The organism is Streptomyces sp. NPDC001157 (assembly GCF_053598255.1).
The window spans coordinates 1-81319 of record NZ_JBSFJW010000041.1 but is presented as its reverse complement, the minus strand read 5'-3'; the positions used below and the strand labels follow the sequence as shown (position 1 = coordinate 81319).

Here is an 81319-nt window from a genome sequence, read left to right as displayed (position 1 = left end):
GGTTGCCACACAACGCCGCGGGGTGGAGCTGCTCGGTAGCTCGCGGGGCTCATAACCCAGAGGTCGCAGGTTCAAATCCTGTCCCCGCTACTGCAGTCGAAGGCCCGGATCCTCAAGGATCCGGGCCTTCGTGATGTGCGAACGCATGTGCCGATCAGGGGGATCGTCATGCCCCCTCCGGGAGTTGGGGGAACTGTGTTTGACTTGTCTCTCTGTGGGCATGTCGACAAAACGCTGAAGTGACCTCACTGGCTGCGGTATACCAGGTGTACCCAGGTTGCAGGTGGTGCGACGATGGACGTTATGGGGGACAAGGCAACTCTGTTCGAGACAGGGCGATTTGTGCAGCCTTCCGAACCGGGCGAAGCCGGGGAGGTGGCTGAGGAGGCCGTCGAGGAAGTTCGTCAGCGGCTCGCCGCCGAGGCCGGCGACGTCGAGGCGATGAGTGTCCTCGGGGCCATGCTGCTGCGCCGTGGTGATCTCGACGGAGCCGAGCCCCATCTGCGTGCCGCCACCGCCGCGGGGGACCGTGCCGCCGCCAACAACCTGGGGGTCCTTCTCCATCAGCGCGGATATGCCGACGACGCCGCCGGCTGGTGGCGGATCGCCGCCGTCGCCGGCTCCGCGGCGGCCGCACATGCGCTGGGGCGCCACCACCGCGAGCGCGGGGACGAGCCCGCCGCCGAGTACTGGCTGCGGCAGTCCGCCGAACAGGGACACGCCCTTGGCGCCTACGCCCTCGCCGATCTGCTGGAGCACCGAGGGGACGCCGGAGCCGAGGACTGGATGCGGGCTGCGGCCGAGCAGGGCCACCGGGAGGCGGCGTACCGCCTGGCGCGCGCGCTCGACCGCAAGGCCGCCCACCAGGGCGAGGACGGGGCTGACAACGGTGTCGAGCTGCTGTCCCAGGCCGAGCAGTTCTACCGGCAGGCCGCCGCGCGCGGACACCGGCGGGCCGCGCTGCACCTCGGCGCGATCCTGGAGAAGCGCGGTGAGCTCAAGGAGGCCGGGCGCTGGTACCTGACCTCCGCCAAGGACGGCGAGGCGCGGGCCGCCTGCGCGCTCGGGTTCCTGCTGCGGGACGCCGGCGACACCGAGAGCGCCGCCGTGTGGTGGCTCAGGGCCGCGCAGGACGGCGACGGCAACGCTGCCAACGCGCTCGGTGCCCTCCACGCCGAGCGCGGGGAGACGCAGACCGCCGAGCGCTGGTACAGGGCCGCGATGGACGCCGGCGACGACAACGGCGCCTACAACCTCGGGCTGCTCTGCGCCGAGCAGGGGCGGACGGCACAGGCCGAGCAGTGGTACCGCCGGGCCGCGTACGCCGGACACCGCGAGGCGGCGAACGCCCTGGCGATCCTGCTGCTGCAGGGCGGCGACACGACCGGCGCCGAGCCGTGGTTCTCCAAGGCCGCGGAGGCCGGGAGCGTGGACGCTGCCTTCAATCTGGGGATCCTGCATGCCGGGCGGGCCGAGGACGGCGTCGCGCTGCTCTGGTACGAGCGTGCCGCGGCCGCCGGGCACACCGAGGCGGCGCTGCAGGTCGGCATGGCGCGGCTGCGGGACGGGGACGAGCGGGCCGCGGAGCGGCATCTGCGCTGCGCGGCAGGAGGCGGCAGCGCGGAGGCCGCGTACCGCCTGGCGACCGTGCTGGACGCCCGGCGGCCGCCCGCGCCCGCGCATGAGCTCGGGGAGTCCGTGCACGAGAAGACCGAGTGCGAGGAGTGGTACGAGCGCGCGGCCTCCCAGGGGCACCGGCGGGCGCAGGTGCGGGTCGGGATGATGGCCGCGGCCCGCGGTGACGTGGTGGAGGCGGCGCGGTGGTACCGCGCGGCCGCCGAGGCCGGGTCCCGCAACGGCGCCTTCAACCTCGGCCTGCTGCTGGCCCGCGAGGGGAGCGAGCCTGAGGCCGCCGTGTGGTGGACACGGGCCGCCGACGCGGGGCACGGGCGGGCGGCGCTGCGGCTGGCCCTGGTCTACGCGCGTCGGGGGGAGCTCGCGGAGGGGCAGCGGTGGGCGGACAGGGCGGTGTCCCTGGGGCCGGCGGAGGTGTCGGAGCGGGCGGCTCGGCTGCGGGACGCTCTGCTGGAGGAGCTGTCGGCGTAGTGGCCCGCGGTGGGCCGGTCCGCCCTGGGGGCTGCGTCCCCGTCCGCCTTGGGGGCTGCGTCCCCGGGCCCCCTTCGGCCTGGACGGCCTCGTCCTCAAACGCCGGACGGGCTGAAAATTCTGACCTGCGCCGGGCTCGTCGTAAGTGATTTGCTTCTGGTCGAGGGCTTCACGTAATGTTGCGTTCATCGACGCGGGGTGGAGCAGCTCGGTAGCTCGCTGGGCTCATAACCCAGAGGTCGCAGGTTCAAATCCTGTCCCCGCTACTGAAGGCCGAGGGCCGGAGTCCAGTGAATGGATTCCGGCCCTCGGTGTTTCCGCTCCAGGTGTTTCCTGCTCCTGGTGTTCCCGGCAGGTTGTTACGCCGCCGCGCAGTTCGGGCAGATGCCGCGGTACGTGACCTCGACGTCCGAGACCGTGAAGCCGAAGCGCTCCGTGTCGGGGAGGTCGGCGAGCGGGTTGCCGCTCGGGTGGACGTCGCGGATCGCGCCGCACTGGGCGCAGACCAGGTGGTGGTGCGGCCGGTGCGCGTTCGGGTCGTACCGCTTGGCGCGCTTGTCGGTGGAGACCTCGAGCACCTCGCCGAGGGAGACCAGCTCGCCCAGCGTGTTGTAGACCGTCGCGCGGGAGATCTCGGGCAGCTTGGCGACGGCCCGGGAGTGGACCTCGTCGGCGGTCAGATGCACATGCTCGCCGTCGAGAACCTCGGCCACGACGCGCCGCTGCGCGGTCATCCGCCATCCGCGTCCGCGCAGCCGTTCCAGAAGGTCGCTCATGAAATCCAGCCTAACAGCAGGGGGACCATTTTCCGAACAGGTGTGAGTTTGGATCGCTGCTCGAATTGGACTTGGTCTAATCTGGTTCCCGGTCCCTGCGTGATCAGGCGGGCACGTGCTGCCGTGCCGGTGCCCAGCAGCGGATGATGTCGCGGACCGAGACGATGCCGGTCGGCTCGCCCCGGTCGAGGACGATGAGATGGCGGAAACCGCCGTGGGCCATGGCGCGGGCAGCCTCCTCCAGGGTCCAGGACGGGGCGGCGAAGACGACGTCGTTGGTGGTGTGGTCCTGGGCTCGCTCGATGTCGGGGCTCTGGCCGAGGCCGACGGAGTTGAGAATGTCGCGTTCGGTGAGGATGCCGATACCGCCGGCGTCGGGGTCGAGGACCAGGGCCGCACCGACCCTGCGGGCGGACATCAGGGCGGCGGCCTGGCGGAGGGTGTGGGCGGGGCCGATGGTCAGAACCACCGTGCTCATGGCGTCGCGGACGAGCATGGACGGAGCCACCTCCTAGGGAATCCGGCGCTAGTTCCAGGATTCACAAGTTCACAAGTGGGGGGACTCTCAGAGTCGCAGGTAAAGCGGGGGTCAACAAGAGGGCGCGTGCGGCCAATTGAGGGCGCACGCGCTCATCTGTGCCTTTGTGGGTGCTCCCCAGTAGCGCTCGTATTGATCTGGCCGTCCAGTGGGGTGCGGGCGTGTGCCGCGCCCTGCTGGACAGCTGTGTCGCTGCGGTCATCAATGGCAGACGGCCCGGCTTCGAAATGCCGACTTGCTGCGAAATTCAAACACGCGCTCTAATTTGGGTGTGGCGAACCAGAGGGCCGACTACCTCACCAGCAACCAGGAGCACATCCTCCGTTGCATCCGTGAGTCGATCGCCGAGCGAGCGTCGATCAGCTCGCATACGGTGGCCAACTGCTCCCCCACGTACTGGCCGTGCGACTCGGCCGCTTCCTTGGCGAGGGACTCGACGCCGCTCTTCCATGCCTGGTGTGCGTTCCTGATGTCGCAGGCGAGTTCCTCGGCGATCTCCTTGAAGGTCATCCGGTGGCGGGTGCGCAGGATGACGGACTCGTGGTCGCGCACGAGTCCGAGATCGTTGTGTGGCTGTCGCCTCGGCACCCGTCACCTCCTTGACTGGGAAGGTACGGATTTCGGGCGTCGTCGGATCTTGGGGGCTGTAATCCGCGGGGACGACGACGCCCCGCCGACGCTGGTCGACGGGGCGTCTGGCCTGTGCGAGGGTCAGCAGGCGTCGTACTTCCAGTCGCCGCCCTCCAGCGTCCACGGCTGCTTCTCCTGATCGAACTTCGGCAGGCCCTTCACCTTGTACGAGACGCGGCCCATGTCCCCCGACACGGTGGCGCGTATGTCCGTCGCCGGGTGGTCGGGCCCGTAGTCCTTCGCGGCCTGCTCAACGGTCGCGTTGAACACGGCCGGGTCCGCCTTGGCCTTGCAGCGCTTCGACAGGAAGACGTACGCGGCCTCCCCGCTGCCCCCGAAGTACAGGTCGGTGTACGTCTCAGCGACGCGCGCCAGGTCCTCCTCGCCGTCGGCCGGCTCGGGGGTGTTGGTCGGTACTTCGACGGTGGGGGAGGTGCTCGGGGTCGGGTCGGCGCTGTCGTCGCTGCTGGACGAGCAGGCGGTGAGCGCGGCGAGCAGGAGCGCGGTGGTGGTGAGCGAGATGGTGGCGCGGGTGCGCATGTGTCCCCCATGGACGTGCGGTCTGAGGGGGCATGGTGACACAGGCGAGCATGGGTGAGGCCTGCGCCCCCTGGGGATTTGGGCGCGGGCCTCGTCTCAGGGCGGGGCTTTGCGTTCGTATTGATCGGCCCCATCGTTGGGGTGCGGCTGTGCCTGGCACCCCGCCAGGGAGCTGCATGATCGGGGTTCTCATTTGAGGCGCGGAGACCTCGCGGCCACCGAGAGGTTGCACGGCCCTGAACCCAGGAACCGCCACCCGTCCCCGACCCTCAACAGCCATCGGGCGGTTCCGAACCAGTAAGAAGGGCGGCGCCCTATGCGGGGGTGCCGCCCTCTCCTGCATGCTCTGGGGACAGTGTCAAGGCCAAGCGACTGACCAGCCAAAATAGCGTTTGCTGGCGTTGGTTGCGAGAGGGCGTTGTGCCCTCCTGGCACCGCCGGGGCCCTTCACGCGCCGTTCCGCAGAGGCTCCCGTCCTTGTCCCAGGGTGGGGGCTTCCAATACGCGTGCCGAGCACTCGCCGTTCCCGTTGTGCGGGGCTAAAACCCCAGGTGGAGTGCGCCGTACGAGCGTGGCACGAGCTTCGCTACCCTTCGCTACCCCACGCCGTACCTACTCGCCACCCATGCAACGCGCTGACCTGCGCAAATGTGGGAACCTCTGAAAAATTCGCTATGAGCCGCCATGCTCCGCACCACTTTTGCGCCACCCCATTGACCTGCGGAAACGCTGTGAGAGCTTGGAAACCGAAGGCAGAGCATCTGTAATATCGAGACGACGCCAAGGCAGCCGCCCCCGTCGATCTGGTGGCAGCGCCACCTGTGCCGTTGGCGGTTCAGAACTCCCGCGCGATCCACGAGTTCCTGGCTCCGGCACCACCCGGAGCCAGGACTCGCGCGCGGGGCATTGTGAGCCCGGCCGACTACTACCCGGCCGGGCTCACGTATGCCCGCCCATTTCGGCCGGAGCGCTTCGGTCCATCACTGGCTCAGTGGATGAACCGCTCAGCGCACCCCGCGATGGCAGTGACAGCACCGAGAATGACAACCGCCAACTCGACCCAGTCCTTCTTCGGGCGTCGGCGGGGTTCCCTCGGTTTGCGTCGCACCATCGATTCGGCTCCTGTCTGTCATTGCTCCCCGGCGGGTCGAGTCACCGACCCGGCAGGACCCTGCCCAGGGCGGGCCAGGGCGTCTTGGCTGACAGAAGCCGACTGCTGGCAACCTACCGAACGCGCAGATGGCGGGGGACTGTTCGCCACGGTTCGCCAGGGTGCGCCACATGGTGTGCCAACAAATAGTTTGGGTTAGTTAGGGTTGCGGATCTGTGCAATCAGTACGCGTCAACGCCTCTGCAGTCGAGCGCTCGACACCTGAAGAAGGCCGCCGCGAAGAAGACGGTGTGTGGGCCGCGCAGTGCCTAGTCCAGCATCCCCAGGGCGGTATCGGGTTGGCACTGCGGGCAGGCCTTGACCCCGTCGGCGAGCGCCCGCCGGGCCTGATCCCGGCTGATACTGCGGCTGCGTTTGCCCGCGTTCCAGCAGTCCCCGGCGTGCACGTACACGGGTGCGGCGTGCCGGTTGAGCCCGAGTTCGATCAGCCACTCCGGCGCAGGCGGGCGGGCTTGGAGGCCGCGCTGCCGCTCGCCCTCACGGCGCTCTTCGTCGGCGATCCAGCGGCGGGTACGGGCGAGGTCCCGTTCCTGCACGCGCTCCAGGAAGCGGAGCAGCGCGAGTCGCGACCGGACTGGATCGTTCATGTGTTCGATTTTATGATCACGGTGGCAATCTGCAATCCCCAAGGTGGACCAGGACAACGAGAGATACCGACCGGAGCAGGCAAAACCCGGGCGGTTCTCAAGAGAGCCAGGCGTTGCTGCCCGCGCTACCTCGTGTCTGAGTCGCTCGTGCGCGCCTCCGGCGGCTTGGGCTTTATCGCGAGGTGCCTGGTAGTGCGCCTGCGCGGCGGGGGCTCGATGAAATCACATGACGGCCGAGAGGCGGTGAGCTACTGTCAGACTGTGCGTGCATTGTCTGATCAGCTCTCAGAAGTTGAACCCCTGGCCGGAGACTCAATCAGGTTTGGTGTTAGGCGCCAAGTCTATTTGCGCTGCCCCCATTGCGAAATAAATACGTCAATGCAAGTAACTGCCCGCCAGGAGCTTCAATCTCTGACTCGAAAATTCACAAACGGTGCAAATCAGAAACTCACGCTATTCACTATCAAGCTGACCTGTGACCATTGCTCAGTTAACTGCCTATTCCTGTGGACCGCAATAAATCCGGCAAAGGGGGGTTCGAGCGCACGTTACGATAGTGATGAACTTGTACAAGTGTATCCGGTGCCAAAAAAGGGGCCGCGCCAGATATCTTCGGACGCGCCGTTATCGGTGCGTGAGATATTTAGTGAGGCGGCCCTCGCTGAGGCGGCAGGGGCTTACCGGCTGGCAGGTGTCGGATATCGGGCAGTCGTGGAGCAGATAACTAAAGAGCGGGGTGCTATCGGAAGCAATCTGTATAACCGGATCACCTCTTTGGCTGCACAAGGTGTCTCGCAGAATATCGTGGACGCTTTCCATGAGGCAAGAGTGGTCGGAAATGATGCAGTTCACGATGGATTGGCGTATTCTGCAGAGGAGATCGCGGACATCGCCGAGTTGATTGATGAGGCCGTGTTCGTTCTTTACGTCCAACCGGCGCAGCGGGCGCGTATGGCGGCAGCACGCGCTGCCAGGCGCCAGGCAGCCCAAGCTTCCCCATAAGACATTTACTGTGTTGTACGCGCTTGTTCGGAGGTGCGCGTCGCCGTTTGGCGAAAGGTGACAGTCCTGTTGCACGCAAGGGAGAGGAGTCAGGACTCTCCCACGGCCTGCAATACTTGTTGCTGTGCGGAGCGTACAGCGTTGGTGTCGCTCGTTTCCTTTCGGCGCAGAACGAATATACCGGCCAACGTGACCAAGCTTGGTCCAGCCAGTAGTGCCGCCAACCCTGCTTCGCCGTGGGTGCCGACGATGATGGCCCCGGTCAACATTTCAGCTGCCAGTATGAAACCAGCTATCAGCCCGAGTAGGAAGAGCAGATGGGTGCGGCTGGCATCAGCTTGGCGCGCTTCTAGGTGCATTCGCTCTATCTGTATCTCGCGAGCGACTCTTTCCTTTTCCATTGCCAATTCATGTTCCCGGCGTAGCTGCGGCTCGACGGCCTTCAATGCGGTCTTCAAGTGTTCTCCTGGCAACTCGGCCCACTGCATTGCGATTTCAAGACAGCTTGGCGCGTTCGATCCCCAAGCGCCCCCCGACACAGCTGGCTGGCCCTTTGGTTGATCTTCATGTGTCATCGCTGGTACCCCCGCCGTGGTGCGTCGGCTGCAATCCCTCAGACGCTCCCTCAGGGGGAGGCCCAAGTCGTCGGAAGAGGTAATCGAAAGTCTCGCCGAGTTGTCGTACGGCGTCCCCGGTGTTCTCGTCTCCGCTGATCCCAAGCAAATCTGGCGCTGGCTTCTCTGACTCTGCCTCGTCTTCCAGGATCGTTAGAAACCCAGCTTCGAGGGACGTGGGAAGCTCATTCAGAGCGATGCTGCGCCCGTGCAAGAAGCGCATAGGACCGCCCGGCTTCCGCATAGGCAAGTACATTCGCTACGACCCTGCTGACGTGCGCGCATACGTCACGGGCCGCAAAGAAGCCGAGCGCGACGCCGCCAAAGCCGTTCGCGTCAAAACCGACCGCCACGGGAAGAGCCTGCGCTACCGCGCCCGCTACATCGGGCCGGACGGCACCGAGAAGTCGAAGAGCTTCCCCGACGGACAGAAGCGCCTTGCTGAGAAGTGGCTGTCCCAGGTCGAGGCGGACATGTCGCGCGGCCAGTACATCGACCCGCGTGCCGGCCGCCTCACAGTGCGGCAGCATGCCGAACGGTGGTTGGCCTCGCTCACGATGGATCCCGGCACGTTCGTGAGCACGGAGCAGCGCGTCCGACTTCACATCGTGCCGCACCTGGGTGCCCGCTCGCTGGACTCCCTGAGGCCGATCCACATCCGCGAGTGGCTGCGGAAGCTCGAAGACGGGGGAGTGGCGGTCGCCTATCAGCGAGTCATCTTCGCGAACCTCAACGCGATGTTGGGGGCAGCTGTCGATGACCGCCTGATCTCGCACAACCCGTGCCGCACGGCATCCGTGAAAGCGCCCAAGCTGGAACCTCGCAGGATCGTCCCGTGGTCGCGTGAACGCGTGCTGGCGGTGCGCTCGGCACTGCCGGAGCGGTATCGGGCGACGGTGGACGTGGCCGGCGGCTGCGGCATGCGGCAGGGCGAGGTGCTGGGATTGGCGGTTGACGACGTCGACTTCGTCGAGGGCGTCATTCACGTCGTCCGGCAGGTCAAGCTCATCGCCGGACGGAAGGTATTCGCCCTGCCCAAGGGCGGCAAGACCCGGACCGTCCCGCTGCCCGAGAGCGTCGCTCGGGCGCTTGAGGCGCACATGGCGCAGCACCCGCCCACGCCTGTGACGCTGCCCTGGCGGTCGGTCGACGGCTCACCCGTCACGGCATCCGTGTTCTTCCCCAATGCCGAGGGACGCGCGGTGAACCGCGTCGCCTTCAACACCAAGGCGTGGCGGCCCGCTCTCGACAAGGCAGGTGTCCCGCGCGGTCGGGAGAACGGCATGCACGCGCTGAGGCACTTCTACGCGTCCGTTCTGCTGGACGCGGGGGAGAGCGTCAAGGCCCTGTCGGAGTACCTGGGACACCACGATCCCGGCTTCACGCTGCGGACGTACACGCACCTGATGCCGAGCAGTGAGAAGCGGACGCGGGAGGCGGTGAACCGGGCCTTCGAGGGCGGCCCGGACGCCGATGACGGCCCCACCACGGCCCAGGAGGCTTGACCCACGGGGAAAACCGCAGGCCAAGCCGCAAGTGCGGTCAGTAGCGCTCGTTGAGATAACCCAGCAACTCGTCGTGCAGCAGGCCGTTCGAGGCGGCCGCGTTGCCGCTGTGCGGGCCCGGGCGGCCGTCCAGGCCGGTGAAGGTGCCGCCGGCCTCGGTGACGATGATCGTGTTGGCGGCCATGTCCCACAGAGAGAGCTCCGGCTCGGCGCAGATGTCGACCGCGCCCTCGGCGACCAGCATGTAGGGCCAGAAGTCGCCGTACGCGCGCGTGCGCCACACCTCGCGGGTCAGGTCGAGGAAGCCGCCCAGCCGGCCCTGGTCCTCCCAGCCGGTCAGGGAGGAGTACGCGAAGGAGGCGTCCGACAGCTTCGCCACACGGGAGACCTGCAGACGGGAGGCCGAGGAGAGGCTGCGGCCGGTGAAGGCGCCATGGCTCTTCGCGGCCCACCAGCGGCGGCCCAGCGCGGGCGCGGAGACGACGCCGACCACGGGCTCGAAGCCGGTCTCGCCCGCCTCCATCAGCGAGATCAGGGTGGCCCACACCGGGACACCGCGTACGTAGTTCTTGGTGCCGTCGATCGGGTCGACCACCCAGCGGCGCGGGCCCGTGCCCTCCAGGCCGTACTCCTCGCCGAGGACCGCGTCGCGGGGGCGGGCGCGCTGGAGCTGGCCGCGGATGAGCTCCTCCGCCGCCTTGTCCGCTTCACTCACCGGGGTCATGTCCGGTTTCGTCTCGACCTTGAGGTCGAGCGCCTTGAAGCGGGACATCGTTGCCGCGTCGGCGGCGTCCGCGAGGACGTGGGCGAAACGGAGATCGTCGAGGTAGTCCGGCATGGAACGAACGCTATCCGGCGAGGTCGCGATGGGGCCACCAGGCCATGCTCACGGTTTGGCGGCACATTGCACCGCCTGGGCGCAGGCACACGGCGCCCGGAGGGCGCCCCCGCGTGCGCTCGCGAACCCTTGACAGTGCCCTTGTGCGCGTCAAATCTGGGCGCAGAGCCGCTCGCCCCAGGGAGGCGATGATGCCTGCAGCGCGGGAATCCCTACTGGACGCCGCGTACACGGCGCTGGCGCGCCGACCATGGTCCGCCGTACGGATGGTGGACGTAGCCTCGGCCGCCGGAGTGTCCCGGCAGACCCTCTACAACGAGTTCGGCAGCAAGGAGGGGCTGGCCAGGGCGCTGGTGAGAAGGGAGGCGGACGGTTACCTCGCCGGAGTCGAACGCGCGCTCGCCACGCACAGCGACGCCCGCGACCGGCTCACCGCGACCGCCGAATGGACCGCGTCGACGGCGCGCGAGAACGCACTCGTACGGGCCATGCTGACCGGCTGCTGGAGTGAACGGCTGCCCTCGCCGACGCTGTCCGCAGTGCCGTCCTCCTCGGCGGTGCCGGCGCAGCGGCGGGCGGACGGCCCGCTGCCGTCGCCCGGCGACTTCGTGGCGATGGTCCGGGACAGAGCGGTCGCGGTGCTGTCCGGACCCGGTGTGCACATGGCGGACACCGCCGAGCTGGCCCGGTCCTGCGAGCTGGTGGTGCGGCTCGCGCTGTCGTGCGTGGCCGCACCGCCGGGGGAGGGCGGGGTCAAGGACCTGGTGCGGACCGCCCTGCCCCGGCAACTGGCCTGAGCGGCCGCCGCACGCTCCGCCTACTTCAGCCAGCCCACCTTCGTGTAGTCGACGCGGTCCTCCAGTCCGCTCGCACCGTAGTTCGCCAGCTTCGAGCGGACGGCGAGGATCTGGGGACGCTGGTAGAGCGGGACGGAGTGGCCGAGTTCCCAGATCTTGGCGTCGGCCTGGTTGTAGAGCTTGTTGGCCGCGGTCTGGTCCGTCGTCTCGCTCGCCTTCGTCAGGAGGGCGTCGATCTCCGGGGAGCTGACCGAGCCGTAGTTCTCGTAGAGGTTCTTGCCGGAGGTCTGCCGGTAGATCGGGTACGCCTCCGAGCGGAACACCTGGTCGACCCAACGGAAGCTGGTCAGCTCGAAGTTGCCGATGGTGACGTACTTCGAGAAGTAGTCGTTGGCCGGCACCTTGGTGATGTCCAGCTTGATGCCCGCCTGCGCCAGCTGTGCCTGCACCAGCTCCGCCTGGTCCACCTGCGCCGAGGTCGAGCCCGAGCTGAGCGTGTAGCGGAGGGTGAGCTGCTTGCCGCCCTTGACCCGCTGGTCGCCCCGGAGCTTGTAGCCCGCCGCGTCCAGCAACTCGCCCGCCTTCTTCAGGTCGTACGTGCCGTACGTCCCGGAGTTGTCCTGGTAGCCCGCCTGGTTGGGCATGAAGAAGTGGCTGCCGTACGTCTGGAGCTTGACCGGGAGGTCCTTGCCGAAGGCGGTCGCGATGGCCTTGCGGTCGATGGCGTGCTGGAGGGCCTGGCGGACCCGGACGTCCTTGAGGGGGCCGCGCGCGCCGTTGAACTCGATGTGCACCTCGTCCCAGCGGGCGCCGACGCGGATGTCGGTGCCGGCGGCCTTCGCGAGCCGCTTGTAGTCCTCGGGGAGGAGCGCGGAGGCGTAGTCGATCTCCTTGTTGAGGTAGGCGTCCGTCCAGGCCGCGTAGTCGAGGGCGCGGAAGGTGATCGAGTCCAACTTGGGCTTCGTACCCCACCAATCGGGGTCCGGTACCGCGGTGATCGTCTGGGCCGTCTTGTCGTACTTGGAGATCTTGAAGGCCGATCCCGTGATCGGGATCTTCTCCAGCCAGCCCTTGTTGAACTTGTCCGGCGTGTCGATCGCGGCGGCCGGCAGCAGCGGGTCGAACAGCCGCTTCCAGTCGGCGTACGGCTTGCTGAAGGTGACCTTGACCTGGTGTGCGTCGGCGCCCTGCTCGACCTTGGAGATCTGGTCGTAGCCGGAGGTGTTGGCGGCCTCGTACGCCTTGTCCGTGCCGTTCTGCGCCTTCCAGACGGCCTCGAAGTCGCGCCAGCCGAGGGACTTGCCGTCGGACCACTTCGCCTTGGGGTTCAGCTTGTATACGACCGTCTGCGGACTGGTCGAGGTCACCTCGGCGGAGACGAGGAAGTCCGGGTCCGGGTGGACCTCGCCCTTGGCGTCCGCGCTGAACAGGTTGGGTTCGACCAGCTCGTTGATCTCCGCTGCGTCGCCCTGGTTGCCGTTGGCGGTGTACCGGTTGAAGTCCGCGATGTACTGCGAGATCGGCAGCTTGAGGGTGCCGCCCTGCTTGATGTCGCTCAGCGGGTGGGCGTTGATGTCCTGGGTGCCGGCCGCGGCCGCGTTCCTCTGGGCCACGGGTTTGCCGTCGTCGGAGGAGCCGCAACCGGTCACCAGCAACACGGTGGCCGCGGTGGCGGCGACCCAGGCTGCGGCGGAGGTCTGGCGCATGTCGGTGTCCTTCGTGGAGGGAGGTGGGTGCGCCGAACGTAGAACGGCATGCGAGCGCCGGGGAGGGGTCTCCGGGTGCTGTCATGTTCTCTTCATAATGCGGCAACAAGAGGACTGGACCATTTCCTCTGTGCCTGCCTACCTGGCCAAACGCCTCGGCTACTACGCCGTGTTGCTGGTGGCCGCCGTCTGCCTCTCCTATCTGCTGGCCTCGCTCGCGCTGGACCCGCGCGAGTACTACGCGGCCCGGCAGCCGCCCGTGTCCGCATCCGCGGTGAACCACCACCTCACCGCGATCGGCGTCAACGACCACGAGCCGCTGCTCAGCCGCTTCCTGGGCTGGTGCGGGCGGGCGGTGCGCGGAGACCTGGGGCGGACGATCGACGGGCGGTCCGTCGACGCCGAGTTCGGGCGGCGGCTCGGGGTGAGCCTCAGGCTGCTGCTCGCCGGGACCGTCCTCGGGACGGTCGCCGGCGTGCTCGCGGGCGCCTGGACGGCCGTACGGCAGTACCGCTTCAGTGACCGGGCGGTGACGATCGCCTCCTTCGCGCTGCTGTCGACTCCCGTGTTCCTGCTGGCGATTCTGCTCAAGACGGGCGCGATCTGGTTCAACCAGACCACCGGGACGGATCTCATCCAGTTCACGGGGGAGAAGAGCCCGGGCGTGGACAGCGGCTTCTGGGCGATCCTGAAGGACCGCTCGGTGCATCTCCTGTTGCCCACGCTCTCCGTCGCGCTCTTCGCCGTCGCGAGCTACAGCCGCTACCAGCGCAACACCATGCTGGACGTGCTGGGTTCGGACTATCTGCGGACCGCGCGGGCCAAGGGGCTGGGGCGGCGGACGGTGCTGCTGAAGCACGGGTTGCGTACCGCGCTCATCCCGATGTCGACCTACTTCTCCTACGGATTCCTCGCCCTGTTCACCGGCGCCACCTTCACGGAGACGATCTTCGGCTGGCACGGCATGGGCGAGTGGTTCGTGGACTCGATCTGGAAGAACGATGTGAACTCGGTTGTCGCTGTGAACGTGTTCGCCGCCGTCACCGTGCTGTTGTCCGGTTTTCTGGCGGACGTCCTGCACGCCGCGCTCGACCCGCGCATCCGGCAGGCGTCATGACGGCCACCCTCGTCGAAGCGCCCCCGGAGGCCACCCCGCCGGCCGGCCGCGCCACCGTCGTCCTGCGCCGCTTCCTCCGTAACCGCAGCGCCCTCGTCGGAGCCGTCGTCCTCGTGCTCCTCTTCCTCCTCGCCTTCCTCGGCCCGTTCGTCACCCCGTGGTCGTACAGCCACATCGACTACACCGCCCTGCGGGCCGCGCCCGGCGCCGACCACTGGTGGGGCACCAACCGGATCGGGCAGGACGTGTTCGCGCAGACGGTGCGCGGGCTGCAGAAGTCGCTGATCATCGGGTTGCTGGTGGCCGTCGTGTCGACCGGGCTCGCCTCGCTGGTCGGCGCCTGCGCCGGGTACTTCGGCGGCTGGGCGGACCGGGCCCTGATGTTCCTCACCGACCTGCTGCTGGTCTTCCCGTCCTTCCTGATCATCGCGATCGTCTCGCCGAGATTCCAGAACAGCGGCTGGTTCGCCCTGGTGGCGCTGCTCGGCCTGTTCGCCTGGATGGTGACGGCGCGGGTCGTGCGCTCGATGACCCTCTCCCTGAAGGAACGGGAGTTCGTGAAAGCGGCCCGCTACACGGGAGTCGGCCCCTTCCGCATCATCTGGCGGCACATCCTCCCCAACGTCGCCTCCTTCCTGATCATCGACGCCACCATCCAGGTCGGCGCCGCCGTGATGAGCGAGACCGCACTGTCCTACTTCGGCTTCGGCGTGCAGCCGCCCGACGTGTCGCTCGGCACGCTGATGGCCTCCGGGACCGGGGCAGCGGTGACGTACCCCTGGATGTTCTTCTTCGCGGCCGGGCTGCTGGTCGTGTTCGTGCTGGCGGTGAACCTGGTCGGGGACGGGCTGCGCGATGCCCTCGATCCGACCTCGAAGGGGGCCTCGCGGTGAGCCCGTTGCTGGAAGTGACCGGTCTGGACGTCGACTTCGACGGCCGGGCGGCCGTACGCGGGGTCGACCTCACGCTCCAGCGGGGTGAAGTGCTGGGTCTCGTCGGCGAGTCGGGGTCCGGGAAGTCGGCGACGGTGCTGGCCGTGCTGGGTCTGCTGCCGGGGAACGCGGCCGTACGCGGCTCGGTTCGGCTCGACGGGCAGGAGCTGGTCGGCGCCGGGGAACGGGAGCTGACCCGGATCCGCGGCAACCGTGTCTCGATGATCTTCCAGGACCCGCTGTCCGCGTTCACACCGGTGTACCGGATCGGGGACCAGATCGCCGAAGCCGTACGGGCCCATCAGGACGTGACCCGCGAAGCGGCCCTGTCACGCGCCGTCGAGCTCCTGGACCTCGTCGGCATCCCCGAACCCGCCCTGCGCGCACGGGCGTTCCCGCACGAGTTCTCCGGCGGCATGCGCCAGCGCGCGATGATCGCCATGGCGATGGCCAACGAACCGGACGTGATCCTCGCCGACGAACCGACCACCGCCCTCGACGTCACCATCCAGGCCCAGGTCCTGGACGTCCTGCGCACCGCCCAGCGCGAGACGGGCGCCGCGGTCCTGCTCGTCAGCCACGACCTCGGGGTGATCGCCGGGATGGCCGACCGGGTGGCCGTGATGTACGAGGGGCAACTCGTCGAGTCGGGTACGGCGGTGGAGGTCTTCGGGCGCCCGCAGGACCCGTACACGCGCCGGCTCCTGGCCGCGGTCCCGCGCCTGGACGATCCGCGCGAGCCTCAACCCCCGGTCGGTGAGCCGGTGTTGGAGGTCCGCGGCCTCACCCGCACCTTCCCCCTGCTCAAGGGCACCGTCTTCAAGCGCCGCGTCGGCACGGTGTACGCCGTCGACGGCGTCGACCTCGACGTGCGGCGCGGCGAGACGCTGGCCCTGGTGGGGGAGTCGGGGTCCGGGAAGTCGACGACGCTCTTCGAACTGCTCGAACTGGCCAGGCCCGAGGGCGGGTCGGTGGAGTTGTTCGGGCAGCGGCTCGGCGAGCTCACCAAAGAGCAGGTCAAAGCCCTGCGCCGACGGATCCAGATCGTCTTCCAGGATCCGATGGCCTCCCTGGACCCCCGGATGCCCGTCGGTGACATCGTCGCTGAGCCGCTGCGCACACACGGCGCGGACCGCGCCGTCATCGCCCGCCGCGTCCCCGAACTCCTCACCCGGGTCGGTCTCGACCCGGCACACGCGGACCGCTTCCCACACGAGTTCTCGGGCGGCCAGCGCCAGCGGATCGGCATCGCCCGCGCGCTGTCCGTCGAGCCGGAACTGCTCGTCCTCGACGAACCGGTCTCGGCGCTGGACGTCTCCGTCCAGGCCGGGGTGCTGGAGCTGCTGCAACGCCTGAAGGAGGACCTCGGGCTCGCCTATCTCTTCGTCTCCCACGACCTGTCCGTCGTCCGCAACATCGCCGACCGCGTCAGCGTCGTCTACCTCGGTCGCACCGTCGAGGCGGGTCCCGTCGACGAGGTCTTCGAGCGCCCCCGGCACCCCTACACACAGGCCCTGCTCTCCGCCGTACCCCTTCCCGACCCGGAGCGGGAGCGGGAACGGCAGCGGACCCGCATTCTGCTCGCGGGGGACCCACCGAGCCCGACCCGCCGCTACGACGGCTGCCGCTTCCGCGCGCGCTGCCCGCTGTACGCGTCACTCGCCGAGGAGGAGCGGGGGCGGTGCGCCCATGACGTGCCGGAGTTCGAGGGGGACGGGGTGGCCTGCCACTTCCCGCGGGTGCGGGAGGTCGTGTAGGGGCCTCCAGTGGACGTCTAGTGCGCCGAACCCGACAGCTGCAGGCCGATCACGCCCACGATGACCAGGCTGATCGAGACGAGCTTCAGCGTCGAGACAAGGTCGCCGAGGAAGACCATGCCGTAGATCGCGGTGCCCGCCGCGCCGATGCCCGTCCACACCGCGTAGGCGGGGCCGACATCCAGCTTCCTCAGGGACAGGGTGAGCAGGCCGAAGCTGCCCAGGGCGAAGACGCAGAACGCGATCGTCGGCCACAGGCGGGTGAAACCGTGGGAGAGCTTGAGGCACACGGCGAAGCCCGTTTCGAGCAACCCGGCCACCACCACCAGCAGCCACGCCATGTGCTGTCCTCCCGTAGGTCCGGTGTCCGGCTGGGTGCGATTATGCACTTACCGGACTCGCCACCCCACAAACAACGCGGAGGTCAGTCGCCCTCCTTGCGCTCCCGCGTGGACAGCAGGCGGCGCAGCGAATACAGGCGGGCCGGGTCCGCGTGGCCCTCGGCCACCCACTCGTCCAGCGCGCAGTCCGGCTCGTCGTGACTGCACGCGCGCGGGCAGCCCTCCGTGCCCGGTTCCAGGTCGGGGAAGGCGTGGATGACCCGGGACGGGTCGATGTGGGCGAGACCGAAGGACCGCACGCCCGGCGTGTCGATCACCCAGCCGTCGTCGCCGCTGAGCGGGAGCGCCAGCGCCGAGGTGGTGGTGTGGCGGCCGCGGCCGGTCACCGCGTTCACATGGCCGGTCAGCCGCCGCCGGTCCTCCGGCACCAGCGCGTTGACCAGGGTCGTCTTGCCGACGCCCGAGTGGCCGACGAACGCCGTGATCCTGCCGTCGAGTTGCTCGCGCACGCGGTCCGCCGCGTCGCCGTTCTCCAGCTCCTCGCGGCTGGTGACGACATGGGGGATGTCCAGGTGGCCGTAGAGCTCGAGGAGTTTGTCGGGCGGGGCGAGGTCCGACTTGGTCATGACCAGGAGGGGTTCCAGGCCGCCGTCGTACGCGGCGACCAGGCAGCGGTCGATGAGGCGCGGCCGTGGTTCCGGGTCGGCCAGGGCGGTGACGATGGCGAGCTGGTCGGCGTTGGCGACGACCACGCGCTCGTACGGGTCGTCGTCATCGGCGGTGCGGCGCAGGACCGAGGTGCGCTCCTCGATGCGGACGATGCGCGCGAGGGTGTCCTTCTTGCCGGACAGGTCGCCGACGAGGGCCACCCGGTCGCCGACGATCGCCGCCTTGCGGCCGAGTTCGCGGGCCTTCATCGCCAGCACGATCCGGTCGTCGACCAGGCAGGTCAGCCGGCCGCGGTCGACGGTGAGGACCATGCCCTCGGCGGCGTCCTCGTGCGCGGGGCGGATGTGTGTACGGGGTCGGGTGCCCTTGCGGTTCGGGCGGCTGCGGATGTCGTCCTCGTCGGTGTGCTTGCCGTAGCGGCGCATGGCGGAAGTCCCTACGCCCCGAGCATCCCGGCCCACATGTCGGGGAAGTCCGGGAGGGTCTTCGCCGTCGTCGCCACGTTCTCGATCTGCACGCCCTCGACCGCGAGGCCGATGATCGCGCCGGCCGTCGCCATGCGGTGGTCCTCGTACGTGTGGAAGATCCCGCCGTGCAGTGTGCGCGGGCGGATGTGCAGGCCGTCGGCGGTCTCGGTGACGTCACCGCCGAGCTCGTTGATCTCCTTGGTGAGCGCGGCCAGCCGGTCCGTCTCGTGCAGCCGCAGATGGGCCACACCGCGGAGGGTGGAGGGGGAGTCCGCGAGGGCCGCGACCGCGGCGATGCCCGGGGTCAGCTCGCCGACCTCGCTCAGATCCACGTCGATACCGTGGATCGCACCCGAACCGGTGAACTCCAGCCCGTACTCGGTCAGTTCGCAGGAACCGCCCATGTCGGTGAAGATCTCCCGCAGCTTGTCGCCGGGCTGCGTGGTGCGGGACGGCCAGTCGGGGATCACGACCTTGCCGCCGGTCACCAGGGCGGCCGCCAGGAACGGCTGCGCGTTGGACAGGTCCGGCTCGATGGTCAGGTCCCGGCCGAGCAGCGCGCCCGGCGTCACCCGCCACACGTTGGCCTCGCCGCCCGACTCCGGGGTGTCCACCTGCGCGCCGACCGCGCGCAGCATGTCGACGGTCATCCGGATGTGCGGGAGGGAGGGCAGGGAGCTGCCGATGTGACGCACCTCGACACCCTGGTTGAAGCGCGGTCCTGAGAGGAGCAGGGCGCTCACGAACTGGGAGGAAGACGAGGCGTCGATCTCGACCGGGCCGCCGTCCAGGGCGCCCCCGCCGTGCACCGTCAGCGGCAGCGCGCCGCGGCCGTCGTCGTCGATCCGGGCGCCGAGCACACGCAGGGCGTCGATCACGCCGTTCAGGGGGCGCTCGTACGACCTCGGGTCGCCGTCGAAGCGGATGGGGCCGTCGGCGAGCGCGGCCACCGGGGGCAGGAAGCGCATCACGGTGCCGGCGTTGCCGACGTCGACCGTGGCCGGGCCGTGCAGGCCGGTGGGGAGCACCCGCCAGGTCTCGCCGGTGCCGTCGGGGCCCACGCCCTCCTCGATGCCGACGCCCATCGCGCGGAGCGCTGCCGCCATGAGCAGGGTGTCGCGCGAGCGCAGGGGGCGGCGCAGCCAGCCGGGTTCGCTCGCCAGTGCCGCCAGGACGAGGGCGCGGTTGGTGACGGATTTGGACCCCGGCACGTGGACCGTCGCGTCGACGGCTCCGCTCGCGAGGGGGGCGGGCCAGAGGGCGGTTTGTGCGGCGGGGTTTTGGGCCATGGGTTCACTTTATAAGCAGGGGGTTGTGCAGGCCGTCGTACATGTGCGGCGCCGCGGGGGCTGGTCGCGCAGTTCCCCGCGCCCCTGTGATGCGCCCCTTCGGGGCTGCATCACATCTCCAGCAGCCAGCGCCCCCCGCCTATCAGCGAGCACAGGCTCACCGCGTGGAACAGGAACAGCCAGAGCCCTGCCGGTACGTGCGTCAGGCGTGAGAGTTGGTCCGCATCCGAGTCGCCCGCACCCCCGCGGCTCCGCTTCGCCTGGAGTTCGAACGCCGGGCGTACCCCGCCCACCAGCAGGAACCACACCACCGCGTACGCGAAAGCCGCCTGCACCTGCGGTCCCGCCAGCCAGGACACCAGGAGGAACGTGCCGCCGGTCAGGACCACCGTCAGGGCGCCGTACGCGTTGCGGATCATCACCAGCATGGCGACCAGCAGGGCCGTTGCCAGCCACAGCAGCAGGGTGATGTGGCCGACGGCGAGCAGGGCCGCGCCGCCCAGGCCGAGGAGCGGGGGAGCGGTGTAGCCGGCGGCCGCGGTGAGGATCATGCCGAGGCCGTGCGGCTTGCCGCGGCTGACGGTGAGGCCACTGGTGTCGGAGTGCAGTCGTATGCCTGTCAGCCGGCGGCCGGTGAGCAGGGCGATCAGGCCGTGGCCGCCCTCGTGGGCGATGGTGATGGCGTTGCGCGAGATGCGCCAGACGTTGTGGGGGACGACCACGGCGAGAGCAGCGACCAGGGTCGCGATCACCACCCACAGGTCGGGGTCCGGCTGGCTGCCGGAGACCTGGTCCCAGAGGGAGGCCAACGAGTCGGATGCGTGGGTGTGCATGTTCGGCTGTGGCTCCCTGGAGTCGTGTCGAATCTGGCAGTGTGGCACGTATGTGCGGACGGTATGCAGCTAGTCGTGGACCCGAGGATCTCGCAGGAATCTTTGAGATCGAGAAGTGGGAACCCGAGGAGACCCTCGCGCCCGACTACAACGTGGCCCCGACCAAAGAGGTGTACGCCGTCCTGGACCGCCCTCTTAAGGACGTCGAGGACCCGCGGCCGGTTCGGCAGCTGCGCAAGCTGAAGTGGGGGCTGGTGCCGTCCTGGTCGAAGACCCCGGAGGGCGGCGCCCGCATGATCAACGCCCGTGCCGAGACCGTCCACGAGAAGCCCTCGTACCGCAGGGCCTTCACCTCCCGCCGGTGCATCATCCCCGCCGACGGCTACTACGAGTGGGTCACCGGCAAGGGCGAGCGGGACCTGGAGGTCGAGGGGAAGAAGAAGCGGCCCCGCAAGCAGCCGTACTTCGTGCTGCCCGCCGACGGGTCGGTCTTCGCCATGGCCGGGCTGTACGAGTTCTGGCGGGACAAGACCCTGCCGGACGACCACCCGCAGGCCTGGTGGGTGACCTGCTCCGTGATCACCACCGAGGCGGAGACGACACCGCTCGCCGTCGCCCCGGCCGAGGGTCCGCATGCGCTCGCCGACATCCACCCCCGGATGCCTCTGATGCTCACCCCGGACCGCTGGGACGCCTGGCTCGACCCGGCCCGCACCGACCCCGACGGCCTGCGGTCGCTGCTGGAGCCGCCGCCCGCCGGGCTGATGCGCGCCTACCCCGTGTCCACCGCGGTCAGCAACGTCCGCAACAACGGACCGGAGCTCCTGAAGGAACTGGAAGGCCCCGAAGAGGGCACACTTTTCTGATGTGACAGATCTGACAGAAGTGACACAGAACGTCGAGACCGATGCCGGTCCGGCCCGCATCACATGGCGCCACGCCGGGCAGCCTCGGCTCGTCCTCGCCGTCAGCCACGGCGCCGGCGGCGGCATCGAGGCACGGGACCTCCAGGCCCTCGCCGAGGTCCTGCCGGGACACGGAGTGACCGTCGCCCTCGTCGAGCAGCCCTGGCGGGTGGCCGGCAAGAAGCTGGCGCCCGCCCCGAAGACGCTCGACCTCGGGTGGCGCGGAATCTGGCCAACACTCGCCGAGTCCGGACTGCCGGTGATCTCGGGCGGACGGAGCGCCGGGGCCCGGGTCGTCTGTCGCACGGCCGTCGAGCTCGGCGCCCACGCCGTCCTCGCCCTCAGCTTCCCGCTGCATCCGCCGGGCAGGCCCGAGAAGTCCCGCGCCGGGGAGCTGCTCGGGTCCGGGGTGCCCACCCTCGTCGTACAGGGCGGGAACGACCCCTTCGGAAAGCCCGAGGAGTTCCCGGAGGGGGCGTACGAGCTGGTCGAGGTCCCGTACGGCGATCACGGGTTCGCCGTGCCCAAGCGGGCGGAGATCACGCAGGAGCAGGCGCTGGAGATCATCACGGACGGCGTCAGGCGGTGGACCGCGTCACTCGGGTGACAGCCGGGAATGCCGCACGGGCGGCCACTGTTGAGGCGGACAGAAGTGCTGGAGAGCAGCACCGATCGTCGTGGGAGAGGAAGTCCGCCGCATGGGTTCGACCGTATGCCCGAGCCGCAGCAGCCGCACTGACCTGGACTGGACGGTGCTGACTGCGGCCAAGACCACCCCTATTCGAGGGGCGGCGGGGACGGGTCGTCGTCTATCCTCCGATTCTGGCGACACCGGTTTCGGTGCTGCCCGGAATCTTGAGGAGGTGGGTCCGGTCACCGGTACCGACGCAGGGACCGACAACGGCCAGGCGGAGCTGCCCGAGGGCCAGGGCATCAGCGCGGAGTCGACCTCGGAGCGCAGCGCGCGCTTCGAGCGGGACGCGCTCGAATTCCTCGACCAGATGTACTCGGCCGCGCTGCGTATGACGCGCAACCCTGCCGACGCCGAGGACCTGGTGCAGGAGACGTACGCGAAGGCGTACGCGTCCTTCCACCAGTTCCGCGAGGGCACCAACCTCAAGGCGTGGCTGTACCGGATCCTCACCAACACCTTCATCAACTCGTACCGCAAGAAGCAGCGTGAACCCCAGCGCTCCGCGGCCGAGGAGATCGAGGACTGGCAGCTCGCCCGCGCCGAGTCGCACATGTCGACCGGTCTGCGCTCCGCGGAGTCGCAGGCGCTCGACCACCTGCCCGACTCGGACGTGAAGGAAGCACTCCAGGCGATCCCCGAGGAATTCCGCATCGCCGTCTACCTCGCCGATGTCGAGGGCTTTGCGTACAAGGAGATCGCGGACATCATGGGGACACCCATCGGTACGGTGATGTCCCGGCTGCACCGGGGCCGCCGTCAGCTGCGCGGCATGCTCGAGGACTACGCGCGCGAGCGCGGACTGGTCCCGGCCGGCGCCGGAGAGTCGGACGAAGCGAAAGGCTCGGGCTCATGAGCTGCGGAGAGCCGCACGAGACGGACTGCAGTGAGGTCCTCGACCATCTCTACGAGTTCCTCGACAGTGAGATGCCGGACGTCGACCGCGACAAGTTCAAGCAGCACTTCACGGAGTGCTCGCCGTGCCTGGAGAAGTACGGCCTTGAGCAGGCCGTGAAGAAGCTGGTCAAGCGGTGCTGCGGCCATGACGACGTACCGACCGACCTGCGTGCGAAGGTGCTCGGGCGGCTCGACCTGATCCGCTCCGGGCAGGCCGTCCCCGACCACGACATCACCGCGACTCCGCAGGAGTCCTGAACTCCCCCGGGCCTTCGTCCGGAATGCCGGGAACGGGCTGTCGTCACTCGAACGTGCTAATCCGCGGTTCATAAGCCCGCGGACTCCCCCCGGCCCGCCCTAGTCTCCTCAGCCGGAGCAGGATCGGCCGGGAGGGGCGTGATGGAGGCGGTTCCGGCACGGGCACGCGCGTACATCGCCCTCACGGTCCTTGGCGCACTGCTCTGCCTGCTTCCGCTGCTCACCGTCCACACCTCCTGGCGCGCGGTCGCCCTCCTCGCTCTGCTGTACGTCGGCTGCGAGCAGGCCGCCGCCCGATGGCGCTTTGCCGGAACGTTCTACCCGGTGCTGCTCGCCGGCGCCTTCCTGCTGCCGCCCCCGGCCGCCGCCCTGGTGGCGCTGCCGGGGGCGCTGCTCTCCCCGGTCGACCGGCGGCCGCGACGGCTGCGGCGGAGCTGGCGGACCGCCCAGCTGGTCCTCGGCGTGTGGGCCGCGGGCCGGGTGCACTGGTCGCTGGGCGGGCGGGACGCGGTCGTCGCCTCCGACTTCCCGTACGCACTCGTGCCCGCGGGCGCCGCGGTGCTGGCCTTCTGCCTGGTGCTGACCGCCCTCGACGGCGGGATCCGCGCGCTGGCCGAGCGGGTGCCGGTACGGCGGGCCTGGCGGGGGCTGTTCGTACGGTCCCTCGCACCGGTGGTCGTACACGGCCTCGCCGGGCTGATGATGGCCGTCCTGTGGCGCAGCCCCTACGGCCCCGTCGCCGCGCTGCTGGTGCTGCTGCCGATGTGCGTGTCCTGGTGGGTGTTCACGCAGTACCACCGGGAGCGCGCCGCCCACCAGGCGACGATCCGGGCGCTGGTGCAGGCCGTCGACATCAAGGACGAGTACACGCGCGGCCACAGCGAGCGGGTCGGCCAGGCCTCCATGATGATCGCCCGGGAACTCGGCATGGACGACGAGCGGGTCGAGGTCCTCCGGTTCGCCGGAATCCTGCACGACGTGGGCAAACTCGGCGTCCCCACACGGCTGTTGAGGAAGGACGGGCCGCTGACTCCCGAGGAACGCCGGGTGATCGAGCTGCATCCCGAGTACGGCCACGAAATGGTGCGCGGAATCGGTTTTCTCGGCGAGGCCAGGGCCGCCGTGCTCCATCACCACGAACGCCTTGACGGCAGCGGATACCCGTACGGGCTGCGCGGAAGCCAGATCCCCGAGTCGGCACGGGTGGTGGCCGTCGCGGACGCCTTCGACGCGATGACGTCCACGCGGTGCTACCGGCGCGCCCGGCCCGTCCCGGCCGCCCTGGAGGAGCTGGAGCGGTGTGCCGGGGCGCAGTTCGACCCCCGCATGGTCGCGGCACTGGTGCAGGCACTCGGCCGGTGCGGCTGGCATCCCGCGGTCACCGCGCAGGAGCAACCCCGCCTGCCCGCACCCGCAGCGGCCGTCTCCAGTCGACCGGGGGCCCGCGGATGAGCGCCCGGTGGTCGTGGTGGCGCAGGCCTATCTGTGAGCGTCCGGTGGTCGAGGAGGCGCGGCCCCGTCTGCCCGTGCGCGGGGAGGCCGTTGCCAGTAGGCCCGGAGGCCTCGGATGAGCGCCCGGCCGCCGCTGACGCTCGTCATCCACGGCTGCGCCGCCCTTCTCGCCGCCGGCTCCCTCGCCGTCACCCACCGGGCCGGACTGGAGGAGCGCTCCACCGCCCTCGCCTTCGGTCTGCTCGTCACCGTCGGCGAACTCGGCCGCTGGACCGGCGCCCGGGTCAGGGAGGCCGCGCCGCTCGGGGCCGCCGGGGCGATGTCGTACGCCCTGCTCGGCGAGGACGCCGGGCAGCCCACCCACCACGGCGTCACCCAGGTCGTCGCCGTCGTCCTCGCAGCCGCCCTCATCGGCAGCGTGCCGCACATCGCACGCGGACGCGGACCCGTGCTCGACCACCTCGCGCGGCGCGTGCTCACCGTCGGGTTCGCCGCCGTCTGCTTCCAACCCCTGTACAACCGGGGGGCGTTCGGCGCCTGGCGCGGCCCCGCCTACGCCCTGCTGCTCCTGGCCCTCCTCGCGCTCACCGCGCTGTGCGACGCCGTGCTCGCCGCCGCGCTCGCCCACTCCCGCACCCGGTGGCCCTTCGGCCCGCTGCTGAGGGATGAGCTGCACGCGCTCCTCGGCATCGGCTCCGCCGTGTGCGCCACGGGTGCGGTGATGGCCCTCGCGGTCGCCGTCGTCGGACTGTGGGCGCTGCCGGTGTTCTCGCTGCCTTTGCTGCTGACCCAGCTGTCCTTCAAGCGGTACGCCGCCGTACGGACCACCTACCGCCAGACCATCGCCTCCCTCGCCCGCGCCACCGAGATCGCCGGGTACACCCCCGCCGGGCACGCCCGTCGCGTGGCGACCCTCAGCCGCGCCGTCGGACGCGACCTTGGACTCACCCGGCCCGAACTGACGGTGCTGGAGTACGCCGCCCTCATGCACGACATCGGCCAGCTGAGCCTGGTCGACCCGGTACCGGCGGGCGCCACCGCCGACCTGCCCACGGCCGAGCAGCGCCGCATCGCCCTGCTCGGCGGAGCCGTCGTACGCCAGACCGGGGTGGACCCGGCGGTCGCCGTGGTCGTCGAGCGGCAGGCCGACCCCTACCGGGAGCAGCCCCTTGCCGCGCGGATCGTGCGGGCGGTCAACGCCTACGAGGAGAAGGCGCGCGACGCCGGGCCCGGCGGGCCACTGACGGCGCTGGAGGAGCTGCGGCTCGCCACCGCCGGTGACTACGCGCCCGAAGTGGTGGAATCGCTGGCCCGGGTCCTTGCACGGGACTGTCTGACCCTGCCCGCGGCTGGGTAACCCATGGGTAATGAGCGCCCTTCCAGCCGTACGTGGTTGGATGCGAATGAGAGGGTGTGTCCGGGGGCAGCACTAGCCAGCCCACTCCACGGAACTGGCAGGGAATCGTGAGGATCTTCGGCAAGGGACGGCACCGGCCCTCCGCCTCCTGGCGGCAGGCCACCGACCGCGCGTTCACGCTGATCGGCGACGGCCGTTACGAGGACGCGGGCGCACTGCTGACACGTGCCGCCGACCTGGAGCCGTGGCTGTCCGAGTCCTGGTTCAACCTCGCCCTGCTGCACAAGTTCCGGCACGACTGGGAGCAGGCGCGGGCGGCGGGCCTCAGGGCCGTCGCGCTGCTCGACCGGGAGACCGGCGCCCCCGACTGGTGGAACGTCGGCATCGCCGCCACCGCCCTGCAGGACTGGCCGCTGGCCCGGCGGGCCTGGCAGGCGTACGGGCTGCGGGTGCCGGGAGCCGCCGCGGCGAACGGCGAGCCGGTCGGGATGGAGCTGGGCAGCGCTGCCGTACGGCTGTCCCCGGAGGGGGAGGCCGAGGTGGTGTGGGGACGGCGGCTGGACCCCGCGCGTATGGAGGTGCTGTCGATTCCGCTGCCGTCGTCCGGGCGGCGCTGGGGTGAGGTCGTGCTGCACGACGGGGTGCCCCATGGGGAGCGCACGACCGCCGCCGGGCACGCCTACCCGGTGTTCGACGAGATCGAGCTGTGGGCGCCTTCGCCGGTGCCTACGTGGGTGGTGCTGTTGGAGGCCGCCACGGAGGCGGACCGGGATGCCTTGGAACAGCTGGCTGCGGATGCCGGTTTTGCGGCGGAGGACTGGTCGTCGTCCGTGCGACTGCTGTGCCGTATGTGCTCGGAGTCTCGGATGCCGTCGGATGAGGGTGACGGGGAGCATCTCGATCCGCATGATCACAGTGAGCCGGGGCATCCCGGCCCGCTGGGGCATCGGACCGACGGGCAGCTTTGGGTGCCTGAGCGGGAGTGTGGGGTGGCGGCCCCGGCTTCCCTGGTCAGGGGGCTGTTGGACGGGTGGGTCGCCGATAGCCCTGACTCTCGGGACTGGCGGGATCTCGAAGAGGTGTGCTGAGGATCGCGGCCGGGTGCGGGTTCGTTGTGGCTGGTCGCGCCCACGCGGCGGAGCCGCATATCGACACAGTCCCGCGCCCCTTGAGGGGCGCTTCCCCGTACCCTGTATCAGCAGCGAACCCCGGTTTTTGAGGAAGGCATACGTCGGCATGGCGCAGCAGGACACCGAAAAGCAGCACGCGGGCGTGCTCCCCGTGGACGACGAGGGCTTCGTCATCGACACCGAGGAGACCGAGGAGCGCGAGAACGCCTGGCGGGCGGCCGGGACCTCGCGGCCGATCACCGTCGTCGGGAACCCGGTGCTGCACAAGGAGTGCAAGGACGTCACCGAGTTCGGTGAGGAACTGCAGCAGCTGGTCGCGGACATGTTCGCCTCGCAGCGCACCGCCGAGGGCGTGGGCCTGGCCGCCAACCAGATCGGTGTCGACCTGAAGGTCTTCGTCTACGACTGCGGGGACGACGAGGGCGTCCGGCACGTCGGTGTGGTCTGCAACCCCAAGCTGGTCGACCTGCCCGCCGAGCGGCGTCGCCTGGACGACAGCAACGAGGGCTGCCTGTCCGTGCCCACCGCGTACGCGCCGCTGGCCCGTCCCGACTACGCCGAGGTGACCGGCCAGGACGAGAAGGGCAACCCGATCAAGGTCCGTGGCACCGGCTACTTCGCCCGCTGCCTGCAGCACGAGACCGACCACCTGTACGGCTACCTCTACGTCGACCGCCTGTCCAAGCGCGAGCGCAAGGACGCGCTGCGGCAGATGGCCGAGAACGAGCCGCGCTACCCCGTCGTAGCGAACGACTGAGGCCGTCAGGCCGCTTCGGGTCCCCTGAACGTGCGGCGGTAGGCGTTCGGAGTCGTTCCGATGGCCTGGACGAACTGGTGGCGCAGCGCGGCCGCGTTGCCGAAGCCCGCCCGGCCCGCGATCGCGTCCACCGTCTCGTCCGTCCCCTCCAGCAACCGCTGGGCCAGCAGCACGCGTTGCCGCAGGATCCAGCGGTAGGGAGTCGTCCCCGTCTCCTGCTGGAAGCGGCGGGCGAAGGTGCGCGGCGACATGTGGGCACGCTCGGCGAGCTGCTCGACCGTGACCTCCTCGTCGAGGTGTCGCTCCATCCACACCAGCACCTCGGCGACCGTGTCGCCGTGCGAGCGGGGCAGCGGGCGCTCGATGTACTGGGCCTGCCCGCCGTCCCGGTGCGGCGGCACCACCATGCGCCGGGCGATCTTGTTGGCGACCTCCGGGCCCTGCTCCTTGCGCACGATGTGCAGACAGGCGTCGATGCCGGCGGCGGTGCCCGCCGAGGTGATCACCGGGTCCTCGTCCACGTACAGGACGTCGGGTTCGACCGTCAGCTGCGGGTACGCCCGCGCCAGTTCCTCCGCGTGGTGCCAGTGCACGGCGCAGCGCCGGCCGTCGAGCAGCCCGGCCGCCGCGACCACGAAGACGCCGGAGCAGACGCTGAGGATGCGGGCGCCCCGGTCGGCCGCGCGCCGCAGCGCGTCAAGGAGCTCGGGCGGGAACTCCCGGGTCTCGAAACAGGCGCCGGCCGGCACGGCGATGAGGTCGGCCTCCTCCAGCCGCTCCAGGCCGTGCTCGACGTTCATGGAGAAGCCCGCGCGGGTGCTCAGCACCGGACCCTCGGCCGAGGCGACGGCGAAGTCGTAGACGGGCAGTCCGTCGTCACTGCGGTCGATGCCGAACACCTCGCAGACGACGGCCAGTTCAAAGGGGTTCACGCCGTCCAGGACGACGGCGGCGACGTTCTGCAGCATGCCACCAGTGTGCCTCGCCCTTGGCAGTATTTCGAGGGTCTACGGCAGTCCTGCCACTGTTTGTCAGGAGCTATCGGCGCGACAGTGGTGTCCATGGATACGGCACACCTCGAAGGACTGATCGGAATGCTGACCGTTCTCGCCCTCCTCGCTCTCCTGGTCCTCCCGTCGGTGCTCGGTATCGCGCGCGACCGGCGCATCGACCGGCAGATCCGCGAGGCCGAGCAGGCCCGCCGGGAGGCCGAGGGCCGCGCTCCCGCCGGGCGTCCCGCCCGCCGGCAGCGCTACTTCACCACCACGGTGACCCACCACTCCTGAATCCCCAGGCACGAGACCCGGCCGGTCTGGGCGGCGCACAGCGGCCGCGAGGACTCCAGCCGGGTCTTCCCGTCCGCCACGGCCTTGAAGGCGGCGCTCGCGTCGCCGGGCTGCAGGACGAAGCCGCTGTTGGCGGCCTCCAGGACGGAGCCGCTCGCGGTGACCGGCTTCCAGGGCCGCTTCGCGGTTCCGTCCAGACTGATTCGGACGATGTCGCCCACCGCCAGACAGACCGTGCGGCCGCTGTCGGCGGCACTGAGCGTCGACGCCGTCGTACAGCCGCCTGGGGGGCTGGGAGCCGGGCTGGCCGGCGGGCTCTTCTTGGGGGTGGGGGAGGACGACACGCTGCTGCTGTCGCCGCCCTTGCCGCTGTCGGTCTGGTTGCCGCAGCCGGCCAGGGCGAGGGTGAGTGCCGCGAGGGCGAGGGTCGTGTGGCGGATCGTTCGGCGCATGGGGGGCCTCCTCTCTCCTGTGACGTGTGAGCCCTGCGTCCGGATCCGCCCCCAGTGCTAAACGCCTGGGGGACCCCCATCTGAGCCCCGGCCGCGAAGGCGGCGACCGGGGCCCGGGGTCAAACAGGATCGATCGGGATCAGCTGGTCGTGACGGCGGTGTCGTCGAGGACGAAGCTGGTCTGGAGCGAGGAGTCCTCGACACCGCTGAACTTCAGGGTGACGGTGGAACCGGCGTACGAGGACAAGTCGATGGACTTCTGGGCGTACCCGGAGGCGGCGTTGACGTTCGAGTACGTCGCCAGGGTGGTCGAACCGGCGCTGACCGTCAGCTTGTCGTACGCGGTGCTGCCGGTCTCCGCGGTGTCGATGTGCAGGTAGAAGGTGAAGGTCGCCTTGCAGCCGCTCGGCACGGTCACCGACTGGGACAGCGTGTCGGTGTGCGAGGAGCCGTAGCCGTCCAGCCAGGCGTAGTACGAACCGCCGTGCGCCGACTCACCGCTGTCGTTGGTGATGACACCGCTGGACGCGGTCCAGGTGGTGTTGCCCGACTCGAAGCCGGGGTTGCCCAGCAGCTGCGAGGAGGTGCAGGTGCCGCCGCTGGAACCGACGGTCCAGCTGAAGGAGGTCGAGCCGGAGGCGCCGGTCGAGTCCTTGGCGGTGACGGTGACCTGGTAGGTGCCCGCGGTGGACGCCGTACCGGAGATCAGGCCGCTGGAGCTGCTGATCGACAGTCCGGTCGGCAGGCCGCTCGCGCTGTAGGTGAGAGCCGCGCCCGCGCTGTCGCTTGCGCTGATCTGCAGGCTGACCGAGCTGCCGGTCGTCGTCGACTGGCTGCCCGGGTTGGTGACGGTCACCGTGTTGCCGGAGGTGCTGCCCGAGGTGAAGGCGGTGGTGCCGTTCGGGGTGCCCCAGCCGGTCGGGCCGTCGTAGCCGGTCCTGGCGGTGCAGAAGTAGGACGTCGAGCAGGAGCCGTTGTTGCCGCTGGTGACGTCGTACAGGTTGCTGGTGTGAGAGTACGGGTACTTCGCCGGGTAGTCGCTGGAGCCGGGGGTGCCGGCCAGCGCGTACACGCCGGCGATGATCGGCGCCGAGGCGCTGGTGCCGCCGTAGACCGCCCAGCCGGAGCCGCCGTAGGTGTCGTAGACCGCCACGCCGGTGGCCGGGTCGGCGACCGCTGAGACGTCGGCCTCCATGCGCTTGCTGCAGCCGGTGTCCGTCTGCCAGCTCGGCTTCGGGTCGTACGCGGAGCAGCCGGAGCCGGTGCCCTCGGTGGAGCTGGTGTGCCACACCGACTCGGTCCAGCCGCGGGAGTTGGAGGACGTGGACAGCGCCGTACCGCCGACCGCCGTCACGTACTGCGAGGTCGCGGGGTACTCGGCGCCGTAGGCGGAGTCACCGGCGGAGACGGTGATCGCGACACCCGGGTGCTTGAAGTACGAGGTGTCCTCGCTGGTCTGGGAGGAGGACTCGGAGCCGCCCCAGCTGTTGGAGACGAACTTCGCGCCGAGCGACACGGCCTCGTTCTCGGCGATGCCGAGGTCGGTGTCGTTCGCGGAGTTCGCCTCGACGAGGATGATGTTGCAGTTCGGGCAGACGGCGCTGACCATGTCGAGGTCCAGCGCCTCCTCACCCGCCCAGCCGGTGTCGTTGGTGGGCAGCGAGGTCGTGGAACCGGTCTGGCTGACCTGCTTGAAGCAGCCGTTGGCCTTGGTGCAGGAGGACAGGCCGTACGTCGAGCGGTAAGTGGCGAGGTCCGACTCGGCGTTGGGGTCGTTGTAGGCGTCCACCACGGCAACGGTCAGGCCCGAGCCGCCCGTCGACGGCAGGTTGTAGGCGCTGTGCAGGTTGGCCGGGCTGAGGCCGGAGGGTGCGGCGGCGGCGACCGCGGAGGCCAGCCGCTGCTTGATGTCGGTGCGGCGCTGGGCGAAGCAGGACGCGTGGCCCGGGGCGGCGGTGGCGCACAGGTGCTGGGTCGGCACCTTCTGGCCGGCCTTGCCGGTCGAGTGGAACGTCTGGCGCTCGGGGGAGGTGAGGGCCTTGGCGTTCTGGGTGACCCGGGTGGTGTGCGAGGCCGCGGACGCCACGGGCTGGGCGTGCGCGGGTGCCGCGACGAGTCCGGCGAGGCCGAGTGCGAGGGCGGGGACGGCTACGGCGAGGAGTCTTCGCATGCTCCGTCTGGGCTTTCCGCTGCGTGTCTGACGCATGGGGGTACTGCCTCCGTCGTTGGAGTGGGGTTCTCGACGCTGGTGGCAGGCCTGTGACGCGCGTAGCGGCGGCGGTGCGCGATGCCGTCATGGGCATGACACATTGAGCGTCCGGTGATGCCGTTGTGGTGCGGTTGTGCGTGGCATGACAGGACGGCCAGAAAGTAGCGGGCGGCGAGAAGCCCGGAACAGATGGGCCGGAAGAACTTTGCCGCCCCGTGGGAGGTCCATGGCCGTCCGATGGACGCGCCATGGACAAGTTTCAGCCAGGCCAGTCCAGCACGGTCAGCTCCGGCCACTGCGTCAGCCAGCGCGCCGACTTGGCTTCGTATACGGAACGTGGTGCGAGTACGGGGTTGGGCCGCAGGACGAGGTTGAAGACGTCGGAGAGGCCGTGCGGTGCGTAGACCCGCCACCGGCCGTCAGGCTCCAGCCGTACACCCAGGCAGCAGGTCGTGGCGGCGAAGCTGTCGATCGCCGCCTCGCTCGACTCGTACGGCGGGCACGGCACCCCGAACCTGTCCTCGTACCACAGGTGCACGCGCGCCTCGTTGCGGATCTCGACCTCGGCCGGGAGATCCGCGAAGATCTCCCGGCCGGCCTTGATCACGGCATCCTCGGCCTCCCAGGACAGGTCGCCGGCGTCGAAGTAGAAGACGTCGTAGTCCTTGATGCCGGCGGTGGGCGGACGGTCGGTGACGACGTTCCAGACGGTCTGGAAGAGGCACCCGGCGGTGAGATACCAGCCGGGCAGCGCCATCGTCGCGGTCCGCTCCAGCACCTCGGTCAGAACGCTGTTGCGGGACAACACCGCACGCAGGGAGTCGAGTTGGTCATCCAAGGGGAGGCGGCTGATCACCCTCCCGGCATATCACAGCCGGGGCCGTCAGAAGTCCTCGTCCAGGTCGACCGTCCCCTCGACCGCCACCTGGTACGCCGAAGGCCGCCGCTCGAAGAAGTTGGTCAGTTCCTGGACACCCTGCAACTCCATGAAGGAGAAGGGGTTCTCGGAGCCGTACACCGGGGCGAAGCCGAGGCGGGTGAGGCGCTGGTCGGCGACGCACTCCAGGTACTGGCGCATCGACTCGGTGTTCATGCCGGGCAGACCGTCCCCGCACAGGTCGCGGCCGAACTGCAGCTCGGCCTCCACGGCTTCCCGCAGCATGTCCGTGACCTGCTGCTGCAGCTGGTCGTCGAAGAGCTCCGGCTCCTCCTTGCGGACCGTGTCGACCACGTCGAACGCGAAGGACATGTGCATCGTCTCGTCGCGGAAGACCCAGTTGGTGCCGGTCGCCAGGCCGTGCAGCAGACCCCGGCTGCGGAACCAGTAGACGTACGCGAAGGCACCGTAGAAGAACAGGCCCTCGATGCAGGCGGCGAAGCAGATCAGGTTGAGCAGGAAGCGGCGGCGGTCGGCCTTGGACTCCAGGCGGTCGAGCGAATCGACCGAGTCCATCCACTTGAAGCAGAACTGGGCCTTCTCGCGGATCGAGGGGATGTTCTCGACGGCCGCGAAGGCCGCGGCGCGGTCCTCCGGGTCGGGGAGGTAGGTGTCCAGGAGGGTCAGATAGAACTGGACGTGGACTGCCTCCTCGAACAGCTGGCGGCTCAGGTAGAGCCGTGCCTCGGGGGAGTTGATGTGCTTGTACAGGGTCAGCACCAGGTTGTTCGCCACGATCGAGTCACCCGTCGCGAAGAACGCGACCAGGCGGCCGATCAGGTGCTGCTCGGCGGGCGTGAGCTTGGCGAGGTCGGCCACGTCCGAGTGGAGGTCGACCTCCTCCACGGTCCAGGTGTTCTTGATGGCGTCCCGGTAGCGCTCGTAGAAGTCCGGGTAGCGCATGGGGCGCAGGGTCAGTTCGAAGCCCGGGTCGAGCAGGTTCTGGGATCGGGAGGTGCCGGCGCGCAGCGCCGTCGTTGAGGGGTGGTGGTCGGGCGACGGGTGGGCGGTCATTACTGGCAGGCCTCGCAGGACTCGGGGTTTTCCAGGGAGCAGGCGACCGCTTCGGGGTCGGCTGCTTGCTGCACGGGGATCGTCTTTTCAGGCTGGGCCTGCGCGGCTCGGGCGATCCGCGTCGCCGGGCGGGAGCGCAGGTAGTACGTCGTCTTCAGGCCCTGCTTCCAGGCGTACGCGTACATCGAGGAGAGCTTGCCGATGGTCGGCGTCTCCAGGAACAGGTTCAGGGACTGGGACTGGTCCAGATACGGGGTGCGGGCCGCGGCCATGTCGATCAGGCCGCGCTGCGGGATCTCCCACGCCGTGCGGTACAGGGCGCGTACATCGGCCGGGATCCAGGCGAAGTCCTGCACCGAGCCGTTCGCCTCGCGCAGCGCCTCGCGGGTGCGGGCGTCCCAGACGCCCAGCTCCTTGAGGTCCTTCACCAAGTACGAGTTGACCTGCAGGAATTCACCGGACAGCGTCTCGCGCTTGAAGAGGTTGGAGACCTGCGGCTCGATGCACTCGTACACGCCCGCGATCGACGCGATGGTGGCGGTGGGGGCGATCGCGAGGAGGAGCGAGTTGCGCATGCCGACGGTCGCGATGCGCTCCCGGAGGGCTGCCCAGCGCTCCGGCCAGGTGAGTTCGGTGTCGTAGTGGTCGGGGTGCAGGACGCCGCGGGCCGTACGGGTCTTCTCCCAGGCCGGCAGCGGGCCGCTCCGCTCGGCGAGGTCGGCCGAGGCCTCGTACGCGGCGAGCATGATGCGCTCGGCGATACGGGTGGACAGGGCCTTCGCCTCCGGTGAGTCGAAGGGCAGGCGGAGCTTGAAGAAGACGTCCTGGAGGCCCATCGCGCCCAGGCCAACGGGGCGCCAGCGGGCGTTCGACCGGCCCGCCTGCTCGGTCGGGTAGAAGTTGATGTCGACCACGCGGTCCAGGAAGGTCACCGCCGTGCGGACCGTCTCGTCCAGCCGTTCCCAGTCGATGTCCTGACCGGCCACGAACGCCCCGAGGTTGACCGACCCCAGGTTGCAGACCGCCGTCTCGCCGTCGTCCGTGACCTCCAGGATCTCCGTGCAGAGGTTGGAGGAGTGGACGACATGGCCCGGCTCGGCCGTCTGGTTGGCGGTGCGGTTGGCGGCGTCCTTGAACGTCATCCAGCCGTTGCCGGTCTGGGCGAGGGTGCGCATCATGCGGCCGTAGAGATCGCGGGCGGGGATGGTCTTGCGGGCCAGCCCCTCCGCCTCGGCCTTCCGGTAGGCGGCGTCGAACTCCTCGCCCCACAGGTCCACCAACTCGGGTACGTCGGCGGGGGAGAAGAGGCTCCACTGCTCGTCGGCGTTGACCCGGCGCATGAACTCGTCCGGGACCCAGTGCGCGAGGTTCAGGTTGTGCGTACGGCGGGCGTCCTCGCCGGTGTTGTCGCGCAGCTCCAGGAACTCCTCGATGTCGGAGTGCCAGGTCTCCAGGTAGACGGCCGCCGCGCCCTTGCGCCTGCCGCCCTGGTTCACGGCGGCGACCGAGGCGTCGAGGGTCTTGAGGAACGGCACGATGCCGTTGGAGTGGCCGTTGGTGCCGCGGATCAGCGAACCGCGGCCGCGGATGCGGGAGTACGACAGTCCGATGCCGCCGGCGTGCTTCGAGAGGCGGGCCACCTGGTGGTAGCGGTCGTAGATGGAGTCCAGCTCGTCCAGCGGGGAGTCGAGGAGGTAGCAGGACGACATCTGGGGGTGCCGGGTGCCGGAGTTGAAGAGGGTGGGGGAGGACGGGAGGTAGTCGAGGCGGCTCATCAGGCCGTAGAGCGCGGCGACTTCGTCCAGCGCCCGGCTGGTGTCGTCCTCGGCGAGGCCGCTCGCGACCCGCAGCATGAAGTGCTGCGGGGTCTCGATCACGCTGCGGGTGATCGGGTGCCGGAGCAGATAGCGGCTGTGGAGCGTGCGCAGGCCGAAGTAGCCGAAACGGTCGTCGCCCTGGGGGTCGACGAGCGCGTCGAGGCGGGCCGCGTGGACACGCACGAACTCCGCCGTACGGTCGGCGATCAGCCCCTCGCGGTGGCCGACGGCGACCGACTCCGTGAAGGACGTGACGCCCTGCGAGGCGGCCTCAGCGGCGATGCTGATCGTGAGCAGCCGGGCGGCCAGCCTGCTGTACGCGGGGTCCTCCGAGATGAGGCCGGCGGCCGCCTCGGTGGCCAGTTCACGCAGCTCCGTCTCGTCCGCCCGGGCGGACCGGCCGCGCAGCGCGGCGGCGGCGACCCGGCCGGGGTCGGCGTCGGGGAGGTCGGCGGTCAGCTCGGTCAGGGTCCGCAGCAGCGCGGCTCCCAGGCCGTCGTCGGCCACGGCGGTGCTGGCTGAAACCGGGTCTGCTGGCGCGATGGTCACGTGAGGCTCTCCCTCGCTCGGCACGGGGGCCTTGCGGAGGGCAGGGGGCAGTCACGAGCGCGCACGGCGTCGCGTCCACCGGCCCACTCCACGAGGCCCGGACGTCAAGGCACCCGGGCCGGATGGGCCGGGCGCACTGTCGGCAGGTCCTCGGACTGACGCCCATATGTGTGCGAACACGCATGGGTACACCGTTGCGGGACAGTTCCGGACTCACACCGGATTCCCCTGCGGCGACAGCGAGCATGAGCATACATCTTGTGCCGGGCTGGGGGAGCACCCCCATATGTTGTGTCGCCGGTGACTTCGGAGCGTGTCAGAGCGTCAACTCATAGGTGAGCAGCAGGATGTCCTCGTTCCCCGGAATCGGATGCCAGTCGCGCTCGGGGACGCGGACGAAGCCGAGGCGCTCGTAGATCCTGTGGGCGGCACGCATCGAGCCCTGGGTCGACAGGACGAGGCCGGTGCGGCCGGCCGTGGCCCTGGACCGGTCGATGCAGGCGCGTACGAGGGCCTCGCCGATGCCACGGCCGCGGGCGGCCGGGGCGACGGCGAGCATCCGTATCTCGCTCTCCGAGGGCCCGGCTATCTCGGACAGGGGACCGCCGGACGGCACGAAGGTCACGCCCCCGAGGACGCGGTCGCGCTCCACGGCGACCAGGACCTGCGCGTGGGCCGCCCGCTTGGCGACGTCCTTCAGCTCGCCGAGGTACCAGTCGCTGCCGGCGAAGTCGAGCAGGCCGTCGCCGAGGTAGGCCTGGGCGGTGATCTCGCCGAGGGTCTCGTACTCGCCGGGCTCCGCCTGCCGGATCACGATGTCCATGGCACCGAGTCTGCCGGACGGGTAGGACAACGGGCCTCCGGTTTTCCACAGGGGTGTCATGACCCGGGTTGCGGGGTGTTGGGGGAGTGCTTCCAATGGAAGGAGGTGCAGGCGTCGGCGTGGGCCTCCAATCCCGAGAACCGCTCTCGGAGGGAGAACGCACGATGTCGGTCACCCGTCACCCGCCCAGCAGGACGTGGCCACGAAGGGCGTTGCGTCCGGAGACCCGCGGGGGCACCGCCCGCCCCAGGAAATGGCGCAGATGGTTCTCCTACGCCAACGTGACCAGGATCGTCTGGCTGACCGCCCTGCTCGCGGTCCTCGCCTGGTGCGGGGAGGGTGTGTACATCTGGTTCGCGCATACGTCGACCGGGTTCGAGCACCTGCGCCAGAGCAAGGGGTTCGACGCCGTCCAGATGTTCGTGGGTCCCGTGCTCACCGCTTCGCTCGCCGCCGCGCTCTTCCTGTTCTGGTGGTACAGCTGGACCAAGCGGCGTTACCTGGCGAAGGCGCGTGGGGATCCCCGGGGACTGATGCCCACCGCCGGGCAGGACGCCGCCGAGATCGTCGGCCGCGAGGAGGTTGTCCAGGTCATCGCCGAACGGCTGCGGGAGCGCGACACACGCAGGCCCTATCTCCTCGTCGGAGGCGTCGGCGCGGGCAAGACCGCCGTCCTCGTACGGCTCACCGAACTGCTCGCCCGGCTGAACGCCGTGCCTGTGCCGATCAGGCTGAGGGACGCGGACGGCGGGAGTGACCTCAACTTCGAGCGCATGGCCAAGCAGCGCTTCGCAGACGAGGCGCCCCAGGGCATTCTGGCGCGCGGCAAGACCGAGCGGGTCTGGCAGCAACTGCTGGCCGACGACAAGCCGGTGGTGATAGCCGACGGGTTGGAAGAGGCGCTCCTCGACGGCGATCTCCAGCAGCACCGCGACAACATCATCCGCCAGGCCATCCAGCGCGCCTATGACGAGAAGCTGCCCCTGGTCATCGCCTCCCGGCCGCACAGTCCGCTGGAGAGCACCCCCGCCGCGATCGTCGAGCTGGAACCGCTGAGCGAGGAGGAGGCCCTCCGGTTCCTCGAAGGGCAGGTACCGGGCACGGACGAGCGCCGGGTGGACTGGATCGTGGAGACGGCGGAGGTGACCGAATCTCCCATCTACCTGCAGATTGCGCGCGAACTGCACTGCCTGGGCGCCCTGGAGCGTGACCGTCCGCGCGACGATCCCCAGCGGCTGGACACTCGCAGCCGGGATCGCAGCACGCTCCGGCTGTGGCTCCTGGAGAAGTGGGATCAGGCCCTGTGCGAGGGCCGACTGCGCGAGGAGGTGGCGCTGACATCGAAGGAGCGCCGGGACACCGTCGAAGTGGTCTCCGCCCTGGCGTGCATCGGACTGCTCCAGGACGAACTGGAGGTCGGCTTCGACGAATTGCTCGACCAGGACGTGCATCCCGGTACGGCGCGGCACGCGAGAACCTGGGCGGAGCACATGTGGACGAGGAGCCGCCGCTTCGACCGGTACGGCAAGCGCCAGAACGCCTTGTCCGAGTGGCACCGACGGCGGATATGGAACACGCTCTGCGACAGGCTGGGCGCCGAGGAGGGCAGGCGTCTGCGTGAAGGGAACGCGGACCAGTGCCACGCCGTGCTCGCCCGGATCGTGGGCAACGCGCACAGGCTCAGGCTGGTGGAGGGCTCCGAGAAGAAGGTCCGTTTCCCGCACAGCATCCTTCAGGCCTACTTCGGCTTCCGCGTACTGCACCACCTTGGGGAGCGAGGCGGTGGAGAGCTGGTCGAGCAGGCACTGCAGCCGCGCGGGCCCAGCCGGGAACTGCTCATCGCTCTGGTGCTGCTGTCCCGTCGGCGGGCGGCAGAGCTGACGGCCACGGGCGGCAGCATTCAGGCCGAAGTGAAGAAGGGGCTCGGGGAGTTGGTGCGGCAGTCACCTGTGCGGGGGCGCACTCTGGCCCACCGGCTCTTCGTGGCCGCGAACCTCCGCACGGAGGATCCGAAGGCCCTGGATCTCTATGCCGCGGCCATAGAGATCGAGAGTGTGGAGGAGAACCCGAGACTGCTGGAGGACATCGTCGCCAAGGTGCGCGAAGGCTGGCCCCGCGTCAAGGGGGACCGACGCAGCCTCGAGGACGCGAAGCTCAGGCTGGTCAGGCGGCTCGGCGCGGCACTGCGGGCCGTCTCCGACAGAACGGACACCGTGCCGCTGTACGAGAAGCTCTTCGAGGTGGGCATCGCGGAGCCTTCCTACCCGCTACGCCTGGCCGTCGCCCAGGAGATCGGCACCGGCGGCAATGCCGCGTTCGGCATGCTCCGCGAGCGGAGTGGGTTCAACAGCGACCCCGTGAAGGAGTACGACGCCAAGGTCAGTGCCCTGAAAGCCGGGAAGGGGCAGCGGTTGGCGATGTGGGCCGTGGAGATGGGGCAGGCGAGAGCCGCCCGCGGGCCCTCACGGGCTGTGTCGGCCGAACGCATCAAAGAGTTGCAAAGCAGACGAAGGATCCTCAACAGAAAGTACCGCGACAAAAGGGTTGCTCTGTTCCGGGAGTTCGTGATGCGGGCCTGGATGCTCCCCATGCTCCTCGGCTCCGTCGACGAGGACCACCGCGACGAGACCCAGGAACGCATCGTCAAGTGGCTGCGCCACCTCGACCCGAAATACACCGGTGGCACCCCGGACCTCCCGCTCGCCCTGGAGGCCGCGTTGGCCCAGGGTTTCAAGTACGCCGCCAACCGGCGCAAACGCCACCCTGACGCTCACTCGGGCAACCGCGCCGACCTGATCCGGCTGGCGGAGACCGTGCTGCAGCAGTCCCGGTGCTGGTACGCGCAGCTCAGCCTGGTTCAAGCGCTGGGCCTTTGGGAGCTCCCGGACAGCGTCGGCGTCCGTGAGCGGGACGGGGGCCCCGTCGGGGCACGCGAGCCGTCGCGGGCGATCGGCGAAGCGACCGCGGTGCAGACCGTGCAGCGTTGGCTGTCGACGGCCGGCACGGTGAACCGTGCTCCCGGCGCGAACGGCGTGCCGGCCCGGCCGCTGGTCCATCCGTTCGTCGCCGAGGCGGCCGACCTGGTGGCCCTGGCCCTGGAGACCGGGCAGCCCGAGCGTTTCCTCTGGGTCGACGAGAAGGGCGTGGCGGACAACATCGGCTCCCGCAACGGCAACCCCGCCGGGTATCGCAAGCACAACCTCTGGATCCCGCCCTCCGTGGGCTGGAGCACCCTCGACGCGCGAGCCCAGTACCTCGTCGCCGACATTCTGGTCATGCTGAACCTCATCGAACGCGATGGACACCCCGACGAGGTCGAGGAGCGCCTGGCCCGCGCGGAGCCGCACGGCATGCCGCTCCCGCCCTGCATCCGTACGAACCGCTACCCGCTGCGGCCCGATCTGCAGGCCGGTACCTCGGTGCCGCCCACCCCCGGCAGCACCTGTCTGCCCGACTGCAAGTTCCAGCTCTGCCCGTACCCGCCCCGGGGCTGTGTCCCCCGGGGAGAGATCCGTGAGCCGTTCTGCCGCCAGCAGCAGGCCCTGCTGCCCGGGCGGGTGCGCCGCCTCTTTCCCCGCGGCCTGCGCAGGAAGACCCCGCACTGGGTGGGCATGCGGGTGCGGGAACTGGACCGGTTCTGGGGCGAGATGGCCAAGCGCACGAGGGACTGACCGCCGTGCGGGTACGACAACGGGCCGCCGGATTTCTCCGACGGCCCGCCGATCGCCGTAACCGTCAGTGGGACGCGCCCGCGGTCGCCGGCGGGAGCTCCACCTGGACGCCCGGGTCGCCCGCGTCCGCCGTGTAGTCCTGCGGCTTCGTCTCGTCGACGCCCTCAGGGGCCTTCAGCGCCTTCAGGACGAAGGTGAGCACCACCGCCGCCACGGCGTTCAGGACGAACGCCGTCAGACCGATGTAGCCCATCTCGCCGAGGCCCGGGATGTTCGCGTTGGAGCCGCCGAAGTGCTTCTGGCCGGGGTTGGTCGGGGACGCGACGCCGTACGCGGCGACCGTGCCGTAGACCATGCCGACCGCCCAGCCCGCGAGCAGCGCCCAGCGGTGGAACCAGCGCGTGAACAGGCCGCCGACCAGGGCCGGGAAGGTCTGCAGGATCCAGATGCCGCCCAGCAGCTGGAAGTTGATGGCCACCGTCTTGTCCATCGTCAGGACGAAGACCAGCGCGCCCACCTTCACCAGCAGCGAGACCAGCTTGGAGACCTTGGTCTCCTGCTCGGCCGTGGCGTTCGGCTTGATGAAGTCCTTGTAGATGTTGCGGGTGAAGAGGTTCGCGGCCGCGATGGACATGATCGCCGCGGGGACGAGAGCACCGATGCCGATCGCCGCGAAGGCCACGCCCGCGAACCAGCTCGGGAACATGTTCTCGAACAGCTGCGGGATGGCCAGCTGCCCGTTGGTGACCTTGACACCGGCCGCGATCGCCATGAAGCCCAGCAGTGCGAGCAGGCCCAGCATCAGGGAGTACAGCGGAAGGATCGTGGTGTTGCGGCGGATCACGTCACGGCTCTTGGAGGAGAGGGTCGCCGTGATGGAGTGCGGGTACATGAAGAGCGCGAGCGCGGAGCCCAACGCCAGCGTGGCGTACGTCCACTGGTTCGCCGCGGCCGGGACGAGTCCGCCCGCGCCCGCCGCCGCGTACTTCCCGCCCGCCTTGGAGAAGATCTCGTCGAACCCGCCCAGCTTGATCGGGATGTAGATGATCGCGACGGCGATGACGATGTAGATCAGCGCGTCCTTCACGAACGCGATCAGTGCGGGGGCGCGCAGGCCCGAGGAGTACGTGTAGGCCGCCAGCACGCCGAAGGCGATCAGCAGCGGCAGGTCCTTCATGAACCAGTTGGAGTCCGCGCTGCCGCCGACGCCCATGACGTCGAGGACGGCCTGGATGCCCACCAGTTGCAGGGCGATGTACGGCATCGTCGCCAGGATGCCGGTCACGGCCACTGCCAGCGACAGGCCCTTCGAGCCGAAGCGGCCGCGCACGAAGTCCGACGTGGTCACGTATCCGTGCCGGTGCGAGACCGACCAAAGGCGGGGCAGGAAGGTGAAGATCAGCGGGTACACCAGGATCGTGTACGGCACGGCGAAGAAGCCGGCCGCGCCCGCCGCGTAGATCGCCGCGGGTACGGCGACGAAGGTGTACGCCGTGTACAGGTCACCGCCGAGCAGGAACCAGGTGATCCAGGTACCGAACGACCGTCCGCCCAGGCCCCATTCGTCGAGGCTCTGCTCGTTCTCGGCCTTGCGCCAGCGCGCGGCCAGGAAGCCCATGACCGTGACGGCCAGGAAGAAGAAGATGAAGACGCCGAGCGCGACGCCGTTCACGCCGTTGTTCATTCCGGCGCACCGCCCTTCTGTGCGGCGCGGGCGCGCTGGTCACGCTGCCACAGCTTGTACGCCGTCATCGTCAGCGCCGTGGAGATCAGCACCCACAGCATCTGGTACCAGTAGAAGAACGGGATGCCGCCGAGCGCCGGGTCCGTCTTGGCGTAGGAGCCGACCCAGAGCATCGCCACGAAGGGCGCCACGAGACAGAGGGCGATGACCACGCGGACCGGTGTCACCACCGGTGGTCTCGCCTCGGACACATCTGACATACCGGCTCCGTCCCCTCACCCATCACCTGTACCGATCACCTGTGATCACCCGTACTGATCACCTGTGGAATGCGCAGGCAATCTAGGTCACGGTGTTGCGAGAGCGGAAGACCTCGTCCGGATATCGGTATGTCGATTCCGTGAAGGCCCGACATCAGGCCCGGCGTTGGTGTGTCATCGGGCCGACATCGCTGTCAGCAGCAGCGGAAACCCTGGCGCGGATCCGCCTCCTGACGGTCCGTCCGCATCCGCTCGAACTCACGCCGGGACGGCACCTGCGCGTCCGGATGCGTCTTCCGCAGATGCGCGACATAACGGTCGTACGCCGACTCGTCCGTCAGCTCCCGCACATACCAGCGCAGCCCCCTAATCGCCCGGCGCAGCAGTACCGACGACCGCACGGCGCTCCTCCTCCTTCTCCTGGCGGGTCGGGATCAGCCCCGCCGGGGCGGTGATCCTCGACTCGACGTACGGCGACTCGCTCAGCGAGGAGAGCGCCGGGCGGCGGATGTGCCGGACGCAGACCCGCAGGGCGTCCGCGATCACCACGACGATCAGGACCGCCAGGACCGCTGAAAGGACGCCGTCCACCGTGGAGTTGGTGACCACGGTGTGCATGTCGTCCATGTTCTTGGCGGGCGGCAGCACCTTCCCGGCGTCGATCGCGTCCTGGAACACGGAGCGCTGCTTGAAGAAGCCGACCTTGGGGTCGCTGGAGAACACCTTCTGGTAGCTGGCCGTCAACGTCACCGTCGCGTCCCAGGCCAGCGGAATCCCGGTGATCCAGGCCCACTTGAGGCGCCCCGACTTCACCAGCAGGGTCGTGCAGACCGCCAGGGCGACCGCGGCGAGCAGCTGGTTGGAGATGCCGAAGATCGGGAACAGCTGGTTGATGCCACCGAGGGGTTCATGGACGCCCACCCAGAGGAAGTACCCCCACAGCGCGCACACGGCCGCGCTGGTGATGACCAGGCCGGGCTTCCAACTCACGTTCCTGAACGGCCGGATGACGTTGCCCAGCATGTCCTGGAGCATGAACCGGCCCACCCGCGTACCGGCGTCCAGCGCGGTCAGGATGAACAGCGCCTCGAACATGATCGCGAAGTGATACCAGAAGGCCCTCAGGCTCCCGCCGGTGACCTTGGAGAAGATCTCCGAGACACCGATGGCGAGCGTGGGCGCGCCGCCGGTACGGGAGAGCAGGGTCGACTCCTCGACGTTCTTCGCGGCCTGGGCGAGGTCGGCGGGGGAGATGTGATAGCCCCAACCGGTCACCACCTGCGAGGCGTTCTGCACGGTGGTGCCGATCGCGCCGGAGGGTGCGTTCATCGCGAAGTACAGCCCCGGGTCGATGATGCTCGCCGCGACCAGCGCCATGATCGCGACCGACGACTCCATCAGCATGGAGCCGTAGCCGATCATCCGGACCTGCGTCTCCTTCTGGATCATCTTCGGCGTCGTACCGGAGGAGATGAGCGAGTGGAAGCCCGACAGGGCCCCGCAGGCGATGGTGATGAAGACGAAGGGGAACAGGGACCCCGCGAAGACCGGGCCGTCGCCGCGCGAGGCGAAGTCCGTCACCGCGTCCATCTTCAGCGTCGGCAGCGCGATGACCACGCCCAGTGCGAGCAGCGCGATCGTGCCGATCTTCATGAAGGTGGACAGGTAGTCGCGGGGCGCGAGCAGCATCCACACCGGCAGGATCGAGGCGATGAAGCCGTACGCCACCAGCCAGACGACCAGCGTCGAGGGCGCGAGGGTGAACGCGTCGGCCCATGACGACTCGGCGACCCAGCGGCCCGCGACCAGCGCGAGCAGCAGCAGGGCCACCCCGATCAGGGAGACCTCGGCGACCCGGCCGGGGCGAAGTACCCGCAGATAGAAGCCCATCAGCAGGGCGATGGGGATGGTCATCGCGATGGAGAAGGTGCCCCACGGCGAGGCGGCGAGCGCGTTGACGATGACCAGTGCCAGCACCCCGAGCAGGATGATCATGATGGCGAAGGCGGCGATCAGCGCGGCCGCACCCCCGAAGGGGCCGATCTCCTCGCGGGCCATCTGGCCGAGCGAACGCCCGTCCCTGCGCGTGGAGAAGAACAGCACGACCATGTCCTGGACCGCGCCCGCGAAGACGACGCCGGCGATGATCCAGATGGTGCCGGGCAGATAGCCCATCTGCGCCGCCAGCACCGGCCCGACCAGGGGTCCGGCGCCGGCGATCGCCGCGAAGTGGTGGCCGAGCAGGACGCGGCGGTCGGTGGGGTGGAAGTCGATGCCGTTGTCGAGGCGTTCGGCGGGGGTGGCCCGGGTGCGGTCGACCTTGAGCACCTTGTACGCGATGAACTTCGCGTAGAAGCGGTAGGCGATCGCGTAGGTGCCGAGGGCGGCGGCGACCATCCAGGCAGCCGAGACGTTCTCGCCCCGGGAGAGCGCGAGCACGGACCAGCCCGCCGCTCCGACCAGGGCGACGAGGGTCCAGATGACGATGGAGCGGACGTTCGCGGTACGCACGAGGCGGTCCTCCCGTCCAGACGGAGTCGGGAGGACCGTAGAACAGGAGCGGCAGTTGCGCTACACCGCGTGCGGTAGGGCTCCGCTGGGGGTGCGGGTTGGCCGTCTTGTGTCTGCGGCGCCGTCGGGGCTGGTCGCGCCCGCGCGGCGGAGCCGCATATCGGACACGGCCCCGCGCCCCTTCGGTGCGCCTAGTCAGCCGGGCGCTTCAGCCGCGCCACGAACTTGTACCGGTCCCCCCGGTACACCGACCGCACCCACTCCACCGGCTCGCCCGTCTTGTCGAAGGAGTGTCGGGAGAGCATCAGCATCGGCAGGCCCACGTCCGTGCCGAGCAGGCCCGCCTCGCGCGGGGTGGCCAGTGAGGTCTCGATGGTCTCCTCGGCCTCGGCGAGATGGACGTCGTAGACCTCGGCCAACGCGGTGTAGAGGGACGTGTACTTCACCAGCGAGCGGCGCAGCGCCGGGAAGCGCTTCGCGCTCAGGTGGGTCGTCTCGATGGCCATCGGCTCGGCGTTGGCCATGCGGAGGCGTTCGATCCGGAGCACCCGGCCGCCGGCCGTGATGTCGAGGAGATCGGCGAGCCGGTCGTCTGCGGTGATGTAGCCGATGTCCAGCAGCTGCGAGGTGGGTTCCAGGCCCTGGGCGCGCATGTCCTCGGTGTACGAGGTGAGTTGGAGCGCCTGGGACACCTTCGGCTTGGCGACGAAGGTGCCCTTGCCCTGGATGCGTTCGAGGCGGCCCTCGACGACCAGCTCCTGCAGCGCCTGTCGCACCGTCGTGCGCGAGGTGTCGAACTCCGCGGCGAGGGTGCGCTCGGGCGGTACCGGAGTGCCGGGCGACTGCGTCTCCGTCATGTCGAGCAGGTGTTTCTTCAGGCGGTAGTACTTGGGCACGCGCGCGGTACGGACACCTGCCCCGCCGTCGGTCTCCGCACTGCTGACGTCGCTGCTCATGCTCTGCCTTCCCGGCTCCGGATGCGGGTCACTTCGTGATCCCTTCTGTATACCGTCGCCAGCTCTTTTGGTCTAGTCCACGGAGGGCCAAGTGGTCTAGCGGACGAGAGTACTCCGGCGCAGCTGATTTCGCTGCCTTCTTACTTAAAGGTTCTTGCATATGTAGCTCGCATAACGGCTGGTCAGAGCCGTTTCGAGGACCCTTGACAGGCTTCGTGGTCTGGTCCAAGCTCCCGGTACTGGTCTACACCATTGGTTCAGGTCCCGGCGCATGAGCGGGGAGGTGTGGGCATCCCTGAGGAGGGTGGCGTGAAGCGCAAGCTCATAGCCGCGATCGGTATCGCGGGCATGATGGTCTCCATCGCGGCGTGTGGCAGCAGCGACGGCAAGGGTTCTTCCAACAGCGGCGCGGACGCCAAGGAGCTGACTGTCTGGCTCACCGTCGACGCCCAGAACAACTGGCCGAACCTGGTGAAGGCCGCCGACGCGGCCGTCCAGAAGAAGCACCCCGGTATCAAGATCAACCACGAGTACTACGGCTGGCCCGACAAGAACACCAAGCTGGACGCGGTCCTCGCCACCGACAAGGCCCCCGACGTGGTCGAGATGGGCAACACCGAGATGCTGGGCTACATGGTCAAGGGCGCCTTCGCCCCCCTGGACCCGGCGAAGTTCAGCAACTCCGCCGCCTGGCTGGACGGCCTCAAGGCCTCGGTGACGTACGGCGGCAAGACCTACGGCGTGCCGTACTACGCGGGCGGCCGGGTCGGCAACTGGCGCAAGGACGTCTTCGCCTCGGCGGGCGTCAAGTCCACGCCGAAGACGTACGCCGAGCTCACCGCGGACCTCGACAAGGTGCAGAAGAAGGAGGGGAACAAGTTCTCCGCCTGGTACCAGCCCACCCGTGACTGGTACGCGGCCATGTCCTTCGTCTACGACGCCGGTGGCTCCATCGCCAAGGAGGAGGGCGGCCAGTGGAAGGCCAGCCTCTCCTCGCCCGAGTCGATCAAGGGCCTCACCGAGTTCAAGAACGTCGTCGACAAGTACATGCACGGCGACAAGACCAAGGACGAGTCCGACCGTTACATCGTGTACGGCCAGGGCAAGTCCGGCATGATCTTCGGCGCCGCCTGGGAGGGGGCGACCTCCGCCGACCCCAAGAACGACAAGACCGGCAAGCTCAAGGACAACCTCGAGAACTTCGTGGTCCCCGGCCCGTCCGGCAAGAACCTCCCGGTCTTCCTGGGCGGCTCCGACCTCGCCGTCCCGGTCAAGTCCAAGGCGCAGGCCGTCGCCGCCGAGTGGATCGACGCGTTCACCGGCCCCGCCGGTCAGAAGGGCCTGATGGCCAAGGGCAACCTGCCCAACAACAAGACCGACCTCGCGACCCTGAAGAACGACCCCGCGACGGCGGTCCCGGCCACCGCGGCCGAGTCCAACTGGTTCGTCCCGATGGCACCCGGCTGGGGCCAGGTCGAGAAGGCGCAGATCCTGCAGACCATGCTGCAGGACATCGGCACCGGCAAGAAGTCGGTCGAGGCCGCCGCCAAGGACGCGGACGCCGCGATCGACAAGGTCATCAACACCAAGTGACCTGCAAGCGGGGTTCCGCCCGGGCGGAACCCCGCTCTCCGTACGACCTGAGGGACCGCTGAGGAGCGCGCGATGAGTGCCGCAGACACGACCACCCCTGCCAAGGTGCCGCCACCGCGGCAGGCGCCGCCACCGCCGCCGGTCGCGGGGAATCCACGCAGAGCCCGGACTTCGGGCGGCGCGGCCACCCCTTGGCTGCTGCTCGCCCCCTGTCTGCTGATCCTGGCGCTCGTCCTCGGCTATCCGCTGGTCCGCCTGGTCACGCTCTCCTTCCAGAAGTTCGGGCAGTCCCAGCTGTGGGGCTTCCTGCCGGCCCAGTGGGTCGGGTTCGACAACTTCACCGGGGTGCTGGGCGACGGCGAGTTCTGGCAGGTCGTGGTCCGCACGATCGTCTTCGCGGCGGGCTCGGTCATCTTCACGATGGTCCTCGGCATGCTGATCGCGCTGCTCCTGCAGCGGGTCTCCGGCTGGATGAAGACGCTGGTCAACATCGTGTTGGTGGCCAGCTGGGGCATGCCCATCATCGTCGCCACCACCGTCTTCAAGTGGCTGTTCGACGCGGACTACGGCATCCTCAACGCCCTGCTCAGCAAGGTGCCCGGCGTCGAGTTGATCGGCCACAACTGGTTCGCCAGCGGGCCGCAGGGCCTGGCCGTGATCATGCTCCTGGTCGTCTGGGGCGCCGTCCCCTTCGTCGTCATCACCCTCAGCGCCGGCCTCACCCAGGTCCCCGCCGAGCTGGAGGAGGCCGCCCGTCTCGACGGCGCGGGCTCCTGGGGTGTCTTCCGCTACGTCACCCTGCCCATCCTCAAGCCGATCATCGTGATGCTCACGACCCTGTCGGTCATCTGGGACATGGGCGTCTTCCCGCAGGTCTTCGTGATGCGAAACGGCCACCCGGAGGCGGAGTTCCAGCTCCTCACCACCTACTCCTACGACCGTGCCTTCGTCGTCAACGACTATGCGCAGGGCTCCGCGATCGCCCTGATCACCGTGGTGCTGCTGCTCGGCGTGGTCGCCGTGTACATGCGCCAGATGCTGAAGATCGGAGAGGTCGAATGACCATCATGAACGCCGTGGCGACGCCGGGCAGCAGCTCGCTGCCCCGCAAGTCCAAGCTCGGTTGGAACCTCCTCGGCCTCCTGGTCTTCCTCACCGCCGGCTTCCCCGTCTACTGGATGCTCAACACGGCCATCAAGCCGGCCAAGGACACCATCGACCCCGACCCCAGCCTGTTCCCGACCGGCTTCACCCTCGACAACTTCCGCCGGGCGCTGGCCATCGCGGACTTCTGGGGCCCGGTCGGCCGCAGCCTGATCGTCTCCGTCTCGGTCGTGGCGATCGGCATCGTCGTCGGCATGCTGGCGGCGCTCGCCATCTCCCGGTTCGCCTTCCGCGGCCGCAAGATCGTGATCGTCGGCATCCTCGCGGTCCAGATGGTCCCGCTGGTCGCCATGATCATCCCGATCTTCCTGCTCCTCAACGACCTGGAGCAGTACGACAAGCTCTCGGGCCTGATCATCACGTATCTGACCTTCATCCTCCCCTTCACGGTGTGGACGCTGCGCGGCTTCATCGTCAACATCCCGAAGGAACTGGAAGAGGCGGCCATGGTCGACGGCTGCAGCCGCACCGGAGCCTTCATCCGCGTTGTCTTCCCCCTCCTCGCCCCCGGCATGGTCGCGACCTCGGTCTACGGCTTCATCCAGGCCTGGAACGAGTACCTCTACGCCCTGATGCTGCTCAGCCAGAAGAACCAGACCGCGACCGTCTGGCTCGGCAACTTCACCACCAAGCACGGCACCGAATACGCCCCGATGATGGCCGGAGCCACGATGATGGCCGTGCCGATCGTCGCCCTGTTCCTGCTCGTCCAGCGCAAGATGGCCGCGGGCCTGACCGCCGGCGCAGTGAAGGGATAACGCCACCCGATGACGACATTCGCCAGCGGCACAGACACTCTGACGCGCGACGCCCTGACGGTCCTGCAACCGGGCTTCACCGGCACCACGGCCCCCGACTGGCTGCTGCGCCGCCTCGGTGAAGGACTCGCCTCCGTGGGCCTCTTCGGCCGCAACATCGCCTCCCCCGAACAACTGGCGGCCTTGACCGCCCAGTTGCGCGCCGAACGCGACGACGTCCTCGTCGCCATCGACGAGGAGGGCGGCGACGTCACCCGACTCGAGGTCCGCACCGGCTCCTCCTTCCCCGGCAACAACGCGCTGGGCGCGGTCGACGACGTCGAGCTGACCCGGGACGTGGCCGCCGAACTCGGCCGCCGCCTCGCCGCCTGTGGCGTCAACCTCAACTGGGCCCCGTCGGCCGACGTGAACTCCAACCCGTCCAACCCCGTGATCGGCGTACGCTCCTTCGGCGCCGACACCGACCTGGTCGCCCGGCACACCGCCGCCTACGTCACCGGCCTGCAGTCCGCCGGAGTCGCCGCCTGCACCAAGCACTTCCCGGGCCACGGCGACACGGCCGTCGACTCCCACCACGCGCTCCCGCGCATCGACGTGGACACGGCGGTGCTCCAGTCCCGCGAACTGGCCCCGTTCCGCGCGGCGATCGCGGCCGGCACCCGCGCGGTGATGAGCGCGCACATCCTGATCCCCGCCCTGGACCCGGACCGTCCGGCGACCCTCTCGCCGCGCGCGCTCACGGAGCTGCTCCGCGGCGAACTCGGTTACGACGGCCTCATCGTCACCGACGGCATGGAGATGCAGGCCATCGCCGGTACGTACGGCATCGAGCGCGGCAGCGTCCTCGCCGTGGCCGCCGGCGCCGACGCGATCTGTGTGGGTGGCGGCCTCGCCGACGACGAGACGGTACGGCGCCTGCGCGACGCCCTCGTGACGGCCGTCCGCACCGGCGAACTCCCCGAGGAACGCCTGGCGGACGCGGCGGAACGGGTCCGGGCCCTGGCCCGCTGGACGGCCACCGCGGCGGCCACGGACACGGAACGCACCCCAGACACCGAAGTGGGCCTCCGCGCAGCCCGCCGCGCCCTGAGGACGACCGCCGCGGAGCCCTTCACCCCGCTCACCGAACCGCCCTACGTCGCCGCCCTCACGCCCGTCGCCAACATCGCGGTCGGCGACGAGACCCCCTGGGGCATCGCGGCGGAACTCTTCCGCCTCCTGCCGGGCACGGAGACGGGCAGCTTCGCCGGCGAGGACGCGGGCCGCACCGCCCTGGCCACGGCAGGCCCCCGCCGCATCGTGGCCGTCGTCCGCGACGAACACCGCCACCCCTGGATGGCAACCGCCCTGGACACCCTGCTGTCTGCCCGCCCCGACACCGTCGTGGTCGAAATGGGCCTGCCCCAGGCCACCCCCCGAGGCGCCCTCCACATCGCCACTCACGGGGCGGCCCGGGTGTGCGGGCGAGCGGCGGCGGAGGTCATTGCGGGGGTGTAGCGACTACGACGAGTCAGGCGCCGGTCCTTTCAAGGGACCGGCGCCTGCACGTTTTTCAGGGGCGCGGGGCTGTCTTGATGTGCGGCTCCGCCGCGTGGGCGCGAGCAACCCACCACGATCCGCAGCCCGAAGATCACAGATCCCGGCAGACGTAACCGCCCTAGATCCCCTGCCACTCCGGCTTGTTGACATACGTGTACCGGAAGTAGTCCGCGAACTTCAGCTTGGAAGCCGCCCCCTCATCGACAACGACCGTCGCATGCGGATGCAACTGCAACGCCGAAGCAGGACACACCGCAGCCACCGGCCCCTCAACAGTGGCGGCGACCGCGTCGGCCTTCCCCTCACCGGTGGCCAGCAGCACCAGATGCCGCGCCTCGAGAATCGTCCCGATCCCCTGAGTGATCACGTGATGCGGTACCTGCTCGATGTCCCCGTCGAAGAACCGCGCGTTGTCCACCCGAGTCTGCTCGGTCAGCGTCTTGATCCGGGTCCGCGAGGCCAACGAGGAACACGGCTCATTGAACCCGATGTGCCCGTCGGTCCCGATCCCGAGCAACTGCAGATCCACCCCGCCGGCCTCGGCCAACGCCCTGTCGTACGCGGCGCACGCCAACTGCACGTCCTCGGCCGTCCCGTCGGGCCCCATGAACGCGTCCATCCCGATCCCGAGCGGCTCCAGCACCTCGCGCCCGAGCACCGAACGGTACGACTCCGGATGGTCGGCCGGCAGCCCCACATACTCGTCGAGCTGCGCGATCCGCGCCCGCGAGGCGTCCACGGCACCGGAGCGCACCTTGGCCGCGAGCGCCTCGTAGACGGGCAGCGGGGTGGAGCCGGTGGCCACACCGAGCAGCGCCGCCGGCTTGCGCCTCAGAAGCTGCGCCATGGCCTCGGCTATGAGCTCGCCGCCCGACTTGGCGTCCGGAACGATGACAACTTCCACGCTGGCCTGCCGATCTGAAGAAACGGTCTGGAGAGGGGGGCTCAACCGGCACCCGGAACGGGCTATGTGGTTTAGACCAATCTAACAGAATGACCCCTTGTGGCCCAGGTGGACTGGGGTCATCGTCTTTCCATGCGGAGGACAGGCGCCATTCGCCGCGGGGGAGTGGAATGAGTGCGGCGCTGCCCTGCGCAGCACCTCGCAGCACTCCGCAGCCGACCCGGAAGGACCCACCATGACCGCCGCGACACCGGACCCCCGGAGCGACGTCCCGGGCCGGATCATGGCCCGTGAGATGGCCGAGCAGCCCGCCGTGCTGCGCCGCATCCTCGAGGAGGGCGCCCCCGGCATCCGGCAGGTGGCCCAGGACATCGCCGCCCGCAAACCCCGCTTCGTCCTGCTGACCGCCCGCGGCACCTCCGACAACGCCGCCCTCTACGCCAAGTACCTCCTGGAGGTCCGCCTCGGCCTGCCCTGCGGCCTCACCTCGATGTCCACCACCACCGCGTACGGCGCCCGCCCGGACCTCACCGACGTCCTCGTCGTCACCGTCAGCCAGTCCGGCGGCTCCCCGGACCTGGTGGCCTCCACCCGCGCCGCCCGCGAGGCCGGCGCGATCACCCTCGCCGTGACGAACAACCCCGGCTCACCGCTGGCCGGCGTCTCCGAGTACCACATCGACATCATGGCCGGGCCGGAGAAGGCCCTCCCCGCGACCAAGACCTATACGGCCTCACTGCTCGCCCTCCACCTCTTCGTCGAAGGTCTGCGCGACGGCGACGGCGCCGCCGCGAAGGTACTCCCGGACCTCGCCGAGCAGTTGCTGGCCCGGCAGGACGAGGTCCGCGCCCTCGCCGCCCGCTACCGCTTCGCCGAACGCATGGTGATCACCTCCCGCGGCTACGGCTACCCCACGGCCAAGGAGGCCGCCCTCAAGCTCATGGAGACCAGCTACATCCCCGCCCTCTCCTACTCCGGCGCCGACCTCCTGCACGGCCCCCTCGCCATGGTCGACAACGTCTCCCCGGTCATCGCGGTCGTCACCGACGGCAAGGGCGGCGAGGCCCTCCAGCCCGTCCTCGACCGGCTGCGCGGCCGCGGCGCCGACCTGTTCGTCGTCGGGCCCAGGAACCAGGTCGAGCGGGCCTCCGCCGGCTTCGTCCTGCCCACCGAGGGCGTGGCCGAGGAGGTCCAGCCGATCCTGGAGATCATCCCGCTCCAGCTCCTGGCCCACGAGATCACCATCGCCCGCGGCCAGGACCCGGACGCGCCGCGGGCGCTGGCCAAGGTGACCGAGACCCACTGAGCCTTTGTGCGGCCGCCCGACCGAGCCTGTCTGCGGGCGGCCGCCACCGGCCCCGTAGGAACCCTTACGTCAGCGAACCCCCCGTCGCATCCACCCAGCTCCCCGTCACCCACCGACCGGCGTCCGATGCCAGGAACGCCACCACGTCGGCGACATCTGCCGGCTCGCCGACCCGCCCCAGCGCGGAGACCCCCGCCGCCCACTCCCACGCGCCCGGGCTGCCGTGCAGAACCTCGTATGTGTTGTCCGTGTCTATGAGCCCCGGCGCCACCGAGTTCACGGTGATGCCCCGGGGGCCCAGCACCTTGGACAGGTCGCGGGAGAGAACGTCCAGCGCGCCCTTGGTCATCGAGTACGCCATGTTGTGCGGCATCGCGGCGGTCCTGGCCAGTCCCGACGAGATGTTGACGACCCGGCCCCCGTCCCGCAGGCGCGCCGCGCCCCGTTGGACGAGGAAGAACGGCGCCTTCACGTTCACCGCGAAGAGCTTGTCGTACTCCTCCTCGTCCATCTCCTCGATCGACCGCGACTTCCCGATCCCCGCGTTGTTCACCAGGATGTCCAGCCCGTCCGCATGCCGGTCGAACTCCGCCCACAGGGCGTCCACGTCCCCCGGCAGTCCCAGCTCCACCCCGATCGCGAACGCCGAGCCGCCCGCCGCCTCGATCGCGGACACCGTCGCCTTCGCCGCCGCCTCGTTCCTCCCGTAATGGACCGCGACCCGTGCTCCCTCGCGCCCCAGTCGCTCGGCGATTCCGCGCCCGATCCCCCTGCTCGCCCCCGTGACGAGTGCGGTCCTGCCTGCAAGCACACCCATGTCGGCGCCCCTCTCACGCAATATCTAGCGGTCGCTACAAAAAGACCGTACAGCAGTCCGCCGACATTTCTCTAGCGACCCCTATACAATTCACTCCATGGTGGGCAGTGAGGACACGAAGGCAAAGGCGCAGACCGCATCCAAGCCCCGCGGCCGCCCTCGTTCCTTCGATCGCGAGACAGCGCTGGAGAAGGCGGTCATGGCCTTCTGGGAGCACGGATACGAGGCGACCTCCGTCTCCGACCTGACCCGCGTCATGGGCATCGGTGCGCCGAGCCTGTATGCGGCCTTCGGTGACAAGCGCGCGCTGTTCGACGAGGTCGTGACCGTGTACGGCACCCGCTACGGCTCCTTCACCGACCGGGCCCTCGCCGAGGAGCCCACCGCCCGGGCGGCCGTGGAGCGGATGCTGCGGGAGGCCGCCACGGAGTACACGGCCCCCGGCCGACCGCACGGCTGCCTCGTGATCCACGCGGCCACGAACTGCACGAGCCCTGAAGTCGAGGCGTCCCTGCGCGAGCGGCGCAATGCCAACATCGCCGCCTTGGAGAGTCGTATGAGGGCCGACATCGCGTCGGGGGAGCTGCCGCCCGGCACCGATGCCGCCGCGCTCGCCCGGCACACAGGGGCGGTCATCCAGGGCATGTCCCAGCAGGCGCGGGACGGCGCGAGCCGCGAGGAACTGCAGGCGCTTGCGGAAATTGCCATGTCCATCTGGCCCCGCACATGAACCCACACGGGTTAGGCTGCGTGGTGAATGCTAGGGCGTCCGACCAGTCGTAGCAGCCTCAGAACTGACAACAACAAACAGGCTCCAACGCATGGACACAGATAGTGGTCTAGTCCACAATGCGTAAAGAGCGTGTACGCACGAGCTTCCGTCTTCCCCGCACAGGAAGACGGACGGAGGATCCGGAGCTCTCTGCCCTGACTGCCCCGGCTCCTCATCCTTCGGCCATCCGGGACCGCACACCCCGCGGCCGATATTGCTCCGGGCTGCGGTGCCGGGAGGGTTGAGGGTCCCTCCCAGGCGCCGCGGCCCGCGGGTGTTTTCAGGGCCCGGACGGACCTCCGGCCGTTTTAGGACCTGCACATACCCCCAGGTACGCTCACACACGTGCCCTCCATGAACGAACTGGTCCGCCAGCACACCGCCCTCGACGACTCCGACCTCGAGTGGCTCCATCTGCTGGTCTCGGAGTGGCAGCTGCTGTCCGACCTCTCCTTCGCCGACCTGGTCCTGTGGGTCCCCACCCGCGACGGCACCCGGTACGTATCGGTCGCCCAGATGCGCCCCAACACCGGCCCCACCTCCTACCAGGACGACATGGTCGGCCACCTCGTCCCGCGCGGCCGCCGCCCCATGCTGGACGCGGCGCTGGACGAGGGCCGGATCGTGCGCGAGGGCGACCCCGAATGGCGCGAGGAGGTCCCCGTCCGGGTCGAGTCGATCCCCGTACGACGGGACGGGCGCGTCCTCGGCGTCATCGCGCGCAACACCAACCTCCTGACCGTACGCACCCCGAGCCGCCTCGAACTGACGTATCTGCAGAGCGCCTCGGACCTGGCGCAGATGATCGCGGCCGGCTCCTTCCCGTTCGCGAACCAGCAGATGGACATGGATGCCGCGCCGCGCGTCGGCGACGGCCTGATCCGCCTCGACGCGGACGGCATCGTCCAGTACGCCTCCCCGAACGCGCTGTCGGCGTACCACCGCATGGGCCTCGCCTCCGACCTCGTCGGCCAGCACCTCGGCAAGACCACCGCCGAACTCGCCCCGACCCGCGGACCCGTGGACGAGGCGCTGTCCAAGGTGGCCAGCGGCTGGGCGCCCCGCGAGTTCGAGATCGAGGCCAGGGACGGGGTCATCCAGTTCCGCGCGATCCCGCTCAAGCCCAAGGGCACCCGCATCGGTTCGCTGGTCCTGCTCCGTGACGTCACTGAACTGCGCCGCCGCGAGCGCGAGTTGATCACCAAGGACGCGACCATCCGGGAGATCCACCACCGGGTGAAGAACAACCTCCAGACGGTCGCCGCCCTGCTGCGCCTGCAGGCCCGGCGCATCGAGTCCGACCGCGGCCGGGAGGCCCTGGAGGAGGCCGTCCGCCGCGTGGGATCGATCGCGATCGTGCACGAGACGCTCTCCCAGAACCTGGACGAGCGCGTGGAGTTCGACGAGATCGCCGACCGGGTGCTGGCCATGGTCGCCGAGATCTCACCGGGCAAGGTCGCCGGCCGGCGCAGCGGCCGCTTCGGCATCCTGGACGCCGAAGTGGCCACCCCGCTCTCCATGGTCCTGACGGAAATCCTGCAGAACGCTCTCGAACACGGCTTCCGCGAGGGCGACACCGGCACGGTCGAGGTCTCCGCGGTCCGCGGTGGCACGACAAAGGAGGCCCGCCTGCTGGTCACCGTCCAGGACGACGGCGTCGGCCTGCCCGAGGGCTTCGACCCGCACACCGCCGGCAATCTGGGGCTGCAGATCGTACGCACCCTGGTGGAGGGGGAGTTGGGCGGCACCTTCGACATGGTCCCGGCGCCCGAGCGGGGCACCCGGGTGATCCTGGACGTGCCGGTGCGGGCCCACAAGTAACGCCGTCCGGCGGGGCGCCGTACACAGCAAGAAGCCCCGGACCGTTCCCAGGTCCGGGGCTGAAATGCTCGTTGCCAGCTTGTGCTGCGCATCGGGGGTACTGCGCGCTGCGGCTCGGGGGCGGGAGATGCGTACTCGCTGTACGCGCCGCCAAGCTCAGGCTGTTGCGGGGCGGGTTGTCAGGCGGAGGCCTGACGGGCCCGGTTGCGGGCGGCACGGCGCTTCATGGCGCGACGCTCGTCCTCGCTGAGACCACCCCAGACGCCGGAGTCCTGGCCGGACTCGAGCGCCCACTGCAGGCACTGCTCCATGACGGGGCAGCGGCGGCAGACGGCCTTGGCTTCCTCGATCTGCAGCAGCGCAGGACCGGTGTTGCCGATGGGGAAGAAGAGCTCGGGGTCTTCCTCGCGGCAAACGGCGTTGTGACGCCAGTCCATGGCTGCTACCTCTCCTTGGTATTACATGCAGGTTGCTTGTGAATGTGAACGCTTTCACGAATCCCTCAACAAGTGAAGGGCCGAGCGCCAGGTTCCCTGGCGAGGTCCTGTGATCTGAAGAGGGGTTCCGGTGATCTGTGGATGCCGGTGTTGCGGGCCGTCCCGATCGCCACGTAGAGACTCGCAAACCTCAGCGGCGGATACAACCCCTTCCGGAAAGTTTTTTTTGATTCCTCGGTGTCGACTAGGTCACAGCCGTACTTCCATGGGGTGGATCCTGGCCTAAACGTTCGAGTGAAAGGACTTCGGCCCTTTCTGCTCACACAATCACACGCAGTGCACGGCGTACGCCTGTGAACGTCACGCTCGTACGCAGCCCCAGGTGGTCGCCGTCCATCTGGAGGGGCAGGGGCACCTTCGAATGCAAGGTGAACCGGTCCAGGTCGTGCAGGGACACGACGTGCTTGCCATGGGGGCCGCGCTCAGGGGACGAAGTGAGCAACTGCGTGGCATATCGGGCAGCCGAGACCGTCGACATACGGCTGAGACTCAGCAGGTCGAGCCCGGTATCGAACGAGGCCTTAGGCGACGCGTACACCGGACGATTGCCCAGATACGTCCACGGTGACGTATTGCAGATTATCGACAGCACCAGATCGGTCACCGGTTCCTCGCCGGGCCGCTCCAGAGTGATCGACCCGTGCCGCCGGTTGGGTTCCTGCAGGAACTGGCGTGCGACCTGGCGCAGATACAGGGCATGGGTGGACTTCCGGCCCTGCTCGCGCTGCTGCTCGACCCGCCCGACCACGCCCGCGTCGAAGCCGAGCCCCGCGCAGAAGGTGAACCAGCGGGAGGGGACCGCCTCGTCCTCGGTGCCCGGCGTGCCTTCGGCGAGGCCCATGCCGACCGTACGCTCGCTGCCCTCGCGCAGGGCGTCCAGCAGCGCGCCGGTCGCCTCGACCGCATCGTTGGGCAGGCCCAGGGCGCGGGCGAAGACGTTGGTGGAGCCGCCCGGGACCACCGCGAGCCGGGGGAGGCCCTCCGGGTCGGGTCCCGCGTGCAGCAGGCCGTTGACCACCTCGTTGACCGTGCCGTCGCCGCCGAGGGCCACGACCAGGTCGATGTCGTCGCTCTCCGCCGCCTGCCGGCCGAGGTCGCGCGCGTGTCCGCGGTACTCCGTGGTGACCGTCTCGAGCTTCATCTCGCTCGCCAGGGCGTGGATCAGGACATCGCGCGTACGTGCGCTTGTGGTGGTTGCTGCCGGATTGGCCACGAGAAGTGCACGCATGAGTTGCAGCGTACCTACTGGGAAGTACCGGGCACAGTTCGAGGTAGGGATCAGGTAAGAGGTGGGGGAGTGAGGCTCACCACGAGGGTCGTTCTCAACCTCGCCGCGGCGGTCCGCGTCCCCCGGACTCGCCGCAGAGGCGCACATCGCCAGGGCTACCCTTCAGGGGTGACCAGTGAGCAGACCCCCGCCACCGAGGAAGACACCGGCCCCCGCCCGCGCCGCCTGACGTACGCCGCGGCGCTCGCCGCGCTGGAGGGGACTGCGCTGGCCGTCGGAGGCGTCTGGATGCTCGTGGAGGGCCTCACGGGTGCACCGGACGACCGCCGGTCCGCCGTCACCGGTGGTATCACGCTGGTCGTCCTCGCCCTGCTGCCGCTGCTGGCCGCGCGGGGGCTGCTCAAGCAGAAGAGCTGGAGCCGGGGCCCGGCGGTGATCACGCAGATCATGGCGCTGCCGGTGGCCTACAACCTGCTCCAGGCCGACAGCGTGGCGATCCCGGCGGGCATCGCGCTCGCCGTCGTGGCCGTCGCAGCGCTGGTCCTGCTGGTCAATCCGGCGACGACCCAGGCCCTCGGGATCAAGGGTCCGGGCCGTGCGCAGGACGGCAAGCAGTAGTCGTACGGCGCCGCAGTCGCCGTAGGGCCGAGTGGTCCTACTCCTCCACCAGGAGCTTCTCCCGCAGCTGGGCCAGTGTGCGGGCCAGCAGGCGGGACACGTGCATCTGCGAGATGCCGACCTCTTGCGCGATCTGCGACTGGGTCATGTTGCCGAAGAAACGCAGCAGCAGGATCCGCTTCTCCCGGGGCGGGAGGTCCTCCAGGAGCGGCTTGAGCGACTCGCGGTACTCGACGCCCTCCAGTGCCTCGTCCTCGGCGCCCAGGGTGTCGGCCACCGCCGGGGACTCGTCGTCCGTGTCGGGGACGTCCAGGGACAGCGTGGAGTACGCGTTGGCCGACTCCAGGCCCTCCAGGACCTCTTCCTCCGAGATCGCCAGCTTCTCGGCGAGCTCGTGGACCGTGGGGGAGCGGCCGTGCTGCTGCGAGAGCTCCGCGGTCGCCGTGGTGAGCGCGAGGCGCAGCTCCTGCAGGCGCCGCGGCACGCGCACCGCCCAGCCCTTGTCGCGGAAGTGCCGCTTGATCTCGCCGACGACCGTCGGGGTCGCGTACGTCGAGAACTCGACACCGCGCTCCGGGTCGAAGCGGTCGACGGACTTGATCAGACCGATGGTGGCGACCTGCGTGAGGTCGTCCAGCGGCTCGCCGCGATTGCGGAAGCGGCGCGCGAGATGCTCGACGAGCGGCAGGTGCATACGGACCAGCTTGTTGCGCAGCTCCGCGTACTCCGGGCTGCCGTCCTTCAAGCTGCGCAGCTCGATGAACATCGCGCGCGCCCCGCTGCGGTCCTGTGCGTCGTGCTGCGTGGCCTGCTGCACGCTCTGCGCGTCCTGCCCGTCGCCCTCGGCGTTTCGCTCGTGCTCGCTCATCGTCCCGCCCGTCGCCCTTCTCCGAGCCCTCGCCTCTGCTCGGACCGGGGTGACCCCGTTCCGTCCGTCCAGAGGCGTGCTCTGCACGGCACCTTCCCGATCCCGCTGCCCGTCGTCCGGGAAGCCGACCGCCGCTGCGCTGTCGGCGTCGTCCTCCGGATGCGGCCGGGCCTGCTCGGGGATGCCGTCGATGCCGTCGGCGCCGCCGACGGAGTCCCCAATGCGTCGGGACCCGCCTGCGCCCTCGGCCGGCAGCTCTCGTGTGCCGCGCTCTTCGTCACGCACCGGCCCGTCCCCTGTCCTCACGCCGGCCCGGGTCCCGCGCCGCGCTGTTTGTAGAGGCTGATCGAAACGGTTTTGTCCTCGTCCACGGCGGAGGAGACCTTGCCCGCCAGAGCGGACAGGACGGTCCAGGCGAAGGTGTCCCGCGAGGGGGCGTGGCCGTCCGTGGTCGGGGCCGAGACGGTGACCTCGAGCGAGTCGTCGACGAGCCGGAAGACGCAGCTCAGCACCGAGCCGGGCACGGCCTGCTGGAGCAGGATCGCGCAGGCCTCGTCCACCGCGATGCGAAGGTCCTCGATCTCGTCGAGGGTGAAGTCCAAACGGGCCGCGAGGCCGGCAGTCGCCGTACGCAGCACCGACAGGTAGGCACCCGCAGCCGGCAGCCGGACTTCCACGAAGTCCTGGGTCGCGGGCTCGCCTGCGATCTGGGACACCCTCACCTCCAAGGTGGTACAAGCTTCTGGGGGCCGAGGGTCGCCCCCCGGGATAACGCGATGTGTTCTTCAGCGGTGACGCTATCGCGCTCTCAAGTTTCCCGTCCCCGGGACCCCAACCCCTTGCCGTCACTCACAGTAAAACTGTGGACACGCTCCGTGTCTAGGGGTCTGCGGCTCCAATTGGGAAGAACGCGCGCCGGGTTGACGTACCCAGACGTCAGACGGTCGAACCGTCCGGATCGCGGGTCGTCCCCCGGCTGTCCAGGGTCACACGAGAACGTGGTCCACGAAGCACCAACGCCAGTTCTCACCGGGCTCGAACGTGCGCATGATCGGGTGGCCGGAGTCCTTGTGGTGCTCCGTCGCATGCCGGCCGGGCGAGGAGTCGCAGCAGCCGACGTGTCCGCAGGCGAGGCACAGCCGCAGTTGTACCGGGTGGGTGCCCGCTGCCAGACACTCCGGACATGTCTCGGTCAGTGGACCGGGTTCTGGATCGGGCAGCGCGTCGGCGTGCGTGCACTGTTTCATGATTGCCAGATTACGACGGGTGTGCGGATGACCGCGCGGAAAAACTGAGGGCGGGCGAGGACGATGGACGTGATGCCACTGCTGTTGCTGGTGGCGGGGAGCGCCGCGATCGCCGCGGTGGCCCGGCGCACCCCGGTGCCGGCCCCGCTGCTGCTCGTCGCGGTCGGGCTCGCCGTCTCGTACGTCCCAGGGGTGCCGGACTACACCCTCGACCCGGACATCGTGCTGCCGCTGGTGCTGCCTCCGCTGCTGCACAAGGAGGCCGTCGAGAGCTCGTACCTCGATCTGCGGGCGACGATGCGACCGGTGGCGCTGCTGTCGGTGGGCTACGTGCTGTTCGCGACCTTCGTCGTCGGCTGGGTCGCCTATCTCGTCGTGCCAGGGCTGCCCCTGCCCGCGGCGCTGGTGCTGGGCGCGGTGGTGGCGCCGACGGACGCGGTCGCCGCGGCGGCGGTCGCCCGCCGGGTGGGCCTGCCCTCCCGGATCACGACCATCCTCCAGGGCGAGTCCCTGCTGAACGACGCGACCGCGATCACCGCGTACCGGGTGGCCGTCGCGGCCGCCGTCGGGGAGGGGGCCTCCTGGATCGGCGGGATCGGCGAGTTCCTGCTGGCGGCGGTCGGCGGCGTCGTGGTCGGGCTGGTGCTGATGCTGCCGATCCACTGGCTGCGCACGCACATCAAGGAGGCGCTGCTGCAGAACACGATGTCCCTGCTGATCCCGTTCGTCGCCTACGCCGTCGCCGAGCAGGTGCACGCCTCCGGTGTCCTCGCGGTCGTGGTCGTCGCCCTCTATCTCGGACACCGCGCGTGGGAGGTCGACTTCGCCACCCGCCTCCAGGAGGAGGCCGTGTGGAAGGTGGTCGCGTTCGTCCTGGAGTCGGCGGTGTTCGCGCTCATCGGCCTGCAACTGCCCGTGGTCCTCAAGGGCCTCGGTGAGTACAAGGGCGTGGACGCCGCCTGGTACGCGGTCGCCGTGTTCCTGGTGGTCGTCGTGACCCGCTTCGTGTGGGTGTATCCGGGGACGTTCGTGCCCCGCATCCTGTCCGCGCGGATCAGGGAGCGCGAGGACAACCCCACCTGGAGAGGGCCGATCGTCACCTCCTGGGCTGCGATGCGCGGTGTCGTCTCGCTCGCCATCGCCTTCTCGATCCCGCTCACCGTGCACGGCGGCGGCCCCTTCCCGCAGCGCAACCTCATCCTCTTCCTGACCTTCACTACGGTCATCGGGACCCTGGTGGTGCAGGGACTGACCCTGGCCCCGGTGATCCGCCTGTTGCAGTTCCCCGGCCGGGACGCACAGGCCGAGACCCTCGCCGAGGCCAACGCCCAGGCGCAGGCCTCCCGGGTCGCCGAGCGGCGCCTGGACGAACTGCTCGCCGACGAGCGCAACGCCCTCCCACCACCCCTCGCCGACCGTCTCCGGCAGGTCCTGGAGCAGCGCCGCAACGCCGTGTGGGAACGCCTCGGCCAGACCAACCCGGTCACCGGCGAGTCCGTCGACGACACCTACCGTCGGCTGTCCCGGGAGATGATCGGGGCCGAACGCGCGATGTTCGTGAGGCTGCGCGACGGCCGCTACATCGACGACGAGATGCTGCGGACGTTGCTGCGCAGGCTGGACCTGGAGGAGGCGGCGGCCTACCGGGAGACTGCCTGAGCGCTGCGCGGGATGTGCCGCGATGTGCCGTCGATCGTCTGCGGCGCCGTCGTGGCTGGTCGCTCCCCCACTCTCGGCTTCGCTCGAGCGGGGGGACCCCCATCGCGGCGGAGCCGCATATCGACACAGCCCCGCGCTCCTTCAGGTCGCTGCCGTGCCGCAACGGACTTCGCCGGCCCCTGCTTGGCGCGCCGTGCCTAGGGGAAGGGCCGTCCGGTGACGACGGCCGCCACCGTCGTTCCGCGCGCGAAGGCGCCCTCCTGTGCGAGGGCGACAAGTCCGTACAGCAACTTGGCGACATAGAGACGCTCGACCGGCACCCCGTGACGCTCCTCGAAGTCCCCGGCGAAGGCGTCGAGTTCGCCCGGCACGCGCGCATAGCCGCCGAAGTGGAAGCGGTCGTCCAGCGCCCAGTCGCCGCGCCGGCCGCCGAAGGCCTGCTCCTGGAGTGCCCTTATGTCGTCGTTCAGGAAGTCGCCCTTGAGGACCGGTATGCCCAGGGCGCGCTGGTCGGGGGCCAACCCCGCAGCCAGCCCGGCCAGCGTTCCGCCCGTACCGCAGGCGAGGCCGACGACATCTGCCCGTCCGCGCAGCTCCTCGCCCAGGGTCCGGCACCCGCGCACGGCTTCGGCGTTGCTGCCGCCCTCCGGGACGACGTACCCGCCCTCGGCGCCGACCGTGCGCAGCACGCGCGCGAGGATGTCCGGTTCGGTCTTGCGGCGGTACGTCGACCTGTCGACGAAGTGCAGCCGCATCCCGTCGGCCGCGCATCGCGCCAGGGAGGGGTTGAGGGGGCGGTCGGCCAGCTCCTGGCCGCGGACCACACCGACGGTCGGCAGCCCGAGGAGCCGTCCCGCGGCGGCCGTCGCGCGCAGATGGTTGGAGTACGCGCCGCCGAAGGTGACGACGGTACGACCGGCCGCGGCGGCGAGATTGGGCGCCAGCTTGCGCCACTTGTTGCCGATGAGCTCCGGGTGGATGAGGTCGTCGCGCTTGAGGAGGAGGCGGAGACCGCGATGAGTGAAACGGTCGTCCTCGATCTCCTGGAGGGGAGAGGGCAGCTGAGGGCGCAGTGCTGCGAGGTCGAGGTCGTCGGGGCTGCTCACGGGATCATTGTTGCGCCGGTCAGTGATCTCAGCCCGTCCGGCGTTGGAGGACGAGGCCGTCCAGGCCGAAAGCGGGGGGTCCGGGGGCGGCAGCCCCCGGGGGGCCGCTTTACTGCCGGGTGCCGTCACTTCAGCCGCTCGTGGATCCTCCCCCTCAGCCAGTCCATCGTGAACCCTCGCGGATCCACCTTCCCCGGCTGCCACTCCAAGTGACCGATCACCGACCGCTCCGTCCACCCGTGGTGCCGGCACACCGCCGCCGCGGCCTTCTCGATGGCCTCCAGCTGGGCCTCGGGCCAGGGGTCCTCGCCGTCGCCGAGGTTCTCGCACTCGAAGCCGTAGAAGTGCCGGTTGCCGTCGGTGTTGGCCTCGTTGTCCGGCGGGAGGGCCTTCTCGGCGATCACCGCGCGCAGCACGTCGTCGTCGCCGAGGCCGGCGTGGTTGGCGCGGCCGTAGCCGACGAGGTGGACCGTGCCGTCCTTGGTGATCACGCCGTGGCAGAGAGGGCCGGGCAGACCGGCGTAGCCGTCCCGGCAGATCTCGACGGTGCGTTCGCTGCCGCTGGTGACGGTGTGGTGGATCATCACGCCGTACACCGGGCCCCACGGGCCTTTGTGGTTGCGGTTGTGATGCTCCCAGTCGCCCACCTCTACGACGCTGAGGCCCTCGGCCCTGAGGCCGTCGAGGAAACTGCCCGCGGACATGGGTGAGGACATGACCGCCTCCTTCGTACCGTGCCGACGGCCACCCGACGCGACCGCCTGTGGAGGGGGTTGTACCGAAAGTAATGATGCCGTCACACCTCGTGTTCGCGGAGGGGGTGTGGATCCGGCCATTCCGCTCACACCTGGCTGCTGGACAGGATCCCCATTTGTGCCCAGTCGGACGTGATCCATTCCCGCTCTTTCGGGTAATAGCACCGACACGTTCCGTGATGGAAGGCTTGGCCGCGGAGATCGACGCAGCGGCGCACATCGGCGTCGGCTGCGAGAGCGGGGAGGGCAATTCTCATATGTCGGTAGGCGAAGAGGTCCGTTCGGAGCAGGGCAAGCCGCAGCAGAGCCTCGGCACCGCCGCCGCGCGGAACCTGGCCACGACGACCAAGTCGGCACCCCAGATGCAGGAGATCAGCTCACGCTGGCTGCTGCGCACGCTGCCGTGGGTGAACGTCCAGGGCGGTACGTACCGGGTCAACCGGCGACTGACCTACGCAGTCGGGGACGGCCGCATCACGTTCGTGAAGACCGGCGACCGGGTCGAGGTCATCCCCGCGGAGCTGGGCGAACTTCCCGCGCTGCGGTCGTACGAGGACGAGGAGGTGCTCGCGGAGCTGGCCCAGCGCTGCCGGCAGCAGGAGTTCGCACCCGGCAGTGTGATCGCCTCGTTCGGCAGCCAGACCGACGAGGTCTACCTGCTGGCGCACGGCAGGGTCGAGAAGATCGGCACGGGCCCGTACGGCGACGACGCGGTCCTCGGGGTGCTCGCCGACGGCGCCTACTTCGGCGACGCGGCACTGCTCGACCCGGACGCCATCTGGGAGTACACGGCCCGCGCGGACACCGCGTGCACGGTGCTGACCCTCTCCCGCCAGGACGTCGAAATGGTCGCGGAGCGCAGCGACTCCCTGCGTGAGCATCTGCAGCAGCTGCGCTCGATTCCGCAGCAGCGCACCAACAAGTTCGGCGAGAAGGCGGTCGACCTCGCTGCGGGCCACAGCGGCGAACCGGACATCCCGCACACCTTCGTCGACTACGAGGCCAGGCCCCGCGAGTACGAACTGAGCATCGCCCAGACCGTGCTGCGCATCCACTCGCGCGTGGCCGACCTCTACAACCAGCCCATGAACCAGACCGAACAGCAACTCAGGCTCACGGTCGAGGCGTTGAAGGAGCGCCAGGAGCACGAACTGGTCAACAACCGCGAGTTCGGACTGCTGCACAACTGCGAGTACGACCAGCGGCTGCAGCCGCACGACGGTGTGCCCAGCCCCGACGACCTGGACGAACTGCTCAGCAGGCGACGCGGCACCAAGCTGCTGCTCGCCCACCCGCGCGCGATCTCCGCGATCGGCCGCGAGCTCAACAAGCGCGGCCTCGTCCCCGAGACGATCGAGGTGGCCGGCAACCGCATCCCGACCTGGCGCGGTGTGCCGATCTACCCGTGCAACAAGATCCCGGTCTCCGAGGCCCGTACGAGCTCGATCATCGCCATGCGTACCGGCGAGGCCGAGCAGGGCGTCATCGGACTGCAGCAGGCCGGCATCCCGGACGAGATCGAGCCGAGCCTGTCCGTGCGCTTCATGGGCATCAACGAACAGGCGATCATCAAGTACTTGGTGACGGCGTACTACTCGGCCGCGGTCCTGGTGCCGGATGCGCTCGGCGTGCTGGAGAACGTCGAGATCGGCCGGTGGCGGTGACGTTTCTGCACCTGGGAGCAGTGTCCCCGCCCTCCGGGGCGGGTACACCTCGGTCGTATGCGCCCAGCCACAGCGGAAGCGCCACCGTCCGCGGACTGACCGAGGGAGATCCCATGGCCGAGTTCATGACGGAGGCGAAGCAGCGACCCACGGGGGCGCAGTCGCTCGACGGGCACGAGGCGGCCGCGATCCTGGAGCGCACCCGGTCCGGCGTCGACCCCGAACTGCGCGCCGCCATCGACTCGTTGCCCGGCTCCATGCGCCGGATCGCGCTCTACCACTTCGGCTGGGAGCACGCGGACGGCACCCCGGCGGCGGGCAACGCGGGCAAGGCGATCCGTCCCGCGCTCGTCCTCACCGCGGCCGCCGCGCTCGGTGGCCCCCGCGCGCGCGAGGCGGCCGGGCGGGCGGCCGCGGCGGTGGAGCTGGTGCACAACTTCACGCTGCTGCACGACGACGTGATGGACCGGGACACCACCCGCCGGCACCGGCCCACCGCGTGGACCGTGTTCGGCGACGCCGACGCGATCCTCGCCGGGGATGCCCTGCAGGCACTGGCCCTCGGGCTGCTCGCCGAGGACCCGCACCCGGCGTCCCGGCCGGCCGCGGCCCGACTCGCGGCCTGCGTCGTCGAACTGTGCGCGGGCCAGCACGCGGACACGGAGATGGAGCGGCGCGGCCCCGGCGAGATCACCCTCGAAGAGGTGCTGACCATGGCCGAGGCCAAGACGGGCGCACTGCTCGGCTGCGCCTGCGCCCTGGGTGCGCTGTATGCCGGGGCCTGTGACGAGGACGTCGAGGCACTGGACGCGTTCGGCCGCCAGGCCGGGCTCGCCTTCCAGCTCATCGACGACGTCATCGGCATATGGGGCGACCCGCACCGCACCGGAAAACCGGTCGGCGCGGACCTGATGGCCCGCAAGAAGTCCCTGCCGGTGGTCGCCGCGCTCACCTCGGGCACCCCGGCGGCCTCGGAACTGGCCGCGCTGTACGAAGTGCCGTACAGGAAGGGGGACGAGGAGGAACTCGTGCAGACGGCTCTCGCCGTCGAGCGGGCCGGCGGGCGCGACTGGGCTCAGGTCCAGGCCGCCGACCGGATGGCCCGCGCCATGCAGGAGCTGGCCCGCGCGATCCCCGACCCGGAGGCGGCAGGCGGTCTGCTCGCGCTCGCGGAGTACGTGACGCGGCGCACCAGCTGACCACAGCCCCCCCAGACCCCGGAGCCCACCGGGGCGGCCGCGCGGCTCCTGACCCCGCGCGGCCGCCGTGGCTCCGGCCGGCGGGTCCCGCACATCCCCACGGTGTGCGGGGCCCGCCACCCCCTTGGGGCACGGCTCGCCGCGGGGCGCCACAGCCTGTGTCGCGCCCCTTCGTCTCAGTCGCCGGACAGCGGCCGTATAGGCTCAACAGCCGTACAACCGATGTCGGTTGAGGCGAGAGGGCGGACATGGGTGTGGCGATCCGGGCGGCGGACGAGGGCGACCGGGAGCTGGTCGTGCGGCTGCTGGACGAGGCATTCCAGGACGATCCGGTCAGCGGCTGGGTCTTTCCCGGGGACGAGTACCGCCGTACGACCCACCACAGGATGATGGCCGCGTTCACCGGGATCGTGCTCGCCGAGGGCCGGATCGATGTCACGGAGGACGGCAGCGCATGCGCGCTGTGGCTGTCCGTGCCCGCCGAAGAGCACGACGCCGAAGAGGGCGGGGCCGACGACGGTCCCGCCCGGCTGCGCGCCGCCGTCGATCCCGGGAACGAACGCATCGAGCTCATCGCCCGCCTGACCGCGGAGATCCACCCCGTCGGACGCGCCCACGAGTACCTGTGGATGATCGGCGTGGCTCCGAAGCGCCAGGGCGCGGGGATCGGCAGCGCACTCGTCCAGCACGTCCTCGACCGCTGCGACCGCGAAGGCATGCCCGCCTATCTTGAGGCGAGCAACGCCCGCAGCCGCGTGCTGTACGAGCGCCTCGGCTTCGAGCTCAGCGGCCGCCCCCTCGACCTCCCGAACGGCCCGCAGATGTGGCCGATGTGGCGGGAGCCCCGCGGCTGACCCGCCCGCCGCTCCGGGGCGACCGCTGCCTCTCCGGCACGACCGTCGCCACGATCCGCTCCACCGGCCCTGGCACTTGATGCACGACCTGATGACCCGGGTCACCGGCGACCGCACCGGTTGTCCGGCGCTCCCGGAGATGCGCCTCGAAGCCGCCCGGCGAACCGGACTGCGCGCCTCCTACACCGAGTCGGTCCGCGCCGACCTGGAGCAAGGCATGGAGTTATGACCAGAGCGCGGTCCTTCGGCGCCCGCATCAGCCCGGCGAGCACCTCGGGGTCGGGGCGCGAGGCGTCGGTGCAGCCGGGCGTCGATCTGGCGGAGCAGGTCGTCGTGCCCGGTGAAGTAGTTCTAGGCGGTGCCGACCGGCACCGCGGCCGCGGCGTCCACGGCGCGGAACGTCAGGCCGCGGGCCCCCTCTCGCGCGGGACGTCGGTGCAGTCGGGCGTCGACGAGAGTGGCCGCCGTCCCGGCCATGGGGACTCCCCTCCCCTTGCAACCACTACAGATGAAGCACTATAACTGTCGTGGTTCAACTGCGGCCCAGTGAAGGGATCCGGTTTGCGCAAGCTCACCTACTTCGTCGCCTGCTCCATCGACGGGTTCATCGGGGACCCGGACGGCGACGCGTCGTCGATGTTCGCGTTCCTGGACGAGGAGTTCCTCGGGTACCTCGCCTCGACATACCCGGAGACCATCGCGGCCCAGGCCCGCGAGCCGCTCGGCATCAAGGGCGACAACCTCCGCTTCGACACCGTCATCCAGGGCCGGGCCAGCTACCGGCTCGCCATCGACGCGGGGATCACCAGCCCCTACGCGCATCTGCGCGAGTACGTCGCCTCGCGCACCCTGACCCAGTCCCCCGACCCGAACGTCGAGATCATCGCGGAGGACCTGGTGGGCAGGGTCCGCGAGCTGAAGGCCGAGGACGGTGAACTCGGCATCTGGCTGTGCGGCGGCTCGCAGGTCGCCGGTGAACTGCTCGGCGAGATCGACGAGTTGGTCATCAAGACGTACCCGCAGGTGTACGGCTCGGGCATGCCGATGTTCGGCAGCGGCTTCGCGCTCACCGACTTCACGCTGGAGTCGGTGCGCACCTTCGGCAACGGCGTACTCGTCCGCACCTACGCGCGCCGGCGCTGACCGGCCTACGCTGAGGGCATGGACAGCTCAGAACACGTCTGTCCGGTCTGCGGACAGCCTGTGGAAACGGTCGTCAAGCGCCACAAGACCCTGGGCGCGTGGGTCCCGGTCTGGGTGCCGGGCCCGTGCCGCAACCCCGAGTGCGAGGCGTACGTCGCCGAAGGTGCCGCACCGGACCAGGAGGCCGGAAAACACGCCGCGAAGAATTCCTGAGCCCCGTGTCGAGAATCCCGGCCCGGCTCCGACGTCCCCCGTGAGAGCCGCCCACCACGGGCGGTGCGAGCCGAAGGAGCAGAGTCATGAAGTACCTGGTCATGGTGCAGTGCACACAGGCGGACTACGAGGGCATGCAGGGCAAGGCCGGCGCGACCTCCCCGGCCTGGAGCCAGGAGGAGGTCCAGGCCATGTACGCCTTCATGGGCGCCCTCAACGACGACCTGGCCGAGACCGGCGAGATGATCGACGGACAGGGTCTGGCCGAGCCGGCGCGGACCCGGCTGGTGGGCCTCGGCGAGGACGGCAAGAGTGTGATCACCGACGGCCCGTACAGCGAGACCAAGGAGCTGCTGGCCGGCTACTGGGTCCTGGACTGCGCGAGCCTGGAGCGGGTCACGGAGATCGCCGAGCGCATCATCCAGTGCCCCCTGCCCGCCGGGGCCACCAACTACCCCGTGGTGATCCGGCCCATCGACAACGGCTCCGCGGACGTCTGAGCGTCCATGGGCACGACCATCGAGGTCGAGGACCTGCTGCGCCTGCACGCGCCGCAGGTCCTCGGCGCGCTGGTAAGGCGGTACGGGCACTTCGACGCCGCCGAGGACGCCGTACAGGAGGCACTGCTGGCCGCGGCCGGGCAGTGGCCCTCGGCGGGCGTGCCCGACAACCCGCGCGGCTGGCTGATCAAGGTGGCCTCGCGGCGGCTGACGGACGTGCTGCGGTCGGAGCAGGCGAGGCGGGCGCGGGAGGAGAAGGCGGTGGCCCTGACCTCGCGTCTCGCGACCGGGCCGGACCGGGCGCCCCGCGAGGACGACACCCTCACGCTGCTGTTCCTGTGCTGCCACCCGGATCTCACCCCGCCCGCCCAGATCGCGCTGACCCTGCGGGCGGTCGGCGGTTTGACGACGGCGGAGATCGCCCGTGCGTATCTGGTGCCCGAGGCGACGATGGCGCAGCGGATCAGCCGGGCCAAGCAGAAGGTGCGCGGCCTGCGCTTCGGACGGCCGGACCACTGGGAGAAGCGTCTGCCCGCCGTCCTGCACACGCTCTACCTGATCTTCAACGAGGGCTATACGGCCACGTCCGGAGCGGCCCTGCAGCGCCGCGAACTGGCCGGCGAGGCGATCCGGCTGACCCGTACCGTCCACCGCCTGCTGCCCGACGACGGCGAAGTGGCCGGCCTGCTGGCCCTGATGCTGCTCACCGACGCCCGCCGCGACGCCCGCACCGGGCCGCACGGCGAGCTCGTCTCCCTCGACGAACAGGACCGCGGCCGCTGGGACAAGGCCGCGATCGAGGAGGGCGTCGCCCTGGTCACCCGGGCGCTGTCCCGGGGCTGCGCCGGCCCCTACCAGGTGCGCGCGGCCATCGCCGCCGTGCACGACGAGGCGCCGTCCGCGGAGGAGACCGACTGGCAGGAGATCCTCGGCCTGTACGACGTGCTGGTCCGTCTGGTCCCGGGCCCCGTCGAACGCCTCAACCGCGCCGTGGCCGTCGCCATGGTGAACGGCCCGGAAGCCGGGCTCGCCGAACTCGACCCGCTGGAACCAGGGTTGGGCCACCGCCTCGACGCGGTCCGCGGCCACCTCCTGGAGCGCGCGGGGGCGTACGAGGCGGCCCGCTCCGCCTACGAGGCGGCGGCCGCGGGGACCCTGAGCCTCCCCGAACAGCGCTATCTGCAGGGGCGGGCGGCGCGGTTGAGGCCGTAACGTGACGCCATGACAAGCGAGTTGGGGGCATCGCGCCGCCGTGTTTGGCGGTGGGCCGTGGTGGTGTGGGCGATCGCCGTGGCCGTGGGGGGAGGGCTCACCCTGTGGCTGCAGGACTCCGCGGAGCCGCCGCCACCGCTCCGCTGGGAACAGGCAGATCCCTCCGAGGAGCCCGCCGCCCCGCTGCTGAAGGCCACCGAGTGCCCGCACGACGACGGGGCCACGGCCGTTGCGTGCGTCCATGCCTGGCCCTAGGAGCCCTGGGCCTCCTGCACGGGCAGTCCGCCCGTCTCCGGATCGCGGCTCGTCAGGCAGTACGTGCCGCCCGCCGGGTCCCGCATCACCGTCCAGTGCGTGCCGCGCGCGACCGCCTTCGCGCCCAGGTGTTCGTGGGCGGCGCGGGTGGCCTCGATGTCGGCGCAGGCCAGGTCCAGGTGGGCGGTGGCCGGGCGTTCCTCGCCCAGCCGCTGGAGGAGGATGCGGAACGGGAGCCCCGCCGGCGGCATGAGCACATGGAACTCCGGGAGCGAGCCCGGCCGTGACTGCCACTCGGGCAACAGGGCGCTCCAGAAGGCGACTTCCACCTCGTACGCGGAAGGCGCGATGTCGACGCAGACCTGGTCGAGGCGGCTGCCCCGCACGACGGGCGGACGCGTCGCCTCCGCGCGCCACGGCATGGTGCACAGCTGCTGTCCTGCGGGCGACCGCAGTACGGCCCACGTCCCGTGATCGGCGACCACCTCCGCCCCGAGCGCCACCGCCGACCGCATGAACCCCCGTACGTCGGCCACCGGGAAGTCCAGATGTGCACCGCCCGGACCCGAGGCGACCCCCTGCATCTTGACGCAGGCGTCGGCCCCGTCGTGCAGGAGGGTCGTGAACTCCTTGTTCTCGCCGCGGAGTTCGGATGTTCGCGTGTCCGTGACGGCCGTCCAGAACTCGCAGGCGGACGCGAAGAGTCCGGCCGGCCGGTCGACGAAGGCGTAGGTCCACAGGACCTGTCGGCTCACCCCTTCCGCTCCATGAACCGCAGCATGTTCCCCGCCGGATCCCGGAACGCGCAGTCCCGGACCCCGTACGGCATGTCCGTCGGCTCCTGGAGCACCTCCGCGCCGGACTCCCGGACGCGGGCGAAGAGTGCGTCGCAGTCCTCGGTGGTGAAGTTGACCCCGCGCAGCACGCCCTTGGCCAGCAGCTGCTCCATCGCGTCACGGTCGGCGGGGGAGAGGTCGGGGTTGGCAGCGGGCGGCTCCAGGACGATCGACACGTCCGGCTGCAGCGGCGACCCGACGGTCGTCCACCGCATCCCCTCGTACTTGACGTCGTTGCGGATCTCCAGGCCCAGGACGTCGCAGTAGAAGGCGATCGCCTTGTCGTGGTCGTCGACGGCGATGAAACAGTTGTTCAGTTTCAGGTCCATGGGTCCAACCTAAGGTCGATACGGCCTCACGTCCGTCTGGGACGCGTGTACGCCCGCACCACGCAGGGCGGGATCTCCGCGCTCTCCTCGTGCGAGCGGGCCCGGTACGAGCTCGGCGTCTCGCCCACCAGTTCGGTGAACCGGGCACTGAAGGAGCCCAGCGAGGTACAGCCCACCGCCATGCAGACCTCGGTGACGGTGAGGTCGCCGCGGCGCAGCAGCGTCTTGGCGCGTTCGATGCGGCGCGTCATGAGATAGCCGTACGGAGTCTCGCCGTACGCCTCGCGGAAGCTGCGCTGGAAGTGCCCCGGCGACATCAGGGCGGTGCTCGCGAGGGCGGCCACATCGAGGGGCTCGGCGTACTCACGGTCCATGCGGTCGCGCGCCTGGCGCAGCCGTACCAGATCCTCACGATTCACCACGTCAGCATCGCACGACCGGCACGCCCCGGGCGCCGGGTCCTGGCATGCCCTTTGCCTTGAGTTCGCCTGCCGTATGAAAGCGCTTGTTCCCATAAGGGAATGGACCACATAACGTTCCTCGTGGCGGTAGTCATCGTCACGGCCCTGGCGTTCGACTTCACCAACGGATTCCACGACACCGCCAATGCGATGGCCACCTCCATCGCCACCGGCGCGCTCAAGCCGAGAACAGCGGTGCTCGTGAGCGGAGTCCTCAACATCGTCGGGGCATTCCTGTCCACGGAAGTCGCCAAGACGATCTCGGGCGGCATCGTCGACGACACACTCGTCACCCCGGGAATGATCTTCGCCGGGCTGGTCGGGGCCATCCTGTGGAACCTGCTGACCTGGCTGGTCGGACTGCCGTCCAGCTCCTCGCACGCCCTGTTCGGCGGGCTCATCGGCGCCGTCTGGGTCGGTGCGGGCTCCAACGGCGTGCACTTCGACAAGGTCGTCCAGAAGGTGCTGATCCCGGCGGTCGCCTCGCCGGTCGTGGCCGGAGTCGCGGCCCTGATCGCCACCTACCTCGCCTACAAGCTCACCGCCCGCGGCCGCAAGGGCTCCGTCACCAAGGGCTTCCGCATCGGCCAGATCGCCTCGGCCTCGCTGGTCTCGCTCGCCCACGGCACCAATGACGCACAGAAGACCATGGGCATCATCACGCTGACCCTGATCTCGGCGGGCGCCCTCGGCCACGACGCCGGCCCGCCGGTCTGGGTGATCGCCTCCGCCGGTCTCGCCATCGGCCTCGGCACCTACCTGGGCGGCTGGCGGATCATCCGCACCATGGGCAAGGGTCTGACCGAGATCCAGTCCCCGCAGGGCTTCGCCGCCGAGACGGCCTCCACGACCGTCATCCTCACCTCCGCCCACCTCGGCTTCGCCCTGTCCACCACGCAGGTCGCCTCGGGCTCCATCCTCGGCGCGGGCCTGGGCCGGCGCCTCGCGGAGGTCCGCTGGGGCGTCGCCGGCCGCATGGTCGCCGCCTGGCTGATCACGCTGCCCTCGGCCGCGCTGGTCGGCGGCGTCTCCGCGAGCGTGGTCAAGCACGGCGGCAACCTCGGCACCGTCGTCGTCGCCCTGGTCGGCGCCGCCGTGGCCGCCGGCATCGTGGTCGCCTCGCGCCGCAACCCGGTGCACGCCAACAATGTCAACGACGGCCACGAAGTCACCCTCCGCACCGAACCGCCGGCCCGCGTCGGCACGGCCGCCTGAAACACGGGGAGTTCGCAGCATGAACCTCGACTGGAACGCACTCGGCCAGGTCACCGCGGTGAGCATCGGCGTCACCGTCGCCGTGGTCGTCGTCTTCGCCCTCGGCGTACTCGGCCTCGCCCGCTTCGAAGGGGCGCGCGAGGATGGCGGCGGGACCTCGTCCCTCGGCCTCGCCCAGGCCGGCCTGTGCTTCCTCGCCTGCGCGGCCGTGGTGGCATACGGGATCTATCTGATCGTGCCGCAGTTCCACTGAGACCCGGAAGGACATCGGGATGACCACGCCACCCCTGCTGGCCGATCTGAAGGTCGACTACACCGACCCCGACGACCCGGTGCTCATCCGCCCCGACGGAAGCCCGATCGACACCTGGCGGGAGAACTACCCGTACGGGCACCGCATGGAGCGCAAGGAGTACGACTGGCACAAGCGCCTCCAGCAGATCGAACTGCTGAAGCTGCAGAGCTGGATCAAGGAGACCGGGCGCCGGCTCGTCATCGTCTTCGAGGGACGGGACGCGGCCGGCAAGGGCGGCACCATCAAAAGGTTCACCGAGCACCTCAACCCGCGCGGCGCCCGGGTGGTGGCGCTGGAGAAGCCGACCGAGCGCGAGCGCGGGCAGTGGTACTTCCAGCGCTACGTCGAACACCTGCCGACCGCGGGCGAGATAGTCCTGTTCGACCGCTCCTGGTACAACCGGGCGGGCGTCGAGCGGGTCATGGGCTTCTGCTCGGACGACGAGTACCGCCGCTTCATGCGCCAGACGCCCGCCTTCGAGCGGATGCTCGTGGACGACGGCGTCGACCTGATCAAGTTCTGGTTCTCGGTCTCCCAGGGCGAGCAGCGCACCCGCTTCACCATCCGTCAGGTCGACCCCGTACGGCAGTGGAAGCTCAGCCCCATGGACCTGGCCTCCCTGGACCGCTGGGACGACTACACGGCCGCGAAGGTCGCCATGTTCCGCGAGACGGACACGGAGCACGCGCCCTGGACGGTGGTCAAGAGCAACGACAAGAAGCGGGCCCGCGTCGAGGCCATGCGCAGTGTGCTCGCCCGCTTCGACTACACGGGCAAGGACGAGGAGGTCGTCGGCAGCCCCGATCCGCGGATCGTGGGTGCGGCGGCGGGGCTGCTGGAGGCGGGCGAGGACGACCACGAGGGCAGCCACCAGGGCTCCTTCAGGATGCCGCGCTGACCGCTACGGTCGCTCCCGGACGCCGCGTTGCGGGTTGTTACGACCCGTTCCACAACGCGGCGATCGCCTCTGCCGCCGCCCGGCCCTGGGCGTGACCGGCGTTGCCGGCCGGCGCCCTGCCGGCCGGCGACAGCGGGTCCGGGCCGAAGGCGGCGAGGGAGTGCTCGTCGGGGACGACGACCTCGATGAGACCTCCGCGCCCGGCGATCGCGGCCGCGTCTGCCTCCAGCACCGGGTCGGGCAGCGGGGCGACGACGAGCGTACGGGCGTGGTCCGCCGCGAGATCGAGGTTGGTGAGGGAACGTACGCCGCCGTCGATGTAGCGCTCGTGGCCGATCGTCGTGGCGGGCCAGACACCCGGGATGGCGCAGCTCGCGGACACGGCGTCCACCAGGCCGACACCGGCGGCGCGGTCGAAGAGCCGGGTCTTACCGGTGGCGGCGTTCACGGCCACCACGCCCAGCGGGCGCTCCGGCCAGCTGTGCGACGGCAGCCGCCCCTCGATGACGGGACGCCGCTCGGCCTCGGTCACGGTCTCGGCGGCGAGCGCCATCTCGCCGATCCGACGCAGTCGTTCCACCGGGTCGGTGACCTCGGCGGCCACCTTCGCCACGAATTCGAAGGCGGCGGCGAGCGCGCCTTCCCGGGGCTTCAGCTCCTCCCGCTGCAGCGCGGGGTCGACCTGCGCCCGCAACAGCTCGGAGAGCTCCGCACCGCTGCCGATCTGCGCAGCCACGACAGACCCGGCCGAGGTGCCGAGCAGGAAGTCCGCGTCGGTGACGTCGACCCCGCCGTCGGCGAGCCCGGCCAGCAGGCCCGTCGCCCAGGCGATACCCGCCACCCCGCCACCACCGATGACCAGCGCACGCCCGTCCTTCATCCCCGCCCCAGAACTCGACTCCGATGCAACATCACTGCCAAGTCCCCTGTGGGCGGGGGTATTCCCGGTGGGGGAACGCCGAAGGGGCCCGCCCGGCAACCCGGTCGGACCCCTTCAGAATGCCCGTGGACCCGCGATGGTGCACCGATCGCCGGTCCGGTGAACATACCCGCGCACGGGGCGTTCGTCAGGCCTTCTTGGTCTCCTAGTAATGGGGCGGGTCGGTGACCTGCGGGGATGTTTCCTGTGGGGTGCTGACCTGGCTTTTTGGTGATTGGTGGCGATGGGGTGCGACGGTCCTGAGCGGGTGTCTTGCGGACTGTGTGCGGACCGCGACCGTGCTCGACCTCGCCCGAGGTCGTGCGGTGGCCTGCCTCCCAGTGGGCGGTAGGCAGGCCACCGGGTCCCCTTACGGGATGAACTCAAGGAAGGGACGGCCGTGCTCGCGCATTGCCTGGATGGCGTGCTCGTATTCGGTTTCGTCCTCAAGGAGGAGAGCCATGCGTGTCTCGGTGTTGTAGATGGTGCCGAGTCCGAGGTCGGATGTGATCACGACCCAGCCGTCCTCGGTGCCGTTCCACAGGTAGTCCAGGCTCTCGTGTTCGTCTGTCATGGCGTTATCCCGTGCTTCGTGAAGGTGACGACCATGCCGCCGTTGCCGACCGGAATGATCTGAGACGAGCGCATAGGAGAGCCCGCCTTTTCGAAGGTGTCCAGGAGCTGTTTGTCGGCTGGGCTCGGGTAAGCGTAGCCCTTGGGATGTGTGTGGTAGACCAGGATGGTGTCGGCTCGGACAGGGACCTGTACGCGATTGGATACGCCGGAGTAGAGGAAGTACTGGCCACCCGTTCCCTTGGGGCCTGGGCCCAGTTTGTAGACCACGGCGAACTCGACACCGTGCTTGACGGTCAGGTTTTCCAGCTCCGTCACAGACGGTCGTTTGCTGATCTCGACACCGCTGGATCCGGGCAGCCCTTCTGCCTTGCGGGCGCCGTACAAGAGGCGTGTGATCGCGCCTACTTCGCCTTCCGCGGCGATGCCGCTGGGGTTGACCGCGGCCCTGCGCCACCCGGTGAGGCCGCCGATGCCGGTGACCACGATCTGCTGGGTGAGTTCGTCGGCCGCCTCGGCGTACAGGTCGGCCAGGGCGTCGCAGCCCTGCTGGCGGAGCATGTATTCGGCTCGGTAGAGCCGGTAGGCGGGGCGGACGGGGAGGTACTTGTCGACGAAGGCTCCGGCACCCCCGTTCTGCCCGGTTACGGCGTCGTAGGCGTCGCCGAGGAACTCGAAGGGAGCCTTCAAGCCCTGCAGGAAGCCGTCGCCGAAGACCTTCAGTCCTTCGCCGAGGCTATGGACCTTTCCGTCGCCGTCATCGCCCGGTACGGGTGTCATACCGCTCGGGTCGGTGTACAGGGTGGGGGCGTTGTTGGCGTAGGCGTATGCCGAGATGTACGGGCTGCTGCGGTCAGGAGTTGCGGGGTCGGGGCGGTTGAAGCGGCCGGTGGCGGCGTTGTACTGGCGGGCGTGCAGGTCGAGGTTGCCCGTCGTGGTCTCGTAGCGGGCGCCCGTGTAGGACGGGGTGCTCGCGGGGGCGCCGCTGGTCACTGTGTTCTGGACTCGGGTGCCGTACGGGTCGTAGGCCCAGCGCTGGTAGAGGGTGCCGGTGTTGCCGGTGACATCGACCGGGGAGCCCTGGGTGTCGTGGTGGTAGTAGAACAGCGCGCCCGAGCCGGTCTTGGTTGCCGTCGGTTGGCCGAGCGGGTCGTAGCGGTAGGACTGCTTGATTGCCCAGGCGCTGTCGTACTCGGTGGCCAGGATCGGCTGTGGGGCGTTGGGGTCCCACTGGGTGCGGTTGGTGACCGTGCCGTCCTTGGAGGCGGTGACCTGGTTGCCGCTGGCGTCGTGGTCGTAGGTGTAGCTGCTGCCGCCGACGGTGGCGGCGGAGATCTGTCCGGCCAGGTCGTAGGTGTAGCCGTCGGTGCCGGCCCTGGTCTGGTTGCCCTCCCCGTCGTAGTCGTAGGCAGTGGTTGTGCTGCCGCTGGTGGTGGACTTGAGCTGGTCGGCGTCGTCGTAGGCGGTGGTCCAGGTGTACTGGGCAGCAAGACCACCTACGGCTACGACGACAACGGCCGCCTGACCACCACGGTGGAGCCGCGCGGCAACGTCTCGGGCGCAGATCCCGCCCAGTACACCTGGACCACCGCCTACGACGCGGCCGGCCACGTCCTCAGCCAGAGTGACCCCTACGGGAACAAGACGGTCACCAACGCCTACGACGGGGACGGCCGGCTGTCCGCCAGGACGGACGCGCTGGGCAACAAGACCGCCTACGAGTACGACGAGCTGGGCCGCCTGAGCACGGTCACCGCCCCGGACGGTGGCACCACGCACCTCGGCTACGACGTGCTCGGCAACCTGACTTCCCGTAAGGATGCCAACGGCCACACCACCAACTACGGCTACGACGACACGGGTCGCCTGAACAAGATCACGGACCCGCTCGGCCGGGCCACCTCGTACGGCTACGACGTCGACGGCAACCGCACCAGCACCACCAACGCCCGCGGCCAGAAGGTCACCAGCACCTACGACGCCCGCAACCTGCTGACCCAGACCACCTACTCCGACGGCACACCGACCGTCACCAACACCTACGACACGACCGGACAACCCAAGACCATCAAGGACGGCACCGGCACCCGCACCGTCACCTACGACGGTGAGGGACGGCCGCTGACCATCACCTCACCCGGCGCCACGAACCCGTTCAAGTACGTCTACAACGACAACGGCACCCTCAAGAGCCGCACCTACCCCGACGGCCGCGCCATCACCTACAGCTACGACAGCGACGGCCACATCCTCGGCCAGACCGCGGGCGGCAAGACCACCAACTACACCTGGGACGCGGCCGGCAACCTGCTGACCGCCAAGCTACCCACCACCACTGCCGTCACAGAGGCCCGCACCTACGACCGCGCGGGACGCCTCGCCTCGGTTTCCCAGGGCACCGGCGCCCGCTTCGTCGACCGCGACGCCAACGGCCGCGTCACCAAGGACTACTTCAAGGACTCAACCACCACCGGCCTGGCCGACCGCTACGACTACGACGCGGCCGGTCGCATGACCCGCGCCTGCACCGACGCCTCCGCCACCGTCTCCTGCCTGACCACCACCGGCGGCAGCACCTACCACTACGACCAGGTCGGCAACCTCACCAACAGCTCGACCTCAACCAGCACCCGCAACAACACCTATGACGACGCCGATCAGCTCTCCCGCAGCGTCGACGGCACTACCACCGACTACACCTACGACGCCGACGGCAACCTCACCAAGGACGCCGCCGGCAGCTACAGCTACGACCCGCTCGGCCGCCTGAAGTCCGCCACCCTCGGCAGCGACACCTACACCTTCGTCAACGACGCCGATGGCAACCGCACCACCACCAGTAAAAACGGCACCCTGTCCCGCACCTCCCGCTGGGACGTCGTCAACCCCCTGGCGCAGATCGCCACCGACACCGGCAGCACCGGCGCCCTGATCGCCGACTACCAATACAACCCCGACGGCATCGCCGAATCCCAAAACCGGTCCAACGGCACCTTCTACATGCGCCATGACCGGCAGAACTCCATCACCGCGGTCTACGACGCAGCCGGCAAAGAGAACTACACCTATACCTACAACGCCTGGGGCGTCTCCACCGCCAAGGCCAGCACCACCGACGGCCAGACCAGCATCTTCGGCTACACCGGCCAGTACAAAGACCCCTACCTGACCGGTCGGCTCAACCTGCGCGAGCGCGGTTACGCCCCTGCCAGCGGGCGCTTCACCACCCCCGACCCCGACCCCGCTGCCAACGACAGCCCGAACCAGTCCCCGTACGCCTACGCCAACAACGACCCCATCAACCAGTCCGACCCCTCCGGCCGCTGCCCGCTGTGCGTCAGCGCCGGCATCGGAGCCGTCGTCGGCGCCGCCATCGAAGGGGGCATCTACGGCTGGCGGCACCGCAACGGCGGCTTCAGCTGGGGCGGCTTCGGCCAGGCCGCCGGAGAAGGAGCCATCACCGGCGGCATCGCCGGAGCCCTCATGCCCGGCGCCGGCAACGCAGCCGTCGAAGCGCTCGGCCTCACCGGCGGCCGCGCACTGGCCACCTCGACCGCCGTCAACGCCGCAGTCGGAGCGGGCTTCTCCTGGGCTGTCAACGAAGCCCACTGCCAGCCCACCACCCCCTGGGACCTGCTCATCGGCGCCGCCGGAGGCGGCAGCAGCAGCCTCCTCGGCCCCGCCTTCAGCTGGCTGAAGGGCAAGCTGTCTGGTACGCCCGCGACCGTGCCCCCACGATTCGGTCCAGGGGCAGCACACGCCGGTGATCCCGCCGTCGCTGCCGATCCAGGCCCGCACCTCGCACTCGGGCTGCAGAATGTCTACGGCGGGGAGCGAGGAATTTTGGCCAAATTCGCTCAGGAGAAGGGGGCGATCACCTTCACGGATCCGATGTTTAAGATCCCGGCCGGTGGAGCCACCATGTCTCCGAAGATGGTCGCGGATATGATCGACCTCGTGATCACCAAAAACGGCAAAATATCTTTCAACATGCAGGGCATAATCAACATCGAAGAGATGTTGTCCGGTGCGCCAACTCGAGCCGGACAATCCGTCACTGCAGAGGAACTCAGATACATATGCGGGAAAAAGGCGGCACGCGCAATCACCACCTTCTACAACGGTGATCCGCCCTGCTGATCTATGAATCGAACCTGGGGAGTCGTCCTCCCGTGCCCGCTGGACCGTGCTGCCCGCGCTCGCCCTCGGGCTGCCCGCCGGGGCCGTGCTCGGGCGGCTCCTCGACGACCTGCTGCCCGGCGCCCTGGCC

Annotated in this window: 78 protein-coding genes, 2 tRNA genes, 1 pseudogene and 1 riboswitch; of the genes and pseudogenes, 41 read left to right on the top strand and 40 right to left on the bottom strand. The window is 69.6% G+C overall.

Annotated elements, in window-relative coordinates; translation table 11 throughout:
* The first annotated feature begins 16 nt into the window (after positions 1-16).
* The 3 genes from ACWDAG_RS41115 (at position 17) to ACWDAG_RS41105 (ending at position 2372) form a co-directional block, all read left to right on the top strand.
* Positions 17-90: transfer RNA gene (locus ACWDAG_RS41115), tRNA-Met, on the top strand.
* 204 nt (positions 91-294) lie between these two features.
* The gene (locus ACWDAG_RS41110; protein ID WP_450700672.1) at positions 295-2106 is read left to right on the top strand and encodes a tetratricopeptide repeat protein; all 1812 of its coding nucleotides are present in this window, start codon (positions 295-297) and stop codon (positions 2104-2106) included.
* 192 nt (positions 2107-2298) lie between these two features.
* A tRNA-Met gene (locus tag ACWDAG_RS41105) sits at positions 2299-2372 on the top strand.
* 93 nt (positions 2373-2465) lie between these two features.
* On the opposite strand, the gene ACWDAG_RS41100 is transcribed toward ACWDAG_RS41105, so the two are convergent.
* The 5 genes from ACWDAG_RS41100 to ACWDAG_RS41080 all read right to left on the bottom strand — a co-directional run bounded on the left by ACWDAG_RS41100 (position 2466) and on the right by ACWDAG_RS41080 (position 6348).
* Positions 2466-2882, bottom strand: a complete 417-nt coding sequence (locus ACWDAG_RS41100; RefSeq protein ID WP_115906041.1) for a Fur family transcriptional regulator — start codon at positions 2880-2882, stop codon at positions 2466-2468.
* Between the two features lie 103 nt (positions 2883-2985).
* Positions 2986-3378 carry a CBS domain-containing protein gene (locus ACWDAG_RS41095; protein ID WP_450700671.1) on the bottom strand — a complete coding sequence of 131 codons (393 nt, stop codon included), beginning with the start codon at positions 3376-3378 and terminating at the stop codon, positions 2986-2988.
* A gap of 333 nt (positions 3379-3711) precedes the next feature.
* Positions 3712-4008 carry a hypothetical protein gene (locus ACWDAG_RS41090; protein ID WP_450700670.1) on the bottom strand — a complete coding sequence of 99 codons (297 nt, stop codon included), beginning with the start codon at positions 4006-4008 and terminating at the stop codon, positions 3712-3714.
* A gap of 123 nt (positions 4009-4131) precedes the next feature.
* Positions 4132-4590 (bottom strand): hypothetical protein, encoded by a 459-nt coding sequence (locus tag ACWDAG_RS41085; protein ID WP_450700669.1) that lies wholly within the window; start codon positions 4588-4590, stop codon positions 4132-4134.
* A gap of 1419 nt (positions 4591-6009) precedes the next feature.
* On the bottom strand, positions 6010-6348 hold the full coding sequence (locus ACWDAG_RS41080; RefSeq protein ID WP_450700668.1) for a DUF6233 domain-containing protein: 339 nt from the start codon (positions 6346-6348) through the stop codon (positions 6010-6012).
* A gap of 261 nt (positions 6349-6609) precedes the next feature.
* Here ACWDAG_RS41080 and ACWDAG_RS41075 point away from each other — a divergent pair, with 261 nt between their 5' ends.
* Entirely contained in the window at positions 6610-7350 is a 741-nt protein-coding gene (locus ACWDAG_RS41075; protein WP_450700667.1) for a DUF4145 domain-containing protein, read from the top strand.
* Between the two features lie 89 nt (positions 7351-7439).
* Here ACWDAG_RS41075 and ACWDAG_RS41070 read toward each other — a convergent pair whose 3' ends face one another.
* Entirely contained in the window at positions 7440-7808 is a 369-nt protein-coding gene (locus ACWDAG_RS41070; RefSeq protein WP_450700666.1) for a hypothetical protein, read from the bottom strand.
* Between the two features lie 431 nt (positions 7809-8239).
* Here ACWDAG_RS41070 and ACWDAG_RS41065 point away from each other — a divergent pair, with 431 nt between their 5' ends.
* Complete coding sequence (locus ACWDAG_RS41065; protein WP_450700665.1) at positions 8240-9469, top strand: tyrosine-type recombinase/integrase; 1230 nt, start codon at positions 8240-8242, stop codon at positions 9467-9469.
* A gap of 37 nt (positions 9470-9506) precedes the next feature.
* On the opposite strand, the gene hisN is transcribed toward ACWDAG_RS41065, so the two are convergent.
* Positions 9507-10307 (bottom strand): histidinol-phosphatase, encoded by an 801-nt coding sequence (gene hisN / locus ACWDAG_RS41060; protein ID WP_450700664.1) that lies wholly within the window; start codon positions 10305-10307, stop codon positions 9507-9509.
* Positions 10308-10495: 188 nt separating this feature from the next.
* Between hisN and ACWDAG_RS41055 the strand changes: the two genes are divergently transcribed.
* Positions 10496-11104 carry a TetR/AcrR family transcriptional regulator gene (locus ACWDAG_RS41055; protein ID WP_450700663.1) on the top strand — a complete coding sequence of 203 codons (609 nt, stop codon included), beginning with the start codon at positions 10496-10498 and terminating at the stop codon, positions 11102-11104.
* Positions 11105-11124: 20 nt separating this feature from the next.
* Here ACWDAG_RS41055 and ACWDAG_RS41050 read toward each other — a convergent pair whose 3' ends face one another.
* Complete coding sequence (locus tag ACWDAG_RS41050) at positions 11125-12810, bottom strand: ABC transporter family substrate-binding protein (protein ID WP_450700662.1); 1686 nt, start codon at positions 12808-12810, stop codon at positions 11125-11127.
* A 130-nt stretch (positions 12811-12940) separates the two neighbouring features.
* Between ACWDAG_RS41050 and ACWDAG_RS41045 the strand changes: the two genes are divergently transcribed.
* Genes ACWDAG_RS41045 through ACWDAG_RS41035 form a run of 3 tightly spaced genes read left to right on the top strand, consistent with a single transcriptional unit; the run spans position 12941 to position 16616 of the window.
* On the top strand, positions 12941-13927 hold the full coding sequence (locus ACWDAG_RS41045; protein WP_450700661.1) for an ABC transporter permease: 987 nt from the start codon (positions 12941-12943) through the stop codon (positions 13925-13927).
* Entirely contained in the window at positions 13924-14820 is an 897-nt protein-coding gene (locus tag ACWDAG_RS41040) for an ABC transporter permease (protein WP_450700660.1), read from the top strand. The genes ACWDAG_RS41045 and ACWDAG_RS41040 overlap by 4 nt, the downstream gene beginning before the upstream one ends.
* Positions 14817-16616, top strand: a complete 1800-nt coding sequence (locus ACWDAG_RS41035) for a dipeptide ABC transporter ATP-binding protein (RefSeq protein ID WP_450700659.1) — start codon at positions 14817-14819, stop codon at positions 16614-16616. The genes ACWDAG_RS41040 and ACWDAG_RS41035 overlap by 4 nt, the downstream gene beginning before the upstream one ends.
* 17 nt (positions 16617-16633) lie before the next feature.
* On the opposite strand, the gene ACWDAG_RS41030 is transcribed toward ACWDAG_RS41035, so the two are convergent.
* The 4 genes from ACWDAG_RS41030 to ACWDAG_RS41015 form a co-directional block, all read right to left on the bottom strand.
* A complete protein-coding gene (locus ACWDAG_RS41030; protein ID WP_390693461.1) occupies positions 16634-16957 on the bottom strand; it encodes a DMT family transporter in 324 nt (107 codons plus the stop codon).
* An 83-nt stretch (positions 16958-17040) separates the two neighbouring features.
* Entirely contained in the window at positions 17041-18051 is a 1011-nt protein-coding gene (rsgA, locus tag ACWDAG_RS41025) for a ribosome small subunit-dependent GTPase A (RefSeq protein ID WP_450700658.1), read from the bottom strand.
* Positions 18052-18062: 11 nt separating this feature from the next.
* Complete coding sequence (gene aroA / locus ACWDAG_RS41020) at positions 18063-19382, bottom strand: 3-phosphoshikimate 1-carboxyvinyltransferase (protein ID WP_450700657.1); 1320 nt, start codon at positions 19380-19382, stop codon at positions 18063-18065.
* 110 nt (positions 19383-19492) lie between these two features.
* Positions 19493-20215 carry a M50 family metallopeptidase gene (locus ACWDAG_RS41015; RefSeq protein WP_450700656.1) on the bottom strand — a complete coding sequence of 241 codons (723 nt, stop codon included), beginning with the start codon at positions 20213-20215 and terminating at the stop codon, positions 19493-19495.
* A 50-nt stretch (positions 20216-20265) separates the two neighbouring features.
* On the opposite strand from ACWDAG_RS41015, the gene ACWDAG_RS41010 reads away from it, so the two are divergent.
* From ACWDAG_RS41010 to def, 8 genes are all read left to right on the top strand, one after another.
* Positions 20266-21081, top strand: a complete 816-nt coding sequence (locus tag ACWDAG_RS41010; protein WP_450700655.1) for an SOS response-associated peptidase — start codon at positions 20266-20268, stop codon at positions 21079-21081.
* Between the two features lie 19 nt (positions 21082-21100).
* Positions 21101-21727, top strand: a complete 627-nt coding sequence (locus tag ACWDAG_RS41005; protein ID WP_450700675.1) for an alpha/beta hydrolase family protein — start codon at positions 21101-21103, stop codon at positions 21725-21727.
* Positions 21728-21983: 256 nt separating this feature from the next.
* A complete protein-coding gene (gene sigR / locus ACWDAG_RS41000) occupies positions 21984-22667 on the top strand; it encodes an RNA polymerase sigma factor SigR (protein ID WP_450700654.1) in 684 nt (227 codons plus the stop codon).
* Positions 22664-22966: a mycothiol system anti-sigma-R factor gene (gene rsrA / locus ACWDAG_RS40995; RefSeq protein WP_450700653.1), complete on the top strand. Its 303-nt coding sequence runs from the start codon at positions 22664-22666 to the stop codon at positions 22964-22966. Before sigR ends, rsrA begins: the two co-directional genes overlap by 4 nt.
* Positions 22967-23107: 141 nt before the next feature.
* The gene (locus tag ACWDAG_RS40990; RefSeq protein WP_450700652.1) at positions 23108-24418 is read left to right on the top strand and encodes an HD-GYP domain-containing protein; all 1311 of its coding nucleotides are present in this window, start codon (positions 23108-23110) and stop codon (positions 24416-24418) included.
* A 115-nt stretch (positions 24419-24533) separates the two neighbouring features.
* Positions 24534-25775 carry an HD-GYP domain-containing protein gene (locus ACWDAG_RS40985; RefSeq protein WP_450700651.1) on the top strand — a complete coding sequence of 414 codons (1242 nt, stop codon included), beginning with the start codon at positions 24534-24536 and terminating at the stop codon, positions 25773-25775.
* A gap of 107 nt (positions 25776-25882) precedes the next feature.
* Positions 25883-26863, top strand: a complete 981-nt coding sequence (locus ACWDAG_RS40980) for a tetratricopeptide repeat protein (RefSeq protein ID WP_351474574.1) — start codon at positions 25883-25885, stop codon at positions 26861-26863.
* Positions 26864-27011: 148 nt separating this feature from the next.
* Entirely contained in the window at positions 27012-27662 is a 651-nt protein-coding gene (gene def / locus ACWDAG_RS40975; RefSeq protein WP_450700650.1) for a peptide deformylase, read from the top strand.
* A 5-nt stretch (positions 27663-27667) separates the two neighbouring features.
* Here the strand turns inward: def and ACWDAG_RS40970 are convergent, their stop codons facing one another.
* Positions 27668-28630 carry a GlxA family transcriptional regulator gene (locus ACWDAG_RS40970; RefSeq protein WP_450700649.1) on the bottom strand — a complete coding sequence of 321 codons (963 nt, stop codon included), beginning with the start codon at positions 28628-28630 and terminating at the stop codon, positions 27668-27670.
* A gap of 93 nt (positions 28631-28723) precedes the next feature.
* Between ACWDAG_RS40970 and ACWDAG_RS40965 the strand changes: the two genes are divergently transcribed.
* Positions 28724-28948 (top strand): hypothetical protein, encoded by a 225-nt coding sequence (locus ACWDAG_RS40965; RefSeq protein WP_450700648.1) that lies wholly within the window; start codon positions 28724-28726, stop codon positions 28946-28948.
* Here the strand turns inward: ACWDAG_RS40965 and ACWDAG_RS40960 are convergent.
* From ACWDAG_RS40960 to ACWDAG_RS40935, 6 genes are all read right to left on the bottom strand, one after another.
* Positions 28915-29400: a hypothetical protein gene (locus tag ACWDAG_RS40960; RefSeq protein ID WP_450700647.1), complete on the bottom strand. Its 486-nt coding sequence runs from the start codon at positions 29398-29400 to the stop codon at positions 28915-28917. The two genes, ACWDAG_RS40965 and ACWDAG_RS40960, sit on opposite strands and share 34 nt — an antisense overlap.
* Before the next feature lie 139 nt (positions 29401-29539).
* On the bottom strand, positions 29540-31606 hold the full coding sequence (locus ACWDAG_RS40955; protein ID WP_450700646.1) for a putative Ig domain-containing protein: 2067 nt from the start codon (positions 31604-31606) through the stop codon (positions 29540-29542).
* A 262-nt stretch (positions 31607-31868) separates the two neighbouring features.
* Positions 31869-32465: a nucleotidyltransferase family protein gene (locus ACWDAG_RS40950; RefSeq protein WP_450700645.1), complete on the bottom strand. Its 597-nt coding sequence runs from the start codon at positions 32463-32465 to the stop codon at positions 31869-31871.
* A 27-nt stretch (positions 32466-32492) separates the two neighbouring features.
* Positions 32493-33560 carry a ribonucleotide-diphosphate reductase subunit beta gene (locus tag ACWDAG_RS40945; protein WP_450700644.1) on the bottom strand — a complete coding sequence of 356 codons (1068 nt, stop codon included), beginning with the start codon at positions 33558-33560 and terminating at the stop codon, positions 32493-32495.
* A complete protein-coding gene (locus ACWDAG_RS40940; protein WP_450700643.1) occupies positions 33560-35926 on the bottom strand; it encodes a ribonucleoside-diphosphate reductase subunit alpha in 2367 nt (788 codons plus the stop codon). The genes ACWDAG_RS40945 and ACWDAG_RS40940 overlap by 1 nt, the downstream gene beginning before the upstream one ends.
* Positions 35927-36050: 124 nt before the next feature.
* Positions 36051-36179, bottom strand: a riboswitch (cobalamin riboswitch).
* 63 nt (positions 36180-36242) lie between these two features.
* Complete coding sequence (locus ACWDAG_RS40935) at positions 36243-36749, bottom strand: GNAT family N-acetyltransferase (protein ID WP_450700642.1); 507 nt, start codon at positions 36747-36749, stop codon at positions 36243-36245.
* A gap of 281 nt (positions 36750-37030) precedes the next feature.
* Here ACWDAG_RS40935 and ACWDAG_RS40930 point away from each other — a divergent pair, with 281 nt between their 5' ends.
* Positions 37031-40420 (top strand): ATP-binding protein, encoded by a 3390-nt coding sequence (locus ACWDAG_RS40930; RefSeq protein ID WP_450700641.1) that lies wholly within the window; start codon positions 37031-37033, stop codon positions 40418-40420.
* 64 nt (positions 40421-40484) lie between these two features.
* Here the strand turns inward: ACWDAG_RS40930 and mctP are convergent, their stop codons facing one another.
* The 5 genes from mctP to ACWDAG_RS40905 all read right to left on the bottom strand — a co-directional run bounded on the left by mctP (position 40485) and on the right by ACWDAG_RS40905 (position 45831).
* Complete coding sequence (gene mctP / locus ACWDAG_RS40925; protein ID WP_450700640.1) at positions 40485-42104, bottom strand: monocarboxylate uptake permease MctP; 1620 nt, start codon at positions 42102-42104, stop codon at positions 40485-40487.
* The gene (locus ACWDAG_RS40920; RefSeq protein ID WP_099931222.1) at positions 42101-42364 is read right to left on the bottom strand and encodes a DUF3311 domain-containing protein; all 264 of its coding nucleotides are present in this window, start codon (positions 42362-42364) and stop codon (positions 42101-42103) included. Before ACWDAG_RS40920 ends, mctP begins: the two co-directional genes overlap by 4 nt.
* Positions 42365-42558: 194 nt before the next feature.
* Positions 42559-42765: a YbdD/YjiX family protein gene (locus ACWDAG_RS40915; RefSeq protein WP_450700639.1), complete on the bottom strand. Its 207-nt coding sequence runs from the start codon at positions 42763-42765 to the stop codon at positions 42559-42561.
* On the bottom strand, positions 42731-44875 hold the full coding sequence (locus ACWDAG_RS40910) for a carbon starvation CstA family protein (RefSeq protein WP_450700638.1): 2145 nt from the start codon (positions 44873-44875) through the stop codon (positions 42731-42733). Before ACWDAG_RS40910 ends, ACWDAG_RS40915 begins: the two co-directional genes overlap by 35 nt.
* Before the next feature lie 191 nt (positions 44876-45066).
* Positions 45067-45831: a GntR family transcriptional regulator gene (locus ACWDAG_RS40905; RefSeq protein ID WP_450700637.1), complete on the bottom strand. Its 765-nt coding sequence runs from the start codon at positions 45829-45831 to the stop codon at positions 45067-45069.
* Positions 45832-46140: 309 nt separating this feature from the next.
* Between ACWDAG_RS40905 and ACWDAG_RS40900 the strand changes: the two genes are divergently transcribed.
* From ACWDAG_RS40900 to ACWDAG_RS40885, 4 genes are all read left to right on the top strand, one after another.
* Positions 46141-47424, top strand: a complete 1284-nt coding sequence (locus ACWDAG_RS40900) for an extracellular solute-binding protein (protein WP_450700636.1) — start codon at positions 46141-46143, stop codon at positions 47422-47424.
* 72 nt (positions 47425-47496) lie between these two features.
* Positions 47497-48486, top strand: coding sequence for a carbohydrate ABC transporter permease (locus ACWDAG_RS40895; RefSeq protein ID WP_450700635.1), 990 nt, complete (start codon positions 47497-47499; stop codon positions 48484-48486).
* Positions 48483-49346 carry a carbohydrate ABC transporter permease gene (locus tag ACWDAG_RS40890; protein WP_450700634.1) on the top strand — a complete coding sequence of 288 codons (864 nt, stop codon included), beginning with the start codon at positions 48483-48485 and terminating at the stop codon, positions 49344-49346. The genes ACWDAG_RS40895 and ACWDAG_RS40890 overlap by 4 nt, the downstream gene beginning before the upstream one ends.
* 9 nt (positions 49347-49355) lie before the next feature.
* The gene (locus ACWDAG_RS40885; RefSeq protein ID WP_450700633.1) at positions 49356-50843 is read left to right on the top strand and encodes a glycoside hydrolase family 3 protein; all 1488 of its coding nucleotides are present in this window, start codon (positions 49356-49358) and stop codon (positions 50841-50843) included.
* A 160-nt stretch (positions 50844-51003) separates the two neighbouring features.
* Here the strand turns inward: ACWDAG_RS40885 and nagB are convergent, their stop codons facing one another.
* Positions 51004-51789: a glucosamine-6-phosphate deaminase gene (gene nagB, locus ACWDAG_RS40880; RefSeq protein ID WP_450700632.1), complete on the bottom strand. Its 786-nt coding sequence runs from the start codon at positions 51787-51789 to the stop codon at positions 51004-51006.
* Positions 51790-52024: 235 nt separating this feature from the next.
* Here nagB and ACWDAG_RS40875 point away from each other — a divergent pair, with 235 nt between their 5' ends.
* Positions 52025-53095 carry an SIS domain-containing protein gene (locus ACWDAG_RS40875; RefSeq protein ID WP_450700631.1) on the top strand — a complete coding sequence of 357 codons (1071 nt, stop codon included), beginning with the start codon at positions 52025-52027 and terminating at the stop codon, positions 53093-53095.
* Between the two features lie 64 nt (positions 53096-53159).
* On the opposite strand, the gene ACWDAG_RS40870 is transcribed toward ACWDAG_RS40875, so the two are convergent.
* Positions 53160-53912, bottom strand: coding sequence for an SDR family oxidoreductase (locus ACWDAG_RS40870; RefSeq protein WP_450700630.1), 753 nt, complete (start codon positions 53910-53912; stop codon positions 53160-53162).
* Positions 53913-54009: 97 nt separating this feature from the next.
* On the opposite strand from ACWDAG_RS40870, the gene ACWDAG_RS40865 reads away from it, so the two are divergent.
* Both ACWDAG_RS40865 and ACWDAG_RS40860 read left to right on the top strand, forming a co-directional pair.
* Positions 54010-54642 carry a TetR/AcrR family transcriptional regulator gene (locus ACWDAG_RS40865; protein ID WP_450700629.1) on the top strand — a complete coding sequence of 211 codons (633 nt, stop codon included), beginning with the start codon at positions 54010-54012 and terminating at the stop codon, positions 54640-54642.
* 396 nt (positions 54643-55038) lie between these two features.
* A complete protein-coding gene (locus ACWDAG_RS40860; RefSeq protein ID WP_450700674.1) occupies positions 55039-56505 on the top strand; it encodes a sensor histidine kinase in 1467 nt (488 codons plus the stop codon).
* Positions 56506-56684: 179 nt separating this feature from the next.
* Here the strand turns inward: ACWDAG_RS40860 and ACWDAG_RS40855 are convergent, their stop codons facing one another.
* Entirely contained in the window at positions 56685-56942 is a 258-nt protein-coding gene (locus ACWDAG_RS40855) for a WhiB family transcriptional regulator (protein WP_016639615.1), read from the bottom strand.
* 319 nt (positions 56943-57261) lie between these two features.
* Positions 57262-58230, bottom strand: a complete 969-nt coding sequence (locus ACWDAG_RS40850) for a diacylglycerol/lipid kinase family protein (protein WP_450700628.1) — start codon at positions 58228-58230, stop codon at positions 57262-57264.
* A gap of 168 nt (positions 58231-58398) precedes the next feature.
* Here ACWDAG_RS40850 and ACWDAG_RS40845 point away from each other — a divergent pair, with 168 nt between their 5' ends.
* Positions 58399-58848, top strand: a complete 450-nt coding sequence (locus ACWDAG_RS40845) for a hypothetical protein (protein ID WP_450700627.1) — start codon at positions 58399-58401, stop codon at positions 58846-58848.
* A gap of 37 nt (positions 58849-58885) precedes the next feature.
* Here ACWDAG_RS40845 and ACWDAG_RS40840 read toward each other — a convergent pair whose 3' ends face one another.
* From ACWDAG_RS40840 to ACWDAG_RS40830, 3 genes are all read right to left on the bottom strand, one after another.
* Complete coding sequence (locus ACWDAG_RS40840; protein WP_450700626.1) at positions 58886-60022, bottom strand: RNA polymerase sigma factor SigF; 1137 nt, start codon at positions 60020-60022, stop codon at positions 58886-58888.
* Positions 60019-60432 (bottom strand): ATP-binding protein, encoded by a 414-nt coding sequence (locus tag ACWDAG_RS40835; protein ID WP_004925829.1) that lies wholly within the window; start codon positions 60430-60432, stop codon positions 60019-60021. Before ACWDAG_RS40835 ends, ACWDAG_RS40840 begins: the two co-directional genes overlap by 4 nt.
* A 270-nt stretch (positions 60433-60702) precedes the next feature.
* Positions 60703-60963 carry a UBP-type zinc finger domain-containing protein gene (locus ACWDAG_RS40830; protein WP_099931235.1) on the bottom strand — a complete coding sequence of 87 codons (261 nt, stop codon included), beginning with the start codon at positions 60961-60963 and terminating at the stop codon, positions 60703-60705.
* Between the two features lie 63 nt (positions 60964-61026).
* Between ACWDAG_RS40830 and ACWDAG_RS40825 the strand changes: the two genes are divergently transcribed.
* Positions 61027-62622 carry a Na+/H+ antiporter gene (locus ACWDAG_RS40825; RefSeq protein ID WP_450700625.1) on the top strand — a complete coding sequence of 532 codons (1596 nt, stop codon included), beginning with the start codon at positions 61027-61029 and terminating at the stop codon, positions 62620-62622.
* Positions 62623-62819: 197 nt separating this feature from the next.
* Here ACWDAG_RS40825 and ACWDAG_RS40820 read toward each other — a convergent pair whose 3' ends face one another.
* Positions 62820-63728 carry a 1-aminocyclopropane-1-carboxylate deaminase/D-cysteine desulfhydrase gene (locus ACWDAG_RS40820; protein ID WP_450700624.1) on the bottom strand — a complete coding sequence of 303 codons (909 nt, stop codon included), beginning with the start codon at positions 63726-63728 and terminating at the stop codon, positions 62820-62822.
* 125 nt (positions 63729-63853) lie between these two features.
* Positions 63854-64444 carry an N-acetylmuramoyl-L-alanine amidase gene (locus tag ACWDAG_RS40815; protein ID WP_450700623.1) on the bottom strand — a complete coding sequence of 197 codons (591 nt, stop codon included), beginning with the start codon at positions 64442-64444 and terminating at the stop codon, positions 63854-63856.
* 296 nt (positions 64445-64740) lie between these two features.
* On the opposite strand from ACWDAG_RS40815, the gene ACWDAG_RS40810 reads away from it, so the two are divergent.
* From ACWDAG_RS40810 to ACWDAG_RS40795, 4 genes are all read left to right on the top strand, one after another.
* On the top strand, positions 64741-66147 hold the full coding sequence (locus tag ACWDAG_RS40810; RefSeq protein ID WP_450700622.1) for a family 2B encapsulin nanocompartment shell protein: 1407 nt from the start codon (positions 64741-64743) through the stop codon (positions 66145-66147).
* Between the two features lie 113 nt (positions 66148-66260).
* Positions 66261-67346 carry a family 2 encapsulin nanocompartment cargo protein polyprenyl transferase gene (locus tag ACWDAG_RS40805; RefSeq protein ID WP_450700621.1) on the top strand — a complete coding sequence of 362 codons (1086 nt, stop codon included), beginning with the start codon at positions 66261-66263 and terminating at the stop codon, positions 67344-67346.
* Between the two features lie 248 nt (positions 67347-67594).
* Complete coding sequence (locus ACWDAG_RS40800) at positions 67595-68200, top strand: GNAT family N-acetyltransferase (protein WP_450700620.1); 606 nt, start codon at positions 67595-67597, stop codon at positions 68198-68200.
* 79 nt (positions 68201-68279) lie between these two features.
* The gene (locus ACWDAG_RS40795) at positions 68280-68429 is read left to right on the top strand and encodes a hypothetical protein (RefSeq protein ID WP_450700619.1); all 150 of its coding nucleotides are present in this window, start codon (positions 68280-68282) and stop codon (positions 68427-68429) included.
* On the opposite strand, the pseudogene ACWDAG_RS40790 reads toward ACWDAG_RS40795, so the two are convergent.
* Positions 68428-68677 (bottom strand): annotated as a pseudogene (locus ACWDAG_RS40790) (TetR/AcrR family transcriptional regulator); the annotation flags it as partial. The gene ACWDAG_RS40795 and the pseudogene ACWDAG_RS40790 sit on opposite strands and share 2 nt — an antisense overlap.
* 84 nt (positions 68678-68761) lie before the next feature.
* Between ACWDAG_RS40790 and ACWDAG_RS40785 the strand changes: the two are divergent.
* From ACWDAG_RS40785 to ACWDAG_RS40765, 5 genes are all read left to right on the top strand, one after another.
* A complete protein-coding gene (locus ACWDAG_RS40785; RefSeq protein WP_450700618.1) occupies positions 68762-69343 on the top strand; it encodes a dihydrofolate reductase family protein in 582 nt (193 codons plus the stop codon).
* An 18-nt stretch (positions 69344-69361) separates the two neighbouring features.
* On the top strand, positions 69362-69556 hold the full coding sequence (locus ACWDAG_RS40780; protein ID WP_450700617.1) for a hypothetical protein: 195 nt from the start codon (positions 69362-69364) through the stop codon (positions 69554-69556).
* A gap of 86 nt (positions 69557-69642) precedes the next feature.
* Positions 69643-70056: a YciI family protein gene (locus tag ACWDAG_RS40775; RefSeq protein WP_450700616.1), complete on the top strand. Its 414-nt coding sequence runs from the start codon at positions 69643-69645 to the stop codon at positions 70054-70056.
* 6 nt (positions 70057-70062) lie between these two features.
* On the top strand, positions 70063-71268 hold the full coding sequence (locus ACWDAG_RS40770; protein WP_450700615.1) for an RNA polymerase sigma factor: 1206 nt from the start codon (positions 70063-70065) through the stop codon (positions 71266-71268).
* Positions 71269-71277: 9 nt separating this feature from the next.
* Positions 71278-71523, top strand: a complete 246-nt coding sequence (locus tag ACWDAG_RS40765) for a hypothetical protein (RefSeq protein ID WP_450700614.1) — start codon at positions 71278-71280, stop codon at positions 71521-71523.
* On the opposite strand, the gene ACWDAG_RS40760 is transcribed toward ACWDAG_RS40765, so the two are convergent.
* From ACWDAG_RS40760 to ACWDAG_RS40750, 3 genes are read right to left on the bottom strand one after another with little or no spacing between them, the layout of a single operon-like run.
* On the bottom strand, positions 71520-72278 hold the full coding sequence (locus ACWDAG_RS40760; RefSeq protein WP_450700613.1) for a VOC family protein: 759 nt from the start codon (positions 72276-72278) through the stop codon (positions 71520-71522). The genes ACWDAG_RS40765 and ACWDAG_RS40760 overlap by 4 nt on opposite strands.
* Positions 72275-72688, bottom strand: a complete 414-nt coding sequence (locus tag ACWDAG_RS40755; protein ID WP_450700612.1) for a VOC family protein — start codon at positions 72686-72688, stop codon at positions 72275-72277. Before ACWDAG_RS40755 ends, ACWDAG_RS40760 begins: the two co-directional genes overlap by 4 nt.
* Before the next feature lie 26 nt (positions 72689-72714).
* On the bottom strand, positions 72715-73107 hold the full coding sequence (locus ACWDAG_RS40750) for a helix-turn-helix transcriptional regulator (protein ID WP_450700673.1): 393 nt from the start codon (positions 73105-73107) through the stop codon (positions 72715-72717).
* Between the two features lie 102 nt (positions 73108-73209).
* Between ACWDAG_RS40750 and ACWDAG_RS40745 the strand changes: the two genes are divergently transcribed.
* Genes ACWDAG_RS40745 through ppk2 form a run of 3 tightly spaced genes read left to right on the top strand, consistent with a single transcriptional unit; the run spans position 73210 to position 75557 of the window.
* Entirely contained in the window at positions 73210-74364 is a 1155-nt protein-coding gene (locus ACWDAG_RS40745; protein ID WP_450700611.1) for an anion permease, read from the top strand.
* A gap of 19 nt (positions 74365-74383) precedes the next feature.
* Positions 74384-74617: a hypothetical protein gene (locus tag ACWDAG_RS40740; protein WP_450700610.1), complete on the top strand. Its 234-nt coding sequence runs from the start codon at positions 74384-74386 to the stop codon at positions 74615-74617.
* 19 nt (positions 74618-74636) lie between these two features.
* Complete coding sequence (ppk2, locus tag ACWDAG_RS40735; protein WP_450700609.1) at positions 74637-75557, top strand: polyphosphate kinase 2; 921 nt, start codon at positions 74637-74639, stop codon at positions 75555-75557.
* Between the two features lie 37 nt (positions 75558-75594).
* Here the strand turns inward: ppk2 and ACWDAG_RS40730 are convergent, their stop codons facing one another.
* The 3 genes from ACWDAG_RS40730 to ACWDAG_RS40720 all read right to left on the bottom strand — a co-directional run bounded on the left by ACWDAG_RS40730 (position 75595) and on the right by ACWDAG_RS40720 (position 78660).
* Complete coding sequence (locus tag ACWDAG_RS40730) at positions 75595-76437, bottom strand: patatin-like phospholipase family protein (protein ID WP_450700608.1); 843 nt, start codon at positions 76435-76437, stop codon at positions 75595-75597.
* Positions 76438-76846: 409 nt separating this feature from the next.
* Entirely contained in the window at positions 76847-77050 is a 204-nt protein-coding gene (locus ACWDAG_RS40725) for a hypothetical protein (RefSeq protein ID WP_450700607.1), read from the bottom strand.
* On the bottom strand, positions 77047-78660 hold the full coding sequence (locus ACWDAG_RS40720) for an RHS repeat-associated core domain-containing protein (protein ID WP_450700606.1): 1614 nt from the start codon (positions 78658-78660) through the stop codon (positions 77047-77049). Before ACWDAG_RS40720 ends, ACWDAG_RS40725 begins: the two co-directional genes overlap by 4 nt.
* Between ACWDAG_RS40720 and ACWDAG_RS40715 the strand changes: the two genes are divergently transcribed.
* The gene (locus tag ACWDAG_RS40715; RefSeq protein WP_450700605.1) at positions 78583-81189 is read left to right on the top strand and encodes an RHS repeat-associated core domain-containing protein; all 2607 of its coding nucleotides are present in this window, start codon (positions 78583-78585) and stop codon (positions 81187-81189) included. The two genes, ACWDAG_RS40720 and ACWDAG_RS40715, sit on opposite strands and share 78 nt — an antisense overlap.
* Positions 81190-81319 lie beyond the last annotated feature (130 nt).

What these genes read in the sequence shown, in the direction of transcription:
- ACWDAG_RS41110 (WP_450700672.1), top strand. Translation starts at nt 295, where the DNA reads ATGGACGTTATGGGGGACAAGGCAACTCTGTTCGAGACAGGGCGATTT.
- ACWDAG_RS41100 (WP_115906041.1), bottom strand. Translation starts at nt 2,882, where the DNA reads ATGAGCGACCTTCTGGAACGGCTGCGCGGACGCGGATGGCGGATGACC.
- ACWDAG_RS41095 (WP_450700671.1), bottom strand. Translation starts at nt 3,378, where the DNA reads ATGCTCGTCCGCGACGCCATGAGCACGGTGGTTCTGACCATCGGCCCC.
- ACWDAG_RS41085 (WP_450700669.1), bottom strand. Translation starts at nt 4,590, where the DNA reads ATGCGCACCCGCGCCACCATCTCGCTCACCACCACCGCGCTCCTGCTC.
- ACWDAG_RS41080 (WP_450700668.1), bottom strand. Translation starts at nt 6,348, where the DNA reads ATGAACGATCCAGTCCGGTCGCGACTCGCGCTGCTCCGCTTCCTGGAG.
- hisN (WP_450700664.1), bottom strand. Translation starts at nt 10,307, where the DNA reads ATGCCGGACTACCTCGACGATCTCCGTTTCGCCCACGTCCTCGCGGAC.
- ACWDAG_RS41055 (WP_450700663.1), top strand. Translation starts at nt 10,496, where the DNA reads ATGATGCCTGCAGCGCGGGAATCCCTACTGGACGCCGCGTACACGGCG.
- ACWDAG_RS41050 (WP_450700662.1), bottom strand. Translation starts at nt 12,810, where the DNA reads ATGCGCCAGACCTCCGCCGCAGCCTGGGTCGCCGCCACCGCGGCCACC.
- ACWDAG_RS41040 (WP_450700660.1), top strand. Translation starts at nt 13,924, where the DNA reads ATGACGGCCACCCTCGTCGAAGCGCCCCCGGAGGCCACCCCGCCGGCC.
- ACWDAG_RS41030 (WP_390693461.1), bottom strand. Translation starts at nt 16,957, where the DNA reads ATGGCGTGGCTGCTGGTGGTGGTGGCCGGGTTGCTCGAAACGGGCTTC.
- rsgA (WP_450700658.1), bottom strand. Translation starts at nt 18,051, where the DNA reads ATGCGCCGCTACGGCAAGCACACCGACGAGGACGACATCCGCAGCCGC.
- aroA (WP_450700657.1), bottom strand. Translation starts at nt 19,382, where the DNA reads ATGGCCCAAAACCCCGCCGCACAAACCGCCCTCTGGCCCGCCCCCCTC.
- ACWDAG_RS41015 (WP_450700656.1), bottom strand. Translation starts at nt 20,215, where the DNA reads ATGCACACCCACGCATCCGACTCGTTGGCCTCCCTCTGGGACCAGGTC.
- ACWDAG_RS41010 (WP_450700655.1), top strand. Translation starts at nt 20,266, where the DNA reads ATGTGCGGACGGTATGCAGCTAGTCGTGGACCCGAGGATCTCGCAGGA.
- rsrA (WP_450700653.1), top strand. Translation starts at nt 22,664, where the DNA reads ATGAGCTGCGGAGAGCCGCACGAGACGGACTGCAGTGAGGTCCTCGAC.
- ACWDAG_RS40990 (WP_450700652.1), top strand. Translation starts at nt 23,108, where the DNA reads ATGGAGGCGGTTCCGGCACGGGCACGCGCGTACATCGCCCTCACGGTC.
- ACWDAG_RS40985 (WP_450700651.1), top strand. Translation starts at nt 24,534, where the DNA reads ATGAGCGCCCGGCCGCCGCTGACGCTCGTCATCCACGGCTGCGCCGCC.
- def (WP_450700650.1), top strand. Translation starts at nt 27,012, where the DNA reads ATGGCGCAGCAGGACACCGAAAAGCAGCACGCGGGCGTGCTCCCCGTG.
- ACWDAG_RS40970 (WP_450700649.1), bottom strand. Translation starts at nt 28,630, where the DNA reads ATGCTGCAGAACGTCGCCGCCGTCGTCCTGGACGGCGTGAACCCCTTT.
- ACWDAG_RS40965 (WP_450700648.1), top strand. Translation starts at nt 28,724, where the DNA reads ATGGATACGGCACACCTCGAAGGACTGATCGGAATGCTGACCGTTCTC.
- ACWDAG_RS40960 (WP_450700647.1), bottom strand. Translation starts at nt 29,400, where the DNA reads ATGCGCCGAACGATCCGCCACACGACCCTCGCCCTCGCGGCACTCACC.
- ACWDAG_RS40955 (WP_450700646.1), bottom strand. Translation starts at nt 31,606, where the DNA reads ATGCGTCAGACACGCAGCGGAAAGCCCAGACGGAGCATGCGAAGACTC.
- ACWDAG_RS40945 (WP_450700644.1), bottom strand. Translation starts at nt 33,560, where the DNA reads ATGACCGCCCACCCGTCGCCCGACCACCACCCCTCAACGACGGCGCTG.
- ACWDAG_RS40935 (WP_450700642.1), bottom strand. Translation starts at nt 36,749, where the DNA reads ATGGACATCGTGATCCGGCAGGCGGAGCCCGGCGAGTACGAGACCCTC.
- mctP (WP_450700640.1), bottom strand. Translation starts at nt 42,104, where the DNA reads ATGAACAACGGCGTGAACGGCGTCGCGCTCGGCGTCTTCATCTTCTTC.
- ACWDAG_RS40920 (WP_099931222.1), bottom strand. Translation starts at nt 42,364, where the DNA reads ATGTCAGATGTGTCCGAGGCGAGACCACCGGTGGTGACACCGGTCCGC.
- ACWDAG_RS40905 (WP_450700637.1), bottom strand. Translation starts at nt 45,831, where the DNA reads ATGAGCAGCGACGTCAGCAGTGCGGAGACCGACGGCGGGGCAGGTGTC.
- ACWDAG_RS40895 (WP_450700635.1), top strand. Translation starts at nt 47,497, where the DNA reads ATGAGTGCCGCAGACACGACCACCCCTGCCAAGGTGCCGCCACCGCGG.
- ACWDAG_RS40890 (WP_450700634.1), top strand. Translation starts at nt 48,483, where the DNA reads ATGACCATCATGAACGCCGTGGCGACGCCGGGCAGCAGCTCGCTGCCC.
- ACWDAG_RS40885 (WP_450700633.1), top strand. Translation starts at nt 49,356, where the DNA reads ATGACGACATTCGCCAGCGGCACAGACACTCTGACGCGCGACGCCCTG.
- ACWDAG_RS40875 (WP_450700631.1), top strand. Translation starts at nt 52,025, where the DNA reads ATGACCGCCGCGACACCGGACCCCCGGAGCGACGTCCCGGGCCGGATC.
- ACWDAG_RS40870 (WP_450700630.1), bottom strand. Translation starts at nt 53,912, where the DNA reads ATGGGTGTGCTTGCAGGCAGGACCGCACTCGTCACGGGGGCGAGCAGG.
- ACWDAG_RS40865 (WP_450700629.1), top strand. Translation starts at nt 54,010, where the DNA reads ATGGTGGGCAGTGAGGACACGAAGGCAAAGGCGCAGACCGCATCCAAG.
- ACWDAG_RS40860 (WP_450700674.1), top strand. Translation starts at nt 55,039, where the DNA reads ATGAACGAACTGGTCCGCCAGCACACCGCCCTCGACGACTCCGACCTC.
- ACWDAG_RS40855 (WP_016639615.1), bottom strand. Translation starts at nt 56,942, where the DNA reads ATGGACTGGCGTCACAACGCCGTTTGCCGCGAGGAAGACCCCGAGCTC.
- ACWDAG_RS40850 (WP_450700628.1), bottom strand. Translation starts at nt 58,230, where the DNA reads ATGCGTGCACTTCTCGTGGCCAATCCGGCAGCAACCACCACAAGCGCA.
- ACWDAG_RS40830 (WP_099931235.1), bottom strand. Translation starts at nt 60,963, where the DNA reads ATGAAACAGTGCACGCACGCCGACGCGCTGCCCGATCCAGAACCCGGT.
- ACWDAG_RS40825 (WP_450700625.1), top strand. Translation starts at nt 61,027, where the DNA reads ATGGACGTGATGCCACTGCTGTTGCTGGTGGCGGGGAGCGCCGCGATC.
- ACWDAG_RS40815 (WP_450700623.1), bottom strand. Translation starts at nt 64,444, where the DNA reads ATGTCCTCACCCATGTCCGCGGGCAGTTTCCTCGACGGCCTCAGGGCC.
- ACWDAG_RS40810 (WP_450700622.1), top strand. Translation starts at nt 64,741, where the DNA reads ATGTCGGTAGGCGAAGAGGTCCGTTCGGAGCAGGGCAAGCCGCAGCAG.
- ACWDAG_RS40805 (WP_450700621.1), top strand. Translation starts at nt 66,261, where the DNA reads ATGGCCGAGTTCATGACGGAGGCGAAGCAGCGACCCACGGGGGCGCAG.
- ACWDAG_RS40800 (WP_450700620.1), top strand. Translation starts at nt 67,595, where the DNA reads ATGGGTGTGGCGATCCGGGCGGCGGACGAGGGCGACCGGGAGCTGGTC.
- ACWDAG_RS40795 (WP_450700619.1), top strand. Translation starts at nt 68,280, where the DNA reads ATGCACGACCTGATGACCCGGGTCACCGGCGACCGCACCGGTTGTCCG.
- ACWDAG_RS40780 (WP_450700617.1), top strand. Translation starts at nt 69,362, where the DNA reads ATGGACAGCTCAGAACACGTCTGTCCGGTCTGCGGACAGCCTGTGGAA.
- ACWDAG_RS40775 (WP_450700616.1), top strand. Translation starts at nt 69,643, where the DNA reads ATGAAGTACCTGGTCATGGTGCAGTGCACACAGGCGGACTACGAGGGC.
- ACWDAG_RS40770 (WP_450700615.1), top strand. Translation starts at nt 70,063, where the DNA reads ATGGGCACGACCATCGAGGTCGAGGACCTGCTGCGCCTGCACGCGCCG.
- ACWDAG_RS40765 (WP_450700614.1), top strand. Translation starts at nt 71,278, where the DNA reads ATGACAAGCGAGTTGGGGGCATCGCGCCGCCGTGTTTGGCGGTGGGCC.
- ACWDAG_RS40755 (WP_450700612.1), bottom strand. Translation starts at nt 72,688, where the DNA reads ATGGACCTGAAACTGAACAACTGTTTCATCGCCGTCGACGACCACGAC.
- ACWDAG_RS40745 (WP_450700611.1), top strand. Translation starts at nt 73,210, where the DNA reads ATGGACCACATAACGTTCCTCGTGGCGGTAGTCATCGTCACGGCCCTG.
- ACWDAG_RS40740 (WP_450700610.1), top strand. Translation starts at nt 74,384, where the DNA reads ATGAACCTCGACTGGAACGCACTCGGCCAGGTCACCGCGGTGAGCATC.
- ppk2 (WP_450700609.1), top strand. Translation starts at nt 74,637, where the DNA reads ATGACCACGCCACCCCTGCTGGCCGATCTGAAGGTCGACTACACCGAC.
- ACWDAG_RS40730 (WP_450700608.1), bottom strand. Translation starts at nt 76,437, where the DNA reads ATGAAGGACGGGCGTGCGCTGGTCATCGGTGGTGGCGGGGTGGCGGGT.
- ACWDAG_RS40725 (WP_450700607.1), bottom strand. Translation starts at nt 77,050, where the DNA reads ATGACAGACGAACACGAGAGCCTGGACTACCTGTGGAACGGCACCGAG.